Genomic DNA, 113,419 nt, shown 5'->3' with positions numbered 1-113,419 from the left:
AGGTCACGCGCGCGTACCGCCTGCCAGTCCCGGTAGGCGTGGATGCCGTTCATGGCCAGCAGCAGGCGAGTGCCGTTCGCACGCAACCGGTCGATCACCCCCAGCATGTCCGCGCCGATGGTGGTGCCCGCGTCGAGCAGGATCAAAATGATCGCCGGTACGGCGGGCGAGGTGGTCTCCACCGCCGCGTTCCCGTCGGCGAGCGGCTCGGACAGCGTGACGCGCGGTTCGAACCGGGCCAGTTCGGTGCGCAACAAGGTCGTGTTGACATCGGGAGGACCGATCACAGTGACAACGCCCGCCGCGCCGGACCCGCGCACCGCGCGCAGCAGCGCCATACCCTGGGGATTCCATCGCTCGACCACGGCCGCGAGCTCGGGCGATGCGGCGAGGGCGGTCACCGGGGCCGGGCGACCGGACTCGCCATCGGCGGGCGAATCTCGATCGGCCCCGTCGCGACCGGCGCCCGAGACCGGATCCGTCCCGGGACCTGTGGTCGCCGCCGACGATTCCGGTGGTTCAGAGACCGGCACTGCTCATCCGTTCCCATAGTCGGACGTACCCGTTGTGCACCCGCAACGCGGCGCGGCGCGCGGCGGGGGGCATGTCGCTGGTGACGACGGCGCGCCAGCGGGTCGCGCGGGCAAGCGCATCGTCGGCGTCCGACGGCGCGGGTGCCGGATACCCCGCCGCGAGGTGGGCCACCTCGGGTCCGGCCAGGCCCGCGCAGAGTCCGAGCCAGAGAGCGTCGTCGCTGTAGAGATAGGACTCCAGGAGATCGCGCGCGCGGCCGCCCTCCTCCGGGACCGCGCGAGCGGCGAGGCGGGCCAGCTCGTCGAGCAGTTCACCGCCGCGCAACGCGGACACCTGCTCGTAGCGGCGGTGCAGCAGCCGGTGCAGCGCGTCGACGCCGCTGGCGGCGTGCAGAATCTGCAGCAGCGTCTGTGGAGCGAGGTCCGGATCGTGGCGCAGGGCCGCGCACGCGCAGGCCACGCCGTACAGGTCCCAGCGACGCAGCAGTTGCTCCCGCTCGGCGGCATCCGGTCCCGGCGCGACGAACAGTTCCGGCGAGAGGATCAGCGCGGGGTCGGCTTCGGCGGCGAGCTTGCGCAGCAGGTCCAGATCAGCGTCGGTCAGCACGCCGGCACGAGTGCGCACAGCCAGCGACGCGACCACCGGAACCACCGGAATCCGCAGTTGCGTGCCGTACTGCTCGGCCGCGGCCACCGCGTCGCCCCAGCGGGAGCCGATCGCGTCCGCCTTGTTCAATACCGCGATGGTGCGCTGCGGCGGCAGCGTAGCCAGCACCCTGCGATCGGCGGGTGTCGGCGCCGCCGACAACACGTAGACGACGATGTCGGCGTCGAGTTCCGGATCGGGCGCCCCTGGCCGGTCCACCGGGTCGGTCTCCACCGCGGACATGAGCGCGAGCGCGTGCAGCACGGTGGTCCGCCCCGCGTGCGCGCGCCCGGTCACCTGGATGCGCGGCGGTTTGCGCCATGCGCTGACGGCCGCGGCGGCGGCATACCCGATCTGCGGGTCGCGCCCCGTCCCGAAGCGCAATTCGGCGAGCAGCTTGTCGAGCTGATCGTGATCGGACGTGGGAACGCCCCGCTCCCGCAGCGGCCCATCGGAATCAGTGGCTGTCGGCATGCTGCACACCCCCTTTTACGGTGCGCAATTCTGTCAGAAGTCAGGCCATGGGACAGGCTGGACCGCTCAGCTGCCGCTGAAGTACTTGTTCGCGGTCCGCACCGCCCAGTTCGGCGCGTATTTCGCCACCGTCGCCAGTAGCTTCGCCTGCGTGCCGATCTCGTAGTGCACCTTCGGCAGCCGGGCGCGCTTGCGGGTGGCCTCCCAGATTCCGGCGGCCACGTCGTCGGCGCTCAGCCGCACGCCCAGCGACTTCGTCGTCCCCGTCGTCACGCCGTCCACCATGGCGGTGGCCACGAACAGCGGCCAGATCGCGAGCGCCCGGATGTCGTAGCGCTCCCATTCGAGGTCCAGTGCCTCGGTGAAACTCTTGACCGCCGCCTTGGTCGCACCGTAGCTGGCGAGTTCGGCTTGGCCGTAGATCGCCGAAGCCGAGCAGAGGTTGACCACCTGGGCGCCCGGGGTGTCTCGCAGGTAGCGGAACGCGCTGTGCGTTCCGGTGAGCACACCGACCAAGTTGACCTCGACGATCGCCCGGTGGGCGGACAGCTCGATCGACTCGAACCCCCCTGCGCGCAGGATGCCCGCATTGTTGACCAGGATGTCCAACCGTCCGGTCGCGGCGTGGAACTCCGCGAGCCGCTCCGCCCACTGGGTGTCGTTCGTCACATCGAGAACACCGGTGTGCACCGCGCCACCCTTGGCGGTGATGTCCCCGGAAAGCCTGGTCAGCCCCACTTCATCGATGTCATAAGCCCCGACATGGTATCCCTGCGCAGCGAAAAGCAAGGCCGTCGCCCGCCCGATACCGGCCGCCGCGCCGGTGATGAATACAGTCGGTCTGCTCATGCCGGGGAGTCTAGTGCCGCGGACGCCGTGTACTCCGGGGTTCCCAGACGCCCGGTCGGTCACTTACCCTGCTGAAGTGGTCGGCACCACAACCGGTGCGCAGCTTGGCCTTTCGCATGCGGCAACCGACCTCGACGATGAGGAGGTCGCGATGACCGCGGATGTCATCGGCGCTGTCGACTCGCAGCCCGCTTGTCCCACCGAACGCAAGCCGTTGCTGCCCAGCGCGGACCCGTTCCATCGACCGCCGAAGGGCTTCGCGGCCAAGGCGCCCGGCGCCATCCTGCGCGGCAGGAAGATCGAGATCGCGCTGTTCGGGATCGTGCCGCAACAGGTGTCGGCCTGGCAGTTACTGTACCGCAGCTGTGATCTGCACGGGGCTCCCGAAGCGGCGATCACCACGGTCCTGCTGCCCGTCGACGCGGAACCGGACGAGGATCGTCCGCTGCTGGCCTTCCAGACCGCGATGGACGCGGTGAGCGAGAAGTGCTCCCCGTCCTACGCCCTGCGCTCCGGCGCGCGTGCGCTCGGCTCGATCACCCAGTTGGAATGGCTGCTGGTGGCGAACGCGCTGCGGCGCGGCTGGGCGGTGAGCATCGCCGATCACGAGGGTCCGCACGGTAATTTCGGTGCGCCGCGTGAGCCCGGTTACCGCGCGCTGGACGGCATCCGCGCCGCGCTGCGGTTCGGTCCGCTCGGTCTCGGCCCGCGAACCCGCGTCGCGGTGTGGGGCTACTCCGGCGGTGGCATGGCCAGCTCCTGGACGGTAGAGATGGCGCCGACGTACGCCCCCGAACTGGACATCGTCGGCGCGGTGCTCGGCGCCCCGGTCGGCGACCCGCGCCAGGTCTTCGACCGGTTGAACGGCACCCCCTACGCGGGCCTGCCCGCCATCGTCATCGCCGCGCTGCGCAGGCTGTACCCCGCGTTGAGCTCGCTGATCGACAACGAGCTGAGCCCGGACGGCCACCGGTTCGTCGTCCGCGCGGAGAACGCGACGCCGCTCGGCGCGATCCTCGGGCTGGCCAACAAGAAGGTGGACGACTTCTTGGACCGCCCGCTCGCCGAGGTGCTCGACACCCCGGAACTGAACGCGATGTTCGACGATCTGCGGCTCGGCAACACGACGCCGTCCTGCCCGCTGCTGGTTGTGCAACCCATCCACGACCAGATCATCCACATCTCGGGCGTCGACGGACAGGTGGCGCGCTACCGCCGCGGCGGCGCCGCGGTGACCTACGTGCGCGACCGGCTCAGCGAGCATTTCTCGCTGCTGCCGCTGTCCACCCCGATCAGCCTCGACTGGCTGGCCGACCGGTTCGCCGGGCAACCGGTGAGCGACGTCGGCGACACCACCGTATGGTCGGTCGCGGCCTCGCCGTCGGGGGTGCGCGGCCTGCTGGAAATGGCGGTCACAGCGGCCAAGGTCGCGCTGGGCAGGCCCCTGCGCCAGCAACAGCCGACCGCGACCAGAATCGCCCCCGCGCGCGCCGCCTGACCTCCCGCTCAGCGAGCCGTGCACGACCGCTTACCGCACTGATCGCGGGATGCTGGACAATGGACGTCGTGAACGACGCCGCGAACCATACTGCCGAGTCAGTTCCGGGCCCGCCGTCCACAGCTTCGGCTCCGGCCGAGGGCGGGCCCCGGCACAAGACCGGCTCCCGCCTGTACCCCCGAGTCACCAGCTTCCGGTCGCGCAGGGGCGCGCTGACCGCGACCCAGCAGCAATCCTGGGACCGGATGTGGCCCTCGATCGGCCGCGAGGTCGCCGACGAGCCACTGGACGCGGCCGCGTGGTTCGGCCGCGACGCGCCGCTGGTCGTCGAGATCGGCTGCGGCACGGGCACCGCGACGGCCGCCATGGCGCAGGCCGAACCACACCTGAACCTGATCGGCATCGAGGTCTACCAGCCCGGCCTCGCGCAGTTGGTGCAGCGCATCGAGCGCGAAGGGATCGGCAATATCCGCCTGCTGCGCGGAGACGCGGTCGACGTGCTGGAGAACATGATTGCCCCAGAGTCGCTCACCGGCGTCCGAGTGTTCTTTCCCGACCCGTGGCCGAAGGCGCGCCACCACAAGCGGCGGCTGCTGCAGCCCGCGACGGTCGCGTTGATCGCCGACCGCCTGAAGCCGGGGGGTGTGTTGCACGTCGCCACCGACCATGCCGGCTACGCCGAGCACATCCACGAGGTCGGCATGGCAGAGCCCCTGCTCAAAGGATTGAACGAGACCACGGGCGGGGTCAGCGAGGAGCATCGGGCCACGGCGCCCATCGGTTTCGAGCGTCCGGTCACCAAGTTCGAAGGCAAGGCACATCGCGCCGGTAGCGCCATCACCGAGCTCATATGGGGGAAGATCGACCGATGAGCGTCAGTGAGATGGCCCACGAAGTGGTCGATGTTGCCGGGGAGGTGCACGGGGGCGGAGCGGAAGGCCTGGGCGGCTCGACGCCGGACGTGCGCAGGGTCCTGTTGGTGTGGGACGCCCCGAACCTCGACATGGGCCTCGGCGCCATCCTCGGCGGTCGTCCGACCGCCGCCTATCGTCCGCGGTTCGACGCGCTCGGCCGCTGGCTGCTGGCCCGGACCGCCGAACTCTCGGTGGGCGCGGTGCATCGCGTGGAACCCGAGGCCACCGTCTTCACCAACATCGCGCCCGGCACCGCCGACGTCGTGCGGCCCTGGGTGGAGGCCCTGCGCAACGTGGGCTACGCGGTCTTCGCCAAACCCAAGATCGACGAGGATTCCGACGTCGACGCCGACATGCTGGCGCACATCGCGTTACGCAGTCGCGGCGCCGGTTTGGCGGGCATCATGGTGGCCTCGGCCGACGGCCAGGCGTTCCGCGAACCGCTGGAGGAACTCGCCGCCAAAGGCGTGCCGGTCCAGGTACTCGGCTTCCGTGAGCACGCGAGTTGGGCCGTCACATCCGATACTCTCGAATTCATCGACCTCGAGGACATTCCGGGCGTGTTCCGCGAACCGCTGCCCCGAGTTAGCCTCGACTCGCTGCCCGACGAGGGTGCCTGGCTGCAGCCGTTCCGGCCGCTGTCGGCACTGCTCACCTCTCGCCCCGCCCAAGGAGTCGCTTAGTGTTCACACGCTGGGGCGATCTGGTATACCGCCTGCGTTTTGCCGTCATCGGCGTCGTCGTGGCGGCCCTCCTGGCTTTGGGCGGTTACGGCCTCGGCTTGGAACACCATCTCAGCTCCAGCGGGTGGGACGATCCGACCTCGGAGTCCGCGCAGGCCGCGCGGATCGCCGACGCGGCGTTCGGCCGTGATCACAACAGCGACGTGATCCTGCTCTACACCGCGCCCGAGGGCAGAACGATCGATGACCCCGAATTCAGCGGCAAGGTCGTCGCCAATCTCGCGAGCCTGCCGCGCGAGCACCCGGACGAGATCACCAAGATCAACGGAACGTACTGGCGCAACGACGCCGGTATCCCCGCGCAGCCCAGCGTCTTCGGCGCGAAGGACAAGAAGCACGCCTTCGCCTCGGTGGCCATCAACGGCAACAACGACACCGAGATGGTGCGCAACTACCGCAAGGTGAAGGACGTCTTCTACATTCCGGGCGTCGATGTTCAGGTCACCGGGTTGCAGGCGGTGGCGGGCACGCTCAACGACACCATGGCTTCCGACCAGAAGCGCATGGAGATGCTGGCCATCCCCGCGGTGGCGGTGCTGTTGTTCTTCATCTTCGGCGGCCTGGTGGCCGCGGGCCTGCCGCTGGTGGTCGGCGGTCTCACCGTCATCGGCGCCAACGGCATCATCATGGTGCTGACGAAGTTCACGGAGGTGAACTCGTTCGTCTCGGGCGTGGTGTCGATGATCGGTCTCGGCCTCGCCATCGACTACGGGTTGTTCATCGTCAGTCGCTTCCGGGAGGAACTCGCCGAAGGTTACGACACCCGTGCGGCGGTGCGGCGCTCGGTGATGACGGCGGGACGCACGGTCGTGTTCTCCGCGACCATGATCATCGCCAGTCTCGGCGGCATGCTGCTGTTCCCGCAGGGCTTCTTGAAATCGGTGGCCTACGGCACGATCGCCACGGTCTCGCTGGCCGCGCTGACCGCCATCACGATCCTGCCCGCCATGCTCGGTGTACTCGGCCCGCGCGTGGACATGCTGGGCTTCAAGCGCTTCCGCCAGACGAAGACGGCCGAAGAGATCGAGCACGGTTTCTGGGGAAAGATCACTCAGTGGGTGATGAAGCATCCGCTGAAGATCGCCGTGCCGATCTGCATCGTCCTGCTGCTGCTGATCATCCCGGTGAAGAACCTCGCCTTCGGCGGCATCAACGAGCGATACCTGCCGCCGGACAACGCGACCCGCGTCGCGCTCGAGGACTTCTACCAGGTCTTCCCGCTGAAGAAGACCGACCCGGTGCAATTGGTGATGGTGTCCGAGGACAGCAACGCCGTCGGCAAGGTGTGGAAGGAGGCGGGCCAGGCGCCCGGCCTCGCCAGCGCTTTCGACGTGCCGAGCCGCTCCACTACCGATCCGAACGTCTATCGCACCAGCGCGACACTCGCGGATTCGGAGAACGCCGACCCCACCATCGAGTACCTGCGGTCGATAGCGGTGCCCGACAGCGTCGATCTCTACGTGGGCGGCCAGCCGACCATCCAGAAGGACAGCATCGACGCGCTGCTGAACCGCATGCCCGCGATGATCGCGCTGGTGCTGTTCGTCACGACGCTGCTGATGTTCCTGACGTTCGGCTCGCTGGTGCTGCCCATCAAAGCCGCGCTGATGAGCGCGCTCGGCCTCGGCAGCACGCTGGGCATCCTGACGTGGATCTTCGTCGACGGGAACGGCGCGACGCCGCTGAACTTCACCCCCCAGCCGATCATGTCGCCGGTGCTGGTGCTGATCATCGCCGTGATCTACGGCTTGTCCACCGACTACGAGGTCTTCCTGCTCTCGCGCATGGTCGAGGCGCGCACCCAAGGCGCATCCACCACCGAGGCGGTGCGCGCGGGAACCGCGCACACCGGCCGCATCATCACCGCGGCCGCGCTCATCCTGCTCGTCGTGGTCGGCGCCTTCGCGTTCTCGGACCTGGTGATGATGCAGTACATCGCCTACGGCCTCATCGCGGCGCTGTTCATCGACGCGACCATCCTGCGGATGCTGCTGGTGCCCGCCACCATGAAGCTGCTCGGCGACGACTGCTGGTGGGCGCCCACCTGGATGAAGCGCATCCAGCAGAAGATCGGCCTCGGCGAGCCGATTCTCGACGACGAACGTCCCGGTGGCGGCGAGGTCGTCGACCTGGTCAAGACGACGCCGATCACCGACCCGGTGACGATGCAGATCCCCGCGGTCGCCGACGCCAACAAGGTGCCGCGCAGGCGCAAGCCGCGGACGGTCGCCGAGATCGAGGCGGAGGCGCCCACCAGGCGACTGGACCGCGTCCCGCCGCCGCCCGCACCGCAGGCGACGCCCGCGCCCGCGCCACTCGATCCGACCAGGAAGCGCCCGGAATCTCCGCGCAACGCCACGCCACCGCAGGGTGAGCCGATTCGCCCGCGGCGGATTCCGCAGGTCCCGAACCCCCCGCGCTACACGCCGGACCAGGCGGAGCGGCGACCGCAGTCGCCTCCGGCCGGCCCGCAAGGCCCCGCGGGGCCGCGACCGGCGCCGCCCACCGGCCTGCGGCAGGACCAGCACGGGCCGCACGCCGGTGTGCCATCGGTGATCTTCCCCGAGCACAGCGCGGAAGCGCTCGTCTCGTCGGTCACGCCGCCCGCGCCGCGCCCGACCCACGTGGCGGAATCGCTTCCGCTGTCCGGCCTCTCGCAGGAGCCGGCCGTCGACCTTCCCGGTGCGCCCCGTGCGGCGCGGTATCTCCCGCCCGACGCCGGGGCCGCTCTCGACGGTCCTGCCCACCGCGCACCCGAGCCCGAGGCGCCCGCGGAGCCGAACAATGGGCCCGACACCACCAATCGCAGCAGCATCGAGAGCTGGATGGCCGAACTACGCTCCTCGCGCCGCCACATCGGCAGGCCGGAGCAGGGGCGGCACCACGGCGGCGACGGCCGCACGGTGAGCGTCAACGAACTGCTGCGCCGCCGCGACCGCGAGTGAGCGGGTAGCCGCCGCGAAGAAGGTCGCCACGCCTGGTCGGGTGGTTCGGCCAGGAGGGAACGCGGCGGCCTTCTCGGCGGGCGGTCCCGTGGTCAGGGTTGCCGCTGCGTTCCCGCATCGGCGAAGGCGCGGGCGTAGCGGGTACCGGCCAACAGCAGCAGGATGCCGACGATGAGGAAGGCGGCGACGCGGACCAGGCCGTCCAGGGTGGCCAGGTCGAAAAGGAACAGCTTGGCCAGAGCCGCTGCCGTGACCGGCAATCCGGAGCCCAAGGCGAGTTTGGCGACAGCGGGTGCGGCGGCGAGCTTGCGCAGGCCGAACAGCAGAGCGCCGGTCGCGCCTGCCATCCACAGGATGGTCGCGGCGCTGTGGCCGACGAGGAACCCGTTCGGGGTCCCGGCCGCGACGCCGATGGAGACCGTCACCGCGGTCACCGCGTAGAGCCCGGCGACGCTCGCGGTAATCCATTGCCACTCATTGCCCGTCGCCGAGCCGCGCAACCGCCGCGCGCTCCACAGCGCGACCGCGACCACCCCGAGGGCGAGTACCGCGCCGAGCACCGTCGCCACACCCAGATTCGCCTCCGAGCGATGCTGCGAGGCAAGCACTTCCGGTCCCGCGATATTCAGCAACCCGAAGCCGCCGAGCACCGCGAACGCCGCGCCGATGCCCGCCGCCGGGCGGGACATCCGCTGGCCCGCCACGGCGAGGAAGCCCAGCGCCACCACGAGCAGCGCCGTGGGCAGTGTCCGGGGCTCGGTCGCGCCGACGCACGCCTCGAGCAAGGCGATCGATCCCGCCACGGCCGCGACGAGCGCGGTATGTCCCGGAATGCGCACGTGCGCGTCCAGTTTCGGTACCGTGCTCACCGCGGCGACGAGCAATAGCAGCGCGGCGGCGGACGAGGCCACCACAACCGAAACGAGCCGTTGCTCGTACATCCCCGGGGCGATCAGCACCGGCACCAGCGCCGCCGCCATCGTCAGCGAGGCGGTGAGATCGGCGGGCCGACGACGGACGACGACGATCGTCCCGGCCAGCCCGACCAGCGCGACCGCCGCCGCGGCCACGAGCAGCCAGGTGCGTTCCTGCGCCGTAGGAGTTCCCACGGCCGCGCCCGCGACGAACACGAACGTCGCCAGTACGGCGGGCAATGTCCGCGCCACGTGCAGGTACGGCCAATCTCGCGTCCATTGCACCGGCACGCAGGCCAGTTGCAACACGATCAAGAACGCCAGCAGCACCAGCCGAGTGGTCAACACCGGTGACAGCACCGCGGCGGCCAGCACCACCAGCACCGCCAACGGCTGTGACCGCCACTGCATCGCCAGGGCGACGCCGCAGGCCGCGACGCCGAACGCGACCGCGAGCCCGAGCACCGGATGCAGCCAGTGATAAAGGGCGGTCACCGCCACCACGTCGAGATAAGCGCCCGCGATGCCGGTGGCGGCCAGCGCGATAGCGCCGACTCGTCCGCCGGTCCGCCCGAAGACCCGCACGCCCGCACCCACCAGCGCCGCCGAGAACACCGCTCCGGCGACCACTCTCGGCACCGGCCCGAAGAAACCCGCCTGAGCGGCCAACACCAGGAGCATCGCGACGCCGATCAACGTCACCGCGACACCAGCCAGCGCCAGGATCCGGCTGATCACCCCGTCACGCTGCCACCACGGAGTGTGCGGCACTCGCGGTTGGGCACGCGGCGGGACGGGCGGACGCGGCGGCACAGCTCCCGGCATCGGCCACGGTGCGTTCTGCGGCCACGGAGCTCCTCCGCCGGAAGCGCTGCCAGGCGGCGGTGCGAAACGTGGTGCGTATGCGGGTTGCGGCGGCGGAACCGGCATACCGGCTGTCGGCGAATGACCGGGCCAAGGCGGGATCATCGGCGGTACCGCTGCGGGCGCGGGCTCTGATCCCGCGAATCCACCGCTCGCGGAGGCTTCCATCGCACTCGACGACCCACCCGCAACTGGACGACCGGGCGCATCGGATGCCGTTCCCCCGGGCATCCGGTCACCGGTCCCGCCCGGTACCGAGCCCTTCGGAGCCCCAGCGCCCGGCATCGACCCGGTCAGGGGCGCTTCCGTTGCGGCTGAGCCGGACTCCACCTCGGCACCCGCCGAATCCGCGGCGATTTGCTCGCGCAGCAACCGCAGGTCCCGCCCGAGCACGCCCAGCTGCGTCCCCAGCGTGGTGAACTCGCTGGAGAGCCGGGCGAGCAGCGCCGGATCGATAGAGGTAGTCATGACTTCATGCTCGTCGCCGCGAAGCGCGCGAGCATGAGTAGTAACCCCTGTAGACAGCCGAGTTCTACTCGTACCGTGCGGGTACCCCGCCCGACCGACCCGCACCCGGGCAGTCGAGTGCGGGCCGGTCGCGCCCGATGGTCAGTGGGCGCGCAAGCCGATGACCTCGTGCACGGCATCGATCACCGCCGAGCGAGGCGGCATGCGCAAGACGCCCGACGCGGGTTCGCCCGCCCAGTGCCAGCCGAGGGCCGAGTCGGAACTGGGCAGCAGGACGATACGACCGCCGGGCACCACGGTGACCCCGTGTCCGGCGAGGCAGCGCCGGACCGGGACCTCGACCGGCCGAGCGGGGCTCGGCGGCGCGACGAGAAAGGTCCACGTGCGCTCGCCCGGGTCGGCGATCACCGGTGCGGCGTGGTTACGGTTCAACTGGGCCAAGACCTTCCGGCCCAATTCCGGCGGCATGACGATAGCCCCGATAATGGAGCCGGTGGTGATGGTCGGGCGTCCGGCGAGAAGCTGAACCGGCAGCCCGTACCTATGCCGCAGCAGACGCGCGACTTCATGCGGAGAATGACAGCCCTCGAACATTCGCCTACCCCCGATCGATGACGTCGAATCCGATGGTGACGAGGGACTTTCGGGGTAGCGGCCCGTGCTGTTCGCGCATCCGCGTTCTGGCGTTCGCCGGTAGGGCGCTGACGTGGCGTACCGATCGAAATGTGCTGTGGCGCGCCGGTCGCGTGGTCTGTGCGGCGGGCCGGCACGCGCGATCGGCACGCCCGGCCTGCACGGTGGTATTCGGCATGATTTTCATCGCCGCCGCCCTTTGCAGTCAAAGTTGCAGAAAGGCAACGGTATTCCAACTCGGAGCCGACGAGTCGTACGCAATGTCCCACTTCGGTGGTCCCAGATAACATAGCGTCGTACTCTGAAACCCAGATTTAACAAAAGGACTTGGGTATGGACGAATCGTCGATCGGAGTTCGGATCCGCCAGTTCCGCGGCAAGGCGCTGACCCAGCGCCAGCTCGCCGACCAGGCGGGAGTGAGCGTGGATCTGGTGCGCAAACTCGAGCAGGGCGGTCGCCAGACCGCGTCCATCGCCAGCTTGCAGAAGATCGCGCGGGCCCTGGACGTGGACATCGCCGACCTGATCGGCAAGCGCCAGGGCGTGCCGTCCGCCAACCCGGACGCGGGCATCGTCGCTATCCGCCGAGCTTTGACACCGGTCGACGACCTGCTCGGCGAGACCGAAGAGGAGGCGGCGGTCAGCCTCGACGACGGGCGCAGGGCGGTCGACTACGCCTGGGGCGCTTACTGGTCGGGCCGTTACGAACTGCTGACCTCGATCCTGCCGCCCGGATTGACCCAGCTGCGTGCCACCGTGCACGCCGCCCGCAACGGTTCGGTCGCGCCCGCCAACGAGTTGCTGGCCAGGATGTATTGGGTAACCGGATGCACGCTGGTACATCTCGGCCAGACCGATCCGGCGTTCCTGGCGATCCGGCAGGCGCTCTCCGCCGCCGAGCTGGGCAACGACCCGCTGCTGCTGGCCACCATCCGCGGTTCGGTTGCCTGGCAGCTGCTGGTGCAGGGCCGCTACGACGAGTCGCGCGGCGTCGCGCTGAACGCGGCGGCGACCCTGGAGCCCTCCGGCGAGGTCACGCCTACGCACCTGTCCGCTTACGGATCGCTGGTGTTGCAGGGTGCGACCGCGGCGGGCCGGGCGCAGGACGTACACGAAGCGTTGTCGCTGGTGGAGGCCGCGAGCGAGGTCGCGGTGCGGATCGGCCAGGATCGGCAGGACTACGAGACCTATTTCGGCCCTTCGCAGGTCGTCATGCAGACCGTCGATGTCAACGTCTCCTCCGAGCGCTACCCGGAGGCGCTGGCCGCCGCCAAGGACATGCCTGCCAACGGCAGTCTCCCGCAGGCGTCCCGGGCACGGCACCTGGCCGACACGGCGGTCGCGCTGACCCGCACCGGCAGGCACCAGCGCGCGCTGGACGCCTTGCTGACCGCGGAGCGGGTGGGCGGCGCGGATTGGCTGAAGTACCAGACGCTGCCCCGCCATATCGTGTCCGAACTGCTCGACCACGACCGGAAGGTGCCCCTACGCGCGTTCGCCCGCCGGATCGGGGTCAACACCTAGCTCACCGACCGTTCCCCGGCTCGCTCGATCACCTCGTCCAGCACCTCCCGCGAGCGCAGGAGATCATCGATGGTACGGGTGATCCGCTCCCGCTCGGTCCGCAACTCGGCGACCAGCGCGGGAGTGGCGTGCTCGTTGGGACCACCGTCCGTATCGCGCATGCAGGGCAGGATCCGTGCGATCTTCTTGCTGGTGAGCCCCGCCGCGAGCAGTTCCTGAATGTGGATGACCCGGTCCACCGCCCGCTCCGGATAGTCGCGATGACCGCCGGGCGTGCGATCGGACGCCAGTATGCCTTGCTGCTCGTAGTAGCGCAGCGACCGCTCACTCACGCCGGTGCGCTCCGCGAGTTCCCCGATACGCATCTGCCATCCGGCCTTTCACGTTCCCCTCGAATCTCACATCTGTGTCAAGTTCTACCATCTCGCGCATGTGCGTCCCCCTCCCCGAGGACGGTGGCAGGCAAGCCGGGGTAAGGCGCAGCTACCGCGCGAGAAGTTGGTCGATCAGCGCCAGGTCGGCCTCGAGATGGGCGCGGCCGTTCGTCAGCAGCAGGGCGATGAGGTCGGCTTCGGCGAGTCCGCTTTTGGCGTCGGTGGCGGTGGACCACACTTCGAGTTCGGACCGGAGTCGGTCACGAAGACCGAGCAGTTCGTCACGTGGGAGCGGCTCGGCGAAAGTAAGCATCGTATAGAGGTCACGCGGGTAGCTGCCGCGGATCCGCCCCCAGCCCACCCTGAGCAGATCGGTCAACTCCGCCCGGCCGGCGGCGGTGATGCGGTAGACCTTGCGGGCTGTCGAGTCGGGGACAGACTCGGGCGTCTCGACCACCTCTGCCGTGCCGGCACGCTCGAGACTGGCCAGCGCGTGATACACCGAACCGCGTTTGACATCGGTCCACCGCTCGGCGTGGCTGGACTCCAACCAGCGCCGGATCTCGTATCCGTGCTTGGGTCCCTGCGCAAGCAGGCCGAGCACGAGAATCCGGGTAGCGGCACTCATGATCGGACGGTGTCGGCGAGTTTGGTCATCACGAACCAGCAGGAGGGGCCGCCATACCCGAAGGTCGTCGGGCGCTCGACCCGGATGCCGTGACGCTCCTCGGAAGCGGCGTCCATCCAGGACGTGTCGAAATCGCAGAACGTCGGCAATAGTTCCGCGGCGTCGGTGGCGATCAAGATCTGCTGGTAGTAGCACTTTCGGACGACCGCTATGTAGCCGTTCGCGTCGTCCTGTGGATGGTCGAAGCGGAAGGCGCCGCCGAAGAAGTCACGTTCGCGCTGTTTGGAACCTTCGCGCAGCACATCGAGCGGATTGCCCGAGGCGTCGAGCGCGGTCTCGGTATCGCGGCGGATCCAGGCGTAGAACGGGCCGAGGAATGCCGCGCGGAACTGCTCGATCGCTTCTTGCTGGGTGTTGCGGTGCCGCAAGCACCGATAGGCGGCGGCCGACAGGGCAGTAAACCAGAGAATGTCGAGGGCCGGTTTGTCCACGGCGGTGTGTCGTTGTTCGTCGACGATACCTGCGGCATCGGCCACCACAGCGGCTTCATCGAGTGGGGCGAGGGCGGCGAGGAACGGCGTGCTGAACCAAGCGACATCAGTAGGAATCACGGCACAAGCTTAGTCAAATTTGACCTATAGTCAAATTTGACTCACTGCTCCGTCATCCAGGGGTTCCGGTAGAGCAGCTCGGGAAACAACAGGTTTGGTGTAATCCGTTGATGGGGCACCCAGCACCCACGGCGTATCCGCCCGATTTTTCGGCCGACGCTACGGCTACTCCAAGCCAGTTCGGCGGCGGCGCGGATTTGATCTCGCTGGGGCCGAGATCTTCCTTGCCGATCCGATCTGGTGGAACGGTTCCGCACGAGGGCGCCGCGGAACCCGGTGCGCGACGCGCACCGGATGTACGTGGGCTACACCGACCACCCGACGCCATGGCCCCTGCGGCGGACTGACCCGGTCGGCTCAGCGCCCCATCAACTTGCGCCACTGCGCGATGAACGGGTGCTTCGCCGTAACCGATCCGAATCGCATCTTGCCGTGCACCACCAGATGCAGCGGGCCGAGCGGCGGGCCGGTGCGGACCTTGTTGTTCACGCTGGAACCGATCAGCTCCAGCCCGTTCAAGTCGACGGTGGCCTCCGCGGGCACGATCAGGGTGACCGAACCGCAGAAGTCGTCGACACGCACCTCCACGACCTGGGTCGACATGATCGCCTCGGTGAAATCCAATGTGACGCCGGACATCCAGTTGTTCAGGTACAGCGTGGGCGGCACCTGCCACGGACCACGGCGGTTCACCCCGGCCATGCGCGAACGGATCACGTTGCCCGCGGAGTTCGAGCCCGGCGCCGGATGGGCCCGCCCGGCGAAGGCGGGCGAGGAGTTCACGAACGTCGACGACGGCGCCGCGGGCTGCCCGACCAGACGGACACCGGGCAGATCGATCAGCACGGCGTTCAGTTCCCCGCGCGTCTTGGCGGCCAGCGCGGTGTCCATCCGCTCGGTGAACTCACCGAGCGAGAGCATGCCGAGGCCGACCGCGCGCTGCAACAGCTGACCGACATGTTCGCGCTCGGCATCCGACACGCGCAGTTCCCGGTCGCCCACCGCGCCGCCGGAGCCGACCGCATTGGATACCGATTCGGGCCCGCCCATGCGATCGAGGTTACCGAGCCCGCGCGCGGGGCCGCATCAGGGCGATCCCTGATTCGGGACCATCCGCCGGGACTACTCGAGCCCCTGTTCGATGGCGTAGCGAGTCAACTCGACCCGATTGGCCAGCTGCAGTTTGCGCAGCGTCGCCTGCACATGGTTCTCCACCGTGCGATGACTGAGTCCCAGCCGCGCAGCGATCTGTTTGGCCGACAGGCCCTTCGCCACCATCCGGAGTACCTCGGTCTCGCGCTCGGTGAGCGCGGGCCGGTGTGGCTCGTCGGGCCGTGTGGGCGCGGTCGCCATCCGCCGGTATTCGCCGAGCACCAGTCCCGCCAGCCCCGGTGTGAACACCGCTTGACCGGAGGCGGTGGCGCGCACGGCGTCGACCAGCTCGGCCGCCGACGCGCTCTTGACCAGGTAGCCCGATGCGCCCGCTTTGATCGCGTCGAGCACGTCGTCGCGTTCGGCCGACGCCGAGAGCACCAGCACCCGGCTCCGCGGCGACACCCGCAGCACCTCGGCGGTGGCCTGCGCCCCGTTACCGTCGGGCAGTTGCATGTCCATCAGCACCACGTCCGGGCGCACCGCCGCGGCCCGCCTGGCCGCCGCGCCGACACCGTCGGCCGTCGCCGTCACCTGGAACCCGGCCTCGGTGAGATCGCGGGAGACTCCGTCCCGCCACATCGGGTGGTCGTCCACCACCATCACCGAAATCGGCTCTGCCGCCTGGTCCGTCATCCCCGCCTCCCGTCTCTCATCTCGGCACCCGGAATTCCCATTCGGTGCCGAATCCGACGCCGCCGTCGATCTCGGTGAGCAGGTCCGCGCTGCCGCCGAGAGCCGCGATCCGCCCGACGATCGACCGGGAAACTCCCATCCGTCCCTCGGCTTCGGCCTCGGCCAGCCGGCCCGGCGGGATGCCGACGCCGTCGTCGCGCACGCTGATCACCAGTTCGTCGCCGGTATCCTCCAGTAGGACATAGGCTCGAGCATCCGGACCGGCGTGCAATTCCACATTGGACAGCGCCGTGGCCACGGCCGAGGCGATCTCGTTCGCCACCCAGCGGCCGATCCGTACCGGGTCGCCCGGCGTGGACACCGACACCGTGGGAGTGGATTGCGCGGTCAGCAGCGGCCGCAGGTCGACCTCGGCTCCGCCCGCGTCCCGGTGATCGGCCTGCTCGGTGATCAGCACGCGCAGCGCCACCTCCTGCTCGCCGGCTCGCAGGGCCAACTCCTCGGTGGGGCCCCCGATCTCGCTGCCGCGGCGCTTGATGTAGCTGAGCACCTGCAACACCCCGTCGTGCACCTCGCGGGACAGTCGTTCGCGCTCTTCGGCCGCCGCGGTCAAGCGCACCGCCTGCTCCAGCTGGTCTTGGGCACGCCGCGCGGTGTTGGCGGCCAGGCCGAGCGCGAGGCCCACCGAGACCAGCACCGGCACCGTCGCATCCGTCCACACGTCCTCACCCCACTGATCGCGCACCGTCAGCGACACCGCGGCGATCAGGGCTCCCGACAGCACACCCGCGAACGGTCCGCGCAGGATCGCCGCGCCGATCACGGCGTTGGTGGCCCACAGCGTGGTCGGCAGCGTCTGATGTCCGTGGTACCAGCCGTAGTCGGCGACCAAGCGCGTCGCGGCCATCAACCCGATCACGACCACGTGGTCGCCGATCACCACCCACGTGCGCAGTCGGGCCACCTCGGGGACGCTCCACTGCGACAGCATGATCGCCGAGGCGCCCGACCACACCGCCATCAGCGCGATGAGCACCCAGCTCAACCGCTGATTCGTGTAGTACGGCACCGAGGCAACCTGCTGGCCCACCGCGTACAGCAGCGTGACCAGGCGCAGCGCCTGCGCGGCCCGCCACAGCGGGGTGGTCGCCACGTCGGCCGAGCGCAGTTCAGTCCTTCGCCGTGCCGTCATCGGCTTGCGCGCCGTCATCGGATTCCGCCTTCTGCTGCGCCGCTTTCCGCTCCACCGCTCGCTTCTTGGTCGCCTCCATCAGTGTGGCGGCCACGTCGAACCGGCCGGGATCGGCTCGATCCGGATCGGCCGAATACAGCCCGCGATGCTCGTCACCGGTCTGCAGTTCCTCGTACAACTCCTCGGGACCTTCCAGCAACGACCGGATCGCGGTGTTCATCACCGCGACGAACGGCACCGCGAGCAGACCGCCCGCGATCCCGCCGAGCACCACGCCCGCCGTGATCGCCAGCACCACGGCGAGCGGATGGATGCTGACCGCCCGCCCGAGCAGCAGCGGTTGCAGCACATGGCCCTCGAGCTGCATGACCGCGATGATGATGCCCAGCACGATCAAGGCGGTGACGAGGCCTTTGGTCACCAGCGCGATGAACACCGCGATGAACCCGGCGAGAAACGCGCCGATGATCGGGATGAACGCGCCGATGAATACCAGCGAGGCCAGCGGAAGCGCCAAGGGAACACCGAGAATGGCCAGCCCGGCTCCGATGCCGATGGCGTCCACCGCGGCGACCACCACCGTCGCGCGGACGAAGCCGACCAGGGTGCCGAACCCGAGCCGCCCGGCGGTGCGCACCCGCTCACGGTGGTCGCTGGGCACGATCCTGGTGACGAACGCCCAGATCTGGTCGCCGCCGTAGAGGAAGAAGATGAGGATGAACAGTGTCAGGAACGCGCCCGTCAGCAGTTCGCCGATCACGGTCGCGGTGGTCAGCGCCCCGCTGGTCAGGCTGTCCTGATTGGACTGGATGGCCTTGACGATGGCGTCGCCGGCGTTGCGGATCTGCTCGTTGCTCAGATGCAGCCTGCCGTTGATCAGCCAATCCTGGATCTGATGGATGCTGTCGGTGAACTTGTCGGTCAGCTGCGGCACACCGGCGACGAACTGTTCGACGACGAAGGTCATGATGCCCGCGACCACACCGATCGAACCGACCAGCGCCACGAAGACACCGACCGCGCGCGGCACGCCCATTCGCTGGATCCAGTCCACCAGCGGCGCCAGCAGAGCCGCCGCCAGCAGCGCGATCGCCAGCGGGATGACCACGGTCGCCAGTTTCTGCACGATCGCCGTGATCGCGATCGCCAGGGCGAACAACACCAGCAGCCGCCAGCCCCACTCCGCCGATACCCGGACGACCGGGTGCACCGTGTCCGCGGCAGGCCGTGACAGCGTGATTTTCCGGTCTGGACTTGACTTCGGGTCGGTCACCTCCGTGAGCCTAACGGGCTCGGCCGACCCCTGTCCGCGATCGGCGCCGCAGCGTCGGCCGCCAGCGCCCGCACTGGCTGTGGGAGCGAAACGCTAGATTGGTCCTCGTGTCGGCGCCCTTGGAAGCGGTCAAACAGACCATGCGAACGCGCTGGCCGCTGTACCTGACATCGATGCTGCTGGCGAACGCTTTCGGCGCGGTTCTGGTGTGGGCGTTCATCCAATACGGATTACCCGTTCCCGAGGGCGAGCCCTCCGGTGCCAGGCGCACCGGCCTGCTCATCCCGGGCGTCGTCTTCGTGGCGGGCGGCCTGCTCAGCATGGCCGCGTCCGCGCTGATGCTGCGCCCGGTCATGCGCTGGCAGATGCGCGGCGGACCTCCCAGTCGCCAGGAGCAGATGGCCGCGCTGCACGCACCGCTGCGCCAGGCGATCCTGCATCTCGCGCTGTGGCTGATCGGCGGAGCCGTGCTGGCCGCGCTGATCATCAGGGACACTCCCGCGCTGGCCGGTGCGGTCATCGTCACCGAGTGCATGGCCGCGACCATCGTGTTCGGCTTCACCTACATGCTGGGCGAGCGCATCCTGCGCCCGGTCGCGGCGCAGGCGCTGACCGAAGGCACCTTCGATCACACCCTCACCCCGGGCGTCGGCACCAGGATGGCGATGACCTGGGGCATGGGCACCTTCGCCCCCACCATCGCCATCGTGCTGCTGTGCGTCACCCAGATCTCCTCGGACGTGAAGTTCTCCGCGCAGTCGCTGGCCATCTCCATCCTGTTGCTGTGCGGCGTGGTGATCATGCAGGCCCTCGCGCTGTCCATGCTCACCGGATCGAGCATCTCCGATCCGGTGCGCCAGCTCAGCCAAGCCATCGACCGGGTCCAGGCCGGGGCACGCGACGTGCAGGTCGAAGTCTTCGACGGCAGCGAGATCGGTCTGCTGCAAGTCGGCTTCAACCGGATGATGGAGGAGGCCGCCAAGCGCCGCCAGCTGCAGGAGTTGTTCGGTCAGCACGTCGGCGAGGAGGTGGCGCAGCGGGCGCTGGACTATGGCACCGAACTCGGCGGTGAGACGCGGTTCGTGGCGGTGCTGTTCGTCGACATGGTCGGCTCCACCGCCACCGCGGCCGAGCGCCCGCCCACCGAGGTGGTGAGCCTGCTCAACGAGTTCTTCCGCATCGTGGTCGACGTCATCGACCGCCATCACGGCTTCGTCAACAAATTCGTCGGCGACGCGGCGCTGGCCATCTTCGGCGCGCCGCTGGACCGCCCGGACGCGCCGACCGCAGCGCTCGCCGCAGCGCGCGAATTGCGTGAAACCCTTCGGGAAGTGCCCGGACTCGACATCGGGATCGGCGTTTCGGCCGGTTTGGCCGTCGCGGGAAACATCGGCGCGGCCAATCGATTCGAATACACCGTGATCGGAGATCCGGTCAACGAGGCGTCCCGGCTCACCGAACTGGCCAAAGAACGTCCCGGCCGGACGCTGGCCTCGGGCAGCGCGCTGTATTTCGCCGAGGAAAGCGAGCAGGACCAGTGGGAAACCGGCGACGAGGTACAGCTGCGCGGCAGGCGCAGGAAAACGCTCTTGGCCTGGCCACGAGAACGGGCCGACGCGCCCGGCGATACCGATGTCGAAACGGCGCGTTCGTTAGGCTGACCGCGTGACGGCCGACGGGGAACTGGCAGGAGATCCTGCGCCGCCGCCCACGGCGGGTTCCCGCCGTGGCAAATTTCGCTGGCTGAAATGGGTGCTCGGCGCCGCCCTGCTAGCCCTGCTGATCGCCGAGGGCGTGTATCTCTGGCCGCGCCTGCACGAATCCTGGCGCAAACTCACCGAAATCCACTGGGGCTGGGTGGCGGCCGCGATCTGGCTACAGGCATTGTCCATGAGCGGATTCGCCAGGGTGCAGAAACAACTGCTCAACGCGGGCGGCGTCGCGGTCAGTCAGCGAAAATCCGTCGCAGTGGTCTACGGTGCGACGGCGATGTCGGTGACCCTGCCCGCTGGTCAGGTGTTCTCCACCGCGTTCACCTATCGGCAGACCAGGCGCTGGGGCGCGAGTCCGATCGTCGCCTCCTGGCAGCTGGTGTTCTCCGGCGTGGTCGCCGCGGTGGGGCTGGCGCTGCTCGGTGTCGGCGGCACGCTGCTGGCGGGCGGGCGAGTCGGCCCGCTGCAGCTGATCCTCGCGCCTGCCGCCGTCGTCGCGCTGGTGTGGGCGGGCAATTACGTCTCACGCAATCCCGGTTCGCTGGCGGCGCTGCTGCGCCAACTGCTCGCGCTGGCCAACCGGCTGCGCAAACGCCCGCCCGACCACGGCGCGAACAAGATCGCCGACGTGCTCGATCAGCTGGAATCGGTGCAGCTCGGTAAGCGCGACGGCGTCTTGGTCGCGCTGTGGGCGCTGGTCCACCGCTTCGCCGACGTGGCCTGTCTCGGCGCGGCCTGCTACGCGGTCGGCGCCGATCCGCGCGTCGCCGGTCTGCTGCTCGCGTTCGCCGTCGGCAAGGCGGTGGGGTCCATCCCCTTCGCGCCCGGCGGCATCGTCTATGTCGACGCGACGCTGATCTACGGTCTCACCGCCGCCGCGGGCCTGCCCGCGGCGCAGGCGGTCGCCGCGGCGTTCGTCTATCGGATGGTGAGCTTCATCCTGGTCGCTGTCGTCGGCTGGATCGTCTTCTTGTTCATGTTCCGCACACGGCAGGCCGACGACGCGGAGTTCGAGAAGGAATTCGAGCAGCGGCGGCTGTGACCGTTCGCCGCGCGCCGGGGACGCGACCTGGTCCGCAGCTACCCCGTTACGCTGGCTCGCGTGAGGAAACTGCTGCCCTTCGTCGCGGATGCGCTGCTCGTCGTCGTCTTCTGCGCGATCGGCAGGCGCAGCCACGACGAAGCGGTGCTCGCGGGCTTGCTGCGCACCCTGTGGCCGTTCGCGGCCGGGCTCGCCGCGGGCTGGGTCGTCGCAGCGGCGCTCGGGTCACGCGCCTCCGATGCCGCCGCACGATTCGACGCCACCGCGCTGTGGCCGACGGGCGTCGTGGTCTGGGCCTGCACCCTGGCCGGGGGCATGCTGCTGCGCGTGGTGAGCGGTCAGGGCACGGCGGTCAGCTTCGTGCTGGTGGCCGGTGTGGTGCTCGCCGTGTTCCTGCTCGGCTGGCGCGCGGTGTACAAAGCCGTGCGGTGATCACGGTTCCGGAGTAGCCAGCGCCTGCAGCATCCTGGCCGCCATCCGCGGGGTCGCGTCCTTGCTGTCCACATCGTTGATGTGGATCGCGAAGACCAGATCGCCCATCGACCCGATCAGCCATCCATCGCCGCCCGCGGTCGCGGCGAAGGCGTCCACGTCCCGGTAGCGCCGCACGCTCGCCAGCTCGGGCGCGTTCGTGGCGTCGCGCAGCATGGCACGCAGCCGGTCGGCGGTCTGCTGCGGCAGCGGCTCGAGCCGGGCGTCGGTGGCGCTGAGCCGTCCGGCCTCGATCATCGGCGGCGGCACCGTACCGCGCACGATCGTCGCCGCGGCGATGGCCATACCGAAGGGACTGGCCAGCACCGCGTCCGAACCACCGCCCTGGAGTACCTGCTCGGCGCTGCGTCCCGCGATGGCGAGGCGTCCGGTCACCTCATCGAGGCCCGGCACCTTGAAGTCGATGCCGACGCCCAGCGCGGTCGCCGCCTCGGCCGCGTCCTGTACGGGGATGTCCTGCGGCGCCTTGCCCTTCGCCGACGCCGCGACGGCGCGGAACAGCTCCATATTGCCGCCCACCGGGTACAGCCCGGTGAACGCCACCGGGCCGTGCTCGCTGGCCTGGCTGTTCTGCGCGACCGCCACCACCGCCCCGCTGGACGGCTGGATCGCCACGATCGAGGCGGGCGTGCCCACACTGACCACCGCGTCCTCGGCGGCGCGTTGCAAGCGCTGGTCCATCGTGCCCGCGATGTCCGGTCCGGGCGGACCCTGCTGACCGGCGAGCTGGGTGATGAAGCGCCCGTCCTGCTCGAACAGCTGGACGCCCCACCCGGAATGCGCCTCCTGGCTCTCCTGCTGCACCTTGCGCAACGCGTCCAGCATCGGCGACCAGACCCGGCGGTCGGCGGAGATCAACCGAGGCTGCTTCTCCATCACCACACCGGGGATCGGAGCCATCCGCGGTTCCAGGATCGCGAAGTCACCCTCGCGCAGGTTCACCGCGACGACCGGCTTGCCCTGCGAGGTGGCCAGCTGCTGCATCAGCGACGGCCCGGTGATCAGCGGCGCGACCGGCTCGATGGCCTCGGCCAGCGCGTTGGTCGACGCGACCGGATCGGGCATCTTGGTGGGATCGAGCTTGACGACATTGATGATCTGCTCGGTCATCAACGGCTCACCGGCGATGTCGTTGACCCGCGGCGCCGGCGTCGGATAGGTGCGCACCAGCCGCACGCTCCGGTTGTGCGCGAGCTGCGGCATCACTACCGCGGGCTCCCAGGAGACCCGCCAGCCGATGGCCAGCTTGCGGACATTGCCCTGCACGCTGTAGTTCCAGTTCTTGCGCTCGCCGAAGCTCCACTCGACGTCCATGCTGAAGATCCCCGACTCCGCGTCCAGCCCGATGAACTGGGTCTTGCGGTAGTCGACCTTGCCGCCCTGGAGCCCGTTGAACATTTGCTTCAAGGTTGCCGAAGCCGCAGTGGGGTACGACGTCAGGTCCGCCGCTTTGGTGTAGTCCTGATCGTCGAGCAGATCCGTGAAGCGCTCCACGACCGCTTCGGCTTCATTCTGCTTCTCGTGTATCCCGCACGACCCGATCCCGAGCGCGAGCGCCGCCACCCCCATGAGTGCCATTGCGCCGCGAACACGAAAGCGGCGGGATCCCCACACGTCCATGTCGCCCACTCTTCACTCTTGTCACTCCAGTAACAAGACCACCGTACCCGAAAAAGACCAGACCGCGATGCCTCCGTAGCGCGGACGTTACCCATGCTCAGCATCCCAATTGTGCCCCGAGATCTCGCACCTCGGGAGGTCTTTCATGATCATCGTCCAGCCGGTCGGGGGCAACCGGCGCCGTTACCGTACCGGCCTTCCGGAAAAGTCGCGCGGTTACCCCCGGACTGGACGTTTCGAATCAATAAATACCCCAAACGGTGCAGAGCGAAGCAACCGGATCCGGGGTTCGCACAGAGCGGAACTCTTTGGCCTGTTTGCGCAGTAATCTTGTAATCACTGAAGCACCACACCACAGTAAGTAGGTGACCCGTCATGAGAAACGCACACCGCGGCCGGGGTTTCGGACGGACAGGCGGTTGGCAGCAAGCCGACCTGCCGGACCCCTCGGACGTTCCCGACTGGTTCGCCGGGAGGTTGCCCAGTGAGTGGTTCACCGGTCCCCCGGTGATCGAGGTGGATCGCGACGAGATCGTCGTCATCGGTGAGCTGCCGATCCCGCGACCGGAGAAACCGGACACCACCGACGACCCTGCCGACCCTGCCGACGCTGCCGCCGACGACAACGCGGCCCCGACAGGGGAGGTACCGCGCGCGACCAAGGAGGGCGCGATCGCCCGCTTCCGCGAATCCACCCGGCCTGCCCGCATGCAGATCGCGAACGAAGCGCAGCACCGCTATCGGCGCAATGTGGCCTGGGGCGTCTCGGTGGACGGGGAACGCATCCTGTTCACCCACCTGGCCGTCCCCGTGATGACGCGGCTGCGCCAGCCGGAACGCAAGGTTCTCGACACCTTGGTCGACGCCGGTGTCGCCCGTTCCCGTGCCGACGCGCTGGCCTGGACGGTGAAGCTGGCGGGCAAGCACGCGGAGGCGTGGCTGGAGGAATTGCGCGAAGCCATGCGCAAGGTCGATGACCTGCGCTCGGAAGGTCCGCAGGGGCTGTAGGCGGTCGGGTCTAGTGTTGCGTGCATGGCTGTGACCGCTGACGCGACACCGGGCCCGATCCTCGTTCTGAACGGTCCGAACCTGAACATGCTCGGCATCCGGCAACCGGAGGTCTACGGGTCGGCGACGCTGGAGGATGTCGTGGAGTTGTGCAAGCGGACCGCGACGAAGTTCGATCGGGAGATCGTCGCCTTCCAGTCCAATTCCGAAGGCGCGCTCATCGACCGGATCCATCAGGCGCGGGGCGTGGAGTCGGGCATCGTGATCAATCCCGGCGGCCTGACCCACACCTCGGTGGCGCTACGGGACGCGCTGGTGATTCCGGAACTCCCCATCGTCGAGGTGCACATCAGCAATGTGCACGCACGTGAAGAGTTCCGGCACCACTCCTACATCTCTCCGATCGCGACCGCGGTGGTCGCGGGAATGGGCATACAGGGTTACGCCGCCGCCATCGAATTCCTGGCCCGCTCGGCCTGAGTTCACTTCAGCTGGAAGACCGGAAACCCTGGCGCGATGGCGGCGAGTTCCTCGTCGGTGGCGTCCTTGGTCACGCCCTCGAAGAATCTGCCGACCTCCCAGCCCCACTTCCGCAGGTAGAGCCGCAGCAGGGGCACCTTGTCGGCATCGGCCACCTCGGCGGCGGTGAACGCTTCGACCTTGCGGCCGAGCCGCAGCTCGCCCCCGCCCGCCACGCGAAGGTTGCGCACCCACTGCGTGTGCCCACGGGGTGCGACGAGGAAGCGCTCGCCGTCCTCCCGCACCATGAGGTTGACCATCGTGGTGCGCCACTCGCCGCTCTTGCGCCCACGCACCGCGAGCAGTCGCGAACCCATGACACTGATGCCCAGCTTGGGCAGCAGATTGAAGATCCGGCTGAAGAACGCCTCGAGTCCGGCGGGGCCGATGTAGCGGGTGCTGTGGTCCATGACTACTCCTCTTTGTGAGCACTGCTCTCTATGGAGAGAAGTGTTCCACGATGGGCGCCACGGAGTCAAGAGCACTGCTCTCTATTGCTTCGGCATCGCCGCTCCACGCACGAGGCCTACTGCGACTGCGCGGCAGTCTCCGGCTCCGGCAGAACGTCTCCCGTCTCCAACAACGTCTTGAGGTTGGACAAAATGCTCGGCCAGCCGCCGCGGATCGCTTCCAGGACCGCACTGCCCGGTTCGAAGCCGTCGTGCACGACGGTCAGCTTGACGACCTCGCCCTGGGGCTCGATCTCGAACGCCACCTTGGAACGGGGCTCACGCGCCCACGCGGCGACATCGTCCGGGTTCATCTCGAAGGCCTCGGCGAAGGCGGGGTCGAACGTGTGCCAGGTGTAGGACAGGCGGCGGTACGGCTCGGATTCGAGCACCACTTGCTCGGGGTCCTTGTTGGCCCAGCCCCGCTGCCGCCACTCCATCACCGAGCCCGGACGCCAATCCGTGTCGAAGCCGGCGCCCCAGTAACGATCGGTGAACACCGGGTCGGTGAGCGCCTGCCACAGCTTTTCGGGAGTGGTCTTGATGTAGGTCGTGTAGACGAATGCGTTGTCGCCCATGGGTTGTTCCTCCAGTGCTCTCTTCAGGTCGGCGAGGATGCCGACCTGCGCGCGGTCGTACCGGTTGATCCAGCGTTCGGCGATGGCGTTGATGGGCTCGGCATTGAGGTAGTGCAATTTCTCCCGGCCGCTGCGCCGGGTCGTGATGAGGTTGGCCGCCTCCAGCATCGCGAGATGCTTGCTCACCGACTGGCGGGCCATCGCCAGTCCGGCGCACAACTCCCGCAGCGTCTGCCCGTTGCGGGCATTCAGGCTGTCGAGCAGCCGCCGCCGACTCGGATCGGCCAACGCCCGGAACACCTCGTCCATCGTCCACCTTCCCAACATGCAGCCGGTAGGCTGCCCATTTACTATAGGCAGCCTTATGGCTGCATATCAAGCCACGAAAAACCTCGCAGAGTCGGTCGGGTTTCTCGCCCGGCTGGGCGAGGAACCGACCGACTCTGCGAGGTCGGGGTATCAGGAGGGATCGCGGAGCAGGGCGTAGGTGGAGACAGGGGTGCCGGCCTTCTCGCTGGCAGCAATGGCTTTACGCCAGAGGCCTTGGGCAGTGTGCGAGAGGATGGCGTCCACGCCGACTTCCTCACTCGCGTCGATGATGTGCTGCGCGCCCGCGTCCATCATCTTCAGGCTGGCCAGGGAGGCCCAGCCGCCGTTCTGGTTGGCGACCGAGAACTCCTCCATGAAGTAGGGAAAAGCGGCGGCCGAGCGAATCGCGAACGGGACGAACGCGGCGATGTCGTGGCCGGAGCGGTCGATCATGGCGGTGGCCTGGTCGAAGGCGAGCAACCACGGATGGAAGATGGTCAGCAGCCCCTGGTAGAAGACCTGCGCCAAGCCGTCGTCCGTGCCGAGGTACTCCTGCGGGCTCAGCGGGCGCAGCAGCTCGGCGTGCGCGTCGAACACCTCGCGAGGACCGCTGTAGAAGATGTAGGACGCCGGGTGCACGATGTTGTCCCCCGCCGACATGACGCCGCCGGAGATGAACTCCGCGCCGTGCGAGCGAACCCACTGCGCGCCCTTTCGCGCCTTCTCCGGCGAATCGGAGGACAGATTCGCGATCACCTTACCCTTCAGATGACCGGCCGCCTGGCCCAGCACGTCGTACATGGCCGCGTAGTGGGTGAGGCTGAGCACGGTCACCTCGTTGGCGTCGAGCGCGTCGGCGACGGTGGCGGCGCGCTTCGCACCGAGTTCCACCATGGCGTCGACCTTCTCGGGGCTGCGGTTCCACACCGTCACCGCGACGCCGGCTTCCAGGAAAGCCCGGACCATCGCCTGACCCATCGGCCCCAAGCCGACGACGGAGACAGCGCGGGCGGGGGTCTGCTCGGACATGATGTGTTCCTTCGATTCTCGTTCGGATTTGCGTCGGCGCCGGGATCCATGGTCGTTCCCGCAGGTAGAGTCGGGAAGACCGAACGTCGAGGTGCGGTTGCTTACTTCGAGGTTCGAATCGAGGTCAAAGGAGCGCGGTGGGCATGAACAGTGACGCGGATCACGATATATGCGGTATGACGGTCGCGATCGACGTTGTCGGCGGCAAGTGGAAACTGCACCTGATGTGGGTGCTCGGCACCGGCCCCCAGCGCTTCGGCCAGATCCGCAGGATGCTCGAGGGGGTCAGCGAGAAGGTGCTCGCCGAAAACCTGCGCCAGCTCGAGTCGACCGGCGTGGTGCATCGCGAGGTCTACCCCGAGGTCCCGCCCCGAGTCGAATACTCGCTCACCCCGCTGGGCAAGGAGCTGGCCGTGGCGCTGCGTCCGCTCGAGGAGTGGGGCGAACGGCACCGGCACGAACTGGCCGCGAAACTGCTGGCGTCGGCGAGTTAGACCGATCGCTCGACGGCGATCCGCGCGCCGACGCGTTCGAGCAGCATCGCCGCCTCGGCCATCGAACGGTCCGGGTCGGGTTCCAGATCGGCGAGCGCATGACAATCCGCGAAGCCCGCGGCCCGGATCTCGTCGGGTTCGAGCAGCGTGCGACCGACGACAGCGACCACCGGGACGTTCGCCTTCCGGGCAGCCGCGCACACGCCGACCGGGGCTTTGCCGTGCAGACTCTGTCGATCGAGTGAGCCTTCACCGGTGATGACCAAAGCGACGTCCGCGAGCAGATCGGGGAACTCGAGCAGTTCCAGAACGACCTCGATGCCGCTGCGCACCCGCGCGCCCAGCACGGCGAGCGCACCGAAACCGGTCCCGCCCGCCGCGCCCGCGCCCGGTTGCCGGGCGAAGCCGGATCCGACGAGTTCGGCCCAGGTGGCGAGCGCGGATTCGAGAACCTCGACTTCGGCGGGGCCCGCTCCCTTCTGCGGTGCGTAGACCGCGGCGGCGCCGGTGGGCCCGAGCAGCGGATTGTCGACATCGCAAGCGAGCGTGAACGACGTGCTCGCCACACCGGAATGCAGGCCGGAGCAGTCCAGCCGTGCAGCCCGGGTCAGCACCGCCGCGCCGCGCGGCAGTTCCCGGCCCTCGGCGTCCAGGACGCGCACGCCGAGTGCCTGCAGCATGCCCGCGCCGCCGTCGGTGGACGCGCTGCCGCCCAGCCCGAGCGTGATCTCTGCGACCCCATGGTCCATCGCGTGTGCCAGCACGACCCCGAGCCCGAACGTGCTCGCGTGCAACGGATCGAGCCGCCCCTCGGGCAGGGTCGCGAGACCGACGACCGCGGCCAGTTCGACGACCGCGGTCGCACCGCGCCGAGCATAGGCCGTACGGGTGGGCACGCCGGTAGGTCCCGGAGCGGTCAGTTCCACACGCGTCCAACCGGCCGCGAGGAACGCCTCGACCGTGCCGTCACCGCCGTCTGCGACCGGCACCTGCCGGACCTCGGCATCCGGCGCGGCACGCCGCAACCCCGCGGCCAGTGCCGCCGCCACTTCCGGCGCGGTGAGCGACCCCTTGAACTTGTCCGGAGCGACGATCACTCGCGTGGCGGATGCTCGTGTCATCCCCACATTCTCGGACCCGGCCGGACCGGCCGCACCACACGGCGCGACCGCCGAGAGGAACGCCGTCAAGCCGCAGTGCCGAACGTCCGACCCGACACGCCGGTTATCCGGACCTGCTACTCGCACCTCTGCACGGAGGTGCCGGTCGCGTGCTGCGCGAATCCGCCCGGCCAAGAACCGCCGACCAGCCACGCGCGTGTGCCGCATCTCGCAGCGGCACACAGGTCCGGGGACACGGCTCGACTCGGGCCGCGATGCCGTGCGCCCGCTCAAGTCGCGGGCAGTGGCGCCTGATCGGCTCGGGTGATGTCGACCTTCCCGGTGCGCAGATAGGTGAGCACGGCCTCGTCCACCGCGGGATTGCCGCGACCGAACGTGCCGTGGTCACCGCCCTCGACGACCACCAGCGCACCGCCCAGCGCCGCGGCCATGGCCGGGCCGCCTTCGTACTTGGTCAGCGCGTCGTGGCGGCTCTGCAGCACCAGCGGCGCGGTGCGCAGGCCGGCACCGGTGATCGGCACCGGTTTCGTCACGGGCTTCCATGACCCACAGGCCATTCCGGAGCGCACCAGGTCGGCGCGCGCGTCCATCGCGTTGCCGCCGGAAGCTATGGTGCCGACCGCTGCGCCGAGCAACTCCGGCCTGCCGCTCACGGCATTCTCGTTGCAGGTGATCGCGCTGAACACGAAACGCCCGGTGGGGTCGGTCGAGGTGGCGCCCTCGATGGCCCGCAGGCGCTGCACGTTCGCCGGATCGGCCGCCGCGTCGGCCATCGCGCGGGCGAAGGTCGGCCAGAAGGTGCGGGTGTAGGTGGCCACGGTGGTCGCGCCCAGCAACGGCACTTGCGCGGAGACACCGCCGGTCACCAGAGTGCGCAACAGGTTCTGCACTTTGCCGAGTTGCTCGACGCTGCCGTTGTAGCCGTCCCTCGCGATCTCGGCCAGCGGCTCGGGCAGCGCACCGGGCAGGTCTGCGACACTCGCGGGCGGTGGGGTCAGGTTGGCGTACCAGCCGCCCCCTTGCGCGGCCGCCAGCCGGACCCAGTTGCGGTAGACCTGCAAGGCGGTGTCGCCGAGGTGGTATTCGTCGTCGTGTTCGGCGATCCAAGTGAACAGATCGTCCAGGCGCTGTTTCCCCGCGACCTGCTGTTGGGCGAATTCCTCGGTCCACACCCAATCCGGGTGGACGTTGGAATCCAGGATCATGCGGTCCACCCGGTCGCCGAACAACGCGGCGTAGACCGCGCCGAGGTAGGTGCCGTAGGAGGTGCCGAGGTAGCCGATCCGTTCCAGCCCGAGCGCCGCGCGCACGGCGTCGATGTCACGCGCGGTGTTCTCGGTGGTGATGGTGGCCAGATATCCGGGCTGCGCCGCGTCGCACGCCTTCTTGATGGCGTCGCGGTTGCCGCCGCCCAACGATACCTGTTGCCCCTCACCATTTTTCGCGCTCGCGCCGCATTCCAGCGGTGTCGCCCATCGCAGTCCGCGCGGCTGGACGGCGATCCGGTCGTAGCGCTCGGCGAGTTCGGCGGGGAACACGTTCAACCGGCGCGCCCAATAGTCCAGCGCGTCCGCACCGGGTCCGCCAGGATTGGCGAACAGGACTCCCTGCCGTTCGCCGGTGGCGGCGATCCGGCTGACGGTCAGCTCGATCTTCGTCCCGTCCGGGTCGGCGTAGCTCATCGGAACACTGACGACGGCGCACTGCACGCCCCGGTCGGCGGGCACAGCCCCGTCGGGACACTTGCCGAACGCGACTCCCGGCGCGGCGCTCGCAACGCCGGTGGCGATCGATCCCCCGAGCAGGCCCACGGCGACGACGGTGGCCGCGGCCCGCGAAACACGCAGTGTCCTCAACATTTTCCGTACCTCCCCGGGCGTGCCCATCGCGTGCGACGACGGACCCGACCAAGAGCATTCTGCGCAGGCCCGGCGGGACAGACAAGTCGGTGGCGGGATTCCGCCCGGTCCGGTGTGTGATTTACCCGGACACGGGCGCACAGAGTAGCGTCGAGCCATGTCGACCGAGGTCAGCAATAACACCGCACTGGAACGTTTCGAAATCTACGTCGACGGTGCGATCGCCGGCTACGCCGAATACCAGGACACGGCCTCCGAGCGCGCGTTCGTGCACACCGAGATCTACCCGCGGTACGAGGGCCAGGGCTATGCGCGGCTGCTGGTGGAGACCGCGCTGAACAACACCCGCGAGGACAAGCTCGGCGCGCTGCCCATGTGCCGGACGGTCCACCATTTCATCGAGACCCGCCCCGAATACCTCACGATGGTGCCGCATTGGGCGCGCGACCGGCTCAACCTGCCGCAGTAGGCGTTCAGTACGCCGCGACGGCGCCGTCGAGCGCCTCCTGCAGATCGGTGCGCACCAACCGGGCGATGTCGCCGGGCCGGGTCGGCAGGTCGAGCACCGGGACATTGAAGTAGAAGCTGGCCCCCTTGACCTCCTCCTTCGTCGGCCGCACCGCGGGGTCCCGGCGCGGTCCGTAGCTCAGCGCCATGGACACCAGCACGGGCTCGGCGCCGAGCTTCATCGCACGGAACGCGATGTGCCCGATGCCGCTGCCGACCGCCTGCACCCGGGCCGGGTCCACGTCGTTGCAAGTGCCCTCCGGGAAGACCGCGACGCCGTCGCCGCGGGCCATCCGCTCCGCGCAGACGTCCATCATGCGCTGACCCGCGGCGTTCACCGCGCGGATGCCGTGGTCCTTGCCGCGGAACACCGGGATGCCGCCCATCATGTCGATCTTGCGCCGCTGATCGGGATCGACGAACAGTTCGTCCTTGGCCAGTACGCGCACCCGGCCGATCACCCGCCGTAGGCCGCTGCGCCACGCCGCCGCGGCCACGGTGTAGGGGTCGTTCTCGGAGAGATGGTTGATCGCGATCAGCAGCGGCCTGCCCTGCCTGACCACCGCACGGAGCGCTTCGCGGGCGCCGCCGGCGTAGGTGACGCGCGGATGGTAGCGGCGGCCGAGAATGGCGTAGGCCCCCCATGCCTTCAGGCGGTTCTGGCGATGATCGCGGTAGAAGTCGTACACGGTGTCGCTGTTCTCGAGGCGCACCTCGGGCGGTTCCATGGCCTGGACTCTACGATGTCGCCCCGGTAGCGCGACGCGCCGTCCGGCATCGGTCCCGGCCCGGCTCGGCAAATCGATAAGACAGAAGTCGGCCGCAGAAGGCGCATTGTGGGCGAACAGCTGCGATGATGTCCGAGTGGCACGCGCAGAAGACCCGGACGATCGGAAGACTCGCGGCGGGCACGGCGACCGTAGACGACGCGATTCCCGGCACGGCGAGCAGGTGGTTCGTGCCGGAACGCTGCTGGTATCGGCCACCGAACTGGTCGAGCCGACCTTCCGGCGCACCGTCGTCTACATCATCGAGCACAACGAGGCGGGCAGTCTCGGCGTCGTGCTCAACCGCCCGAGCGACACGGCTGTGCACGAGGTGCTGCCGCGCTGGACGGAGGCGGCCGCGGCGCCGCGCACACTGTTCATCGGCGGCCCCGTGAAACGGGATGCCGCGCTGTGCCTGGGCACCGTCCGGGTCGGCGCGCAGATCGAGGGCGTCCCCGGACTGCGCCGCATCGACGGGCGCGTCGTCCTGGTCGACCTGGACGCCGATCCCGAGCGGGTCGGCCCGCTCGTCGAGGGCATCCGGATCTTCGCGGGCTACGCGGGCTGGACCTTCGGCCAGCTGGAAGGCGAGCTGGAGAACAACGACTGGATCGTGGTGTCGGCGTTGCCGTCCGATCCGATCAGCACCGGCCGTCCCGATCTGTGGGCGCACGTGCTGCGCCGCCAGCCGCTTCCGCTGTCCCTGCTGGCGACACACCCGATTGAACTCGAACGCAACTGAGAACGTGTACTCCTCGTAGGACCAAAAGGAGACACGACATGGGATACGACAACTGAACCGGCAAGCGCATGGGTGACTCATCGGGTGCACCCACACGCCGGCCCCGCAATCCGAGCGGAGAGGTATCCAGTTGTGCGCAAGACACGCGGCGGGATGAGCCAGCCTGACGACCAGTCCGAATTGATGCGGACTCTCTATCGCGAACACGCCACCCCACTGTGGCGGTACACGCTCGGCTTGGTGCGAGATCCGGGACGGGCAGAGGACATCGTGCAGGAAACATTGCTGCGGGCCTGGCAACGCCCCAACGTCTTGGATCAGTCCACCATGTCGGCGCGGGCGTGGCTGTTCACCGTGGCGCGCAATCTCGCCGTGGATGAGCACCGCAGCGCCCGCAGCAGGCGCGAGTTCCGCACCGACAATCCGCCCGAACGGGCGGCTCCGGACCAGTCCGACCGCGCACTGGACGGCTGGCTGGTCGCCGACGCTCTCGGCAGGCTCAGCGCCGACCACCGCGAGGTGATCGTGCGGGCCTACTACCGGGGGCTGTCCACCCACCAGATCGCCGAGGAACTCGACGTCCCGGCGGGCACGGTGAAGTCACGGATGCACTACGGTATGCGCGCGTTGCGCCTGGCACTACAGGAGATGGGGGTGACGAATCAATGACGGACATCACCGACGACTACACCACGTGGGACGCCCCGTACGTGCTCGGCTCCCTCACCCGCGACGAGCGCCTGCGATACGAGAGCCATCTCGCCAGCTGCCCCGACTGCCGGGCGGCCGTGGGAGAACTCGCGGGCCTGCCGGGCATGCTCGCTCTCGTGGAGACCGAAGTCGCGACCGCGATGATCGAGTCGCGGGCGGGCGAGGTCCCGGATTCGGCTCCACCGCCGATGCCGCCGCTCCCGCCACCACCGCGGCTCGCCGACGCGGCCGAACGGAGGCGCCGCCGCAGCGGGTGGACCTCGGTCGGCATCGCGGTGGCCTCGGCCGCGGCGGCGGCGGCGATCGCGGTCCCCATCGCGGTCTCGGTGTCCGGGTCGGACGGCGCACCGGACCCGGGAACCAGTGAGCAGGCGTTCGTCGAACGTCAGATGAATCCGCTGGAGCCGACGCCGGTCTCGGCGAGCTTCAAACTCCTTCCGGCCGACGGCGACCGGACCCGCGTCGTGATGTCCTGCAGCTATCCGCCGGGCGAGCAGTTGCGCTACGACTGGAACCTCGCGCTGTACGTCACCCGCGCCGACGGGCAGCAGCAGCAACTCGACCAATGGCCCGCGGGCCCCGGCACCGAGCTGACCATCGACCGGACCATCGACGGCCCGCCCGACCAGGTCCGCTCGGTCGAGATCCGCGCGGCGAACTCCGGGAAGGTGCTGCTCGTCGGCACGGTCTGACCGGTTGAACGACCTCCGGGGCATTGTCCGCGGGGGTCGTCGGTCCGGCACCTGACGCTCGGGGCGCGCGCGGCGGCTAGATGTCCAAGTCCTCGATCTTCGGCCCCTCGGCCAGGTCCACCACCCGCCGATAGAGCATGTCGGGCAACTGCCCCTTCAACTCGTCGAGCGAATCCACGACGACGAAGATGAACTCACCCCAGTCCTGCTGCCCGAGACCGAGCAGGCGCCGCCAGCTTTTCGGGTCCTTCCAGTCCTTGAGCCAGCTCGTACCGGCGTCGGCGGGGTATTCGTCCCAATTCGAATACTGAGCGTGCATCACGTACTTGCCCTTGCGCGTGCGATAGACCCGGACATGCTCGATCCGCGTATCGTTGACATCGCGCCACTCTCCGAGCAGGGTGCCGGAGAAGCGCACCTGTCGGACACCATCGCGACCGACCCCGAGCACGACCTCGTCGTAGCCTTCCAGCCGGCCCTCCTCGAGTTCGATGAACCGGCGCAGTGCCGTGACCACCGCCCCCGAGAGGTTGCCGCCGACGAGTTCCTGCGCACGCTGGAAGAGCGGCAGGTCGTCATCGGCAACATAGATCGTCTTGTTGGGCATGCCCCAACTATACGTAGATGTATACGTACACGCAAGCACGGCGGTATCGCCCGCTGATCACCCGTTGAACCGTTCGGCGGCCGACTCCGTATCACTCATATACGCAGTCGAGTTTTCGTCAGCGGGGAAGGAGTGCCGATGCGGACTCGGGTCGTGGATTATCTGGTGCGAGCGGCTTCGACGCTGGGGGTGCGGCACATCTTCGGGGTGGACGGCGCCAATATCGAGGATCTGTACGACGCGATCTTCGACGCGCCGGGCGACGTGACGGGGGTGGTCGCCAAACACGAGTTCTCCGCGGCCACGATGGCCGACGGCTACGCCCGCACCACCGGCGGATTCGGCGTGGTCGCGGCGACCTCCGGCGGTGGCGCGATGAATCTGGTCGCCGGACTCGCCGAATCGTTCGCATCGCGAGTGCCCGTACTCGCGTTGGTCGGGCAGCCCCCGACCGCCTTGGAGGGCAGCGGCGCGTTCCAGGACACCAGCGGACGCGCGGGCGCCATCGACGCCGTCCGCCTCTTCGGTGCGGTCAGCACCTATTGCGCGCGGGTGGAGAACGCCGCCGACCTGCCCGATCAGCTCGACAGGGCGGTGACTGCGGCTCGGCGCGGCGGGCCGGCGGTACTGCTGCTGCCCAAAGACGTACAGCAAGCCGATATGGGCGAGGTGGAGCCATTCCGTCCCAGCCCTAGGACGCATCGGTCCGATCACGCGGGAATCGCCCGCGTGCGCGCCGCGCTCACCACTGCCCGGCACACCGGGAAGATCGTGATCGTCGCGGGCGATCAGGTCGCGCGCGACGACGCTCGCGCCGAGCTGGCTCGCCTGGCCGCCGCACTGGACGCCGCCGTGGGTGTCGCGCCGGACGCGAAGGACACCTATGACAACACCGATCCCGCTTTCTGCGGTGTCACGGGCAGCATGGGTCATCCCGAACTGGCCGCGGCCATCCGGTCCTCGGCGCTGTGCCTGCTGATCGGCACCCGATTGCCGGTCCCCACCCGCGCCGGCTTGGAGACTTCGCTCGCCGAGTGCACGGTGGCGAGCATCGGCGTGGCGCCGCCGTACCTGCCCGCCATCCACGCGACCAGTACCGATCTCTCCCGCACGCTCGCCGGCCTCGCCGACGAACTGGATGACGACAGCGCCGGATCCGAACGCGTCCGCGCGGCGCGACCGCCGACTGTCCTCCGCGTGCCGACCTCCTCCGGTCCCGGCCTGCGTTACCGGGATCTCGTCGAGACGATCGACGCCGCGTTGCCGGAAGGCACCGACGTCTTCGCCGACGCAGGCAATACCGGCGCGGCCGTCGTGCACCATCTCCAAGTCCCACGGGACGGACGGTTCGTGGTCGCGCTCGGCATGGGCGGGATGGGTTACGCGTTCGGCGCGGGCATCGGATCCGCGTTCGCGCGGCACGCGCGGACGGACGGCGTACGGCGCACGGTGGTCATCGCCGGGGACGGCGCGTTCTACATGCACGGCATGGAGCTGCACACCGCGATCGAGCATGCCCTGCCGGTCACCTTCGTCGTGCTGAACAACAACGCGCATGCGATGTGCGTGACCAGGGAGCAGCTGTACTACCGGGACCGCTACAGCTTCAACCGATTCCGTCCGGCCTATCTCGGGGCGGGCGTCGCCGCGATGTTCCCCGAACTGCCCGCGTTCTCGGTGCACACCGTCGGTGATCTCGCCGCCGCGCTACACCACTGCCTGGAGATCGAAGGGCCGTCGTTCCTTTCGATCGAATGCGACCCCGACGAGGTCCCTCCGTTCCTGCCGTTCCTGACCACCATCGAGCAATCCAGGAACCCCGGATGAACACCCGCTTCGCCGGCAACGGTGCCGCGCCCATGCCAGCCAAGAGGAGTATCACCATGACCACCAGTTCTGCCCCCGCCCTCGGTGACATTCCGGAAGGAGGGTTGCCGGGTGTGCTGCGCATCGAGAACTCCGACAAGGACGCGACCGAGCCGATCATCATCGACATGCTTCGGTCGGTGTATCCGCACGACCAGATCTACGGCGAATACTGTCCGGTGCAGGGATACATCGAGGCGCCGCCGCGAGAGGTCTACGAATACCTCGCCGACCCCCGGTCGATGGAGGAGTGGACCTACGGCCTGCGCGGGTTTGTCGAGACCGACGAACCAGGACTGTGGCTGGCCTACGACCGGCTCGGCGCGGAGACCAAGATCTACACCCGTACCGTCGCGAACCCCGACGCGATGACGGTCGACTACCACTGCGCGTGGGACCAGTCGAAACACCTGTGGATGATCTACCTGCTGCGCGTGATCGATGCGCAGGTGGTGTTCGACAGGCCGGGTTCGGTGGTGCTCTGGGTGAACTGCAAGCACCCCTTCTATGACAACAACCCCTTCCCCGAGACCGCGCCACCGGAGCGGCCGGAGTGGGTCGGCGACTTCTGGGAGATGTTCTCGGCGGGTCACCAGCTGGAGATGGACAACCTCAAGGCCATCTGCGAGTACCGGGCCGCGCACGGCCTGCCCGTCAAGCCCGACTGGATGAAGTGAGACGCCCGTGAACACCCCCATGCACCAGAACATGCCCGGCCTGCCGCCGGTCAGTCTCGTCGACGTGGCGAGCTACCTGCCCGGCGAGCCGGTCGGCACCGAGTACTTCACTCAGTTCGCGCGCTCGGACCGGATGGCGAAGAACGTCATGTTCCGCGCACCCAAAGGCCGCCATCACGCGGCGCGCGACGAGACCGCGGTGGACATGGTCGAACGCGCTGTCGCGCCGCTGATCGAACGCAACGGCGCCGACGCCATCGCCGAGGTCGACGTTCTGATCACCCACACCCAGCTGCCGGACAATCCGGTGCTCGGCTGCGGGCCCGAGGTCGCGCGACGGCTCGGTATCCGTCCCTCGTTCGTCTACGACGTGCACAACAGCGGGTGCGCGGCGTTCGTGCACATGATGGCGATGGCCCGGATGATCCTGCAGAGCACCTCCGCCCGCACCGCGCTGATCGCGGCGACCCAGAACTGCGCGGGATCGGTGTTCACCCAGACCGAGATCCGCAAGCTGGCCCAGGCGCCGGTACCCGGCGACGGCTGCGGTGTGGGACTGCTCCGCAAGGACGACAGCGCGCCGATTCTCGACATCGAATGCCGTACCTATCCCGAATTCGCCGGCGACATGGCGTTTTCCACCCATGGCGTGCGCAAGTACTGGGAGCCGGGCGAGGGCCAGGCCAGCGTCAGCTTCACCGAGTCCAAGGTCGCCAAGGTGTTCTCCCGCGGCAACCGGCTGGTTCCGGAAGTGGCTCTCGCGGTGTGCGATCGGATCGGCGTGCGGGGACGTGACGTCGACACGTTCGTCACCAACCAACCCAACCGGCTGTTCCTGCGCAACTGGCACGACGCGCTGGAGCTTCCGCCGCAGCGGCATCCCGACACCTTCGACTCCTGCGGGAATCTGTTCGCCGCCGGTATCCCGGTGACCCTGGACGTGGAGAACCGGGCGGGACGGCTACCCAACGGATCGCTGGTTTTGATGGCGGCGTTCGCGCACGCGGGCGACTTCGCGGGCGCGGCCGCCGTCCGCTGGGGAGCGGCGCGATGAGCGTGCACGTCATCGACGGCACCCGGCCCTCCACCCGCCGGACGACCCGGGTGCCGCCCCGATTCGACCTCTCCCTGAGCGAAAATCCGTTCCCACCGCTGCCTTCGGTGCTGCGGGCCGTGCACATGACGCTCGCTCAGGCCAACCGGTACCCGGAGTTCCTCCCGCGGCGGCTGCCGACGCTGATCGCGGGCCACGTGGGCGTGCGGGCGGAGCAGATCGTGGTCGGTTCGGGCGCGACCGGCGTGGCGCTGCAGATCATGCAGACGTTGACCACGCCGGGAGCGGAGATCGTCTACAGCTCGCCGACATTCGACGGGTACCCGATCATGGCCGAGATGACCGGCCTCACGGCCGTGCCGGTGCCGCTGGACCCGACAGGCAAGCAGGACCTGCGGGCGATGCGCCGCGCCATCAACCGGCGAACCGCCCTGGTAGTGGTGTGCCGTCCGCACAACCCCACCGGAACGGTGATTCCGGCGGACGAGCTGAAAGCATTCCTGTCCGACGTGCCGACCCGCGTTCCGGTGATCCTGGACGAGGCATACGTCGAATTCCTCGGCGCCGCAGAACACGCCGACCCGCTGGCGCTGATCGCGAAGCATCCCGATCTGCTGATTGTGCGCACCTTCTCGAAGGCGTATGGCTTGGCAGGTCTGCGCATCGGCTACGCCGTCGGCCGAGCCGAGCTGATCGCGCGCGTCAACCGGCTGCAACTTCCTTTCGGGGTGGGCGCGGCGGCGGTGGCCGCGGTCGCGGCTTCCTACGCCGCCGAACCAGAACTCGCCGCACGAACCCTTCGCATCACCGAGCAGCGAGACGCGCTCCGCGGCGCGCTACTGGCTCGCGGGTACGCGATACCGGAGAGCCACGCCAACTTCCTGTACGTCCCCGGCCCCGGCGCTACCACCGCCCTGCGCCGCGCGGGCATAGCCGCGAAGTCCTATCCCGACGGCAGTGCCCGGATCGCCGTCGGTGACCTCTCCGCCGACCATGCGGTCCTCCAAGCCCTCTCGACACGCACTCCTTGACCGGGGTTGGACGACAGTTCTTCACACTCCAGGCGCATATGCGCCAGACTCCCGTGCGCGCGCGTTCGCCGTTTGAGCAGCCAGGCATGAGGTGGTTCGATCGTGAAGGTGTGGCGCGAATTCGAGGCCAACGCGGCGCCTGCCCGAGGGACGGCGAGTCGTGTGCTGTTCCGGTTCGCCGTGGGGCGGTGGGCGTTCATCCTGCGTCAAACGGTCATCGAGCCCGGCGGCAGCAGCGGATGGCACTATCACGACGGGACACTGTTCGTGCTGGTCGCACGGGGGACCCTCGATCATCCGGGCGCGGATTGCGCGCCGGTCACCTACCGGCACCTGCGAGTCTTCCGTGAACCGAGTGGTCCGCGCTATCCACACGTGGCGCGCAACCTCGGGCCGGTGCCGGTACTGCTTTGCGTGCTCTACGTCACCCCGGTCGGCAGCCCGCTGTCACGCGGTGTCACGCCGCCGGAGTGCGCGCGAGACGCGGAGTGAACGCCCGCGCGCTCGAACCGGACCAGGCCCGGCCGATCAGCGTCAGCCCGCGGGCTGGCAGGCGTCGCGGAGTGAGCAGGCGCCACAAGAGTTACCGCATCCGCCGGTAGCGGGCGGCGGGGCGATGGCTTCGGCCGCCTGCGCGGCGGCATTCGCGCCCGCGCCGAGGGTGAACAGCGCTATCACGGCGGCTCCAGCCGCGACCACGAGTCCGGCGATCCCGCCCGCGACCAGCGCGACGAGGCCACCGGCGAACAGCAGCGCCCCCGCCCCGATCGAGGTGGGAGCGGCGACACGGTTGGCGACGCGGAACGTCTCGTCGGTGGACAACGCGGCCTCGGTGTGGACCCCGAAGAAACGATTGCGGGGCAACCGGCCGATCAGTCCGAGTGCGCCGGTTGTGACGGCCACGACAGCCGACACGAACAGGACGAGAGCGACGACGAACACCCATGCAGGCTAGCGCATCGGTGCCGACCGGCCACCGACGGGCGGCCCGTCGGCGAACCGGCCGGAAGTCCAGGCCAGCCCGATTTCCGGTCCAGCCGAGGGGACGTTCTACCCTGATAGACGAAGTTTGTCGGGGATCGGCGACCACAAGAAGGCAGGACCGTGCAAGACACACGCGTAACCGAAAGCGATGTACCAGAGCACCGGTACAACGCGGAGCTTGCCGGCCGCATCGAGCGCCGGTGGCAGCGGACGTGGGACGAACGCGGAACCTTCCACGCACCGAACCCGGTGGGCCCGCTGGCCGGCCCGACTCCCCCGGACAAGCTGTTCATCCAGGACATGTTCCCGTACCCGTCCGGCGCGGGCCTGCACGTCGGGCACCCGCTCGGCTACATCGCCACCGACGTCTTCGCGCGCTATCACCGCATGCACGGCCGCAACGTGCTGCACGCTCTCGGCTACGACGCCTTCGGCCTGCCCGCCGAGCAGTACGCGGTGCAGACCGGCGCGCACCCGCGCGACACCACCGAGTCGAACATCGCCACGATGCAGCGCCAGCTCGACCGGCTGGGGCTCGGGCACGACCGGCGCCGCTCGTTCGCGACCACCGATCCCGAGTACTACCGCTGGACCCAATGGATCTTCCTGCGCATCTACAACGCCTGGTACGACCAGGAAGCCGATCGCGCCCGCCCGATCGCCGAGCTGGAGGCCCAATTCGCCTCCGGGGCACGGCCGGTTCCGGACGGCCGGGACTGGGCAACGCTGAGCACGGCCGAGCGTGGCGCGTTGCTGGACTCGTATCGACTGGTGTACCAGACCGATTCGGTCGTCAATTGGTGTCCCGGTCTGGGCACCGTGCTGGCCAACGAAGAAGTCACCGCCGACGGCCGCAGCGAACGCGGCAACTTCCCGGTGTTCCGTAAGCGGCTGCGGCAGTGGATGATGCGCATCACCGCCTATTCCGATCGGCTGGTCGACGACCTGGACCGATTGGACTGGCCGGACAACGTGAAGGCCATGCAGCGCAACTGGATCGGGCGATCCCGCGGCGCGCAGGTGAAGTTCGACGCCGACGGCGAGCAGATCGAGGTCTTCACCACCCGGCCCGACACCCTCTTCGGCGCCACCTATGTCGTGCTCGCCCCGGAACACGCGCTGGTCGACAAGCTGACCGCGGCCGCGTGGCCGGAGAGCACCGACTCCCGCTGGACCAATCACGGCGCCGCCACACCGGCAGACGCGGTCGCGGCCTACCGCAAGTCGATCGCCGCCAAATCGGATCTGGAGCGTCAGGAGAACAAGGAGAAGACCGGCGTCTTCCTCGGCACCTACGCGACCAACCCGGCCAACGGCAAGGCGGTGCCGATCTTCATCGCCGACTACGTGCTCAGCGGCTACGGCACCGGCGCCATCATGGCCGTGCCCGGACACGACCACCGTGACTGGGAGTTCGCCTCCGCTCTCGGGCTGCCGATCGTCGAGGTGATCAGCGGCGGCGACCTGGACAGCGGGGCGCACGCCGGCGAAGGCACGCTGGTGAACTCGGACTACCTCGACGGGATGTCCGTCGAGGATGCCAAGGCGGCGATGATCGCCCGGCTGCAAACCGACGGGCACGGCACCGGCACCATCCAGTACAAGCTGCGCGATTGGCTGTTCGCCCGCCAGCGCTACTGGGGCGAGCCGTTCCCGATCGTGTACGACGAGCACGGCGCACCCCACGCGCTGCCGGAATCCATGCTGCCGGTGCGGCTTCCGGAGCTGGACGACTTCGCGCCGGTGACCTTCGATCCGGACGACGCGAACTCCGAACCGTCCCCGCCGCTGGCCAAGGCCACCGACTGGGTCGAAGTCGAGCTGGATCTGGGCGACGGGCCGAAGCGGTACCGCCGCGACACCAACGTCATGCCGCAGTGGGCGGGCAGCTCCTGGTACGAGATCCGCTACGCCGATCCGACGAACGCGGAGAAGTTCTGCGCGGAGGAGAACGAGGCCTACTGGCTGGGTCCGCGTCCCGCCGAACACGGCCCGAACGACCCGGGCGGCGTCGACCTGTACGTCGGCGGCGTCGAGCACGCGGTGCTGCACCTGCTGTACGCCCGGTTCTGGCAAAAAGTGCTGTTCGACCTGGGTGACGTCAGCGCGTCCGAGCCGTACCGGCGGCTGTTCAACCAGGGTTACATCCAGGCGCACGCCTACACCGACTCACGTGGCGCGTACGTGCCCGCCGCGGAGGTGGTGGAGCGCGAGGGCAAGTTCTTCTGGACCGACGCCACCGGAACCGAGATCGAGGTGTTCCAGGAGTACGGCAAGATCGGGAAGTCGCTGAAGAACGCCATCTCCCCGGACGAGATGTGCGATCTGTACGGCGCGGACACCTTCCGCTTCTACGAGATGGCGATGGGGCCGCTGGACACCTCGCGGCCGTGGGCCACCAAGGACGTCGTCGGCGCGCACCGGTTCCTGCAGCGGATATGGCGTCTGGTGGTGCAGGAGGAGACCGGCGCGCTGCGGGTCACCGACGCCGCGCCGGCCGAGGAGACGCTGCGCCTGCTGCACAAGACGATCGCGGGTGTGGACGAGGATCTCGCCGCACTGCGCGACAACACGGCTGGCGCCAAACTGATCGAGCTGACCAACCACCTGACCAAGAGCTACCCGGACGGCGCGCCCCGCTCGGTGGTGGAGCCGCTGGTGCTGATGTTGGCGCCGTTGGCCCCGCACATCGCCGAGGAACTGTGGGAACGCCTGGGGCACACCGAATCTCTGGCGCACGGCCCGTTCCCGGTCGCGGATCCCGCGCTGCTGGTGGAGGAATCGGTGGAGTACCCGATTCAGGTGAACGGCAAGGTGCGCAGCCGGGTCCGAGTGCCCGCGGATGCCGACAACGCGGCCATCGAGGCCGCCGCGCTGGCGGACGAGAAGATCGCCGCGCTGCTCAACGGTGCGGCGCCGCGCAAGCTGATCGTGGTGCCCGGGCGGCTGATCAATATCGTCGCCTGAGGCGTTCCGGTCACCGTGAGCGGCGTGCCCGCGGTGACCGGATCGGCAGCGTTCGTCCGCACGCGAACCCGCTTGTCCGCTCGAACCTCCGCAACGGGGAGCGGCGGAACCCGGACTCGCATCGGGCGTTCACAGGCCGCGACGGTGAGCCGACCTCGCACCGCCGCCCAGTTCGGCGCGCGCCCGTGGACGGAAGCCTGGTGGCGTCGGTGTTCAGTACGGCCGGAGTACGACCTCGGTGGGGTGCGCGTCGCGCGGGGTGTCGATGGCGCAACGCACCGCGTAAGCCACCGTCTCGGGTGTGAGGAACTCCTCGGCCCGGTACTCACGCCCCTCGCCCGCGATGATCTCCCGCTGCATGTCGGTGTCGATGCGCCCCGGATGGATCGAGGTCACCCGCAGTCGCGGCTCCTCGAGCCGCAACGCGTCACCGAAAGCGCGCAGCCCGAACTTGCTCGCCGCGTACGAGGCCCAGCCCGCGTTCGCGCGCAACCCCGCGCCGGAGTTGATCAGCACCACGTGGCCATCGCCCGCCCGCAGCGCGGGCAGCAGCAACCTGGTGAGCTCGGCGACCGCGATCAGATTGGCTTCCAACGTATTCCGCCACTGCTCGACGGTGGATTCCGCGATGGTGCCGAGGTCGGCGATGCCCGCGTTGTGCACCAGCACGTTCAGGTTGCGAATCGGCGCGACCGCATCGGCCAGGGCCTGGTAATCGGTCAACTCGACCGGCCAGCCCTGCGCACCGGGCAACTCCGCCAGGACGCCGCGCAGCGACTCCCCCGATCGCGCACCGAGCAGCAGGTCGTGCGTGGGTGCGAGTTCGCGGGCGATCGCGGCGCCGAGGCCGCGGCTGGCGCCGGTGATCAACGCGGTCGGTTTCGGGGTCGCGGCGGAAGTCATGGGCCCCACCGTAACCAGGTGCGTGAGTAAGGCGTAAAAACCGGTAGCACTGGACGAATGACTAGCGATGCGGGCTAAATCGACCGAGAATCTCGAGCAACCAATCAGGGACGGGGCATTCGAGAGTGAGAACCGCCGAACACGATCCGGCCACGGGCCGAGGGGATGGGGCCGAAACGGACACCGCTGAGCGGGCATATCTGCGGGTGACATCGCAGAATAGGGGGATGGCGCATCCGGGCTTCACCCCCACCCAGCTCGCGGCCCGTGCTGCCTACCTGCTGCGCGGCAACGACCTGGGCACGATGACCAGCGCGGCGCCACGGCTGTACCCGCACATGTGGAGCTGGGACGCGGCCTTCGTCGCGGTCGGGCTGGCGCCGCTGAGCGTGGAGCGGGCGGTGGTCGAGCTGGACACTCTGCTCTCGGCGCAGTGGAAGAACGGCATGATCCCGCACATCGTCTTCGCCAACGGCGTGGACGGTTACTTTCCCGGCCCGGCCCGGTGGGAATGCCGGAAGCTGGCGATCAACGCGCCGGACGGCCCGGACACCTCGGGGATCACCCAGCCGCCGGTGCACGCCATCGCGGTACAGCGGATTCTCGACCACTCGCGCAGGCACGGCCGCAGTACCAGGGCGGTGGCCGAGGAGTTCCTCAACCGGCGCTGGCCGGACCTGGTGCGCTGGCACCGCTGGCTGGCGCACGCCCGCGATCCCAAGGAGACCGGCCGCATCACGCTGTATCACGGCTGGGAGTCCGGCATGGACAACTCGCCGCGCTGGGATCGCGCCTACGAGCACGTGGTCCCCGGCGACCTGCCGCCTTATCGCCGCGAGGACGTGCTGGTGGTCTCCGATCCGAGCCAGCGGCCCACCGATCGCGAGTACGACCGCTACCTGTGGCTGGTCGAGCAGATGCGTCGCGCCGGCTACGACGACTATCAGCTCGCCTCCACCATGAGCTTCGCGGTCGAGGACGTGTTCGTCACCGGGATCTTCGCGCTGGCCTGCGAAGTCCTGGCCAATATCGGTGAAGAGTACAAGCAGCCCCACGCCGACGTACGCGATCTCCACGCGTGGGCCGACCGGTTCCGCGCGGGCGTCGTCGCGACGGCCGACGCCCGCACGGGCGCTGCCCGTGACTTCGACGTGCGGTTACAGCGGTGGATCAACACCGAGACGCTCTCGATGTTCGCGCCGCTGCTGTGTGGCGGCCTGCCCCGCGACACCGAGCGCAGCTTGCTGCGATTGTTCGAAGGCCCGCGCTTCTGCGGGCACCCGGATCTGCGCTATGCGCTGCCGCCTTCGACTTCGCCGGTGTCCAAGGACTTCCGTTCCCGGGAGTACTGGCGCGGCCCGGTATGGCCGGTGATGAGCTGGCTGTTCTCCTGGGTCTTCGCCAGGCGCGGTTGGGCCGAGCGCTCGTTCATGCTGCGTGCCGAGGGCCTGCGCCAGGCCAGCGACGGCAGCTTCGCCGAGTACTACGAGCCGTTCACCGGCGAACCACTCGGCAGCATGCAGCAGTCGTGGACGGCGGCGTCGGTCCTGGATTGGCTCGGGTGACGGACTCCGGACAGTTCTGACACCCCGTCGACCACACGGATCACAGTGGTCACAGTTAGAGCAAAAAGCTATCGTCGTTCGGCATGGACACCTGGCGATCGACCCTCCGCGGCACGGCGCTGTCGCTGATCACGCTGTCCGGCATCCTCACCGCCACGCTGCCCGCGAACGCCGCGCCGACCGGACCGGACGTCTCCTCCTGGCAGCACACCGACGGACGCCTGATCGACTGGTTCGCGGTCAAGCGTTCCGGCCACGACTTCGCCATGGTCAAGGCCACCGAAGGGCTCGGCTACATCAATCCCTACTTCGTGCCCGACAGCCTGTTGATGCGCGCGGCGGGCATGGCGCGCGGCACCTACCACTACGCCCGGCCCAACCTGCCGCCGGAACCGCAGGCCGCGATGTACGCGGCGGTGGCGCTCGGGCAGAACGGGCCGCTCGACCTGCCGCCGGTGCTGGACCTGGAGGACTCCGGGGGACTCGGGCCGGCCGCCCTGATCGACTGGACCCGCCGCTATCTCAGCACCGTGCAAGCACTCACCGGCCGTGTCCCGATCGTCTACACCTATCCCAACTTCTGGCGCACCGCGATGGCCGACACCGCCGAGTTCGCCGGATATCCCCTGTGGATCGCCGACTATCGCGGCAACGACCGACCCGAAGTCCCCGGCGGCTGGAGCACCTGGACGTTCTGGCAGACCACCGACCGCGGCGCCATCCCCGGCATAGCGGGCCGCGTCGACCTCAACGTCTACAGCGGAGCCCAGGGCGATTTCGCCCGATACGCGAACATGGGAGGGAGTGGAGCCGCTACCCGCCCAGTCGAGTAGCGGCTCCACCCGTGGGGAGAGCCGCGGGTGGTGGTCGGCCTGGTTACAGGAGGCCGGTGGCGCGGCGGCTGCGGTCTCAGGCCCCGATGCGCCCGCCCGCCTTCTTCCACACCGCCACGACCGAGGGGCGGGGCTGGGCTGTGCCGCCGTCGGGCCAGTGCGACAGGGGATTGTCGGGCGTGGCGTCGTCGGCCTCGCCGGGGTGCTGCACGCACACGATCACTCGCGATTCGGTGACCACCGGGCCGCAGGTCTCCGCACCACGGGGGACAGTGAGGAACTGTTTGGTCTGGCCGCGGTTCGGCCCGTCGAGCACCACCGCGAACAAGCCGTCGTTCGACTTCAGCGCGTTGCCGTCGGTGGAGATCCACAGGTTGCCGTACGGGTCGAAGGCCAGGTTGTCCGGGCAGGAGATCGGGCTGACTGCGGACTTGTCGTATCCCGCGAAGTAGGTATCGGCGGCCGCCGGATCGCCGCAGACCAGCAGCAGCGACCAGGTGAACGCGGTACCGGTGTGGTCGTCGTCGATCTCCAGGATCTGGCCGTTCTTGTTGAGCTTGCGCGGGTTCGCCTCGTCCGGCCCCTGCTTGCCTTCCGCGCCGCGGTTGTCGTTGTTGGTCAGCGCCACGTACACCTTCCCGGTGTAGGGGTTGGCCTCGAAGTCCTCCGGGCGGTCCATCTTGGTCGCGCCCACCTTGTCGGCGGCCAGGCGGGTGAAGACCGCGACCTCTTCCGCGCTCATCCCCTCGACCAGCGACTTGCCCTTGCCGTCCGCGCCGGTTTCCAGCAGCGGGATCCACTGGCCGGTACCGGTGAAGCCCTTGTCCGACGGCTTCGCGCCGGTGCCGTCGATCTTGTCCGGATGGTCGCCGGTGAGCTTGGCGACGTACAGGGTGCCCGCGTCCAGGATGGTCAGGTTGTCCCGCATGCTGGCCGCGCCGGTGCCCGGCTGGATCTTGCGCGAGGACACGAACTTGTACATGTAGTCGAACTTCTCGTCGTCCCCGGTATAGGAGACGACGTCACCGTTCTTCGTGACGTAGATGTTGGCGCCCTCGTGCTTGAGCCGCCCCATCGCGGAGTGCTTGATCGGCGTCGAGTTCGGATCCCACGGGTCGACCTCGACCACGTAACCGAATCGGTTGGCCTCGTTGGGTTCCTGGGCCAGGTCGAAACGCTTGTCCGCACGCTCCCACAAGTTGGCGGTCTTGCCGGTGGGGAACCCGTAGCGCTTGATCCGCGCGGCGGCGACGGGGTCGGTCACCTTGTCGCCGTTGGCGAAGTAGCCGTTGAAGTTCTCCTCGCCGGAAAGCACGGTGCCCCAGGGCGTCATGCCACCGGAGCAGTTGGCGAACGTGCCCAGCACCTTGGTGCCGGTGGGGTCGGCCGAAGTCTTCACGAAGTCGCTGCCCGCGGCGGGACCGGTCAGCTTGAACTCGGTGGTCGCGGTGATCCTGCGGTTGTACCTGCCGAAGGCGGGGACCAGCTTGCCCGAGCCGGGTTCACCCTGGACCTCGACGACGGTCAAGCCATGGGCGGCCATGGTGACCGCGAGCTGCTCGTCGGTCGGCGCGTCCTTGTTGTAACCCCGGAACATATGCGGGCTGGTGGTGTACTCGTGATTGACCACGAGCAGGTATTTGTTGGCCTGGCCCTCGATCGGCAGCAGAGCGGCGAAATCGTTGTTGTAGCCGAACTGTTTCGCCTGCGCGGCGGCGGTCTGCTTGTCGAAGTCGAAGGCGGGCGCGTCCGGGAACAACGGATCGCCCCAGCGGATCACGACGGACTGCTCGTAGCCGTCCGGGATCACCACGGCGTCTTCGGTGTTAGGCGCGACGGCAGTGAAGTCGGTGCCGGTTCCGGGCGGGCCCGCAGGCTTTGTGGACACCGCGGCGGTCGGCTCGTCGTCGTCACCGCAGGCCGCCAGGACGCTGCCCGCACCGACCGCGAGCACGGCGGCCGCACCGCCCTTGATCAGCCCGCGCCGGTTCAGCGAGCTGACGATGTCACCGAAGTAGGCTCCCGCGGACGTGTTCGGCGCTTCGTGGAAGCACGCGTTCGCGCACTTGTACTCACAGGTGACCGCGGCGCGCGACGATTGTCCGTCGTGCTGAACGAATAGGGCGAGTGGCTGAAGACTCACGGTGACTCCTGGGTTGGGCCGACGGCCGCACGGTAAACCATCCGGACAATCCCGAATAGACGACAAAGTGAACAGCCGCCCAATTAGGTAACCCTCAGATTGCCGGGCCGCCAGAGCTGGGAACAACGAATGCCGCGCCGACTCGATGATCTCGAATCGACGCGGCATTAGTCTCTCCAGGCGGCTGCCTCGAGTTCGATCGGCCCGGCCGCGGAATTCATCCGGCTCGCCCATCAGGCGTTGACCGGAAGGGCAATGACGACCTCGCTCTCTTTCTCCGGCAGGTAGTGCGCCCGGAGCACGCGGCCCACCTGCACTTGGCCGACCCCGGCGGGTGCGAGGAACTTCGTCACCCGGGTGGCGAAGGTCGATCCGTCCGGCCGGGTGACCACCAAGCCGAGCTCGACCTCGGAGTGCCCCTCGCGGATCGTGCCGGTGACCGACAGCGACTGCACCACCGCCTGGGTGGCGATGCCGCGCTCGGCGATGTCGAGCTTGTGCCGGGTGGTCATGCCCTTGCGGATCAGGGACTCGTTGATCGCGTGCTGCGCGGCGGACGCGTCGCCGGACAGGTCGACCTCGACCTTGTCGGTCCGCCCGGGCAGGTAGCGCACCGGAAGCACCACCCCGGCGCGCAGCAGGGCCAGTTCGGTGAACGGCACGATCATCTTCGCGGAGGAGTGGAAGATCTTGCCGTCCGCGCCTTCGACGCTGAACTCGATATGCACCTGCGGCTGGTCGTTGACGGTGACGCCGGTCTGCCGCACCGATCGGACCGTGCCGAGACCGGTGAGACCGGCACGGAACTCCGCGCTGTTGCGGCCGGTCAGTGCGATCATGATGCCTTCCCCGGTGAAGGCGAAGACCATGATGACCAGGGTGACCGCGAGAATCGGCAGCGCCATCTCGATGCCGAGCCAGCCCATCCCGGAGGGCTCGTATGCACTGGTGGGGACGTAGGTTACGGCGCGGTAGACGTAGAGGCCGATCGCCGCGGCGGCGATAGCGAGGGCGGCGAGACGGATCTTGTTCATGACATTTCCTTTCGGTGCGAGATTCGGGGTTCGCCGCGCCCCGTCATCCCGGTAGCTGACCGGGATGACGGGGGCGGATCGGGGGACATGCGGTGATCAGGCGCCGACGATGGACGAGCAGGCGAAGGTGATGTCGAACTTCGACGTCTTCGGCCCCGCCAGCGGGTTGGTCAGGTCGGGGGCGCCCACGCCCTCGCCGGTGATCTTGTAGGTGTTGCCGTCCTTCACGACCGCGGCGGAGCCGCCCGGCATGCCGTTGCCGAAGCCGACCGCGTAGGGCAGGCCGTTGTCGCCGCCCTTGCTGCCCGCGATCCCGACCGCCTGCACGGTGTCGGCGTCGGTGATGGTCGCGCTCACCGAGAGGTTGCCGTAGGCGGGGTTCTCGGCGTCGGTCAGCGCCAGCGCCAGGGTGCCGCCCTGCTTGGCGCAGGTGGTGGTGAACTTCGCGTCGAAGGCCTTGCCGTCGACCGAGGCGACCGACTTCCCCGCCGGGGCGGCCGGCTGCGCCGAAGAGGGCGCGGGCGCGGCCGGGGAGCTGCCCTTGCTGTCACCGCATCCGGTGAGCACCGCGACGGCGGCGGTGGCGGCGAAAGCGGCTGCGGCGAAGCGGAGCGAAGTGGCGTTCATGATGTGTCCTTGTCGTCGGCGGGGCGGCGCCCCTGGTTCTTTTCCCGGCCCTTCGTGTTGGGCCGATGAGAGAAAGGTAGGAACGATTCGCGCTCTACCGATCCCAGGTTTCCGGCATTTACGCAGGTAGATGACTTGCGGCTGCACCTGACACAACCTGGACCCCGCGTCCCGAACGCGGCGACACCTGCCGCTCGCAGGGCCGGGTCAGAACGCAGAAGGACCGGCCGCTCGGACCGGCCCTCTGGGTTCACTCGACAGACACAACGAGGACGGCCCGGCTCGAATGTGATGCAAATCACGTCCGATTTGTCCGATTACCGGTGCTCGCGGGTCAGTGATGATGCCTCACGTATTCGATCCACGAAACGGAGGACATGTGACGACGGAGCGAGAAGTGACGTCCTGGAGAGAATTCCGAGACCACCTCGGCGTGGCGATCGTGCTGGCGGGCGGAGTGCTCGTCGGTGCGATCAACATCTATCTGGTAGGGAGCTTGTTGCCGAGCGCGGTCGCCGACATCGGCGGCGACAGGCTGTACGCGTGGAGTACGACGATCTTCTCGGTCGCGCAGGTGGCCGGCACACTGGCGGTGAGCCGGATGCTGTCTCTTCGCGGCACGGTCGGCTCGTATCTGATCGGATTCGGGGTCTTCGCGGCGGGTTCGGTGGTGTGTGCGGTGAGTCCTGTCATGGCGGTGTTCCTGATCGGCCGCGGGGTCCAGGGGCTGGGCGCGGGACTGCTCACCGGATTGGGTTTCGCGGCAGTGTATGTCGCACTGCCACAGTCGCTGTGGGTACGCGGGACCGCATTGATCTCGGCCATGTTCGGCGTCGGCACCATCGTCGGCCCGGCTATGGGGGGATTGTTCGCCCAGGTCGGTTTGTGGCGAGCCGCGTTCGTCGTCCTCGCCGTTGTGGGTGTGGCGGCAGCAGGTTCCGCGCCACGGGTCCTGCCCAAGAGTGACGACCGCCAGACCCCAGCACCGGTTCCGATCGTATCGCTGGCGCTGGTGGTCGGTGCCGCCACGGCGGTGAGCGTGGCCGGTGTTGTCTCAGGTGTCGCGGTGATGACGCTCGCGCTCGCGGTGGCCGTCGCTTCCGTGCTCGTGTTCCTGGCATGGGAAAGGCGTGCGGGGCAACGGATTCTCCCGGTCGCGACGTACCGCTCGGGCAGTCCGTTGCGGTGGGTGTATCTGACGATCGTCGTGCTGTCGGCCGGTGTGGGTGTGGAGATGTTCCTGCCCTTGTTCGGGCAACGCCTGGCCGGCTTGCCTCCGGTCGTGGCCGGATTCTTCGGTGCCGCCTTGTCTCTGGCCTGGCCGGTGAGTCAGATGCTCGTCGCATCGGTGCAGCAGGAAGCCACGATCCGGCGACTTCGAGTTGCCGGTCCGCTGCTGCTGGCGACCGGATTCCTGGGCCTGGCGTTGCTACAACGCAGCCATGTCTCCCTGCCGATGATTCTGGCCTGGTTGCCGCTGCTTTTCCTGGCCGGGGCCGGCATCGGCATTGCCTGGCCACACTTGTCGGTGGCCGCGATGACCAGCGCTCCGGACCCAGAAGAAGGCCAGAAGGCCGCGGCAGCGATTGCAACGATCCTGACCATGTCGACAGCCTTCGGAGCCGCCGTCGCCGGTCTGCTGGTCAACCTCGGTGGATCCTCGCTGGTCGACTCGGCCCGCTACCTACTGGTGGGATTCACCGCCATCGCCGCACTCGGCATCCTGACAGCTCTTCGCGTGAACCACACGACACATATACCGGACCCCCGCAAAGACACCACTGCGGTATAGCGCCAGCACGAAACTGTACTTAAGATTCAGCGCATCGGTTGGTTTCTTGCCCTGCCGACGTGCATAACTCGTTCGGCAGCGAGCGATTTTGTTACCCCGGATAACGTGCTGTTATCCGGGGTAATCCCGCCTGCGGCGATCCCGCCGCGGCCCGGGCGGTGAAGAACTCATCCCGTGCACCCTGTTCGGCTATCATCGCTGCCCGCAGGAGCGCGGGTCGCGACCGCTCGACACGACTCGCGAATAGGTGATCCGCCAAAATCACCCCTGACATACACTTTCACGCGCTCTGGCGATGTGCGGGGTTCGCTGGAAGACCAGCGTATTTCACCTGCCCTGGTTGGTGACGAACGCCTGGACGGCATCGAGGAACTCCGGGCCGCCCGCGGCGTATCCGCCGACGGTTCCACCGATCAGCACACCCACGGGGATGCTGACGCCCCATATCAGGGGCAGGCACGCCCCGAGGAGGCCGCCCACGATGGCACCTCCGACGACGCCGGGCATGTTCTTGTTGATCTGCTCCTTCAGCCGGTCGTAGGAGCTGATGTCTTCCAGCTGCGCGATATCGTCTGCCGTCGGGGTCGAGGTCAGGGTGCCGCCGTCCGCATCGATGTGCTGCGCAATCGCGAGTGAACTCCCGTCGACGGCATCCCCTTGCGGCACTGCGGCCACCGCCGCTCCGTCGCCGGACTCGAGCACCACCACACCGTTCTCGGTCACCGCAGTCGGCTGCGTCGTTACGCTCGGCTCCGCATGGGCGCTTGCCGCAGTGATACCCACGGCCGCGATGGCCATGAAAGCGGCAGCAGTGATTCTCTCGAACTTCATTCTTCGAATCCCTCCACTCAGCTGCCCCTGATGGGCGGACCGATTCAGACCTTAGGCGTCGAATCCGATGGTGTGTGGTACGCCACACACGGTTCGGAGTCACTGCATTCCTGTGACCGGCTGGAGCAGTACTCCGCGCATGCAGTGCGACAGCGCCGAAGAATCCGCCATGAGCGGGCCGTGAACCCGCCGGGACCGAGTCGCGGCAAATACACTGCACGCATGCGACGACCGCGCGCCATGGTGCTCGATGAGGTGTGGCGCAAGCTCGGCGGTGTCGAACCGCTCAGCGGCCCGCACGGTGGTCCGCTGCGCCGGACCGTGAAGCTTCTGCTCGACCCGCTGGTGATCCGTCCCGTGCAGAATCCACTGTGCGCGGGGCCGATCCTGACCGCCGACGGCGCGGTGTTGCTGGAGGCGCGCGTCCAGGCGGCGGCCGATGTGTTGCGGGCGACGGCGGCCTGGTTCACCGTGCTCAAGCAGGTGCGGCGCACGCTGCGGATCACCGAGGGGCATCCGCAGGATCTGTATTTCCAGCGTTGTTTCGAGTTGGCGACCACCATGGGAATGCCGGATCCGGCGCGGGCACGCGCGGTCGCGGAGGACGCGTTGCGCGAGATCCACGAGTACACCGCGGGACGCACCACGCAGGCGCTGAAGGAGTACCTGACCGACCGCGCACGGGAGCGCGAGTTGGCCGGGTTACTCGAGCTGGCCTGGCGGCGGCGCCCACCGACCGTGCCGCAGGGCGCCGACCACGCCGCCGAGGTGGACGCCCTGCTGGAGGCCTGCGCGACGGCACGCCTGGGCCGGGACGCCGCCGACGGACAGCCCGCACTGGACCGGCTGGTGGCCGACCATGCCGGTACACACACCGGAATCCGGCTGTGGCAGGACACCTCCGGCCATTCGGCTCAGGAACTGGGTCTGACCGCGCATCCGGTGCCGCTGCGCCCGGCGATCGGCTCCTCGGCCTCCAAATCGACCCTCGGGCTCCCCTTCGATCGCACCGTGTACGAGCGCGTGTTCACCGTGCTGCAAGCCTCCACCGACCGCGCGGAGCTGCCGCCGATCCCCGAGCTGGTCGACGCCGAGATCGCCCGGAGCTGTGCACCGTGGGCGCTGCTGGACGAGTCGCTGCGCGTGGCCGCGACGGCGGGAACCGCGCTGGCGACCGGCTTGGCGCCCATCGATCACCACCGCAAGCCGACGAGCCGACCGCGGCTGCGTCCGGCCGAAACGGAATCGGGCGCGGCACGATCCACGGCGCACCAGGCGGTCAACAGCCGCTGGCAGCGGGAGGCGTACGTCCTACAGGCCCGGCGACTGGTGGTGTGCGCCGACGCCGCCGAGCCGCCGACGGGTCCGCTGGCCGCCATCGCCGCCGAGCTGATCACGCCGTGGCGGCCATATCTGCGCCGGTTGTGGGTTCGCCTGCACGGCAGGGATGTCCGGGAATTCGCGATCTACGATCCGGACGAGCTGTGGGATCTGCTCGACGGCGTGGCGCGGTCGGTCATCCTGGACCATCGCACGCGAGTCAAGCGGGCGCTGAGCGTCCGGGTGAACGCGGGTGAGCCGGACGCGGCGGAATCGAAGGCGAGCTGATGAGCACCACCGTACGCATCCGCCGTCGAAACGACATGTGGATCATCGCGCCGGACGACGCTCCTACCGTCGTGGACGACACGGCCGGGATGGACGTACTCGTCCTCGAAGTGGCGGGCGGGCATTTGACCTGGAGCCTGCTCGCCGGGCAGCCGACCCCGGCGGCGGTGATCGATGATCTCGTCCTCGCACAGGAGTGGATCTGGGCGGTGTACGGCCCGGAGGTGTCCCTCGCACTCGACGAAACACCGGGCGATGAAGGGGAATACCCGGCCGAACCCGCGCTGCCGGACATCACCGCGCGCGCTTGGCGGCTCGGCTACGCCCGTTGGGCGGCGCGCTGGTGGCCCGCATCGACATTGGACGGCATCGCCCCGCTGGACGAGCGCCTGCTGGAAGACGAGATCGCCGCCTTGAGCGAGGAATGCGACTTGATCGTCGACGGGGCCGACGCCGTGGCCGAGGAGCGCACATTCGTCGAGACGCTCGGGCGCGCGGAGGACTACGCGCTGGCCGCCGGACCGGCCACGGCCGTCGCGCCCGGCGCGCTGGTCGTGGCCAGAGGCACCGCGGGGTGGGACTGGAATCGCTGCCCGCCAGGTCTGCTCGACGCCTCGGAACGCGCCGTGTCCTGGGAAGTGGTGCGCGAGGCCGGTGCGACGATCGTGCGGGTGAGCGCGGTCGCCGCACCGTTCTCGGTCGCGGACGTCCCCGCGCACCTGCACCCCCGGGCCGGAATCCGCACCGCGGCCGACGCCGTCGACGTGCCATTGCTCCGCGATGGCGATCTCTGGCAGGCCGAGACCGCGGCTCCGGCCGGTGCGGAAGCGGGCGTCACCGTACGCGTCTACGTGCCGGGCGTCGGCGTGGACGAGCCGGAGCCGGATGCCGCGTCCCGCCGGGCACGGATTCGCGAGCTGGTCACGGCGCGGCTGCGCCGGACGGCCGACGCACCCGGCAACCCCGTCGACACGCTTCTGCTGGCGGAAATTGCCGCAGCAGCATCGGATTCGGATTTCTGACATGGCCGACGAGACCCCCGACGACGGCCGCGAACTGCTCGCCGCGGGCGCGGCCGCCTACACCCGCGGGGACACGGCCGAGGCCCAACGCCTGTTCGAGGACGCCGCCGAGCGAACCACCGGCGACATCCGGCTCGGCGCGATCATCAACGCCGCGAGCATGGCCGACGAACTCGGCGACCACGCCGCCTCGCTCGCCCTCTACCGCTCGGCGCTGGCCGAAATGCCGGAGCACGCACCGCGATTGCGGCCCAACGCCCTGGTCAACATGTCCCAGGCGCTACAACACCTCGGTGAACTCCACCAAGCGCAGGCGGCGCTGGAGCAGGCGCGGGCCTTGCTCGCCGATAACACCGACGCCGACCTGGGCGTGCTGCGCGTTGCTTGTTCGCTCTCCCTGACCGCCGTCGCGTTGCACCGGCAGAACTGGGCCTACGCCGCCGAACTGGCCACCGAATCGCTGGAGGCGGCGCGTCGTTTCGCGCCGCAACTGGCCGGCCATCCGCTGATGAATCTCGCGGCCACCTACTTCGAAACCGGACGCCACGACTTGGCCGTCGATTTCGCGCGGCAGGCGCTTGCCGCGTTCGAGTCGGCGGGCGATCGCAACGCGGTCGCCGAGACCGAACAGAATCTCGCCACCATGCTCGTGCGCCTCGAGCGGTACGACGAGGCACAGGCCCCGCTGCGATCCAGTCAGCGATATTTCGAACAGGCGGGGCTCGCGCACCGAGCCGGAATCGGTCTCAAGACCATCGGATTTCTGGCTGAGGGCCGCGGCGAACTGACGGATGCGCGGGATCTCTACGCGCGGAGCCTGGCGTATTTCATCGAGTCGGGCGCCGTGCTCGACGCGGCCGATCTGCGCATCCGTTCGGCCACCGCGGCTTTCAAGACGGGCCGAGTAGGCGAATGCGAGCAACTGCTGGCGGAAGCGTTCGCGATCTACGCCGAGCGCGGCCTCGGACTGCACTGCGCCCAGCTCGATTTCTGGCACGCGACGCTGCTGGAAGGCGCGATCGAAGCGGCCGAAGCGCCGACGGCACAGCTGCTCACGCAAGCGGTCGGCATCGCCGTTCCGGCCGCGCTGGCCATCGACGCCGTGCGCTACACGCTGCCGAACGGCACGCAGCGCGAACAGTGGAAACGCCGGATCGCCGACCCGGCGATGCGGTTGGCCTTCCGCTTCGCCTATCTGTCCGGCAACGGGCTCCTTGTCGCCGATCTGATCGAGACACAGAGTGCTGGAACGGCTTTAGCGCTCGATCGGGCCGAGCGGGTGACCCCTGCGCGGCTACCGCTCGAATTGCCGGACCCGCCCGAGGACTTCACCGATCATCCCGGCAGCGCCGCACTCCAACTGGGCGCCGCCCTGGCCGAGGTCGCCGCCGAGGTGGGCCTGCCGGTCGCGCCGCCGCCGCGCCTGGCACTGGCCGCGGAGGGACGGATCGCACTCGAACCGTTCATCGCCGCCGCCGAACAGCGTTACGGCCGGGTGATCCGCGACGATCGGGTGCTGACGGTATGACGCGACCGACCGTGCACATCCGCATGGCGGACGCGGGCGACGTCTACGTGTCGTGGCGGTGGACCCATGACAGCGCGCCCCGCGGCGTGGGCGTGCTGCCGGAGGAGGCGGTCGTGCGGGCGGTCGGACTGCTCGCCGACGCGCTTCCACGACCCGCCGAGTCCGGTGGTCTCGAGCAGGCTCTCGCCTCCGGCGCATTCGCCGACTACGAGCGTGAGTACTCGATGGCACAGGCGCTTTCCCGCGCGCTGCTGCCCTACGGCCTGGCCGCGCAGCTCTACGAACTGTGGCAGCGCGGCGTGCGCCCGCACATCCGGTTGCAACCGTCACCGCGTCTTGCCCAGGTGCCGTGGGAACTCATCGCGCCGGACCGCGACGTCCGGCTGATCGACATCGCCGACGTCAGCTTGCTCGCTCCGGCGAGTGTCGTGCAGGCGCCGGGACGGATCGCGCGCACATGGGCCGAGACCGCCGCGAGCCCGGTCGTCGCGGTGCTGGATCCGCGAGTTCCCGGCTTCCGCGCCGATTCCACGCTCGGCTCGGTACTCGGCCGGATGACCGCCGAGGCGCCACTCGCGCAACGGATGGCCGGTTACGCCGCGAACGATCGACTGCGGCCCGCGGTGCGAAGCCCGGTGGACGCCTTCCGGCGCACCGATGTCGACCGCGTCTGGCTCGGCGCCGCCCTGCGCGCCGGCGCGAGTCGCTTGATCTACGTCGGGCATGTCACCGCCGCCACGCCCGAATCCGGCCGTAGCGAGGACGCCGAATTGCACCTCGCCTGCACCGCCGACGCCATCGGCTTCGCCGAGCCATCCCGCACGCACCGCCCGCTCTCGGCCAAGGACCTGCTGCTCGGCACGTACACCCTCGACACCGATCCCGTGGCAGGAGCACAACTGTGGCCGATGCCGAGCCGGGTCGCGCTGATCGCCTGCGAGAGCGGCGGCGACCTGCGCTTCAGCGAGGCGCTGGGCCTGACTGCCGCGATGATCACCGGCGGCGCGGAACTGGTCACGGCCAGCAGATGGGCACTGCCTACCGATTTCGCCTTCCAGCGCATCGCGGGCGCACCGCCGCAAGCGCAGCCGCTCCAGGAGGCGGTCTGCGCCATCGACGGATCGCACGAACAACCCGACCCGGTCACCGCGCTCGCCCAGTGGCAGCGCGGACGGCTTGCGGCGTGGCGTGACACCGGCGAAATCGAATACTCCCCCGTGCTCTGGGCGGCATTCGCCACCGTGTGCGCCTGACCCGGGCAAACCGCGCCCCAGCGCTTCCATATACCTCTCTACGTGCGGCGATGCCGTGAAAGCCGATCGAAATCGGGTAACGCTACTACTGCGCAAACCGACACTCAGCATCGAACGTGTGGATAAGCTCGAACGCCGTCGCCCATCACGAGTTCTGATCAGGAGAAGTAGCTACACCAGTCGGATGACCGTTTCGACCGGCCTCTGAGGAGCCCACCAATGCGCTACTACGCCGTCTACGACAACGACGGAAACATCGCCACCATCCTCGGCCAACCCGACGACGCGCCGCCCCTGCGCCCCGCCGCCTTCGACCGGGGACAGCGGATCACCGAACTGGTTCTACCGGAAGGGGTCCTGGACCCCGCCGACCCGGACAACCTGACCGCCCTGCTCGCCCTGGTCGCGGACCGCCGAGCCGAGGCGACGGCTTCGCACCGGCCTTCCCGCACCCCTACCGACATGGGCGCCCGCTGATCGCGGGCCGATAGACGCGCGGCCTCGCCGCCTGGTCACGCCCGCGTGAGAGCGACCACCGGGATGACGCGCGAAGTCTTCATCTCGTGTTCGGCGAAGAACGGATAGGCGTTCTTCAGCATGGCCCAGGTGCGGGCCCGGTCGTCGCCGGTGAGTGGTGTGGCCAGCGCCGAATAGGTCTCGTCGTCCACCTCGACGGTGACGTGCGGGTCTTTTCGCAGGTTCAAGTACCAGTCGGGGTGCCGGGGGGCACCGATGTTCGAACCGACGACCAACAGGCGATCACTCTCGCGGTGGAACATCATCGGGGTGGTGTACGGGGCGCCGGTTCTGCGGCCGATCGTGGTCAGCAGGATGAGACGGTCGCGGCGCATGCCGTCGATCTCGCCGCCCGCTCGGAATTGAGCGATGGTTCGCCGATTGATCTCTTTGACGTCCACGGTTCACCTCCCTTGCTGTGGGGACGAGGCTCAGCTTTCCCTCCGGCCGCGCGCGCTGTCCGGGGAACGCCGGGATCAACGGCGCCGCCTGCGCGTTCAGTCGCGATGGGCGAGCAGGTGCTGCATCAGCAGCCGGGTCAGCGCCTCGGACGCTTCCTCCGGAACCCAGTGCGAGACGTCCTCGAGCATTTCGAATCGGTACGGACCGGACACGTACTTCCCGGTGGCCAGTGCCGCGGTGGACCCGAAGACAGCGTCCTCGGTGCCCCACACGTACAGGGTGGGAACGCACGCCGGGCCGATCGAACCCGCGAGAGGCATGGCGCGATACCAGTTCAGTGCCGCGGTGAGAGCGCCCGGCAGCGCCAACCTGCGTACATACTCCTCGACGCGTTCCTCCGGGATCTTCCACTCGAAGATCCGGCGCAGCGCGGCACCGTCGTCGGCGAGTAAGCCGCGCTCCGCGGTGCGCGGCTGACGCAGCGTCGTCAGGTGGTGGGACCGCTGCGCTTGGTCCTCGTCCTCGGCGATCGCCTGCTGGAGCGCGGCCGGGTGCGGATGCGACACCGCGCTGAACGTACGGACCCGCTCCGGCAGCTCGGCCGCCGTCGCCCATCCGACCTGCGCGCCGCAGTCGTGCCCGATCAGGTCGAAACGCTCCCACCCCAGCGCGTCGGCGATCGCCACCACGTCACCGACCAGTTCCTCCAGCCGGTACTCGCCGGCTCGCTCGGGTCGCACCCCGGGTGAGTATCCACGCTGATCGGGCGCTACGGCGTGGCACCCGCCGCCGCCCAGTGCGCCGAGCTGGAACTCCCACTCGCGCGCGCCCTCGGGAAACCCGTGCAGCAACAGCACCTCCCGGCCACCGGGGGCGCCGGCGGCCAGTACGTCGAAGGTTCCCGCCGCGGTGCGAATCTCGAGTTCGTCGATCACCCGCCCGACTCTAGAACCGGGTACCGACGGTCGTCAGTGCTCGTCGAAGTGTCCGTCGTGGGGGGCGTGGCGGTGGCCGTCGTGCACGTAGTCGACATGATCCCCGTGCTGGACGGCCTCGTGACCGCAGTTGGGGCCGTGCTGATGCGGATGATCGGAGCACTCGGTATGCCCGGACCGCTCGCATTCGTCGTAGTGACCTTGGTGTTCGCGGTGCAGATGACCATCGTGGGCGTAGTCGATGTGATCGCCGTGCTGGAACGCCGTGTGCCCGCAGTCGGGGCCGTGGACATGATCGTGGCCGGTGTGCTGCGCATGTGCTGTGGTCATCGAATTCCCCTCTTTCCTGGCGCGGACAGCTGGAATCGTGATGAGGAATACATTAGCAGATGCGCATCAATAGCGATTGCCTTGCGAGTGCTGACACGCCTCAGAGCACCTGGGACAGAAACCTCTGCAGTCTCGGCGTCTGCGCGTCGTCGAACAGGGCGTCGGGCGAGCCGGTTTCCACGACCTGCCCTTGATCCATGAAGACGACGCTGTCGGACACGGTGCGGGCGAAGCCCATCTCGTGCGTCACCACGACCATCGACATGCCGCCGGAAGCGAGGTCGGCCATCAGGGCGAGCACCCCCTTCACCAGCTCGGGGTCCAGGGCCGAGGTGGCCTCGTCGAAGAACATGATCTCCGGCCGCATCGCCAGCGCCCGCGCGATGGCGACACGCTGCTGTTGCCCGCCCGACAGATTGGCGGGCCGGGTATCGGCCTTGTCGGCCAAGCCGACGATCTCCAGTTGCTCGACCGCCAACGCCCGCGCCTGGTCCTTGGACAGGCCGCGCAACTTGCGTGGACCGAGCGCGACGTTCTCCGCGACGGTCTTGTGCGGAAACAGGTTGAATTGCTGGAACACCATGCCGATGCGCTGACGCAGCCGGTCCGGGTTCTCGGTGAGCACGGACTTGCCGTCCAGCAGCACGTCGCCCTGGTCCGGCTCGTACAGCCGGTTCAGCACGCGCAGCAGGGTCGACTTCCCCGACCCGGACGGCCCGATGACGGTGGCGGTCTTGCCCGCGTCGACGTGGATGTCGATCCCGCGCAGCACGTGGTTGTGCCCCAACGTCAGATGCAGTCCGGTACCGGTGAGGGAGGCACTCATCTATCCGCGCCCTTCCGTGATCGTGGCCGCCTCGACCTGGTCCAGCGGCCGGTCGGGTCGGCCGGTCCGCATTCGGCGGTCGATGTAGTTCACCAAGTGGGTGAGCGGGACGGTCAGGACCAGATAGACCAGTCCGGCGGCCACCAGTGGCGAGAGATTCCCGGTCTGCGCGTTGAGATCGCGGCCGACGGCGAACAGCTCGCGCTGGGTGGCGAGCAGGCCGAGGAAGTAGATCAGCGAGGAATCCTTGATGAGGGCGATGAACTGGTTCATCAAGGCCGGCAGCACTCGGCGCACCCCTTGCGGGATCACCACCAGCGTCATCGACTGGCGGTAACCGAAACCGATGGCGCGCGCCGCCTCCAGCTGACCGGCCTCGACGGATTGGATGCCGGAGCGGAAGATCTCGCCGATATACGCCGAGGCGAGCAACGCGAGCGCGACCGCACCGAGCCAGTACGGATTGTTGCCGGTGAGGTTGCGCACCACCGGGCCGACACCGAGACCGATCAGCAGGATGATCACCACGGCGGGCAGGCCGCGGAAGATGTCGGTGTACACCCGTGCGGGCCAGCGCAGCCACCGGGTTCGCGAGATACCGGCGACCGCGAGCAGCATGCCGATGGCGGTGCCGAGCGCACCCGAGACCACCGCCAGGATCAGCGTGTTCGGCAGGCCGGTCTTGATCAGTTCGGGGAAAGCCTTGCGGTACAGCGACCAGTCGAAGAACGTGTCCTTCAACTGCCGCAAGGTGGATTTCGGCGCGTTCTGCTCGATCCGTCCCGGTTGCTCGTCCGCGGCGAGCGCGGCGAAGTCCGGCAGCTGCGGTGCGGGTGCGGCCTTGGAACCGGGCTTCCAGCCCGGAGGCAGCTGCCGTGGCACCCAGTCGCTGTAGAGCTTGGCGTAGGTTCCGTCCGCGATCACCGCGTCCAGGCCGCTGTTGAGCGCATCGATCAGCGGTTGGTTGTTCTTGGCGACCGCGTATCCGACGAAGTTGTCCAGGCTGAAGGTGTTCTGCGATACCGACGTTCCGTCACCCGGCTCGATCGCGCCTTCCGCTTGGGCGGACGGTGCGACCCATGCGTCCACCTGACCGGACTTCAAGTTCGCATAGGCGGTGTTGTAGTCCGGGAACTTCACCGGATCCAGCCCCAGCTGGTTCACCACGAACTCGTCCTGCACCGTGCCCTGGACCACGGCGACCCGAGTGCCCCGATCGAGATCGGAGAACTCCTTGATCGGGCTGCCGTTCGCCACCACCAGGGAGAAGTAACCGAAGTCGTAGCCGTTGGTGAAACCGACCAGCTGCCGCCGCGCGTCGGTGGTGGTGATGTTGGAGGAGCCGACGTCGAAGCGGCCGCCGGACACCTGGGCGAGCAGCCCGGCGAACTCCGTGCCGGAGAACTCCACCTGGAGACCGAGCTTGGCGCCGATCGCCTTCAGCAACTCGTTGTCGAAACCGGTGAACGCGCCCTGCCGGTCGACACAGATGCTCGGCGGGGCGTCCGACAGCGTGCCGACGCTGAGCTTTCCGGGCGTGATCAAGCCGAGCTTCGAGACATCGATCGAGTTCAGCGGCACGGTGCTCGCCGTGGTGTAGCGGTCGCTGCCCGCGGCGGCCGAGGAGGCCAGGTTGGTGGGCGCGGCCGAGGCGGCGGCCAGGCCGGGCGGTGCGCAGAGATTGCGCTCCGTCGCCGAGTCCTCGGAGCCGGAGCCGCACGCCGTCGCGCTGAGACCGACGGCAAGCAATATCACGGCGATCAACGCACGAGAACGCACAACGGGCACAACAGCCATGACGGACAACCCTAGCCGTGAAAATCTGCTAATCCACAGCTACCCCTGGGGTCGGGCCACGATCAGCCATGCCCGCGCGGTGGGTCGCCGGTTTCGATCATCCTGAGCCGAACTCCATGCGGGCCCCGCCCCGGTCGGCGGCAATCCGCTCAGGCCAGTCCACTGAGCGGTTCCGGATTGACCTCGTCGCGCCACCGGACGGCGGTCTGGACCTCGGCCAGGTCGTAGGCCGGTCCGCTGATCCCGATGGTGAACGTCGTCACGCCCGCGTCGACGAAGGCGGGCGCCTTCTCCAAGCCGGGCCACTGCACGGAGCGCTCGATGCGCGCCTGGTCGGTGCCGACGGCGGCGCAGTGCTCGGCGAGCACCTTGTTCTTGCGCGCGAGCACATCCAGGTCGGCGAAGGTGTGCCACATATCGGCGTACTGCGCGACCAGCCGCAACGTCTTCTTCTCACCGCCTCCCCCGATCAGGATCGGCAGGTCGCGGATCGGGCGCGGCTCGAGTTTCGGGAGCCGGGCGCTGACCCGGGCCAAGGTCTCCTTCAACAGCGCCAGCCTGCTACCCGGGGTGCCGAAGTCGTAGCCGTACTCGTCGTAGTCCTTTTGGAACCAGCCCGCGCCGAGCCCAAGAATCAGCCGGCCGCCGCTGATGTGGTCGACCGTGCGCGCCATATCGGCCAGCAGGTCCGGATTGCGGTAACCGCCGCCGGTGACCAGCGCGCCGATCTCCACGCGCTCGGTCTGCTCGGCGAACGCGCCCAGCATCGTCCAGCACTCGAAGTGCGCGCCATCGGGATCGCCGGTGAGCGGGTAGAAGTGGTCCCAGTTGAACACGATGTCGACACCCGCGTCCTCGCAGCGCAACACCGCGTCGCGGATGAGCCCGTATTCGGGCGCGTGCTGCGGCTGGAGCTGGACTCCGATACGAACTGGACGACTCATCACATGCTCCTCGTCGCTCGGCCTGCCCCCGTCCCGAGGCTACCGGCGCGGTCTGGTTCCCGCAGGCAGGCGCCCGCTGCCTCCGGCACGCGACGACGCGCCCGGCGCGGGCTAGGTTGGGGAGGCGATGCCCAGCCTGCGGAGGAGGTGTCGGGGTGGCCGACCGCGATGACGAGGTGGTTCGCGCGGTCGTCTCGGCGATTCTGCGTGATCGCGAGCAGCTGATCGCCGAGTTGTCGGCGATCATCCGCGCACAGGTCGAGGCGCTCGACCTGGACGCCCGGCTCCGCGATCTGTTCGAAGCGGGCACCACCGACAATTTGATTTCTGTTCTCGACTTCGTCCAGAACGACGCCGCCGAGCACGAGGTGCACGCCCCGGCCCGAGCGCTGGTGTACGCGCGGACCCTCGCCCAGCGTGATGTCCCGTTGTCGGCGCTGATTCGCGCGTACCGCGTTGGGCAGGCCGGTTTTCTCGATCTCGCGATGCGCTACGCCGTGGACCTGGGCGGTCCCGACAGCGCGGCGGCCATCATCCGGATCGTCAACCGCACGGCGGTGTACATCGACCGGGTCTGCGAGCACGTCGGGGTGGCGTACGAACAGGAACGCGACCGGTGGGTGGGCAGTCGCAGCGGACTGCGACAGGAATGGGTGGCCCGGGTACTCGACGGCTCGGCCGACGACATCGGCCAGGCCGAGCAAGTGCTGCGCTATCCCCTCACCGGCCACCACGTCGCGGTGAACGCCTGGACCGATCCGCAGCTGTCGGCACGGACCGCGTTGGATGTCCTCGATGCCGTTCGCGCGGCGCTGGCTCCGCTGTTCGGCAACCCGCGCAGGGCGTTGCTGGTGCCGACCGACGAACGGGAAGTTCGGCTGTGGTTCTCGGCTTCCCGTGACCTGACGATCGATGCCGACGCCATCGAGAGCTCGCTGGCGGCCATGTCGCTGCCGGTCCGGGTGGCGGTAGGCGGGCTCGGCGCAGGCGTGGCGGGTTTCCGTCGCAGCCTGCGCCAAGCCGACCGAGTTCGCGAACTCGTGCTGCTCGCCGGTCCGGGGGCGCCCCGGGCGGTGTCACACGATCAGGTGGCAGCCGTCGCGCTGATGAGCGGCGACATAGAGGAACTGCGTCGATTCGTGGCCGACTGCCTGGGCGAGCTGGTCACCGACGACCAACGCAATCTCTGGCTGCGCGAAACCCTGCGTGTGTTCCTCGCCAACAACCGCAGTTACGCCGCGGCGGCCCAGGAATTGGCCGTGCACCGCAACACCATTCAGTACCGGGTGCGGCAGGCGCTCGACCTGATCGGTCACACCTTCGACGATCACGACCGCACGCTCCATCTGCACCTGGCGTTGCAGGCCGCGCGCTGGCTCGGGCCGGCGGTACTGCACCGAGCTCATTGATCCGAGCCGCGCCGCTCTGTGCGCTGCGCACGAAAGTTGTACATAGTTTCAGCGTCAGCGAATATGGCCTGCCTCACATTCCGGTTCGTAGCATTCCTCCGAACAGGCAGCTGAGATGAGGAGAAACCGCTGTGTCAACGCTGGAAACCGCGCGCGGGCCGATCGACACCACCGACCTCGGGGTGACGTTGATGCATGAGCACGTCTTCGTGCTCACGGGGGATATCCACCAGAACTATCCGGCCGAATGGGGCTCGGAAGAAGAACGTATCGCCGACGCCGTGCGGCGGTTGCGGGCCGCGTACGACGCGGGCGTCCGCACGGTCGTCGATCTGACGGTGGTCGGGCTGGGTCGCTACATTCCGCGGATTCAGCGGATCGCCGAGCAGTTGCCGCTGAACCTCGTGGTCGCGACCGGGGTCTACACCTATGACGATGTCCCCTTCTTCTTCCACTACCGCGGGCCCGCGTTGAACGAGATAGTCGGCGCGCAGGTCCCCGACCCGATGGTCGACATGTTCGTCGGCGACATCCGCGACGGCATCGCGGGCACGGGGGTGAAGGCGGGCATGCTGAAGTGCGCGATCGATCGGCAAGGGCTGACCGCGGGCGTCGAACGGGTGATGCGCGCGATCGCCAGGGCCCATCTCGAGACCGGCGTTCCGATCACCGTGCACACCCATCCGGAGTCGCGGACCGGGCTCGACGTCAAGCGCGTGATGTGCGACGAGGAAGGCGTCGACCCGGGCCGCATCGTGCTCGGTCACAGCGGCGACACCACCGATTGCGATCACCTCGCCGAGTTGGCCGATGCGGGCTTCGTCCTCGGCATGGACCGCTTCGGCATCAACCTCGACACCACCTTCGAAGCCCGCGCGGACACCCTGATCGAGATGGTGCGCCGCGGCTACACCGACCGAATGGTGCTCTCCCAGGACGCCAGCTGCTACCTCGACTGGATCGAGCCCGCCGCCATGGCCGCCCTGCCGCAATGGCACTACACCCACCTGTTCGACGACGTGTTCCCCTACGTGCTCGAACGCGGCGTCACCGAGAAACAGATCGACACCATGGTCGTCGACGTCCCGCGCGCGTTCTTCGAGGCGCGAACACGCTGACATGGCCCGTCCCCGACCGGCCGGATAGTATCGACGGACCCTTACTCGGATCGTCCGGCACGTTCCTGCCGGGATGGGATGTGAATTCGTCATGGCCACTGTGACCTTCGAGAACGCGACGCGGCTCTACCCGAGTTCCGCCAAACCCGCGGTGGATCGGTTGAACCTGGAGATCGAGGACGGTGAGTTCCTCGTTCTGGTCGGTCCCTCCGGCTGCGGGAAGTCGACTTCGCTGCGCATGCTCGCCGGACTGGAGGACGTCAACGGCGGCCGCATCCTGATCGGCGACAAGGACGTGACGCACGCCGAGCCGAAGGAGCGCGACATCGCCATGGTGTTCCAGAACTACGCGCTCTACCCGCACATGACCGTCGCGGAGAACATGGGATTCGCGTTGAAGCTGGCCAAGGTCGCCAAGGCGGAGAAGCAGAAGAGGGTCCTGGAGGCGGCCAAGCTGCTCGATCTGGAGCCCTACCTGGATCGCAAGCCGAAGGCTCTGTCCGGCGGCCAGCGACAGCGGGTCGCGATGGGCCGCGCGATCGTGCGCCAGCCGCAGGTGTTCCTGATGGACGAGCCGCTGTCCAACCTGGACGCCAAGCTGCGCGTGCAAACCCGCACCCAGATCGCCCAGTTGCAGCGCAGGCTCGCCACCACCACGGTGTACGTCACCCACGACCAGGTCGAGGCCATGACGATGGGCGACCGGGTAGCCGTACTGAAGGACGGCCTGTTGCAGCAGTGCGCCACGCCGCGCGACCTCTACCGCGATCCGGCCAACGTGTTCGTCGCGGGATTCATGGGCTCACCGGCCATGAACCTGTTCACGCTCCCGGTCGCCGACGGCCGGGTCGAGCTGGGCGGGCACGCGCTCGCGCTGCCGCGATCGGTCGCGGACGAGGCCGGAGCCACCGTGACGGTCGGTATCCGGCCGGAGCACTTCGAGCTGGGCGACGGCTCCGGCATCGAGATGGAGGTCGACGTGGTGGAGGAACTCGGATCCGACGCCTACATCTACGGCCGCACCATCGCCGATGGCGGCTCCGGCGGCGGGGAAACCATTGTGGCGCGCGCGGATTGGCGCAATCCGCCCGCGAAGGGCGCCCGGCTGCGGCTGTCCACCGACCCGGAGCACATCTACTTCTTCGACACCGACGGGCGCCGGCTCAACTGAGCACGCCGCCGAGAGGCCCGCTCCTCAGCCGAAGCGCGGTGAGCGGGCCCGCGGCGATCAGGGCGTCGCGTCCGTTCGGCGGCCTTTCTCCGCTTCGGCATCGCCCGAGCGACGTTCGCGCGACTGCTGGACGTACTCCTGGTTGAGCCGCACGCCCAGTTCCTCGAGTTCGAGTTCGCGGCCGGATTCACTGCGCACCTGAACCCGCACCGGAGCGCCGGTCGCCTCCTCGACCAAGAGCAGCGGCGCCGGCCCCGGCTGCAAGTAGGCATCGCCCCACTGCATGAGCGCGAGCACGGCGGGTAGCAGATCCCGTCCCATCCGGGTGAGCACGTATTCGTGCCTAGTGCGCTTGCCTTCCTCTTGGTACGGCTGTTTCGCCAGCACACCCGCCTCGGTGAGGTTGCGCAACTGGGCGGCGGCGGCCGCGTCCGTGATTCCGACCCGGCTGGCGAAACCGTCGAACCGCCGGGTCCCGTAGTACGCCTCGCGCAGGATTAGCACCGCCGAACGGGTGCCGACGATGTCGAGCGCTTTGGCGATCGAGCATTCCTCGGCTTTCCACGAACTCAGATCGGCCAACGGTCCTTCCATCACTGCTGCCATGACGAACATCATAACCGAGCTGACTTGCTTCAACTATTGCCAGGTGTACTCTGACTATGTGTTGATAGAGCCAGGCATGGTGGCCGGGCTCTCCTCCGGAAGGAAGCACCATGAGAGACGCGGTGATTGTCGAGGCGGTACGCACCCCGATCGGCAAAGGCAAGCCGAACGGCGCACTGCACAACGTCAACGCGGTGGATCTGCTGGCCCACAGCCTGCGCGAGGTGGTGGACCGCAGCGGCATCGATCCCGCACTCATCGACGACGTGATCGGCGGCGTGGTCACACAGTTCGGTGAGCAGGGCGCGAATATGACCAGGCGGGCCGCGCTGGCCGCCGGCTATCCCGAATCCGTCCCGGCGACCACGGTCGACCGGCAGTGCGGCAGCAGCCAGCAGGCGATCCACTTCGCCGCGCAAGGCGTGATCGCGGGCGCTTACGACATCGTGGTCGCGGCGGGCGTGGAGTCGATGGGCCGGATTCCCATGGGCGCCAACCTGGTCGGCGCGCAGGACATCTCCGGGGTCGGTTTCGCCGAGCGATACCCGGAGGGCCTGGTGTCGCAGGGCATCAGCGCCGAGCTGATCGCCGCCAAGTGGGGCCTGACCCGCGGCCAACTGGACGAGTTCGCGCTCGCCAGCCACGAGAAGGCGGCGCTGGCCACCAAGAACGGGCTGTTCGCCAAAGAACTCGCGCCGATCAACGGACTCGCCACCGACGAGGGCATCCGGGTCGGCAGCACCTTGGAGACGCTGGCCGCACTCCGCCCGGCGTATTACGACCCGGCCATGGCCGCCCGCTTCCCGCAGATCGGCTGGGAGATCACGGCCGCCTCCGCCAGTCAGGTCAGCGACGGCAGCGCGGCGGTGCTCATCATGACCAGCGAGCGCGCCGAGCAACTCGGGCTGAAGCCGCTCGCCCGGCTGCACAGCTTCGCGGTGGCCGGTGACGACCCGCTGTTCATGCTCACCGCGGTGATCCCGGCGACCGAGAAAGTGTTGCGACGCGCCGGTCTGCGACTGTCCGACATCGACCTGTTCGAGATCAATGAAGCTTTCTCCCCGGTAGTGCTGGCCTGGGCGCACGACACCGGCGCAGACCTGGCGAAAGTCAACGTCAACGGCGGCGCGATCGCCATCGGACACCCGCTCGGAGCGTCCGGCGCCCGCCTGATGACCACCCTGGTGCACGCCATGCAGGACCGCGGCGCCCGCTACGGCCTGCAAACCATGTGCGAGGCAGGCGGTCTGGCGAACGCCACCATCATCGAACGAATCTGAGTGGTCGCGTGGTACCCGTCCCGGGACGGGTACCACGCTCAAATCGATACGAGCACTATGGCGATCAGGAAGCCGAGCAGCCAGGATTCGAGGATCAGCGGTACGGCGATGAGCGGGGTCCAGGCGATGGGCCTGCCGTGGCGCACTTTCTCCAGCGCCGAGACGACCGCCGCGAGAACCGATGCCGCTATGCCTGCCCAGGCGAGGACCTGCGCCCAGGGCAGATACCCGACGCCGCGGCCGTCGCGGCCGTCGCGTGCGAGCACATCGTAGAGCGGAACGAAAGACGCGATCAGCCAGGCGAGTCCGAAGACGATCACCCAACCCAGCGCCACGCGCAGGGCATCGGTCATTCGCCGCCGGAACTGCCGCGCCATACCTTCAGCATGACGGGCCTTCGCCCGCATGGCATCTCGACAGGCTCAGTGTCCCGTGTGCACCTGGGACGCCAGCGCCAGGCCACCGCAGAACGAGGCGACGATCAGCGCCATCGCGAGCATCGGCCAATACCACATGTACCAGCGCTTGACCGCGGCCACGATGAGCATCGCGGTCACGCCGACAATCGCGAACGCGGTGCCGCCCCAGGACACCGCGAACGCCCAGCCGAGGTAGTCGGTGCGACAGTTGTCCGGACCGCACGGATCGGTGGCGAAGGCGAAGAAGACGGTGAAGTAGGCGGCGGCCAGGCCGAGCGCCGCCGCGACGCAGTACAGCGAGACCGCGAGCACGACATCCCAGGTCCGCGCCGGCTGCCGCGCGCCGGGGTGCGCGGGCATGCCGTGCTGCGGCGGCCAGGGCTGCGGGGTACCGGTCTGAATCATGCTCTGACGATCCCGCTCAGCACGCGATGGCGCCTGCGGGAAAGTACTCGAGTCCGCATGCGCAATCCCCGATCCGCGGCAGCGGCCGAATAGGCTGGGTGGCGATGAGCGACTCCGCAGCGCAGAACATCGTCTACGCCATTCCGATGCGCACCCGTTTCCGTGGCATCACGGTGCGCGAGGGAATGCTGATCCGGGGACCGCTCGGGTGGGGTGAATTCTGCCCGTTTCCCGAATACGGCGATCGGGAGGCCGCCGCCTGGTTGTCCACCGCCTTGGAGCAGGTGACGACAGGCTGGCCCGAGCCGGTGCGGGATCGGATCCCGATCAACTGCACCGTGCCTGCCGTGGACGCGGAGCAGGCGCACGCGATCGTGGCCCGCTCCGGCTGCCGCACCGCCAAGGTGAAGGTCGCCGACCACCCCGAATCGCTCACGGAGGATCTGGCCCGGGTGGAGGCGGTGCGCGACGCGCTCGGCTCCGGCGGCGCCATCCGGGTCGACGCCAACGCGGTCTGGGATGTCGACACCGCCGTGCGCCACATCCAGCGGATCGATAAGGCCGCGGGCGGGCTGGAGTACGTCGAACAGCCGTGCCGGACCATCGAGGAACTCGCCGCGGTGCGCCGCCGCGTCGACGTCCGCATAGCCGCCGACGAATCCATCCGCCGCGCCGAAGACCCGCTGCGGGTCGCGGTCGCCGGGGCTGCGGACATCGCCGTCCTCAAGTGCACGCCGCTGGGCGGCGTCCGCCGCGCCCTCCAGGTGGCGGAGGCGGCGGGACTGCCCTGCGTGGTCTCCTCCGCCTTGGAGACCAGCGTCGGCCTCGCCGCGCAACTGGCGCTGGCCGGCGCGCTTCCCGAACTCGATTTCGCCTGCGGTCTGGGGACTTCGAGTCTGCTCACCGGTGACGTGACGCCGGGATTGCTGCGCCCCTCGGACGGTTATCTCCCGGTCCTGCGCACCCCGCCCCAGCCTGACCCCGAACTGATGGAACATCACCGTCATCCCGACCCCGCGCGCACGGCGTGGTGGCGGGAGCGGTTGGCCCGCGTCACCGCCTTGGTCGCACCGGCCCCGCCTCCCTGACAGCGCGAGAATCGCCCACCAACGGCAACACACGCCGGCCTGTGACGCCGGTCGTCGTTCCGGTCAGCGCGTCGCGCCACACACCATCGGTCCGAGACTCGGCGATGCACCGGCGGTCGCTCACCCGATTCGGACGCCGCAGCCGAGCATCGTCGTCCGCAAGAGCAACGCCGCCTCCGGGCCGACGACGCCGTCCACCAGTTCCACGTATCGGTCGCAGAATTCGGGGCCGTGCGCGGCCGCCGACCCGGGGACCGATTCCAGGTGGTGCGCCAGTTCGTGCAGGATGACCAATTCCCGCAGCGCCCAGGCGGTGCCGCCGGTGTGCAGCGGAACCGCGAGGACGCCCTCGGCCGCCTCGTAGTGCGCAGCGGTGCTCCCCGCACGCGAGCGGACGCGCACGGCCACCGCGGCCCGTTCCCAGCGCGCCCGCACCCAATTGAGCGCCAGCACCTTGTCGGTATAGCTCTGCACGGATTCCACCGACGCGAAACGGCGCTCGATCGGCAAGGTGAGCTGCGAGCCGTAGAGCTCGACGGTGCGCACACCGTGCTCGTCTGCCCGATCGAACACCCCGCGGACCAGCTGCTCGGCGTCGTAGACTTTGGCGCGCTGGCTGTCGCGCACGGTCATCGCCGCGACGCCGCTCTCGCGGCGAGCATCAGCCGGTTGCCGAGCTGCGCCGACCGCGCCGCGTGCGGGCCACCCGATCGCCCAGTCCAGCTCGTGATATCCACGCTGGTCAACCGCCCTCGGAGGAGGTCAACTTCCTACGGGCGGCCGGAAGCTCGGGCGGGGTCCCGATTCGGGCGGCCCGGCCCGCGCGATCCCCCGCCGCCCGCGCCGCCGCCGAATGTCCCGCCGACGTCTGCGGCCCGCGCCAGGTGCCGCGCGCCTCCGACGTCCGGGCGTAGAAATCTGTGAGCTCGATCTCTTTGTCGCGCAACGCGAGCGCGGTGCCGACCACTTCGGTGTCGCCCGGCAATACCTCCGCTTCGACCCCCGCCTTTTCGAGCTCCGCCTTTTCGACCTCCGCCTTCACCTCGGCCAGCCGCCGCCCGATCCGCGCCGCGAACGCCATCTGGAAGTTCAGCCGCGCCGTCACGCCCGCGACCGGCGCCTGCACCCGGCGCCGGACCTGGCGACCCCACCGCTTCTCCACCACGATCTTCTCGACGGTGGCCGATCGGTAGGCGCCGGACTTGATGTACTGGTCGGACGCGCGCACCATCTGCACGAGCAGACTGGCGTAGAGCGCCTCGCAAGTATCGATGTCGGAGTCGAATCCATAGGCGTAGACCTGCGTCGAAGTCCTGGCGACATCACAACGCACGTCGTTGGCCGCCGCGATCGCGACGAACAACTGCACGTAGGTGCGCAAGCCGCGCTTGCCCGGCTCGCCGATCGGGATGATCCGCTGCACCGGGGTGGGCCTGCGCTCGCGTCCCACGAAATGCGCCCGCGCCACCGCGAGGTCGATGGACGACTTCGTGGCCAGTCGCTGAGCCGCGGCGAGGAACGCTTCGGCCTCGTGCTCGTTGTCGGTGGACTCGGCCTTGCGCAGCAGCCCGCCGATGCGTGTGAGCATCCGGTCGGGTACCGCGTTCGGCGAAGTCATCACGGCCAAGCGTAGCGAGCACTTCCCGCCACTCTCCCGCACGCCGTATCGACACCATGTATCTTGCCTTGTGCACCGGCAGGGTGTGCTGCCGCTCACGAATGATTCTGGAGTGTTTGCGATGGCTGTGAAGAAGGTGTCGTCTCTACGTTCGTCGCTCGTGCCACGGGCCGCGGTCGCGGTCGCATCGGTCGGGCTGCTGACCGCGACGTTCACCAGTGCCTGCTCCAGCGACAGCGGCGGCAGCCCGACCAGCCAGAACCTGACCGGGCGCGGCCCGATCACCTACGTCGAGGGCAAGGACACCACCGAGACCGGCGCGGTCAAGCAGCTGATCGAGCGCTGGAACGCCGCGCACCCGGACGAGCCGGTGACGTTCAAGGAGCAGTCGAACGACGCCTCACAGCAGTACGACGACCTGGTCGAGCACATGCGCTCCAAGCAGTCCAACTACGACGTGGTCGCCCTGGACGTGCCGTGGACCGCCGAGTTCGCCGCCAAGGGCTGGCTCCAGCCGCTGAAGGACTCCTTCGCCATCGACACCAGCGCGCTGCTGTCCCCGCCGGTCGCCAGCGCCACCTACAACAACACGCTCTACGCCGCGCCGCGCAACACCAACGGCGGCCTGCTGTTCTACCGCAAGGACCTGGTGCCGAACCCGCCCAAGACCTGGAACGAACTGCTGGCCCAGTGCCCCATCGCGCGCCAGCAGAACATCGGGTGCTACGCGGGCCAGTTCGCACCCTACGAGGGCCTGACCGTGAACGCGGCCGAGGTCATCAACGCCTACGGCGGCAGCTTCGTCGGCGCCGACGGCAAGACCCCCACGGTGAACAGCCCGCAGTCCCGCGCCGGACTGAAGGTCCTGGTCGACGCGTACAACAACGGCGACATCCCCAAAGAGGCCATCACGTTCAAGGAGCCGGAATCCAGCAACGCCTTCGCGCAGGGCAAGCTACTGTTCCTGCGCTCGTGGCCGTCCACCTTCGGTGACGTCGGCGGCGAGGCCTCCGCCGTGAAGGACAAGTTCGCGGTCGCTCCGCTGCCCGGCGAGAACGGCGTCGGCGCCTCCACCCTCGGCGGCTACAACGCGGGGATCAGCGCGTACTCCAAGAACAAGGCCACCGCGCTGGACTTCCTGCGCTTCCTGATCAGCGAGGACGCCCAGCACATCGTCGCCTCCGGCGCGCTGCCCTCGGTGCGCGCGTCCATGTACGACGATCCGGCGCTGATCGCGAAGATGCCGTACCTGCCCGCGCTCAAGGACTCCATCGCCAGCGCGGTGCCGCGCCCGGTCACCCCGTTCTATCCCGCGGTGTCCAAGGCCATCCAGGACAACGCTTATGCTGCGTTGAACGGAACCAAGTCCGTCGACGACGCGATCACGGGTATGCAAAAGGGCATCGAGACCGCCGGATCGTGAGCCGTTGAGCACAACGGACCCGACGAACGAACCCGCAGGAGAGAGAACGGTGTCGGATCCTTCGGGAACGGCGGCCAGCGTGCCGAAAGACGAGTTCATTCCGGCCGAGCGTGGCCGAGCCGCGACGATAGCCTCGGAGTTGCGGCGTTCCGGGAAAGCCTGGCTCTTCGTCACGCCCGTGCTGATCGCGCTGGCGGTCGTCATCGGATATCCCGTGTTCCGGGCGCTGTGGATGTCCTTCCAGAAGGACGCCGGGCTCGACCCCGCGACCGGCATGTTCGTCGAAGGCGGCAACGCCGGGTTCTCCAACTACACGCACTGGCTGCTGCAACAGTGCCAGGTCGTCACGGGCGGGACCGTGCCGTGCCCGACCGGCAACCTCGGCTCGCAATTCTGGATGGCCATCGGGATCACGCTGTTCTTCACGGTCGTGACCGTCGCACTGGAAGCGACACTGGGCCTGGGCATGGCCATGGTGATGGGCAAGACCTTCCGCGGCAGGGCGCTGCTGCGCGCCGCCGTGCTGATCCCGTGGGCCATCCCGACCGCCGTCACCGCGCGGTTGTGGGAGTTCATGTTCCAGTACGACGGCGTGGTGAACCGCGTGCTCGGCACGCACATCCTGTGGACCTCCGACGCGTGGCCGGCCCGATTCGCGGTGATCGCGGCCGACGTATGGAAGACCACGCCGTTCATGGCGTTGTTGCTGCTGGCCGGTCTGCAAGTGATCCCGGCCGACGTGTACGAGGCGGCTCGCGTCGACGGCGCGTCGGCCTGGCAGCGGTTCACCCAGATCACGCTGCCGCTGCTGAAGCCCGCGCTGCTGGTCGCGGTGCTGTTCCGGACCATGGACGCGCTGCGGATGTACGACCTGCCCGCGATCATGACGCTGGGCAACCCGTCCACCCGCACGGTGTCGATTCTTGTGGTCGATCAGGTCCGGCAAGGCCCCAACAGCGCGGCCGCGTTGTCGACGATCACCTTCCTTTTGATTTTCGCCGTGGCGTTCGTGCTGGTGAAGATTCTGGGCGCCAACGCGGTTCGCACCCAGGAAGAACAGCGGGAGGCGCACTGATGTCCGTGCAGACGGCGGAGAAGCCCGTGACCGACAAGCCCGCCGCGCAGCCGGTTTCATGGACCCAGCGCTTCGGCTCGGTGCGGCTGTATCTCGGCGCGCTGATCGTGCTCGTCTGGGGGCTCGCGCCGTTCTACTGGATGGCGGTGACCGCCTTCCGCGACCCCGACTACACCTTCGACAACACCCCATGGCCGACGCACATCACGTTGGAGAACTTCCGCAACGCGTTCGACACCAGTCGCGGCAACAACTTCGGCAAGGCGCTGGTCAACAGCATGATCCTCGGCTCGATCACCACGGTGATCGCGCTGGTGATCGGCGTGTTCGCCGCCTACGCGCTGGCCCGCCTCACCTTCCGCGGCAAGTACGTGGTGTCCGGACTGATCCTCAGCGCCTCGATGTTCCCGGTCGTCGTGCTGGTGACCCCGCTGTTCCAGCTCTTCACCAGTCTCGGCTGGATCGGCGAGTACCAGGCGATGATCATTCCGAACATCTCGTTCGTGCTGCCGATGACGGTCTACATCCTCGCCTCCTTCTTCGCCGAACTGCCGTGGGAACTCGAAGAAGCCGCGCGAATCGACGGCGCCACCAAGATGCAGGCGTTCCGTCTGGTCATGCTGCCTTTGGCCGCCCCCGCCGTATTCACCACCGCGATCCTCGCGTTCATCGCGGCGGTCAACGAATACCTGCTGGCACGTCTGCTTTCCAGCGACAAGACCGAACCGGTCACCGTCGCGATCGCCCGCTTCTCCGGCAACAATCCGCTGGTGCAGCCGTACGCCGCGATCATGGCGGCGGGCACCATGGTCACCATCCCGCTGGTCATCATGGTGCTGCTCTTCCAGCGCCGGATCATCTCGGGGCTCACCGCGGGCGGCGTCAAGAGCTGAGTTTTCGGCCGCGCGGGCGCGGCGGGTTCGACGCGAGTGAGTGTCGGCGCGCAACGACTGTTCTCGGGGCGTGTCAACAGCCCGGAAAGTGGAAAGTCCGCTTGTGATGAACGGGGTAAACTTCCCTTCTCGATGCTCTTTTCCGTTCGTTCGTGCAGGTGAGTTCGTCCGACGCTCCGGGAGGAGATGATCGTGAGCTCGTTCCGCAAACCGCGAGAACGTAGACGCGGCGCCAAGGGGACACCCCCTACCGCACCGTATGCCTCGATCGCCGGCTGGACCGAGCGGCCGAATGCGGCGAGACCGACCGCGCGGACTCGGCGCGAACGCATGGCGGCCCGCCGGAAGGCGAACGCGCCCACCGCGCGCCCGGCGGCGCCGCCGAATCGGCCGCCGCGCAGCAGGGCCGAACGTGTGCGCCGCCTGCTGCTCGCTTTGTTCATCATCTTCGGGGTGCTGCCCGCACTGCTGTCGGTCCTGGCGTACTGGAGCGCGGAGATCCCCGATCCCGATGCGGTACAGACGAATCAGACCGCGACCATCTTCGCCGCCGACGGCAGCACGGTGATCGCGAAAATCGTGCCGCCGGACGGGAACCGGACACCGGTCCCGTTGTCCGACGTGCCGCAGCCCGTGCGCGACGCGGTGCTGTCCGCGGAGGACCGCAATTTCTACACCAATCCCGGTTATTCGACTTCCGGTTTTCTGCGCGCCGTGCGAGACAATCTGCTCGGCAAGGACAACGCGGGCGGCGGCTCCACGATCACCCAGCAGTACGTGAAGAACGCGTTCCTCGGCTCGGAGCGCACGGTCACACGCAAGATGCGCGAGCTGATCATCGCGGCGAAGATGGCGCGGCAGTGGAGCAAAGACGACATCCTCGCCGCCTACCTCAACACCATCTACTACGGCCGGGGGGCCTACGGCATCGCCGCGGCGGCCAAGGTCTACTTCGACAAACAGGTGAACCAGCTGACCCTCGCCGACGGCGCGGTGCTCGCGGCGCTGATCCGTACGCCCTCGATCCTGGACCCGGAAACCCATCTCCCGCAGTTGAAGGAGCGCTGGCGGTACGTGCTCGACGGGATGGTGGAGATGGACGTGCTCGCGCCGGGTGATCGAGACGCGACCACCTTTCCGCCGATCATCCCGCTGACGCAGATCCCGGACGACGACGTGGCCCGCGGACCGGAGGGCCTGATCCGCAACCAGGTGGTGCGCGAGCTGCGCGACTCGGGCATCAGCGAACGCGAGTTGAACAAGGGCGCTTTACACATCACCACCACCATCGACGCGAAGGTTCAGCAGGCGGTCCTGGGCGCGGTGCGCGACCGGCTCGGTCCGCAGCCACCGGAATTGCGCGCCGCGGTGGTGTCGATCGATCCGCGCTCCGGTGCGGTGCGCGCCTACTTCGGCGGCTACGACGGCATCGGCTTCGACTTCGCCCAGGCGCCGTTGCAGACCGGCTCGGCGTTCAAGGTCTTCGCGGCGATCGCCGCGCAGCAGCAGAGCATTCCGCTGTCGCGTGTACTCGACAGCTCGCCGGTGAGCGACCGCGGTACCCGGATCACCAACGTGGACGGCGAATCCTGCGGCAAATGCACCATGGCCGAGGCGCTGAAGCGGTCGCTGAACACCAGCTTCTACCGGTTGACCATGACGATGTTCGACGGGCCGCAGGCCATCGCGGACGCGGCGCACGCGGCCGGTATCCCGGAAGAACTGCCGGGCGTGCCTGGTAAGACGCTTACCGAGGACGGCGGGAAACCGCTGAACGGGATCGTCCTCGGGCAGTATCTGGTCCGGCCCATCGACATGGCCTCGGCCTACGCCACGATCGGCGCCTCAGGTGTGTACCACCGCCCCTATTTCGTGCAGCGGGTGGTGACCGGCGACGGACGAGTGCTCCTGGATCGCGGTGATCAACACGTCGGCGAGCAGCTTCCCGGCGGCGAACAGCGCATCCCCCGGACGATCGCGGAGAAAACCGTCGAGGCGATGCTCCCGATCGCGGCGTACTCCAACGGGCACGCGCTGAAGAACAACCGGCCCTCGGCCGCCAAGACCGGTACCACGCAGCTCGGCGAGAGCGACCTGAACAAAGACGCGTGGATGATCGGTTTCACCCCGTCGCTGTCCACGGCGGTGTGGATCGGAACCGAGCGCTCGCAACCGATCCGCACCGCACGCGGCGCCGACATCTACGGCTCCGGCCTGCCCGCCGACATCTGGAAGCAGGTCATGGACGACGCACTCGACGGCACACCCATCGAACAATTCGCTGGGACGCAGGCCCCGGCCCGGCCGAATCAGAGCAAGACGCCTTCCGGCGGGCCCTACGACATCCTCAATCCTCCGCAGCGGTCACCGCAGCGTGAGCCCGGAGTCGACATCCCGCCCAGCGCGCAACCGCCTAGAGAGGTGGAGATTTTTCCGGGACTGAGCATTCCGGTTCCTGGATAGCGACAATGCTGTGACCTTCCGTCGCCCGGTGGAACGCATGACGTGGCAGCATCGTTTGCCAGAGTGAGAGCGAACAGCGAGTGTGTCGGCACGGGCCGACGCCGAAACCGCGCAAACGATGCGGAAGGATATGCGCTCGAGCGACGACAGCGCGGCGCGAGCGACGGGCCCGGAGGCGGTAGCCTGCGTCACCATGGAGGGCACCGGGAGCGACGCCGATTGAAGACAGACGAGACATAGGGGCTACGCCGGTGGATTTCAATGTCGTTGACCAACCCGAGACGCTGGTGGCGGGAACAGTGCTTCGCAGCCCCGCGCTCGCGGTCGAGGGGCCGCGCCGCGCGAAAGTCGAAGAGGCGTGGAAGCGCAACCTGGCCCGCAAGCTGCCCGGACCGCCGACCACGGCGTATGTCGACCACGCGCCGGAGATCAATTCGTACCTGACCCATATCGTCGGCTACCGCTGCCACAGCCTGGCCGACCTGCTGCCCGGCGACGTGCTCGCCCGGGTGCCCGCCGGGCGCTTCGCCCGGTTCATCGCCAGCGGCGACAATCTCGGCGACACCATCGTGAGCATCTGGCGAGCGGTGTGGGACGCGGAGGCCGCGGGGCGGCTCGTGCGCGCCTACACCGGCGACTGGGAACACTATCCCGACGCACGGACGGTGGAAGTCTTCGTGGCATTGGCAGACGATCAGGGCAACGGGTAGGAACAGACAGTGGACTTCGAGATCGTCACATTGCCGCAGAGCATGGTCGCGGGCCTGACCGTGCCGTTGGCAGGCCGTGAGGTGACCGCGCGTGACCTCGACCTGGTGAACTTCACCTGGGATCGGTATCTGGCACGGGAGAAGAACGTGCCGCGGGTGGCCGCCTACATCGGCCAGAACGATCACGCCGTCGCGGTACTCGGCTACGAGATCGGCTCGATGGAGGAGCTGGACGACGGCGACGTGCTCACCATCATCCCGCAGGGCCGCTACGCCAAGTTCGTCGTCGCCGACAAGCCCTACGACCTGCTGCGCACCGCCTGGGCGCAGGTGGCGAAGGCCGAGAACGCGGGAACCATCACCCGCTCGCACACCGCCGAGGTCGAGCGCTACACAGGCCCCGCCTCGGTGGAGGTCTACGTCTCGCTGGACTGACGCACACTGATGTGTACACGATCACGTGTACACTTCAGGTATGTCGGAGATCAGTATCCGGGAGCTGCGCGCCAACCTCGCCGCTCACATCCGTGAAGCCGAATCCGGCGAGCAGGTGATCATCTTGCGAGACGGCGCGCCCGCCGCGGCGCTGGTGCCGTTGTCCATGGTCGAGGCGTTCGATGCGGCCGAGGACGAACTTCTCGCGCGTGAAGCCGAGGTCAGGCTCGCGGCCGACGAGCGGACCTTCACCATGGCGGAGGTGCTGGCCGAGCTCTTCGAGGACGACCCGAGGTGAAGTACCGCTTCCGCTTCCTGGAGTCCGCGCGCCGAGAACTCCGCGCCATCGAGCGTCCGGACGCGATGCGGATCCTGACCGCGCTCACAGCACTGGGCGATGACCCCTACGCTCCCGGGCTGGACGTGAAGAAGTTGTCGGGCCACGATGACCTGTTCCGCCTGCGGGTCGGCAGATATCGGGTCGCCTACCGGGTGGACAACGGCGTGCTCGTGATCCTCGTGGTGAAGGTCGGCTGGCGAAAAGACGTCTACCGCGGCCTGTAGATCGAGGGGAGGTCGGCCGAGAGCATTTCGCCTTCGGCCGACCTCGTGCCCTGGTGCGGTGCTTATTCCGCGCCGATGATGAACGCTTCCAGTTGGGTGCGCGCGACGTCGTCGGCGAGCTGCTGGGGCGGGGACTTCATCAGGTAGGCCGAGGCCGGGATGACCGGTCCGCCGATGCCGCGGTCCTTGGCGATCTTCGCCGCGCGCACGGCGTCGATGATGATGCCAGCGGAGTTGGGCGAGTCCCACACCTCGAGCTTGTACTCCAGGTTCAGCGGCACGTCGCCGAAGGCGCGGCCCTCGAGGCGGACGTATGCCCACTTGCGGTCGTCGAGCCAGCCGACGTGGTCGGACGGGCCGATGTGCACGTCGTTGGCGCCGAGTTCCTTCTTCAGGTTGCTGGTGACGGCCTGAGTCTTGGAGATCTTCTTCGACTCCAAGCGCTCACGCTCGAGCATGTTCTTGAAGTCCATGTTGCCGCCGACGTTGAGCTGCATGGTGCGGTCGAGCTGCACACCGCGATCCTCGAACAACTTGGCCATCACGCGGTGGGTGATGGTCGCGCCGACCTGACTCTTGATGTCGTCACCGACGATCGGCACACCGGCATCGGTGAACTTCTGCGCCCAGACCGGGTCGGAGGCGATGAACACCGGCAGCGCGTTGACGAACGCGACGCCCGCGTCGATGGCGCACTGCGCGTAGAACTTGTCGGCCTCCTCCGAACCCACCGGCAGGTAGGACACCAGCACGTCGACGTTGTTGTCCTTCAGCACCCGCACCACGTCGACCGGCTCGGCCTCCGACAGCTCGATGGTCTCCGCGTAGTACTTGCCGATGCCGTCGAGGGTCGGACCGCGCTGCACGACGACGTCGCTGGGCGGCACGTCGGAGATCTTGATCGTGTTGTTCTCGCTGGCGAAGATCGCCTCGGCCAGGTCGAAGCCGACCTTCTTCGCGTCCACGTCGAACGCGGCGACGAACTTGACGTCGCGGACGTGGTAGGGCCCGAACTTCACGTGCATCAGGCCGGGAACGGTCGCGGACTCGTCCGCGTCCCGGTAGTACTGCACGCCCTGGACCAGCGAAGAGGCGCAGTTACCCACACCTACGATGGCGACGCGAACCTCTGTGGCGTTGTCAGCCTTCTCGATGTCACTCATGGCCGATATTTCCCTCTTTCTGTGGTGCCGCCTTCGTCGATTGCTCCGCCGCAATCAACTCGTTGAGCCAGCGCACTTCGCGCTCGCTTGATTCGAGCCCGAGTTGATGAAGCTGCCGGGTGTAGCGATCCAGCGACCCGCTGGCTTTCTTTATCGCCTCCCGGAGCCCCTCTCGGCGCTCCTCGACTTGACGCCGCCTGCCCTCCAGGATCCGCATCCGCGCTTCCGCGGGAGTGCGGCTGAAGAAAGCCAGATGAACGCCGAAGCCGTCGTCGGTGTAGTTCTGCGGTCCGGTGTCGGCGAGCAGCTCGCTGAACCGCTCCCGCCCGGCCGGAGTCAGTTGGTAGACCCGTCGCGCACGGCGTGTCGTCGCGCCCGCGGGGATCTCCTCGGCGATCAGCCCGTCCGCCTGCATCCGCCGCAGCGTCGGATAGAGCGATCCGTAGGAGAAGGCCCGAAACGCCCCGAGCAGGCCGGTCAGCCGCTTGCGCAGCTCGTACCCGTGCATGGGCGCCTCGAGGAGCAGCCCGAGGATTGCCAATTCGAGCACGGGCTTCACCCCCTGACTGTGTTCAGACCTAACCGATGGATACGACTTCCCACTATATCGGAGCGATACATCTGTGCACAGTCGTCGTCCACGGGTGGACGCCGTTCGGGTCAGCGAGAGGGCGGAAAGACTCCGAGCGGCTCGCCCGCGAAGTCGACCTCCACGTACCCGGATACGCCGCCTTTGTCTTTGACGTAGATATTCAGCACAGGACCGTGGTCGATCGTGCCGAGCGAGTCGAATTCCACGATGATGTGGGTGATCACGCCGTCCGGGGACTTCACCGTCTGCGGCGCGCCCGCCAGCAGCCGGGCGATCATCGGCACGTCGACGGTGGCGAGGTCGAAAGTGCGAGTCCCCGGTTTGCGCTCGGAGGTCGACGAGGCGCGAAAGCCGCCGTTGTAACGATAGTCGCTGGTCTCGGAGGCGCGGCCGGGTGTCTGCCGATCCACCAGCGCGTACTCCGGATACAGCGTGACCTCGTCGGCGACCAGATCGCCGAACTCGGCTCGGTACTCCGCGAGGAAATGCGCCAGACCGGCCCCGGTGGTCAGATCGGGAACGTTCTCCGAGGACCCGGGCAGACCGACGCCGCAACGGCTGATCGCCCCGACCATCGCTCCCGCCACCAAGGCGGCGGTGATCATCGAGACCGGCGCCATCCAGCGCCGCGGACGACGCCGGTCCACGCGGACCACCGGGGCGTTCGCCAGTTCGTCCGGAATCTGCAGATCACCGATCAACGCGTCGAGGTCGCCGAAGGACTTGGCGCGCATGGCCTCGGCAGTCCGCGCCGCGTGCTCGTCGGCGGTGAGCTGTCCCTCGGCCAGCGCCGTGTCGAGCAGTCCGCACACGTCGGCGCGGTCGGTGTCGCGGGCGCGGATGCCGCTGTATCGGGTTGTCGCCATTGCCCTATCCCTCGAACGGCCAGACGCGGCGAACCTCGCCCGCCGGGGTCATCATGAAGTGGCCGTTCTCCTTGACGGAGTTGCTCACAAAGACCTCGATGATGGGTTGCCCGGCGGGAATGCCGTACTGGCCGTAGTACCTGACGTCGTTCACGCTCACCGCGAAATGCGATACGGCGCCGCCGGGAACCCGGGTGATGGCGGCCGCGTCCGCGAGCGCTCGACCGATCGCCTCCACGTTCAACAGGCCCAGATCCACCGACGGGGTGTCGGCCTTGCGCGTGGTGATCTCGCGGGACTGCGTGAAACCTCCGCGATAGTCGTACTCGACCTTCCGGTTGGGTTGGCCGGGCACCGCCCGGGCGAACGAGGCGTGCTGGGGGTGCATGGTCAGTTCGTCTACTCGGAGGTCCCCGAACTTCCGCTGGTAGTTACGCAGGAAGACGGCGACCCCGTCGGCGGTGACCAAACTCGGCGTTTCGATCACCAGCGGCTCTACCGCCCCGAGGTTCATCGCGGGCACGGCTTGCGCGGCGTGGCTCGGTTCCTCCGCCGCCCGAGTGACGGCGAGAAATCCGGCGCAGGCCGCCAGGACCGCGGCCACCGTGACCGTGCCCAGGTACCACTGGCGGCGACGTGAACGCGGCGGACGGGGCACGGGAGCGACCTTGCCGGGTCGCTGCAGGTCGGCGACCAGATCCGCCAGGTCCCCCAGGGTGCGCGCCTCCGCGGCGAGTTCGGTCAGCGTGTCGTGCTCTTCCTCGGACAGCTGGCCGTCGGCGCGGGCGAGGTCGAGCAGCTCGCGAGTAGTGGCGCGATCGGCATCGCGCGCCCTGGTGTGACCGGGATAACTTCCTTTGGATCCCTGGGGGCGCAACGTTTTTCGCGTGGGCGATGAGCGATCCACGGCGAACCCCCCGGCGGCGGCGGGGGTTTGCAGGTCGGCGGTGAGCGCGGCCAGTTCGCCGAGCGTTTTCGCCCCTGCGGCCTGCGCGATTCGGTCGTGGTACTCGTCGGCGCCGAGCTGTCCCTCGGCGTAGGCGGCATCCAGCAGACTGGACGCGCCTGCGCGGTCGAGGTCACGCGCTCGCGTGCGCCCGGATGCTGCGGTGGACACAGTCGGATGGTAGTCCTAGCAACGGCGCGACGCGCCGCTTCGCGGCTCGATCCGAAGCGGTCAATCCGCACAGCCAGGGGCGGCCCGATTCCAACACCGCTACTCTGGTTCTCGTGCGAATTCAGCGGCAAGTGGTCGACTACGCCCTCCGGCGCCGGTCGCTGCTGGCTGACGTCTATGCGGGCCGGGTCGATGTCGCCGAGGTGTGTGATGCGAATCCTTATCTCCTACGTGCGGCGAAGTTCCATGGCCGGGGGAGCGAGGTCACATGCCCCATCTGCCGGAAAGAACAACTGACCCTCGTATCCTGGGTCTTCGGCGACGGCCTCGGCCCGGTCGCCGGGTCGGCTCGCACACCCGAGGAGCTGGTGCGCCTCGCCGAGACTCGCGAGGAGTTCTCGGTCCATGTCGTCGAGGTATGCCGGACCTGCAGCTGGAATCATCTGGTGCAGTCCTATGTGCTCGGTTCCGCGCCGGCGCCGCCGCGCCGCCGCACCGGGACACGCGCGAACCGGCGCACTGCCGCCGAATGAAGTGCCTGGTCATCTGTCCCTCGGGTGACTCGCGCAGCCGGCCTGCGTCCGCCGCGGTGTCGACTACCGCTGATAGCCACCTGGACCGCTACGAGTTATGGAGATCTTGTCAGTGAATTCGCCCTACGAGACTTCCCCCTACGGCGATGAGCCACATGGCGGCCGTCCTCCACGGAGTTCACAACCAAGTCCCAACCCGTATCAGAATCCCCGACCCGGGCCCCCGCCCGGCGCACGTCCGGGTCCGCCGCCCGGTAGACGTCCCGCCGGTCCCCCCTTGCCCGGTGAGCCGCGCGGTCCGCAACCGCCGCGCCGACCCGGTCCTCCGCCGCAGGGGCGGCCGCCGCAGGGCGGTCGTCCACCTCAACCCGGCCGACCGCCGCAACCTGATCGCGGCGTGCCCAATGGCGGCGCTCCCGGGCCGCAGCCGACCAAGAAGATCCAGCACCCCGGCTCGTCGACCGAGGCAGTGGCCGAACGCAACCGCCGCGGCCCCGCCACCGGGCCGCGGCCGGTCACCGGTGCGCGTCCGGCGCTGGACCGCGACGGGCGTCGCATCCCCGGCAACGGACCCACCACCGGCGAACGCAGGCGCACTGCGGGCGGTCCCCCCTCCGGCCCGCCACCGCGCCGTGGCGGCGGCAGTGGTGACGGCTCCGACGGGCCGGGCAGGCGGCGGCCCGCCCCGCAGAAGAAGAAGTCGCCATGGCGCATCGTGCGCCGCACCCTCTACGTCCTGGTCGCGTTGGCCATCCTCGTGCCCAGCGGCATCTTCCTGGCCGCGTACACCACGGTGTCGGTGCCGCAGCCGGGCGACCTGAAGACCAACCAGGTGGCGACCATTCTCGCCTCCGACGGCACCACGGTGCTCAGCAAAGTAGTGCCGCCGGAAGGCAACCGGACAGACGTCACCATCGAGCAGATCCCGCCACACGTGCGCAACGCGGTCATGGCGGCCGAGGACCGGGACTTCTACACCAATCCCGGCTTCTCGATCTCCGGCTTCGCGCGCGCGGCCAGGGACAACATCCTCGGCAAGGAGAGCGCGGGCGGTGGCTCGACGATCACCCAGCAGTACGTGAAGAACGCGCTGGTCGGTGACGAGCGCTCGCTGACGCGCAAGATGCACGAGCTGGTCATCTCGGCCAAGATGGCGCGGCAGTGGAGCAAGGACGAGATCCTCGCGGCCTACCTCAACACCATCTACTTCGGTCGTGGCGCCTATGGGATCGACGCGGCGTCCAAGGCGTACTTCGGCAAGCCGGTGCAGGAGCTGACCGTCGCCGAGGGCGCGGTGCTGGCCGCCACCATCCAGCTGCCCTCCAGCCTGGACCCGGAGAAGAACCCCGAGGGCGCGAAGACCCGGTGGAGCTACGTGCTCGACGGCATGGTCTCCGGCGGCAACCTGAGCGCGGGCGAGCGGCAGGGCTTGCAGTACCCGCAGGTCGTCCCGCTCGCATCGACCCGGGACAAGGAACAGGACTCCGGCCCCGAGGGCTTGATCAAGACTCAGGTGCTCAAGGAACTCGCCGCGGCCGGCATCAGCGAGCAGCAGCTGAACACCTCGGGTCTGCAGATCACCACCACGATCGACCCGAAGGCGCAGCAGGCGGCCATCGACGCGGTCACCAAGAACATGGACGGCGAGCCGGAGAACCTGCGCACCGCCGTGGTCTCCGTCGATCCGCGCACGGGCGCCGTGCGGGCGTACTACGGCGGCAACGACGGCCAGGGGTACGACTTCGCGAACGCCGGCCTGCAGACCGGTTCCTCGTTCAAGGTCATCGGCCTCGCGGCCAACCTGGAGATGGGTATCCCGCTGTCGCAGCTGTACGACAGCTCACCGCTGACGGTGAACGGCATCAAGATCACCAACGTCGAAGGTGAGCAGTGCGGCATGTGCACCATCGCCGAGGCGCTGAAGCGTTCGCTGAACACCAGCTTCTACCGGATGCAGCTGGACATGCAGAACGGTCCGCGCAAGATCGCCGACATGGGTCACAAGCTGGGCATTCCGGAGACCATCCCGGGTGTGGGCAAGACGCTCACCGAGCCGGACGGCTCCGGCCCGAACAACGGCATCGTGCTCGGTCAGTACCAGGCCCGACCGCTGGACATGGCCTCCGCGTACGCGACGCTTGCGGCCTCCGGCGTCTACCATGCGCCGCATTTCGTGTCGAAGGTGGTGACCGCCGACGGTCAGGTTCTGCTCGACCGCGGTGAGGTGGCCGGCGAGCAGCGCGTCTCCGCCGCGGTGGCCGACAACGTCACCGCCGCGATGAAGCCCATCGCCGGCTACTCGCGCAACCACGGCTTGGCGGGCGGCCGCGAGTCGGCAGCCAAGACGGGCACCGCGCAGCTCGGCGACACGGGTGAGAACAAAGACGCGTGGATGGTCGGTTACACCCCGTCTTTGTCGACCGCGGTCTGGGTCGGCACCGAGCAGGGCGATCGACTGCGCAACGCCAGTGGCGGCATGATCTACGGATCGGGCCTGCCGTCCGATATCTGGAAAGCCACCATGGACGGTGCGCTGAAGGGCAGCTCCAACGAGACCTTCCCGAAGCCCGCGCCGATCAAGGGGCAAGCCGGTGTGCCGGAGTGGTCGGCGCCGTATACCCCGCCGTCCACGGTTGATACTCCGCTCCTGCCCCCGGTGGTGGTCGCGCCGACGCAGGTGGAGATCCTGCCCGGCATCACCATCCCGGTCCCCGGCGTGCAGCCCGCTCCGCAGCAGCAGCGGCCGCAGCAGCGTCAGCAGGATTCGGGTCCGATGCCCGGCCAGCCGGTCGCACCGACGGATGGCGCGTCACCGACGGCCACCGGGCAACCCCGGCCGGGCAACCAGCGCAGTGATGACGACTCCGGTCAAGAGAACGAGACACCGCCGACACGTAGCAGATAGTCGACATCCGAAGATCGGGCCGGTCACATCGTGGCCGGCCCGATCTCGTTCGAGCCCGGGTCGACTCGATCTCCTACCGGTCCCACAGCCCAGGTAGCCTCGGGTTCCGTGACCGATCAGCAGCTGGTGGAGCCGCGGAGGAACCGGAGGGTGCCACTATCGGACCAGGCGGGGTTCGGCGGGGCGTATTACGCCGCCCCGGCGCCGCTCGCCTCTGATCTCCGGTCGGCGGACGCGCGGGACCGGCCGAGTCGCAACGACTCCCTCACCGCGCAATTGTCCACGGTGATCGGCGGTCCGGTCGGTGATCACGCCCTGATCGGGCGGGTGCGGTTCTGGACGCCCATGCGGGTGCTGCTGGCCTTCGCGGTGGTGTTCCTAGCGCTCGGCTGGTTCGGCAAGGCAGGTTGCATCCAGCAGACCACGGGCCCGGACGGTCCCACGCTCGACTGGAACAACGGTCGCCAGTACGTCGCGATGTGCTACTCGGACACCGTGCCGCTCTACGGCGCGGAACGACTGAACGAGGGCGCCTTTCCGTACAAGAAGCAGTGGACCGAGCAGACCCCCGACGGTGGCCGCGAGACCCGATACATGGAGTATCCGGTGCTCTCGGGCCTGTACCAGTACCTCGCGATGCGGATCGCCAAGAGCTGGGACGCGTCGCCGCTGCCCGGCGCGCTCCAGGTGGTGATCTACTTCAACGTCGTCGCGTTCGGTCTCGCGGTCGCCTGGCTGATCACGGTGTGGGCGTCCGCCTTGCTGGCCGGCCGCCGGGTCTGGGACGCGGCATTGATCGCCTGTTCGCCTTTGGTGCTCGTGCACGCGTTCACGAATTTCGACGCGCTCGCAACAGCCTTCGCCGCGACCGGCTTGCTCGCCTGGGCCCGGCGCAAACCCGTGCTGGCGGGGATACTGCTCGGTCTGGGCGGCGCGGCCAAACTCTATCCGCTACTGCTGCTGGGCCCCATCGTCGTGCTGTGCCTGCGCACCGAGACGATGCAGCGCACGCCGCGCACGCACCTGGGCCTGCGCATCCGCGACATCGACGGCTGGCCGACCTTCCTGGCGTGGGTGCGTGAGACGCCCTACCGCGTCCAGTTCCTCAGCGCCCGTCCGCTCGGCGCCGCGGCTGTCACGGTGGGCGCGACCCTGGCGACCTGGCTGGCGGTGAACCTGCCGATCGCCGCGCTGTTTCCCAACGGCTGGCGAGAGTTCTTCCGGCTCAACACCACCCGGCACGCCGACCCGGACTCGATCTACAACGTGATCTCCTCGTTCACCGGCTGGCGCGGCTTCGACGGCGTGCTCGCGCACGGGGAGCAGCCCGCCGTCCTGAACGCCGTCTCGCTGCTGGCGTTCGTCGCGGCCTGCGCGGTGATCGCCTACATCGGTCTCACCGCGCCGCAGCGCCCGCGGCTGGCGCAGCTGTGCTTCCTCGTGGTCGCGGCGTTCCTGCTGACGAACAAGGTGTGGAGTCCGCAGTACTCACTGTGGCTGGTGCCGCTCGCCGTCCTGGCGCTGCCGCACCGGCGCGTCCTGCTGGCCTGGATGACCGTCGACGCGCTGGTCTGGGTGCCGCGCATGTTCTACTACCTCGGCTTGGACCGCAAAGGCCTGCCCGAACAGTGGTTCACCGGCACCGTGGCGCTGCGGGACCTCGCGGTGGTCGGGCTGTGCGCCCTGATCGTGCGCCAGATCTACCGCCCGGAGGAGGACTTGGTGCGACGCGACTTCGTCGACGATCCCGTCGGCGGGGTCGTCGATCGCACGCCGGACCCGCTGCTGCCCTGGCTGCCGGAGCCGCTGCGGCCGCGAGTGGCGGTCGCACGCGGCTGACCGGCGGCCGCGGCGGATCAGGCGTTCATTTGGTGCGCAGGAAATGCGCCTGACGTTCCGGCTCCTGCGGCAACATGTCCAGATCGAGCTGCCACGCGCTGCCGGTCCACGGATCGAACAGCGGTGTGCCGCCGACCGTCGGCAGATGACGGCACGACTGTGACACCATCGCCACGGTGGTGTCGGCCGAATCGGATTCGTTGGCGCCGACGATCACCACGGACAATCCGATCAGCTCGCCGCGCGTGATCAACGCGCCGATCCGCTGTGCGTCCGAGCTCTGGTAGCCGTGCGGGAAATCCGCGGCCAACAGGACCCGATGCTCGCTGGGCGGCGTGAACGCACCACTCCTGTAGGCCAACTCGGCCAGCTCGGCCGCATCCACCAGCGCTTGCAACCGCGCCGAGATGTCGGCGTGGTCGGTGATCGGCGGGCCGTTCAGCACGGGAGCGAGCAGTCCGGTGAAGCCGCTGAACGCGTCGGTCAGGTCGATGATGTCCAGCAGCGTCCGCCGCTGCGGCGCCGTGGCCAGCAACCGCGCCAGCAACGCGCCCACGACGGGCGCGACCGCACGGGTCGATTCGGTATCGATCCACAGCGGCCGATTCAGTGGAATCGGAACGCAATACGGAATGCGCAGCGGCCCCCGGTCGAGCGCGTACAACTCGCCGAGACGGATGCCGTCGCTCGGCGCGGACGGCTTGTCCCAGGCGGGCGAGTCCCAGGAGGCCAGAGCGGGCGGCAGTACCTGGTCGGCCTCGGCGAGCTCACGCATCAGCTGCTCGGCGTCGCGCTGGTGGTTGCGCTCGGCGATGTCGATCAATTCGTCGTGGCGTTGCTGCGCGTCACGACGTGCCTGCTCGGCTGCCGGAGTGTTCCTGGTCGCCGGATCGGACACCGCCAGCGACAGTTCGTGATCCAACCGCTTGGCCGCGTACTCGCGCGCCGAGGTCAGCGCGGCGGCCGACCGCGCCGCGTCCTCGAACACCATCCACAACCGTTCCAACCCGTGACCGACTTCCAGCGGCACACCGGCGGTGGCGATCTGCGCGTCACCCGCCAGGGGACCGGCCATGGTGTGCGTACCGGGCTGGTCGGATTGCTCCGGCTCCGGGGACGCATCGTCGATCTCCACACCGTGGGCCGTGAGCAGCACGGCCAACCCACCCGCGTAACCCTGGCCGACGGCCCGCAGCTTCCACGCGGGGCCGCGCCGGTACACCTCGAGGCAGATCAACGCCGTCTCACCGGACGACGGGGTGATCGCGAATTCGGCGGTCACACTGTCGTTCTCGGACAGGGCCGCCGTAACCGGCCCGAGTCCCTCGGCCCGCGCGGGCGCGGCCGGGTCGGCGCTGACCACCAAGAGCACGGCCTTCGCGTCGGCGCGCACCTCGGTGAGCGTGATCGTGACCCCGTCGGCCGCCAAGGCGACCCCCGGCGTGGCGGGCTGGTTGTAGAAGACGAAATCGTCGCTGGAGAACACCTTCAGGTTCTCCGCGACCACCAGCGCGGAAACATCGAGGGCCGCCTCGGCTTTCGCGCTGAAACGAACGACCTCACCGGTCAGCGGGATGTTCTGACCGGCTCTCAGTTGAATCACGTTGTCTGCCCTGCTGTCGCGCTGCGGGTCAACCGTTGACGAGGAACCGGCCGAGCTGCGGCACCGCCTCGCCCGGATGCTTTGCCTGGAAACCCTCGCCGAGCGCCTGCAATTTCCAGTCGCTGCCCACCCGGTACAACTTGGACATCGCCATCGCGGTGAACGGCATGCCACCGGCCAGCGTGTATCTGGCCAACTCGCCGTTGTTCGTCCCGTCGACCAGGCGGCAGAACGCGTTCTGCACCTGCTCGAAGGTGTGGCCCTTGTAGGAGGTCACGACGAACACCAGCGTGGTGATGTGCGGGGGGATGCGGGTCAGGTCGACCAGGATCATCTCGTCGTCGCCCGCGCCCTCGCCGGTGAGGTTGTCGCCCTGGTGGCGGATGGAGCCGTCCTTGGACGTCAGCTGACCGTAGTAGGCGACGTCCACCGGGTTCATGTCGGCGAACATGATGACCGAGGCGTCGAGGTCGATGTCGACCGTGCGGTTGCCGAACATGCCGCGGCTGCGCACCGGGTCCCAGCCGAGACCCATCTTGACGAAGGTGAGCGCGGCGCCTTCCTTGCGCAGCGTGACCCGCTGACCCTTGACCAGGCTGACCGGGCGGTCCTTGCTCAGGCTGACCTCGGCGGGCGCCTGCTGCGGCTGCGGCGGCGCGGGCTGGCCGGGCGGCGGGTAACCGGGGCCGGGGCCGGGGCCGGGCGGCGGCGGGTAACCCGGACCGGGCGGTGGGTAACCCGGGCCGCCTTGTGGCGGTTGACCCGGCCCACCCTGCGGCGGATACCCGGGACCGGGCGGCGGCGGGTATCCACCGGTCGGCGCGTACTGCGATGCCTGCGGCTGGGTCGGGTACGCCGGGGTGGTCGGCGGCTGCTGCACCGGCGGCTGCTGTACCGGCGGCGGAGGCGGGGGGGCCTGCGCGGGCTGCGGAGCCTGGGCGGGGGAATCGTCGACGGTGACGCCGTGATCGGTGACCAGCGCGGCGAAACCGCCCGCGTAGCCCTGTCCGACCGCACGCACCTTCCACGAGCCCTGGCGACGGTAGAGCTCGAGCGCGATCACGATCGACTCGGTGTTCAGCCCTTCGATCCGGTACTCGTACAGCTGGTTACCGGCCGCGTCCGACACGATCGCCGTGGGGGCGGGGAACCTGCCGAAATTGCTGTTCGCGTCGTCCAGCGTGATCACCGCGCGAATCTGGTCGATGTCGGCGGGCACCGCGTTCAACGACACCGCCAGCGACGCGGGCTGGCCGGCGGGTGCGGGCTGAAGGTTGACGCCGGGGCCGCTGGGCTGGTTGAAGAAGACGAAGTCGGCGTCGGAACGGACCTTGCCCCGCTCGGTGACCAATAGCGCCGACAGATCCGCCGGCGCCGAGAGCTGGATGGAGATCACCACGTCATTGGTGGCCAGTGGACCGTTCTGACCCTTGGCGAGTGTTGCGGACAAGTTCGACCCTTCGCTTGTCGGTGCGTTCGCCTGACACTCTACGAGAAACGCGCCGCGCGCCGCTTGTACTGAACGGACGCGCTGCCCCGACACCCCCGTGAGCATCGGTTAGGGTGACGGCACGCAAATGGAATGCGGCGATCGCCCGTGTTCCCGATCAAGACAGCAGGCAAACACTCCATGGCGCAACTGTTCGAGCAATCGAAGAAGGTGATCGAGGCTCATCTGGCCGGAACCAGCCTCCGCGCGATCTCCGGTTCGATGATTGCCTACGAAGGAAACGTGCAGTTCAAGGCGGCCGGTTTCGGCGGAGGCGATGGTGTGGTCGCCGGGCTGAAGCGCAAGGCCACCGGTGAGAAATTGTCGCTGATGGAGTGCGGCGGTCACGGTCGGGTGTTCTTCGCGGTCAACGGCCAGAACGTCACCGTCGTCGACTTGAACAACGAGACGTTGCAGGTGGAGTCGCAACAACTGCTCGCGTTCGCCGGAAACCTGCGCACCGACGTGCGTTTCGCCGGATTGCGCGGTGCGTCCAGCGGGCAGGGCCTGTTCACGACGACCGTGTCCGGCCAGGGGCAGGTCGCGCTGCTCTCCGCGGGCGGTCCGCTCATCCACCTGGAGGTTTCCCCGCAGTACCCGCTGATCGTGGATCCGGACGCGTTCGTCGCGGCGCGCGGCAACCTCAACCAGTCCTTCGTCTCGGACGTGTCGTGGCGCAGTTTCGTCGGCCAGGACGCGGGTGAGGCGTTCTCGCTGCGCTGGGACGGTCAGGGCATGGTGTTGATCCAACCGGCGGAACGGTAGGGCGAGCGGTGTTCGAAAAGGTCAACAGCAAAGTCGTCAAAGTAAACGTCGGAATGGCGGGCGGGGTGGTCGCGCGCAACGGCGCGATGCTGTTCTACACCGGCGATATTTCGTTTGCGCCCCACCAGATTCCGGGAGCGCAGGGTATGGGCGGTATGGGCGGGCTGATGGGTCTCGCGGGCCGCGCCATGGCAGGCGAGCACGAGCGCACCATGTTGGCGCAGGGCAACGGCGAGGTGCACTACGGATTCGCTGGGCTGGAGGTCCAGGTGGTGCACATGCAGCCGGGCGCCGCGTTGCGGGTCGAGGCTTCGCGCCTGCTGGCCAACACCGCCGGGTTGCAGAGTTCGGTGGTCTCGGTGATGAGTTCGGGCGGTGGAGGCGGTGGTGGCGGCGGCCTGATGGGAGCGCTGCGTGGCGCCGCCTCAGGGGCGTTGACCGGACAGGGCATGTTCACCACCCAGCTGTCCGGGCAGGGCGCGGCGGTGCTGCTCGCGCACGGCGGATTCCTGGAACTGCAAGTGGGCGGCCCGAATCCGATCGTGGTCGACCCGCAGGCTTTCGTCGCCGCCTACGGCAACGTGCAGACCGAGCTCAAGACGGCGCTGAGCTGGCGAGACGCCGTGGGCCGCGGTTCCGGCGAGGCCATGCAGTTGCATTGCACCGGGCAGGGCGTCGTTTACGTGCAGGCCTCCGAAGAGAAGTTGTGAGCAGGGGTATGTCCCAGATCCTCAATCCCATGAATCTCGGTGAGAGCGACAACATCCCGGGAAACAGCTACGCGTACTGCATCGACCTGAACAAGCCGTGGTTCATGCGTAAGGGCGCGATGATCGCCTACTACGGCGACATGCGGTTCCAGGTGCTCTCCCACGGGTTGCAGGGCGGCTTGCTGCACATGGTGTCGCAACAGTTCTCGGCGCCGCTGTTCACCGGCGACTACGTCGTCGCCGAGGGCCACGGCAAGCTGATCATCGGCGACCGCGGCTACGACATCAATTCCTATGACCTCGAGGACAACGGCAACCTGACCATCCGGGCGGCGAACCTGCTGGCCTTCGAGCCGGGGTTGTCGCTCAACCAATCCATCGTGCCCGGGTTCCTCACCCTCATCGGCACCGGCAAGTTCCTCGCCTCGTCCAACGGGCCGGTCATGTTCGCCGAGCCGCCGCTGCGCGTGGACCCGGAATCGCTGGTCGGCTGGGCGGACTGCCCTTCCCCGAGCCATCACTACGACCAGCGGTGGGTCACCGACTTCCTGGCCGCCGGTGCGGCGCGCCTCGGCGTCAACTCCGGTGAGGAGCGTCAATTCGAGTTCACCGGCGCGGGCACCGTACTGATCCAGTCCAGCGAGAAGGTGCTCAGCGACTCGATGCTGGTGCGCACCATCGAGGGACAGATCCAGAGCGGCATCACCGTCGGTGGCCTGCAACGACTGCAAGGGCTCATCGCGCAGCAGTTGGCCGGGCAGCAGCAGTACTGAAACGCGTAGAACATGCGCGGCGGACTCGTGTCCGACGGCGGGTGAATCTCCGCGAGCGGGCGAACCGCGTCAGAACAACCAGCGCTCGCAGGCGGATCACATACGGACAGCAAAGGATTCGCGACGGAACGGTGAACTCGTCCCGATCCGCACCGGCGCCGGGCCACGGTCGGCGCAGAATCGGGTCATGGCTGACGTGGCGCTCTCGCCGCAGCGTCGCACGGCGCTGACGAACCTGGTCCAGGACGAATCCACCTTCGCGACGGCGTATCCGCGAGTGGCCGACTATTGGTCCACCGCATGCCGGTTGCCCGGCACCGGAGACGACATCGCCGACGCCACGTTCGACCTACACCTGCTGCACTACTTGACCGGCGGCGCCAGCACGAATCCCTACTGGGACATCGTCGCCGCCGCGGTCTCACCCGGGCCGCGGGAGCGTGCCAACCGTCCGGAGGTGAACGGCGGAAACCCGAAAGGCAGTGCGCGGCTGGCCTATGCGCAGATCGTGTTGCAAGCGGCCTACGCCTACGCGATTCCCTCTCCGGCGACATTGCGCTGGGCAGCGGATGTCGCGCAAGGCAGGCCCGTGCTGGAAATAGGTTCGGGTCGCGGCTATTGGGCGCATCAGCTCTCCCGAATCGGCGTTCCGACAAGCGCTTTCGACTCGCACCCACCGGATCGCGCGATCAACGCGGCGTTCCCTGCCGCCGCCGGGCAAACCGCGACGTGGCATCCCACCGCCACGCCGCCTTCCTCCACGGCGGATCTCGTCGCCGCCCATGCCGAAGACGTCTTGTTCCTCTGCTGGCCGCCCGGCTGGGAAAACCCCATGGCCTCGTCGTCTCTCACTGCCTACCAGGAGGCAGGTGGCTCACTGCTGCTCTACATCGGCGAACCACGCGGCGGGCGCACGGCCGACGAGGCCTTCTTCGACACGTTGGAGGCCGGATGGACCCTGCTCGACCAGGACCCGGACTACGTCTCGTGGTGGAATCTCGGCGACACGGCACAGTGCTGGCAGCGGCGACGGTGACCCCACGTCAGCGGAGGCGCTGGAATTCCCAGGGATCGTGCGCGCTGATCAAGGTGACTTCGTGACCGTGATCGCGGCGTAGTTCGCGCAACCGTGCCTGGGTGCCCACTCGCAGATCGTGATGGACCTCGGAGGAGGTCTGCACGATGTCCAGGATCGGGTGCGGCTGCGGCCGCGCGTCGAGTTCGCGGTGGTAGTAGTAGGCGTCGCCACAGTGCAGCAGCCAACGTTCACCGTCGCGGACGGCGACCCCGGTGTGGCCCGCGGTATGGCCGCCCAGCGGGATGAGCTGGAAGTCATCGGGCAGGTCTTTCGGCTGGATCGCGTTGAAGCCGAACCATTGTCCGGTCGGGTCCGAGGGGTAGGTGACCCAGTGCGGATCGTGTGCCCAGTGCGCGGGCCGGTAACGGAAGCTCGGAGCTTCCGCTTTCGCCGCCGCGAGTTCGGCGGCGAGGACATGGACCCGCGCGTGCGGGAAGTCGGGCAATCCGCCGCAGTGATCCACGTCGAGATGAGTGAGGATGACGTGCCGCACGTCTTCGGGGTCGTAACCGAGACGCCGCACCTGTCGGACGGCGGTCTCGTCCTCGGACAGGACCGGCTGCGACAGCGCGACCCAGTCGGCGCCGAGCGTGCCCGCCGGGTCGCGGACGTCCTCCAGTCCGATGCCCGTCTCGACCAGCACCAGACCCGCGGATGCCGTCTCGACCAGCAAGCAGTGGTTCACGGCGTGGGCGGGCGCGGGTCCGTCGTAGGTGGGCTCGATCTGCCGTACCGATCCGCAATTGAGGTGATGAACTGTCATGCGGGCTAGTCTGTGACTTGAAGCGCGGTTCAAGTCAAGGAGAATCGATGACCGACCTGCTCGATATCGCCGAGGTCGCCGACCACGCCGGCCTCGCGCCCTCCGCACTGCGTTTCTACGAGAAGCGCGGGCTCATCGCCGCCACCGGCCGCAATGGCCTGCGCCGCACCTACCACCCCGACATCCTCGGCCGCCTCGCCCTGATCGCCTGCGCCCGCGGCGCCGGTTTCACCCTCGCCGAGATCGCCCGCTTCCTGCGCGCCTCCCCCTCCGACGCCGAACTACGCACCCGCATGGCGCAGAAAGCACAGCAACTCGACGACGACATCACCCGCCTCATCCGCATGCGCGACAGCCTCCGCCACGCCTCCACCTGCACCCACGACCCCCTCGTCGAATGCCCGAACTTCAAATCCACCTTCGACAGCGCCGCCGACTCGACGTGAGGTCGCGAATTGATTGTCACGGCGGGAGTCGAACTCGGAGATCGCCGTTTCCGTCGAGAGGACCGCCATGTTCTGAACCGCCGACTGCGCTGTAGTCCACTTCGGGAACGACTGATGGACGGAGATGCCTAATCGCCGATCGAATCGACCGGGAATGCCTTCCCATCGATGACCAGAAAATGCTCGCCGGCGAATCCGTACTCATCGACTGTTGACCATGTCCCATCATGGTGCTCCATCCATGCGGCGGGAGTGTCTTGTTGGTCTCCCCTCGGCCAGCTCACAACTGGTCCTCCACCAGCCCGAGGCTGTAGGCCCCGGCGGACAGATACTGCTTGCAGCTGGCGCCGTGCCCGGAGTGGACGTCGGCGACGAAACGAGCTTGCTCGAGTGACCGAAATGATCTGTCTCGCGTGCAATTTCGGTGCATCGCGCGCCATTGCTCGGCGTCCGCAAGCGAGATGGTCCTCGATCATCGGGCTGTGGATCATTTGGTACCTCTTGCCTTGGCTCATCGACCGCGAGGTCGAGCCTGATGAATCGATCGATGCATACGAGATCATCCAGCGCGTCGAGCAGGAGACCGGGTCTTGTTCGGCCTCGCTCCACGTCATGCACAGACACTCACCGGCCATGCGGAGATCGCGCAAGCGTTCACCACCCAGTCGGAAGCCGACGCCGAACTCCGCCGATGTGCGTTGGTCGCGGAGCGCATCGATCTTCTGGCCGTGCGTGGCCTGGGTCTGCTCGCGCTGAACGACTCGCTGCTGCGCGGTGCGTTGATGCAGCGGGCCGAACGTGTTCGGGTCCGCGCTCTGCTGCTGGATCCCGATTCCGAAGCCACGAGTATCCGGGCAGCTGAAATCGGCGAATCGAGGGAGTGCTTCGCTGCTGGGATCGAGCTTGCCCTTGCACGGACATCAGAATTTCGCGATCATCCTTTTATCGAGCTGCAAGTCGCTGTCTACGACACGCTCCCTACATGGCGGATGCTGGTCTTCGATCAGACGCTCTATCTGTCTGCTTTCGGCGCGTCCGCGGAAGGCCATCGCTCAGGAATGTACAAGCTCACAGCAGCGACCAACGGGGTCTTGCATGCGGGATTTCTACGGTATTTCGAGCAGATGTGGCGTCAGGCCAGTCCGGTCGAGAGAGGATCGATCATATGATCGAGGCCGAACTGAAGGCTCGAGTCCACGACGTCGAGTCCGTGCAGGCTGCGCTATCCGCGCGAAGTGACGGTCGGCGCTCCAGATATCAGGACACCTACTACGACGTGGCGGATGCGCGACTGTCGTCGGAGGGTCGTGAGTTGCGCGTGCGTACGATCACCGCGTATGACGAGCGCCGATCCCTGCTGACCTACAAGGAGCCCGTGGTCGATGTGGCCAGCGGGTCCAAACCGGAATATGAAACCGAAGTGGCCGACCCTGCGGTGATCGATGCGGTGCTGCGCGGTCTCGGCCTGTCAGAACTTGTCAGCTTCGAGAAAGGCTGCATCAACTATCGATTCTCATCCGAGGGACGCGAGCTGCTGGCAACTCTGGTGACGGTTCCCGAATTGGACGGCACGTTCATCGAACTCGAGACCGTGGTGCCCGAAGCGGAGCTGGCGGAAGCACTCGAGGTGGTTCGGACCACGCTCCGGCAGCTGGGAATCACGGATAGTGATCTCACCACCGAGCAGTACACGGATGCCGTCCTGGCTACTCGTGGGACGCTGGAGCTGCCTTGATGAGCCAGTTGATGATTTCCTCGCCCGCGAGGATGCCGGTGGCTCGGGTGATGGTGAGGTTGGGGTGGGTCCAGTTGAGTTGTTCGAGTTCGCCGTGGCGGGGGCGGATGGCGGAGTCGGCCGCGCGCAGCATTTCGGCGTCGAGAGCGCCGTCGCCCGCGGCGAGCGTGCGCGCGGAGTCGGCGAGTTCCCCGCTATCCCAGAGACGTTTGCGCACCTCGGAGACCGCGCGGCTCTTGCAGACCGCCTGCGGCATGGTGTAGATCTTGCGGCCCTGCTGGGAGGCCGACCAGCCGCGTGGACGGCACCAGTCGTCCCACTCGGCCAAGAATCCCTCGGGGATGTCTTTGGGCTTCACCACCAGGTAGCAGAACAGGTGGTCGGCCACGCGGAACTTGGTGACCCACGAGTCATCGATGCGGGCGTGCAGTTCCTTGCTCACCTCGGAGAGAGTGGCGCCGCCCGCGCGCACCTTGGCGTCGATATCGATGCGCCAGCTCAGGTCGGGGACGCCGTCGACCAGGATGTTTCCGCCGTTGCTGGTGATCGCGTAGCGCCACGGCGCCCCGGGCAGGCGAATGCGCCCGAATTGTTTGATGGTGCGGGTGGTGGTGGGAATGACGGCGGCGGGTTCGGTCAGGGTCTGCATCCGCAGCGCCGCGGTGGTGGTCATGAACGACAGCGGCGCGCCTTCCAGATGCTCCACGCAGACCGTCGGCACCTCGGCGGTGGTGCTGAAGGCGTTACGCGAGTAGATCATCGTCCGGTCCAGGTCGGTGGCGATCAGCGCACGTCTTCGGTGTGTTCTCGGAGATAGGTTCACTGCTGCACGTCCTTGATCAATCCCATGCATGAATATGCCAGGTCGGCGACGACTTCGACGGGGACACCCCGGGCGGCGGCCAGCATCCGGATGTGCGCGTGCTCCGGTGCGTCCGCCTCGCGCACCAGCACCCGCCACGGCACCCGCCGCAGCAGCACCCGCGTGGTCTCGCCGACGCCGGGCTTCACGAAGTTCACACTGGAAATGCCGTACTGCTCGCGCACCTGTTCCACTGATGCCCACCCGGTCCAGGTGGGCGTGCGGTCACTCGCGCGGATCGCGGCCACTTCGGCGGGCACCCGATCGCGGATCGCACCGAAAGCGCCGCTCACGGTGTCCAGCAGACGCGCGGATACGTCGTCACCGGCCAACTCACGGTAGAACTTGGCGCCATGGAAATCGCCTGGGCCGATCAGGGTGTCGTTGAGGACGGTGCGCGAGATCAAGCCGGAGACCGTCGAGTTCAGGCAGGCCGAGGCGATCAGGAAATCGTCGCGGGTGCCGTAGGTGCGCACGCAGTGGCCAGGGTCGGCCAGCACAACCAACTCGTCGTCGAAGCGCGGACCACCGGCCGCGTGGTAGGCCTCCAGCGCCTCGGTCAACTCGCGGGTGATCGCGCCCTTGCCCGTCCACCCGTCCACGAACACGACGGAGGACGGATCGTGATGTTCGGCCAGGTAGTTCAGCGCCACCGTGTCGATGCCCCGATCTCGCACGATCGACACCGCGTAGTGCGGCACCTCGAGATCCGGGCGCCGCGCACGCAGCCAACGGCGCATCAGAATGCCGACCGGCGTGCCGGCTCGCGCCAGCGACACCAGGACGACGTCATCGCCCCGTTCGGCGACGACCAGTTCGGACACGGTCGCCACGGCCAGCGCGAGCCGTTCGGCGCTTTCGGCGAGCACCTCGTCGAACAGCGACCGATACGACGCGTCCGGCTGATACTCGATCGGCAGCGACTCCGCGTAGTGCGCCTTCCCGGCCTGGATCTTCCGTTCCCGCTCGGCGACGTCGGCCTCGAGATCGACGTTCGACAAGTCCTTCAGCAGCCAGGAAACCTCATCGGCCGCGTAGGAGCCGAATTCCGGGCCATGTAGCGGAGTGGGCAGCGCCCCTACTCTGGTACTCGTCACGCCCGGCTCACCTCCGCGCGTTCGGCGTGCAGCCGCCGCGGGTCGGCCTCCCGCAGTGCCGCGAGCAGCACGTCCGCCCCGGAGGCGGTCAGCACGTCGACCAGCCCGTTCTCCGCCGTCAACGCCGCGGTGTCGGCAGGCGAATCGACGACGACGACGAGCACCGGATCGTTCGCCGCACGCTCGCCCACCACCGCATCACTCGTGGCGACGACATCGCCACCCTCCGGAGCCGGATCGGCGAACGATTCGTCGAGCCCCGCCAGGTCCGCCTCGAACAGGTCGAGCGAATCCGCCGGCCAATGCGCGTTGTACAGATAGCGGGGGGCGGTATCACCCGGCTCGGGTGCGATGAACCGGAACCCCCGCCGCAGCGGATACCCCGGCTCGTCCAGCACGTACGCGGGTGATCGCGTGGTGGTCTGGAAGCGCGTTGGTGTCCCCGACTCGGCGAGCAGCGCCGCCAACCGAAGTGGCAGATACATCAGCTCTTCGTGCCCGAGCACGATGGCGGCCCGGCCCGGGAATTCGGCGCCGAGCCGGGCGGAGAGCACCTCGCCCGCCTCCAGCAGCGCCGCCTCGAACGCTTCGGTGTCGGAGGCGAGGATGCCGTGCCTGCCGCCCTCCGGGACCGAAGCGGGCCAGGGCAGTTCGACCCGCTGGAACGAACCGATATGCCCGGCTGTCGGATTGAGCCGTGGTTCGGGAAGTGCGCCGACCGCTTCGACCAGCCCTTCGGGCAGCGACGCCCGGCCGGTGGCGAGGCAGACCGTGTCGATCCGGGCCCCGAGTCGCTCGGCGGCGGCGTCGAATTCGGCACGGTCGGCGCCATCGCGCAGATCGACCAGCGACGCGAGCACGTAATGGGTGCGGGGCGAGAAGGCGTGTAGCGCGCGCACCGCATCGAGCGCGGTGGCGCCGGTCGAGATCTCGTCGTCGACCAGCACCAGCGGCAGATCGTTGACGAAGACCTCCGCGGGTGCGGGTTGCAGCAGGTGCGAGGTGGCGTGCGAATGCCCTTCCTCGAATCCGGCGAGCGTCTGCGCGTGCGGCACCTCGCGCCGGGTCGAATGGAGATAGCAGCTCGCGCCGATCCGGGCCGCCACACAGTGACCCAGCCCCGTCGCGGTCTCGGCGAACCCGAGCACGACGGCTTCGCGGTCCCCGAGCACCGCGCGCACCAGATCGCCCAGGTGATCGCCCGCCCCGAGCACGACCCGCGGATCGGTGGGCAGGTGCTTGCCGAGCACGGTGGACACCAGCAGGTGCGCCCGGCGCCGATTGTTGCGGCGAACGCCCGGCTGCACCAGGGCCGTGATCGGCAATCGCGCCGAACGCAGCCGATCCGAATCACGTTCACGCACCGGATCGTGATGCAGATCGATGCCCAAATTTCTTGTCGCCCAAGGTATCTCGTTGTTACCCAGTTCGGTGCCGGTCCGGCTCATACGGTGACCAACGCCGTCAGCAGATCCACGAAGGACACTCCCTTGTTCGCCACTCCGAAGACTCGCGCGCGCAACAGGGTCTGGCGCGCCCAGCTGCGATGCGGCCGCATCTCGTTCATCTTGTTCCGGTAGCCGGAGGCCGCCACGCCCCCTGCGTCCTCCCGGAGGATGTCCAGCGCGTCCGAGTACTCCTCGTGCGTCACCACCGACAGCGCGTGCACGGCGGCCACGTGCGACGGATGGATCACCGTCTTGCCCTGAATGCCGTTGGCCCGGTCCAGCGTGATCTCCCGCAGCAAGCCGTCGAGGTCGCGGCTGACCAGGTACTGCCGGAACGGCACCGCGTCGGATTCCTCGAACGGCGCGGTCCGCAGCAGCGGCCGGAACATCCGTTCGTGGTCGGCGAAGTACTCCCACACCGGCCCGGTGATGACGAACCCCGTTCCGTCCGCACGCCCCAGGTAGTTCACGATGTCGGCGATGACATCGGCGACCACGCGCACGTCGTAGATGGTCAGGTCGCGGTCGCGCCGGATGCCGAACGTCGAGCACATGTCGGTCGCGCCGACCCGCACCGCGAGCACCCGCTCCCGGTGCGCGGCCAGCAGCGCCGCGATCTGGGTGAGCTCGTAATCGCGGGTCTCCCGATGCACCAGCCCCGGCGACTCCAGCACCGGCATCCCGTACAGCGGCCGGTCCACCCGCTGGGCCGCGATGTTCAGCGCGTTGAGGTACTTCGGTCCGGTGACGCTGTCGAACTTCGGGAACACGAAGCCGGTCAACACCTTGGCGCCCCGTCCGAGCTGCTCGATGAGCTCGGTGATCGTGTCCGCGTCGCGCACCCGCACGAACAACAGGGGGTTGGCGTCGTGGCTGTCGGCGAGCAGATCCAGCGCGGCGACGGTCTGCTGCTTGGCGTACTCCACCTCGTGATCGGCCACCGCGTCCTCGAGGTCGATCACCATCGAACACACACCGTGCCCGGCGCGCCTGCCGATGGTCAGCGCGAGGTCCGGCCTGGTCGCGGGCGCGTACAGCGTCGCGCCCAGCCCGATCGCGAGTAGCTCGCGGTCGGTGTGGTCGTCGCCGAACGGCTCGGGCTGCCGGTGGAAGAGTCGCCTCGCCTCTGGGCCGTGCAACTGCCGGAAGTGGCGCAGCGGCATTCGCTTCCGCAGGGAAACCTCCTGCTGGACGGCGATGCCTGCGGTCATCGTTGCCCCATCCTCATTCTCGTCGTGGTCCTGCTTGTTTTCTCATTCGATCCACTACCCCGGCTATGAAGTCGGTGACGGCATCCAATTCCGCCACATAGGCCCAGTAGTCGGGGTGACGCCCCGACAGTGTTTCGCTGATTCGGTCGATCCGTACTGCTTGCGCGTCGAGCACCGAACCCCATTCGGCGACCAGCCCGCGGCTCACCGCGAGCATCTGCGCGTCCCGCAGCCGGAATCGTACGGCCTTGGCGTGTTCTTGCGGGTCGGACCGGATCGCACGCAGCAAAGTGAGCCGCTTGGTGACGGCGTCGACCCGCTGCTCGGCCTCGGTGAGGAACCCGCGCGCGGAGGTGGTCAGATCAAGTGCAAACTCCGATTGTTCTCTGCCGCCGCCGCACGCGCCCTGCCCAGGGCCGCGTCCGCGGCCTCGATGGCTCGCTGGCTTTCCCGCTCATTGTTAGCCAGATCGGCCGAACTCGCAGCATTGAACTCGCGCAGCAGCGCCGAGAACGCGGGCGGAACTCCTTCCGCCCTGGTCCGGACGGCGGCAAGCCGGGTTGTCACCGAGGAGATCGCGGTGTTTGCGGCCGCGGCGCGAGATGGAGCTTGCGCCAACGCATCCGCCAACTCCTTGGTGGCCGCCTCCAGCCGATTCGCCGCCTCCCGCACCGTGCCCGCGGGCGTGGCGGAACTTGTCGCCTCCAATGTGACCAGCGCCTCATCGACCGCGGTGGCACGTTCACGCACCGAGGGATAGTTCGCGAACTCCGATTCGGCGGCCTGGGCGCGCACGCCGGCCGCGGCGCTCTTCACCTGCTGAGCCAACCGCGGCACCGCCCCGAGCACGGCGACCGCCTCCTCCAGCCGGATCTGGTCACCGCGATAGAACTCGTCGACCGCGCGCGCCGCCTCGGCCAGTTGCCGTACCACGGCGTCGACGCGCTGCTGTCCCTGCGGTATCGGCGGGCCGCCGTGCTGCGCGGTCTCCAATTCCGCGCTCAGCGTCAGGTACGCCTCCCCGGCGGCATAGCATCCGCGGCGCACCGGTTCCCAGCGCGCGCCCGACCCTCGCTGGGGGAAAACCTGATCGGCTGCGTGCACCGCCGCGTCGGACGCGCTCTGGCGCCGGTCCATGTCGAGAAACGCGGAGGCCAGCCTAGCGCGGGCGTGCTCGATCCACTCGTCGTTTCCCGACGAACGGAACCATCCGCGCCTCCGGCCAGCCACGCCCCGATGGTAGGAGATCTTCCTGTTCGGCGAGGGTTACGCCGGTTCCTACGCAAGTTCGCGGAAACCTACTACTGTCGTAAGGCGTACCCGGCGATTCGGACATGCTGGGAACCAATGACGGACTATTGAAAGGGAATCCCGCATGGGTGTCAGTTTGTCCAAGGGCGGCAATGTCTCGCTGACCAAGGCGGCGCCTAACCTCACTGCTGTTGCAGTCGGCCTCGGGTGGGATGTGCGGACCACCACCGGCACCGACTTCGACCTCGACGCCAGCGCCATCGCGACCGGCGCGGACAAGAAGGTCCTGTCCGACCAGCACTTCGTCTTCTTCAACAACCTGCGTTCCCCCGAGGGCGCGATCGAGCACGTCGGCGACAACCGGACGGGCGAAGGTGAGGGCGACGACGAGGTCATCAACGTCGACCTGACGAACACCCCGCCCACGATCGAGAGCATCTTCTTCCCGGTCTCGATCTACGACGCCGACTCCCGGTCGCAGTCCTTCGGACAGGTCCGCAACGCCTACATCCGCGTCGTGGACCGCAGCAACGGCGAGGAACTGGCCCGCTACGACCTCACCGAAGACGCCTCGACCGAGACCGCCATGGTCTTCGGCGAGCTGTACCGTAACGGTGCGGAGTGGAAGTTCCGCGCGATCGGCCAGGGCTACGCCTCCGGGCTGGCCGGCATCGCCCGTGACTACGGTGTGAACGTCTGAGGAACCTCGCTGTTCGCAGGGGGCCCGGCGACGGGCCCCCTTCGTCGTGCGACCCTGACATGCCGGCGCCCGGGGGCAGCGTTGGACAACCGGCGATCCAGCAGCCACGCTGGTAGCAAACGTCGCCGCCTCGTTTTCACTTCATGAAAGGTCCCAGCGTGGTCCTGCGCATATTCGGCATGTCCTTCCTCGTCACGGCGGTCTCCCTGGTCGTGGCGGTGTTGTACGGCGGACCGACCGCCCTCGCGCTCGTCGTCATCCTCGGCATCCTCGAGGTGTCGCTGTCGTTCGACAACGCCGTGATCAACGCCACCGTGCTCGAACGCATGAGTGCCTTCTGGCAACGGATCTTCCTCACGATCGGCGTGTTGATCGCCGTGTTCGGCATGCGGCTGGTCTTTCCGCTGGCCATCGTGTGGATCACGGCGGGCCTGAATCCCGTGGAAGCCTTCGACCTGGCCCTCAACCCGCCCCCGGACGACGCCCTCACCTTCCCGGACGGCAGCCCGAGCTACGAGAAACTGCTCACCGACGCGCACCCGCAGATCGCGGCGTTCGGCGGCATGTTCCTGGCGCTGCTGTTCCTCAACTTCATCTTCGAGGAGCGCGAAGTCACCTGGCTGTCCTGGCTGGAGCGGCCGCTGGCCAAGGCGGGCAAGTTGGACATGCTCTCGGTGGTCGTCGCGGGCGGCGGCCTGATCCTCACCGCGGAATTCCTCGCCGACGAGGCGCACCGTTCGACCGTGCTGGCGGCGGGCCTGCTCGGCATGATCACCTACATCGCGGTGGACGGTCTGGGCTCGATGTTCCACACCGAGGAGTACACCGAAGGCGGTCCCTCCAAGCTGGCCAAGGCCACCGGTAAAGCGGGCTTCTTCCTGTTCCTGTACCTCGAGGTGCTCGACGCGTCGTTCTCCTTCGACGGCGTGATCGGCGCGTTCGCCATCACCTCCGACCCGATCATCATCGCGCTCGGCCTGGGCCTGATCGGCGCCATGTTCGTCCGGTCCATCACGGTGTACCTGGTCCGCAAGGGCACCCTGTCGGAGTACGTCTACCTCGAGCACGGCGCGCACTGGGCGATCGGTGCGCTGGCGGCGATCCTGCTGATCTCGATCGGGGTGCACGTCAACGAGCTCGTCACCGGCCTCATCGGCGTCGCGTTCATCGGTGCGGCGTTCATCACCAGCATCGTCCGCAACCGTGGTGCGGAGGAAGAAGAACTGGACAGCGAACGGGAACCGACGCCGGTAGGCTGATTCCCGGCAAGCAGCCGAAAGACCCGTTGCGGCAGCGGCCCCATCCCGAGGGATGGCCGCTGCCGCTCTCGTTTCCACGGAGGGGGATCGCCATGGCGATCGGCAACAACCCCGGCGGCGCGAACCTGTCCAAGGTGACCCTGTCGAAGGCGACGCCGAGCATCAACCTGACCAAGCCGGGTGAGCAGCAGGGCACCATGCGGGTCAACCTGAACTGGTCGAGCGGATCCAAAGGGTTCTTTCGCCGCTCCAAGCCCGTCGACCTGGACCTCGGCTGTCTCTACGAACTCGCCAACGGCGCCAAAGGCGTCGTCCAGGCGATCGGCCGGAATTTCGGCGCACTGGAGGTCGAGCCGTACATCGAGCTGGACGGCGACGATCGCAGCGGTTCCGCCACGACGGGCGAGAACATGCACATCAACCTCGCCCGGCCCGAGCTGTTCCGGCGCATCCTGATCTTCGCCCTCATCTACGACGGTGTGCCCAACTGGGCGGCAGCCGACGGCGTGGTGACGCTCTACCCCACCTCGGGTCCGCAGATCGAGGTCCGCCTCGATTCACCGGTGGACGGCGCTCGCTCATGCGCGATCGCCCTGCTGCAGAACCAGGGGGCAGGCATCACCGTGCACCGGGAAGTGCATTACGTACACGGTGCCCAGCGCGAACTCGACCAGGCCTACCAATGGGGCATGCAGTGGCAGAGCGGGCGCAAATAGGTCAGCGCGCCGCGGCCACGGGCTCATCCGCCGCGACCCTGGACCGCACTGGGGTGCGTGCGGCGAACACCAGGCCGATCAAGCCGATGCCGAGCCCGGCGACCGTCAGCAGACGCAACGGCTGATCGATCAGCAGCCACGCGAGGATCGCGGTCACCGCGGGCGTCGCGAAGAACAGCTTACCCACCCTGGTCGCGTCCCACCGGCGCAGCATGGCGTTGAGCAGCAGGAACGCGGCGATGGAGTTCACCAGGACCATCCAGGTGAGCGAACCGGCGAACCGGCCCGCGTCCGACACGTGCACTTGGCCCGACAGCCAGGCCAGCGCTCCCGCGATCGGCGCGCTGACCACCACGTGCAGCGCCGTGGAAGCGCGGGGATCGACCGTGGGCGTGAACCGCTTCTGGTACACGGTGCCGATGCTCAGGCCGAGCAGCCCCACGACGCACAACAGCAACCCGAGCACGGAGAAGTGGGATTGGTCGAACACGGCCAGTGCTACGCCGATTCCGCCGATGCCGAAGCCGAACCACTGCCGCATCGTGACGGTCTCGCCGATCAGTCCGGCGCACAGCGCGATGACCACCGGATTCAAGCCCTGGACCAACGCGATCACCGCCGCCGGGACATGCTCGGCCATCGCCGTGTAGAAGGCGCCGAACTGGACCATCTGCACCGACAACCCGGCGACGAACACGTGGCGCAGCTGGTTGCCCCGCGGCCAGGTGACCCGGGTCGCGACAGCGTAGGCCGCGAGCAGCACTCCGGCGATGGCGAAGCGTGCGAACAACACCAGTAGCGGCGGCGCGGCGCCGACTCCGATCACACCGGCGACGAAGGCACTGCTCCACAGCACGACGAACAGCGGCTGCGTTGCCACCATCGCGAATCGACTCTGCACAGCGCCTCCCTGAATAACCACCTCGGGTGGTTATCACGGTGACAGTCGACAGACTAACCTGTCAAGGCGGTTAGCATGAGAGGATGTTCACCTTCGTGAGCGGCAACCTCGCTTTGGACTTCGCGGGCACTGTCAAGGCGCGCTCGACCACGTTCGATGACGTCCTCGTCGCTCCCGCCGCGCTCGCCGACTGGATCGTCGCCGCGGGCCTGCTCGACCATCCCCCGCATAGTGACGCCGGCACCCTCGCGCGGGCGGTGCGCCTCCGCGAGGCGGTCTATCGCGCAGCGCTCGCCGCCGCACAGGGGAACCCCTGCACCGACACCGACCGCCGGACCGTCAACGATTTCGCCGACGGCGCACCGCCCTCGATCAGCCTGCGCGCCGACGGCAGCGTCAGCCGCCGCGGCGACGCCGACGCGGCCTTGGCCGCCGTCGCCCGGTCCGCGATCGAGTTACTGGGCAGCACGGCACTGATCAAGGAGTGCGGCAGACCCGCGTGCACCCGGCTGTACGTGGACACCTCCCGGGGCGGCTCCCGCCGCTGGTGCGACATGACGCTGTGCGGTAACCGCGCCAAGAGCGCCGCCTTCCGGGCCCGGCACGGTGGCCCTTAGACCACCGGCACCAGATTGCGCGGGTCGGACCGCGACGCCGGGCGCGACCTCGCGCGGTAACCGCGCGGCCACGCCCACAAGAACACGAAGAACAGCACGATCAGCAGGCTCGCGCGCCCCCACACACCGAATTGGACGACGTTCTCCATCACCTCTACCGAGGTGCCCGAACCCATCGAGTAGAAGTAGCGGAAGACCCCCACCCCGATGGCCGCGTCGGCGACGAGATAGCTGCCGATCAACCACCAGGGCACCTCGAGCAGCACCAGGAACGGCACCAGCCACAAGGTGTACTGCGGCGAATGCACCTTGTGGAACAGCAGGAACCCACACAGCATCGCCCCGCTCACCCCGACCCACCCGAACACCCCGGTCCTCAGGTAACGCTTCCAGCCCAGCCACATGGCCAACGCGAACGCCGCGAGCACCAGCAGCGGCGAGGCGACCGAGACCACCTGCTGGAACGCCGCCTCGCTGTGCGCGTCCGGCCCGAACATCGGCCGCAGTCCCCAATACCAGATGGAATTCGTGGTGATATCGGCCTGACGCAATTGCTGGAAGGTGATCGACGCGCGCCAGCCCTCGTAACCCACCACCGCGAACGGCAGGTTCACCGCGACGACGGTGCCGATCGCCGCGGCCGCGGTGAGCAGAGCGCCACGGACGTCGAGCCCGCCGTCGGGCTGTTCCGGGTCGCGTTCGTCGCCTCCGGTGAGCACATACGCCAGCAGCGGCAACACGAAGATTCCCGGGTACAGCTTGAGACAGAACCCGAGGCCGAGCAGCACTGCGGCCACGATTCCCCTGGTACGCACGGAGTAGCGCGTCAGCGCCGCCATCACGTAGACGGCCGCCACCGCCGTGCAGACGACCGGCAGTTCCCAGTTGTGGAAGGCATACAGCACCAGCGGAGGTCCGGCCGCCCACAGCAGGGCGGCGCCTCCGGCCAGGCGAGCCAGCATCCACGCGGTCAGCAGCGCGAAGGGCGCCAGCAGCAGCGCGGAGTACCGCAGGAAATCGGCGTCGTTGTCCGCTCCGACCGCGCCGAGCCACATCAGCACGCCGCTGAGCACCGGGTATTCCACCGCGCCGCCGACCAGGGCGCCGTCGCCGGTGATGCCGCCACTCACATATGGGAAGACGTGCTCGTTGATGTCTCTGCCGAGCCAGAGGTACTGGATGTCCGAGTAGCAGACGTCCGAATCCTTGATGACGTCGAATGCCGTGCTGCGACCGTCTCGATCGAACGGCTCCCCCGCACACCGCGCCTTGTTCGCGTACGCCAGCGCCAGAACGAGACCACAGAGCAAGACCACCACCGCGGCCAGCGCCGCGCGGCGTCGCACACCGCCCGCGGGCAGGTCGCTGGCGGCGGGTCCGGTCGGCATGGATCCACCCTAAGCGGACCCGCTCGGCCGTGCCTCCATTCCCTCCCTACGAATGCGAACTCCAGGACCGACCTCACGCGCCCACGGGCGCCCGGCCCGGGGCGATTTCACTGCTCAGGCGCCGCTCATGTAGCCTGTTCGGGTTGCTGACGCAACGAACCCTCCTGCCACGGACCGTCCGTGGCCGTTTCCTAGTCCACAGGAGGTGATTGGTCCGTGCGTCATTACGAAGTGATGGTCATTCTCGATCCGAGCCTGGACGAGCGCACTGTTGGTCCGTCGCTGGACAACCTGCTCAGTGTCGTTCGCACCGAAGGCGGCAAGATCGACAAGGTCGACATCTGGGGCCGCCGCCGGCTCGCCTACGAGATCGCCAAGCACGCCGAGGGCATCTATGCCGTGGTCGATCTGACCGCCGAGCCCGCCACCGTGAGCGAACTCGACCGCCAGCTCGGTCTCAACGAGTCGGTGCTGCGCACCAAGGTTCTGCGCCACGACAAGTAGTCCGGCAACCCTCGTTTGCGTCGGAGCCTGTGCCTAGGCTCTAGCGCAACAGCGAGACGCGGACTGCACACCGAGCAGGAGGAACCACATGGCAGGCGACACGGTCATCACGGTCATCGGCAATCTGACGGCCGACCCGGAGCTTCGATTCACACCGGCGGGAGCGGCGGTGGCGAATTTCACCGTCGCGTCGACCCCTCGGGTGTTCGACCGTAATTCGAACGAATGGAAAGACGGCGAAGCGCTGTTCCTGCGCTGCAATATCTGGCGCGAGGCCGCCGAGAATGTCGCCGAAAGCCTGACCAGAGGTTCCCGTGTCATCGTGAGCGGACGACTCAAGCAGCGCTCCTACGAAACCCGCGAGGGTGAGAAGCGCACGGTCGTCGAGCTCGAGGTCGACGAGGTCGGTCCCTCGCTGCGCTACGCCACCGCGAAGGTCAACAAGACCAGTCGCGGCAGCGGTGGCGGCGGCTTCGGGGCCGGGTCCGGGTCCGGCAGCGGTGGCAACTACGCCTCCTCCGGTGGTAGCGGTGGGCGTTCCGGCGGTGCCGAGGACGACCCTTGGGGCAGTGCGCCCGCGGCCGGCTCCTTCGGGGGCGGCGGCCGCATGGATGACGAACCGCCGTTCTGAGAACGGCCACAACGGCCCGCTCGAATAGGGCCATCACTGATTACGGAGTACAAGACCATGCCTAAAGCGCCCGCGCGCGAAAAGGTGCTCAAGAAGAAGGCTTGCTCGTTCTGCAAGGAGAGCAAGACCGGAACTGTCACGATCGATTACAAGGACACGGCGTTGCTGCGCAAGTACGTCAGCGACCGCGGCAAGATCCGCGCCCGCCGCGTCACCGGCAACTGCGTGCAGCACCAGCGCGATGTCGCGGTTGCGGTCAAGAACTCGCGTGAGGTCGCGCTGCTGCCTTACGTGTCGACGGCTCGCTGAGAAAGGGGAGCACGCAAATGAAGTTGATTCTGACTGCTGATGTGGACAACCTCGGTGCCCCCGGCGACACCGTGGAGGTCAAGGACGGCTACGGCCGCAACTACCTGCTGCCGCGCGGCCTGGCGATCGTGGCCAGCCGTGGCGCGCAGAAGCAGGTCGAGGGCATCCGCCGGGCGCAGGAAGCCCGTAGGGTCCGTGACCTGGACCACGCCAACGAACTGAAGCAGGCCCTCGAGGGCCTGGAGTCGGTCTCGCTGGCGGTCAAGACCGCGGGCACCGGCAAGCTGTTCGGCTCGGTGACCCAGTCGGACGTCGCCGCGGCCGTCAAGGCGGCGGGTGGCCCCGTCGTCGACAAGCGCAGCATCGAGCTGCCGAAGGCGCACATCAAGACGACCGGCAAGCACGCCATCGTGGTGCACCTGCACCCGGATGTGGTGGCGAAGTTCGACCTCACGGTCACCGCCGCCTGATCCAGGCATTACGTCGAGGACCGCTCCCCTCTTTCGGACGGGAGTGGTCTTCGGCTGTGCCCTGCTACCCGGAACCGATTGATAGCCAATTGTTTGCCAAACATTAGACGGCGCTATTCGGGACAATCTGGGCCTCGCCACACTCCGCGCCGGTACTTCATTTCCCAGCCTGTGGATTACCGACCGAACCGACCGCCCGCAATGTGATTCAAGCCATAAGTGGCTCACGTGCTGTTAACCCAACACGCCCGGCTGTTCAACTTGGCCGACACGCCGGTACTTCATTAATCCACACGGGGATGAACGCGGAAGTCGCTATCTATCTGCGTATTCGAGGCTGCCCACCTGGGTTTTCCCCAAGTTGTACACAGGGGGTGCACACCGTTGGGTGAACTCTCCCCAAG

Annotated in this window: 109 protein-coding genes and 2 pseudogenes (1 of these 111 running past the window's edge); 60 read left to right on the top strand and 51 right to left on the bottom strand. The window is 68.2% G+C overall.

Annotated elements, in window-relative coordinates; all coding sequences use genetic code 11:
* The 3 genes from GVY39_RS12050 to GVY39_RS12040 form a co-directional block, all read right to left on the bottom strand.
* Positions 1-533: the beginning of a hypothetical protein gene (locus GVY39_RS12050; RefSeq protein WP_236565399.1), read on the bottom strand. The gene continues 1,096 nt to the left of window position 1, outside the view; the window shows 533 of its 1,629 coding nt (coding positions 1-533); its start codon is at positions 531-533; its stop codon lies beyond the left edge, outside the window.
* Positions 520-1,653: a hypothetical protein gene (locus GVY39_RS12045; protein ID WP_159923251.1), complete on the bottom strand. Its 1,134-nt coding sequence runs from the start codon at positions 1,651-1,653 to the stop codon at positions 520-522. Before GVY39_RS12045 ends, GVY39_RS12050 begins: the two co-directional genes overlap by 14 nt.
* A 66-nt stretch (positions 1,654-1,719) precedes the next feature.
* Positions 1,720-2,502, bottom strand: coding sequence for an SDR family oxidoreductase (locus GVY39_RS12040; RefSeq protein ID WP_159923253.1), 783 nt, complete (start codon positions 2,500-2,502; stop codon positions 1,720-1,722).
* A 151-nt stretch (positions 2,503-2,653) separates the two neighbouring features.
* Here GVY39_RS12040 and GVY39_RS12035 point away from each other — a divergent pair, with 151 nt between their 5' ends.
* Genes GVY39_RS12035 through GVY39_RS12020 form a run of 4 tightly spaced genes read left to right on the top strand, consistent with a single transcriptional unit; the run spans position 2,654 to position 8,602 of the window.
* A complete protein-coding gene (locus tag GVY39_RS12035) occupies positions 2,654-4,000 on the top strand; it encodes a lipase family protein (protein WP_159923255.1) in 1,347 nt (448 codons plus the stop codon).
* A 59-nt stretch (positions 4,001-4,059) separates the two neighbouring features.
* A complete protein-coding gene (gene trmB / locus GVY39_RS12030) occupies positions 4,060-4,872 on the top strand; it encodes a tRNA (guanosine(46)-N7)-methyltransferase TrmB (RefSeq protein WP_159923257.1) in 813 nt (270 codons plus the stop codon).
* Positions 4,869-5,597: an NYN domain-containing protein gene (locus GVY39_RS12025; RefSeq protein WP_159923259.1), complete on the top strand. Its 729-nt coding sequence runs from the start codon at positions 4,869-4,871 to the stop codon at positions 5,595-5,597. The genes trmB and GVY39_RS12025 overlap by 4 nt, the downstream gene beginning before the upstream one ends.
* Complete coding sequence (locus GVY39_RS12020) at positions 5,597-8,602, top strand: MMPL family transporter (RefSeq protein WP_159923261.1); 3,006 nt, start codon at positions 5,597-5,599, stop codon at positions 8,600-8,602. Before GVY39_RS12025 ends, GVY39_RS12020 begins: the two co-directional genes overlap by 1 nt.
* Positions 8,603-8,694: 92 nt before the next feature.
* On the opposite strand, the gene GVY39_RS12015 is transcribed toward GVY39_RS12020, so the two are convergent.
* Together GVY39_RS12015 and GVY39_RS12010 are read right to left on the bottom strand one after the other, a co-directional pair.
* Complete coding sequence (locus GVY39_RS12015; protein WP_236565400.1) at positions 8,695-10,848, bottom strand: DUF2339 domain-containing protein; 2,154 nt, start codon at positions 10,846-10,848, stop codon at positions 8,695-8,697.
* 141 nt (positions 10,849-10,989) lie between these two features.
* A complete protein-coding gene (locus tag GVY39_RS12010; RefSeq protein ID WP_236565401.1) occupies positions 10,990-11,316 on the bottom strand; it encodes a hypothetical protein in 327 nt (108 codons plus the stop codon).
* Between the two features lie 498 nt (positions 11,317-11,814).
* On the opposite strand from GVY39_RS12010, the gene GVY39_RS12005 reads away from it, so the two are divergent.
* The gene (locus tag GVY39_RS12005) at positions 11,815-13,005 is read left to right on the top strand and encodes a helix-turn-helix domain-containing protein (RefSeq protein ID WP_159923265.1); all 1,191 of its coding nucleotides are present in this window, start codon (positions 11,815-11,817) and stop codon (positions 13,003-13,005) included.
* Here the strand turns inward: GVY39_RS12005 and GVY39_RS12000 are convergent.
* The 7 genes from GVY39_RS12000 to GVY39_RS11970 form a co-directional block, all read right to left on the bottom strand.
* Positions 13,002-13,370 carry a MerR family transcriptional regulator gene (locus GVY39_RS12000; protein WP_159923267.1) on the bottom strand — a complete coding sequence of 123 codons (369 nt, stop codon included), beginning with the start codon at positions 13,368-13,370 and terminating at the stop codon, positions 13,002-13,004. The two genes, GVY39_RS12005 and GVY39_RS12000, sit on opposite strands and share 4 nt — an antisense overlap.
* Before the next feature lie 118 nt (positions 13,371-13,488).
* The gene (locus tag GVY39_RS11995; protein WP_159923269.1) at positions 13,489-14,007 is read right to left on the bottom strand and encodes a PadR family transcriptional regulator; all 519 of its coding nucleotides are present in this window, start codon (positions 14,005-14,007) and stop codon (positions 13,489-13,491) included.
* Entirely contained in the window at positions 14,004-14,618 is a 615-nt protein-coding gene (locus GVY39_RS11990) for an L-2-amino-thiazoline-4-carboxylic acid hydrolase (RefSeq protein ID WP_159923271.1), read from the bottom strand. Before GVY39_RS11990 ends, GVY39_RS11995 begins: the two co-directional genes overlap by 4 nt.
* 357 nt (positions 14,619-14,975) lie before the next feature.
* Positions 14,976-15,668, bottom strand: coding sequence for a DUF1707 domain-containing protein (locus tag GVY39_RS11985; RefSeq protein WP_283779728.1), 693 nt, complete (start codon positions 15,666-15,668; stop codon positions 14,976-14,978).
* A gap of 72 nt (positions 15,669-15,740) precedes the next feature.
* Entirely contained in the window at positions 15,741-16,406 is a 666-nt protein-coding gene (locus GVY39_RS11980; RefSeq protein ID WP_159923273.1) for a response regulator transcription factor, read from the bottom strand.
* Between the two features lie 16 nt (positions 16,407-16,422).
* Positions 16,423-17,598 (bottom strand): MacS family sensor histidine kinase, encoded by a 1,176-nt coding sequence (gene macS, locus GVY39_RS11975; protein ID WP_201295206.1) that lies wholly within the window; start codon positions 17,596-17,598, stop codon positions 16,423-16,425.
* A complete protein-coding gene (locus GVY39_RS11970) occupies positions 17,576-18,871 on the bottom strand; it encodes an AI-2E family transporter (RefSeq protein ID WP_159923277.1) in 1,296 nt (431 codons plus the stop codon). The genes macS and GVY39_RS11970 overlap by 23 nt, the downstream gene beginning before the upstream one ends.
* A gap of 140 nt (positions 18,872-19,011) precedes the next feature.
* Between GVY39_RS11970 and GVY39_RS11965 the strand changes: the two genes are divergently transcribed.
* From GVY39_RS11965 to GVY39_RS11955, 3 genes are read left to right on the top strand one after another with little or no spacing between them, the layout of a single operon-like run.
* Positions 19,012-20,532 carry an adenylate/guanylate cyclase domain-containing protein gene (locus GVY39_RS11965; RefSeq protein ID WP_195069778.1) on the top strand — a complete coding sequence of 507 codons (1,521 nt, stop codon included), beginning with the start codon at positions 19,012-19,014 and terminating at the stop codon, positions 20,530-20,532.
* A gap of 4 nt (positions 20,533-20,536) precedes the next feature.
* Positions 20,537-21,625: a YbhN family protein gene (locus GVY39_RS11960; protein ID WP_159923279.1), complete on the top strand. Its 1,089-nt coding sequence runs from the start codon at positions 20,537-20,539 to the stop codon at positions 21,623-21,625.
* Positions 21,626-21,685: 60 nt separating this feature from the next.
* The gene (locus tag GVY39_RS11955) at positions 21,686-22,057 is read left to right on the top strand and encodes a DUF3054 domain-containing protein (protein ID WP_159923281.1); all 372 of its coding nucleotides are present in this window, start codon (positions 21,686-21,688) and stop codon (positions 22,055-22,057) included.
* Here GVY39_RS11955 and GVY39_RS11950 read toward each other — a convergent pair whose 3' ends face one another.
* Complete coding sequence (locus GVY39_RS11950) at positions 22,058-23,695, bottom strand: NTF2-like N-terminal transpeptidase domain-containing protein (protein ID WP_159923590.1); 1,638 nt, start codon at positions 23,693-23,695, stop codon at positions 22,058-22,060.
* Positions 23,696-24,112: 417 nt separating this feature from the next.
* Here GVY39_RS11950 and GVY39_RS11945 point away from each other — a divergent pair, with 417 nt between their 5' ends.
* Both GVY39_RS11945 and aroQ read left to right on the top strand, forming a co-directional pair.
* The gene (locus GVY39_RS11945; RefSeq protein ID WP_159923283.1) at positions 24,113-24,745 is read left to right on the top strand and encodes a hypothetical protein; all 633 of its coding nucleotides are present in this window, start codon (positions 24,113-24,115) and stop codon (positions 24,743-24,745) included.
* 24 nt (positions 24,746-24,769) lie between these two features.
* Positions 24,770-25,225 carry a type II 3-dehydroquinate dehydratase gene (aroQ, locus tag GVY39_RS11940; protein ID WP_159923285.1) on the top strand — a complete coding sequence of 152 codons (456 nt, stop codon included), beginning with the start codon at positions 24,770-24,772 and terminating at the stop codon, positions 25,223-25,225.
* A 2-nt stretch (positions 25,226-25,227) separates the two neighbouring features.
* Here aroQ and GVY39_RS11935 read toward each other — a convergent pair whose 3' ends face one another.
* The 3 genes and pseudogenes from GVY39_RS11935 to GVY39_RS11925 all read right to left on the bottom strand — a co-directional run.
* Positions 25,228-25,674 (bottom strand): nitroreductase family deazaflavin-dependent oxidoreductase, encoded by a 447-nt coding sequence (locus GVY39_RS11935; RefSeq protein WP_159923287.1) that lies wholly within the window; start codon positions 25,672-25,674, stop codon positions 25,228-25,230.
* Positions 25,675-25,790: 116 nt separating this feature from the next.
* The gene (locus tag GVY39_RS11930; protein WP_159923289.1) at positions 25,791-26,600 is read right to left on the bottom strand and encodes a metalloregulator ArsR/SmtB family transcription factor; all 810 of its coding nucleotides are present in this window, start codon (positions 26,598-26,600) and stop codon (positions 25,791-25,793) included.
* A 150-nt stretch (positions 26,601-26,750) separates the two neighbouring features.
* Positions 26,751-27,686 (bottom strand): annotated as a pseudogene (locus tag GVY39_RS11925) (NAD(P)-dependent oxidoreductase); the annotation flags it as partial.
* An 86-nt stretch (positions 27,687-27,772) separates the two neighbouring features.
* Between GVY39_RS11925 and GVY39_RS11920 the strand changes: the two are divergent.
* On the top strand, positions 27,773-28,123 hold the full coding sequence (locus GVY39_RS11920; protein ID WP_370523785.1) for a winged helix-turn-helix transcriptional regulator: 351 nt from the start codon (positions 27,773-27,775) through the stop codon (positions 28,121-28,123).
* Here the strand turns inward: GVY39_RS11920 and GVY39_RS11915 are convergent.
* Both GVY39_RS11915 and GVY39_RS11910 read right to left on the bottom strand, forming a co-directional pair.
* Positions 28,120-29,244 carry a glycerate kinase gene (locus GVY39_RS11915; RefSeq protein WP_159923295.1) on the bottom strand — a complete coding sequence of 375 codons (1,125 nt, stop codon included), beginning with the start codon at positions 29,242-29,244 and terminating at the stop codon, positions 28,120-28,122. The genes GVY39_RS11920 and GVY39_RS11915 overlap by 4 nt on opposite strands.
* A 269-nt stretch (positions 29,245-29,513) precedes the next feature.
* Positions 29,514-31,103: an alpha/beta fold hydrolase gene (locus GVY39_RS11910; RefSeq protein WP_159923297.1), complete on the bottom strand. Its 1,590-nt coding sequence runs from the start codon at positions 31,101-31,103 to the stop codon at positions 29,514-29,516.
* A 157-nt stretch (positions 31,104-31,260) separates the two neighbouring features.
* Here GVY39_RS11910 and GVY39_RS11905 point away from each other — a divergent pair, with 157 nt between their 5' ends.
* Positions 31,261-31,572: a GNAT family N-acetyltransferase gene (locus GVY39_RS11905; RefSeq protein WP_159923299.1), complete on the top strand. Its 312-nt coding sequence runs from the start codon at positions 31,261-31,263 to the stop codon at positions 31,570-31,572.
* A 4-nt stretch (positions 31,573-31,576) separates the two neighbouring features.
* Here GVY39_RS11905 and GVY39_RS11900 read toward each other — a convergent pair whose 3' ends face one another.
* Positions 31,577-32,338, bottom strand: a complete 762-nt coding sequence (locus tag GVY39_RS11900) for a 1-acyl-sn-glycerol-3-phosphate acyltransferase (RefSeq protein ID WP_159923301.1) — start codon at positions 32,336-32,338, stop codon at positions 31,577-31,579.
* Between the two features lie 136 nt (positions 32,339-32,474).
* Here GVY39_RS11900 and GVY39_RS11895 point away from each other — a divergent pair, with 136 nt between their 5' ends.
* The 3 genes from GVY39_RS11895 (at position 32,475) to GVY39_RS11885 (ending at position 34,522) form a co-directional block, all read left to right on the top strand.
* The gene (locus GVY39_RS11895) at positions 32,475-33,119 is read left to right on the top strand and encodes a YqgE/AlgH family protein (protein WP_159923303.1); all 645 of its coding nucleotides are present in this window, start codon (positions 32,475-32,477) and stop codon (positions 33,117-33,119) included.
* A 153-nt stretch (positions 33,120-33,272) separates the two neighbouring features.
* Positions 33,273-33,788, top strand: a complete 516-nt coding sequence (locus GVY39_RS11890; protein ID WP_159923592.1) for a sigma-70 family RNA polymerase sigma factor — start codon at positions 33,273-33,275, stop codon at positions 33,786-33,788.
* Positions 33,785-34,522, top strand: coding sequence for an anti-sigma factor (locus GVY39_RS11885; RefSeq protein WP_159923305.1), 738 nt, complete (start codon positions 33,785-33,787; stop codon positions 34,520-34,522). The genes GVY39_RS11890 and GVY39_RS11885 overlap by 4 nt, the downstream gene beginning before the upstream one ends.
* A 76-nt stretch (positions 34,523-34,598) precedes the next feature.
* On the opposite strand, the gene GVY39_RS11880 is transcribed toward GVY39_RS11885, so the two are convergent.
* The gene (locus GVY39_RS11880; protein ID WP_159923307.1) at positions 34,599-35,129 is read right to left on the bottom strand and encodes an EXLDI protein; all 531 of its coding nucleotides are present in this window, start codon (positions 35,127-35,129) and stop codon (positions 34,599-34,601) included.
* 138 nt (positions 35,130-35,267) lie between these two features.
* On the opposite strand from GVY39_RS11880, the gene GVY39_RS11875 reads away from it, so the two are divergent.
* From GVY39_RS11875 to GVY39_RS11855, 5 genes are all read left to right on the top strand, one after another.
* Positions 35,268-36,956: a thiamine pyrophosphate-binding protein gene (locus GVY39_RS11875; protein WP_159923309.1), complete on the top strand. Its 1,689-nt coding sequence runs from the start codon at positions 35,268-35,270 to the stop codon at positions 36,954-36,956.
* A gap of 56 nt (positions 36,957-37,012) precedes the next feature.
* Positions 37,013-37,672: an SRPBCC family protein gene (locus tag GVY39_RS11870; RefSeq protein ID WP_159923311.1), complete on the top strand. Its 660-nt coding sequence runs from the start codon at positions 37,013-37,015 to the stop codon at positions 37,670-37,672.
* Between the two features lie 31 nt (positions 37,673-37,703).
* The gene (locus tag GVY39_RS11865) at positions 37,704-38,726 is read left to right on the top strand and encodes a 3-oxoacyl-ACP synthase III family protein (RefSeq protein ID WP_159923594.1); all 1,023 of its coding nucleotides are present in this window, start codon (positions 37,704-37,706) and stop codon (positions 38,724-38,726) included.
* On the top strand, positions 38,723-39,757 hold the full coding sequence (locus tag GVY39_RS11860; RefSeq protein WP_159923313.1) for an aminotransferase class I/II-fold pyridoxal phosphate-dependent enzyme: 1,035 nt from the start codon (positions 38,723-38,725) through the stop codon (positions 39,755-39,757). The genes GVY39_RS11865 and GVY39_RS11860 overlap by 4 nt, the downstream gene beginning before the upstream one ends.
* A 102-nt stretch (positions 39,758-39,859) precedes the next feature.
* Positions 39,860-40,249 carry a hypothetical protein gene (locus GVY39_RS11855; protein WP_236565402.1) on the top strand — a complete coding sequence of 130 codons (390 nt, stop codon included), beginning with the start codon at positions 39,860-39,862 and terminating at the stop codon, positions 40,247-40,249.
* Between the two features lie 42 nt (positions 40,250-40,291).
* Here the strand turns inward: GVY39_RS11855 and GVY39_RS11850 are convergent, their stop codons facing one another.
* A complete protein-coding gene (locus GVY39_RS11850; RefSeq protein WP_159923315.1) occupies positions 40,292-40,699 on the bottom strand; it encodes an SdpI family protein in 408 nt (135 codons plus the stop codon).
* 162 nt (positions 40,700-40,861) lie between these two features.
* Between GVY39_RS11850 and leuS the strand changes: the two genes are divergently transcribed.
* Complete coding sequence (gene leuS / locus GVY39_RS11845) at positions 40,862-43,708, top strand: leucine--tRNA ligase (protein WP_159923317.1); 2,847 nt, start codon at positions 40,862-40,864, stop codon at positions 43,706-43,708.
* Positions 43,709-43,921: 213 nt separating this feature from the next.
* On the opposite strand, the gene GVY39_RS11840 is transcribed toward leuS, so the two are convergent.
* Positions 43,922-44,611, bottom strand: coding sequence for an SDR family oxidoreductase (locus tag GVY39_RS11840; protein ID WP_159923319.1), 690 nt, complete (start codon positions 44,609-44,611; stop codon positions 43,922-43,924).
* Positions 44,612-44,838: 227 nt separating this feature from the next.
* On the opposite strand from GVY39_RS11840, the gene GVY39_RS11835 reads away from it, so the two are divergent.
* Both GVY39_RS11835 and GVY39_RS11830 read left to right on the top strand, forming a co-directional pair.
* Positions 44,839-46,176, top strand: a complete 1,338-nt coding sequence (locus GVY39_RS11835) for a glycogen debranching protein (protein WP_159923321.1) — start codon at positions 44,839-44,841, stop codon at positions 46,174-46,176.
* Between the two features lie 83 nt (positions 46,177-46,259).
* Positions 46,260-47,009: a glycoside hydrolase family 25 protein gene (locus tag GVY39_RS11830; RefSeq protein ID WP_159923323.1), complete on the top strand. Its 750-nt coding sequence runs from the start codon at positions 46,260-46,262 to the stop codon at positions 47,007-47,009.
* 76 nt (positions 47,010-47,085) lie between these two features.
* Here GVY39_RS11830 and GVY39_RS11825 read toward each other — a convergent pair whose 3' ends face one another.
* The 3 genes from GVY39_RS11825 to GVY39_RS11815 form a co-directional block, all read right to left on the bottom strand.
* Complete coding sequence (locus tag GVY39_RS11825; RefSeq protein WP_159923325.1) at positions 47,086-49,152, bottom strand: PhoX family phosphatase; 2,067 nt, start codon at positions 49,150-49,152, stop codon at positions 47,086-47,088.
* Positions 49,153-49,385: 233 nt separating this feature from the next.
* A complete protein-coding gene (locus GVY39_RS11820; RefSeq protein ID WP_159923327.1) occupies positions 49,386-50,186 on the bottom strand; it encodes a hypothetical protein in 801 nt (266 codons plus the stop codon).
* Positions 50,187-50,282: 96 nt separating this feature from the next.
* Complete coding sequence (locus GVY39_RS11815; RefSeq protein ID WP_159923329.1) at positions 50,283-50,813, bottom strand: lipoprotein LpqH; 531 nt, start codon at positions 50,811-50,813, stop codon at positions 50,283-50,285.
* A gap of 379 nt (positions 50,814-51,192) precedes the next feature.
* Between GVY39_RS11815 and GVY39_RS11810 the strand changes: the two genes are divergently transcribed.
* Positions 51,193-52,605, top strand: a complete 1,413-nt coding sequence (locus GVY39_RS11810; protein ID WP_236565403.1) for an MFS transporter — start codon at positions 51,193-51,195, stop codon at positions 52,603-52,605.
* Between the two features lie 327 nt (positions 52,606-52,932).
* On the opposite strand, the gene GVY39_RS11805 is transcribed toward GVY39_RS11810, so the two are convergent.
* Positions 52,933-53,436, bottom strand: a complete 504-nt coding sequence (locus GVY39_RS11805) for a hypothetical protein (protein ID WP_159923331.1) — start codon at positions 53,434-53,436, stop codon at positions 52,933-52,935.
* Between the two features lie 240 nt (positions 53,437-53,676).
* Here GVY39_RS11805 and GVY39_RS11800 point away from each other — a divergent pair, with 240 nt between their 5' ends.
* From GVY39_RS11800 to GVY39_RS11780, 5 genes are all read left to right on the top strand, one after another.
* The gene (locus GVY39_RS11800) at positions 53,677-55,044 is read left to right on the top strand and encodes a hypothetical protein (RefSeq protein ID WP_159923600.1); all 1,368 of its coding nucleotides are present in this window, start codon (positions 53,677-53,679) and stop codon (positions 55,042-55,044) included.
* Positions 55,044-56,066 carry a hypothetical protein gene (locus GVY39_RS11795; RefSeq protein WP_236565404.1) on the top strand — a complete coding sequence of 341 codons (1,023 nt, stop codon included), beginning with the start codon at positions 55,044-55,046 and terminating at the stop codon, positions 56,064-56,066. The genes GVY39_RS11800 and GVY39_RS11795 overlap by 1 nt, the downstream gene beginning before the upstream one ends.
* Position 56,067: 1 nt before the next feature.
* On the top strand, positions 56,068-57,594 hold the full coding sequence (locus tag GVY39_RS11790) for a tetratricopeptide repeat protein (RefSeq protein ID WP_159923332.1): 1,527 nt from the start codon (positions 56,068-56,070) through the stop codon (positions 57,592-57,594).
* Complete coding sequence (locus GVY39_RS11785) at positions 57,591-58,847, top strand: CHAT domain-containing protein (protein WP_159923334.1); 1,257 nt, start codon at positions 57,591-57,593, stop codon at positions 58,845-58,847. The genes GVY39_RS11790 and GVY39_RS11785 overlap by 4 nt, the downstream gene beginning before the upstream one ends.
* Positions 58,848-59,066: 219 nt before the next feature.
* Positions 59,067-59,324: a hypothetical protein gene (locus GVY39_RS11780; protein ID WP_159923336.1), complete on the top strand. Its 258-nt coding sequence runs from the start codon at positions 59,067-59,069 to the stop codon at positions 59,322-59,324.
* A gap of 35 nt (positions 59,325-59,359) precedes the next feature.
* Here GVY39_RS11780 and GVY39_RS11775 read toward each other — a convergent pair whose 3' ends face one another.
* The 6 genes from GVY39_RS11775 to GVY39_RS11750 form a co-directional block, all read right to left on the bottom strand.
* Positions 59,360-59,764, bottom strand: coding sequence for a nitroreductase family deazaflavin-dependent oxidoreductase (locus GVY39_RS11775; protein WP_159923338.1), 405 nt, complete (start codon positions 59,762-59,764; stop codon positions 59,360-59,362).
* 96 nt (positions 59,765-59,860) lie between these two features.
* Entirely contained in the window at positions 59,861-60,700 is an 840-nt protein-coding gene (locus tag GVY39_RS11770) for an alpha/beta fold hydrolase (RefSeq protein WP_159923340.1), read from the bottom strand.
* Positions 60,701-60,733: 33 nt separating this feature from the next.
* The gene (locus GVY39_RS11765) at positions 60,734-61,030 is read right to left on the bottom strand and encodes a hypothetical protein (protein ID WP_159923342.1); all 297 of its coding nucleotides are present in this window, start codon (positions 61,028-61,030) and stop codon (positions 60,734-60,736) included.
* Positions 61,031-61,130: 100 nt separating this feature from the next.
* Positions 61,131-61,856, bottom strand: a complete 726-nt coding sequence (locus tag GVY39_RS11760; protein WP_159923344.1) for an amino acid ABC transporter ATP-binding protein — start codon at positions 61,854-61,856, stop codon at positions 61,131-61,133.
* Positions 61,857-63,653, bottom strand: a complete 1,797-nt coding sequence (locus GVY39_RS11755) for an ABC transporter substrate-binding protein/permease (protein ID WP_159923346.1) — start codon at positions 63,651-63,653, stop codon at positions 61,857-61,859.
* 149 nt (positions 63,654-63,802) lie between these two features.
* Positions 63,803-64,597, bottom strand: coding sequence for an LLM class F420-dependent oxidoreductase (locus GVY39_RS11750; protein ID WP_159923348.1), 795 nt, complete (start codon positions 64,595-64,597; stop codon positions 63,803-63,805).
* A gap of 155 nt (positions 64,598-64,752) precedes the next feature.
* On the opposite strand from GVY39_RS11750, the gene GVY39_RS11745 reads away from it, so the two are divergent.
* The 3 genes from GVY39_RS11745 to GVY39_RS11735 all read left to right on the top strand — a co-directional run bounded on the left by GVY39_RS11745 (position 64,753) and on the right by GVY39_RS11735 (position 68,295).
* Positions 64,753-66,006, top strand: a complete 1,254-nt coding sequence (locus tag GVY39_RS11745; protein ID WP_159923350.1) for a CdaR family transcriptional regulator — start codon at positions 64,753-64,755, stop codon at positions 66,004-66,006.
* Positions 66,007-66,137: 131 nt separating this feature from the next.
* Complete coding sequence (locus GVY39_RS11740) at positions 66,138-67,124, top strand: phosphotriesterase (RefSeq protein ID WP_159923352.1); 987 nt, start codon at positions 66,138-66,140, stop codon at positions 67,122-67,124.
* Between the two features lie 91 nt (positions 67,125-67,215).
* A complete protein-coding gene (locus GVY39_RS11735) occupies positions 67,216-68,295 on the top strand; it encodes an ABC transporter ATP-binding protein (protein WP_159923354.1) in 1,080 nt (359 codons plus the stop codon).
* A 57-nt stretch (positions 68,296-68,352) separates the two neighbouring features.
* Here GVY39_RS11735 and GVY39_RS11730 read toward each other — a convergent pair whose 3' ends face one another.
* Positions 68,353-68,913, bottom strand: coding sequence for a helix-turn-helix domain-containing protein (locus GVY39_RS11730; RefSeq protein WP_195069936.1), 561 nt, complete (start codon positions 68,911-68,913; stop codon positions 68,353-68,355).
* A gap of 98 nt (positions 68,914-69,011) precedes the next feature.
* Here GVY39_RS11730 and GVY39_RS11725 point away from each other — a divergent pair, with 98 nt between their 5' ends.
* Positions 69,012-70,181, top strand: a complete 1,170-nt coding sequence (locus GVY39_RS11725) for an acetyl-CoA C-acyltransferase (protein ID WP_159923358.1) — start codon at positions 69,012-69,014, stop codon at positions 70,179-70,181.
* 38 nt (positions 70,182-70,219) lie between these two features.
* Here the strand turns inward: GVY39_RS11725 and GVY39_RS11720 are convergent, their stop codons facing one another.
* Entirely contained in the window at positions 70,220-70,558 is a 339-nt protein-coding gene (locus tag GVY39_RS11720) for a hypothetical protein (protein ID WP_159923360.1), read from the bottom strand.
* 45 nt (positions 70,559-70,603) lie between these two features.
* A complete protein-coding gene (locus GVY39_RS11715; RefSeq protein WP_159923362.1) occupies positions 70,604-71,005 on the bottom strand; it encodes a hypothetical protein in 402 nt (133 codons plus the stop codon).
* Between the two features lie 104 nt (positions 71,006-71,109).
* Here GVY39_RS11715 and GVY39_RS11710 point away from each other — a divergent pair, with 104 nt between their 5' ends.
* Positions 71,110-72,093, top strand: coding sequence for an o-succinylbenzoate synthase (locus GVY39_RS11710; protein WP_159923364.1), 984 nt, complete (start codon positions 71,110-71,112; stop codon positions 72,091-72,093).
* A 120-nt stretch (positions 72,094-72,213) separates the two neighbouring features.
* Here the strand turns inward: GVY39_RS11710 and GVY39_RS11705 are convergent, their stop codons facing one another.
* Positions 72,214-72,726 (bottom strand): TIGR04338 family metallohydrolase, encoded by a 513-nt coding sequence (locus GVY39_RS11705; protein ID WP_159923366.1) that lies wholly within the window; start codon positions 72,724-72,726, stop codon positions 72,214-72,216.
* 109 nt (positions 72,727-72,835) lie between these two features.
* Complete coding sequence (locus tag GVY39_RS11700) at positions 72,836-73,711, bottom strand: DUF2786 domain-containing protein (protein ID WP_236565405.1); 876 nt, start codon at positions 73,709-73,711, stop codon at positions 72,836-72,838.
* Between the two features lie 121 nt (positions 73,712-73,832).
* Between GVY39_RS11700 and GVY39_RS11695 the strand changes: the two genes are divergently transcribed.
* The 8 genes from GVY39_RS11695 (at position 73,833) to GVY39_RS11660 (ending at position 81,274) form a co-directional block, all read left to right on the top strand.
* Positions 73,833-75,134: an ABC transporter substrate-binding protein gene (locus tag GVY39_RS11695; RefSeq protein WP_159923368.1), complete on the top strand. Its 1,302-nt coding sequence runs from the start codon at positions 73,833-73,835 to the stop codon at positions 75,132-75,134.
* A 97-nt stretch (positions 75,135-75,231) separates the two neighbouring features.
* The gene (locus tag GVY39_RS11690; protein WP_370523786.1) at positions 75,232-76,209 is read left to right on the top strand and encodes a carbohydrate ABC transporter permease; all 978 of its coding nucleotides are present in this window, start codon (positions 75,232-75,234) and stop codon (positions 76,207-76,209) included.
* Positions 76,209-77,102: a carbohydrate ABC transporter permease gene (locus GVY39_RS11685; protein WP_236565406.1), complete on the top strand. Its 894-nt coding sequence runs from the start codon at positions 76,209-76,211 to the stop codon at positions 77,100-77,102. Before GVY39_RS11690 ends, GVY39_RS11685 begins: the two co-directional genes overlap by 1 nt.
* A gap of 186 nt (positions 77,103-77,288) precedes the next feature.
* Complete coding sequence (locus GVY39_RS11680; RefSeq protein ID WP_159923372.1) at positions 77,289-79,565, top strand: transglycosylase domain-containing protein; 2,277 nt, start codon at positions 77,289-77,291, stop codon at positions 79,563-79,565.
* Between the two features lie 251 nt (positions 79,566-79,816).
* Positions 79,817-80,275 (top strand): GyrI-like domain-containing protein, encoded by a 459-nt coding sequence (locus GVY39_RS11675; protein ID WP_043734309.1) that lies wholly within the window; start codon positions 79,817-79,819, stop codon positions 80,273-80,275.
* Between the two features lie 9 nt (positions 80,276-80,284).
* Positions 80,285-80,710 carry a GyrI-like domain-containing protein gene (locus GVY39_RS11670; RefSeq protein ID WP_159923374.1) on the top strand — a complete coding sequence of 142 codons (426 nt, stop codon included), beginning with the start codon at positions 80,285-80,287 and terminating at the stop codon, positions 80,708-80,710.
* A 40-nt stretch (positions 80,711-80,750) separates the two neighbouring features.
* Positions 80,751-81,008, top strand: coding sequence for a type II toxin-antitoxin system Phd/YefM family antitoxin (locus GVY39_RS11665; protein ID WP_159923376.1), 258 nt, complete (start codon positions 80,751-80,753; stop codon positions 81,006-81,008).
* Positions 81,005-81,274, top strand: coding sequence for a type II toxin-antitoxin system RelE/ParE family toxin (locus tag GVY39_RS11660; RefSeq protein ID WP_159923378.1), 270 nt, complete (start codon positions 81,005-81,007; stop codon positions 81,272-81,274). Before GVY39_RS11665 ends, GVY39_RS11660 begins: the two co-directional genes overlap by 4 nt.
* A gap of 62 nt (positions 81,275-81,336) precedes the next feature.
* Here GVY39_RS11660 and GVY39_RS11655 read toward each other — a convergent pair whose 3' ends face one another.
* From GVY39_RS11655 to GVY39_RS11640, 4 genes are all read right to left on the bottom strand, one after another.
* Positions 81,337-82,437, bottom strand: a complete 1,101-nt coding sequence (locus GVY39_RS11655; protein ID WP_159923380.1) for an inositol-3-phosphate synthase — start codon at positions 82,435-82,437, stop codon at positions 81,337-81,339.
* On the bottom strand, positions 82,430-82,987 hold the full coding sequence (locus GVY39_RS11650; RefSeq protein WP_039803160.1) for a PadR family transcriptional regulator: 558 nt from the start codon (positions 82,985-82,987) through the stop codon (positions 82,430-82,432). Before GVY39_RS11650 ends, GVY39_RS11655 begins: the two co-directional genes overlap by 8 nt.
* Positions 82,988-83,097: 110 nt before the next feature.
* The gene (locus tag GVY39_RS11645) at positions 83,098-83,895 is read right to left on the bottom strand and encodes a DUF1707 domain-containing protein (RefSeq protein WP_159923382.1); all 798 of its coding nucleotides are present in this window, start codon (positions 83,893-83,895) and stop codon (positions 83,098-83,100) included.
* A 4-nt stretch (positions 83,896-83,899) separates the two neighbouring features.
* The gene (locus GVY39_RS11640) at positions 83,900-85,012 is read right to left on the bottom strand and encodes a DUF1707 domain-containing protein (RefSeq protein WP_308221204.1); all 1,113 of its coding nucleotides are present in this window, start codon (positions 85,010-85,012) and stop codon (positions 83,900-83,902) included.
* A 113-nt stretch (positions 85,013-85,125) separates the two neighbouring features.
* On the opposite strand from GVY39_RS11640, the gene GVY39_RS11630 reads away from it, so the two are divergent.
* The 3 genes from GVY39_RS11630 (at position 85,126) to GVY39_RS11620 (ending at position 90,289) form a co-directional block, all read left to right on the top strand.
* Positions 85,126-85,545, top strand: coding sequence for a DUF5318 domain-containing protein (locus GVY39_RS11630; protein ID WP_043734321.1), 420 nt, complete (start codon positions 85,126-85,128; stop codon positions 85,543-85,545).
* Positions 85,546-86,257: 712 nt separating this feature from the next.
* Positions 86,258-88,450, top strand: coding sequence for a transglycosylase domain-containing protein (locus tag GVY39_RS11625; protein ID WP_159923610.1), 2,193 nt, complete (start codon positions 86,258-86,260; stop codon positions 88,448-88,450).
* 150 nt (positions 88,451-88,600) lie between these two features.
* On the top strand, positions 88,601-90,289 hold the full coding sequence (locus tag GVY39_RS11620; protein WP_159923384.1) for a glycosyltransferase family 87 protein: 1,689 nt from the start codon (positions 88,601-88,603) through the stop codon (positions 90,287-90,289).
* 25 nt (positions 90,290-90,314) lie between these two features.
* Here GVY39_RS11620 and GVY39_RS11615 read toward each other — a convergent pair whose 3' ends face one another.
* Both GVY39_RS11615 and GVY39_RS11610 read right to left on the bottom strand, forming a co-directional pair.
* On the bottom strand, positions 90,315-91,892 hold the full coding sequence (locus GVY39_RS11615; RefSeq protein WP_201295204.1) for a TerD family protein: 1,578 nt from the start codon (positions 91,890-91,892) through the stop codon (positions 90,315-90,317).
* A gap of 28 nt (positions 91,893-91,920) precedes the next feature.
* Positions 91,921-93,342: a TerD family protein gene (locus GVY39_RS11610; RefSeq protein ID WP_159923386.1), complete on the bottom strand. Its 1,422-nt coding sequence runs from the start codon at positions 93,340-93,342 to the stop codon at positions 91,921-91,923.
* 180 nt (positions 93,343-93,522) lie between these two features.
* Between GVY39_RS11610 and GVY39_RS11605 the strand changes: the two genes are divergently transcribed.
* The 4 genes from GVY39_RS11605 to GVY39_RS11590 all read left to right on the top strand — a co-directional run bounded on the left by GVY39_RS11605 (position 93,523) and on the right by GVY39_RS11590 (position 96,665).
* Positions 93,523-94,146 (top strand): AIM24 family protein, encoded by a 624-nt coding sequence (locus tag GVY39_RS11605; protein WP_159923614.1) that lies wholly within the window; start codon positions 93,523-93,525, stop codon positions 94,144-94,146.
* Between the two features lie 8 nt (positions 94,147-94,154).
* Positions 94,155-94,856, top strand: coding sequence for an AIM24 family protein (locus GVY39_RS11600; RefSeq protein ID WP_159923388.1), 702 nt, complete (start codon positions 94,155-94,157; stop codon positions 94,854-94,856).
* An 8-nt stretch (positions 94,857-94,864) separates the two neighbouring features.
* Positions 94,865-95,629: an AIM24 family protein gene (locus GVY39_RS11595; protein WP_159923390.1), complete on the top strand. Its 765-nt coding sequence runs from the start codon at positions 94,865-94,867 to the stop codon at positions 95,627-95,629.
* A gap of 187 nt (positions 95,630-95,816) precedes the next feature.
* On the top strand, positions 95,817-96,665 hold the full coding sequence (locus tag GVY39_RS11590) for a hypothetical protein (protein ID WP_159923392.1): 849 nt from the start codon (positions 95,817-95,819) through the stop codon (positions 96,663-96,665).
* 7 nt (positions 96,666-96,672) lie between these two features.
* On the opposite strand, the gene GVY39_RS11585 is transcribed toward GVY39_RS11590, so the two are convergent.
* Positions 96,673-97,470, bottom strand: a complete 798-nt coding sequence (locus GVY39_RS11585) for an MBL fold metallo-hydrolase (RefSeq protein WP_159923394.1) — start codon at positions 97,468-97,470, stop codon at positions 96,673-96,675.
* 47 nt (positions 97,471-97,517) lie between these two features.
* Here GVY39_RS11585 and GVY39_RS11580 point away from each other — a divergent pair, with 47 nt between their 5' ends.
* The 3 genes from GVY39_RS11580 (at position 97,518) to GVY39_RS11570 (ending at position 99,651) form a co-directional block, all read left to right on the top strand.
* Complete coding sequence (locus GVY39_RS11580) at positions 97,518-97,916, top strand: MerR family transcriptional regulator (RefSeq protein ID WP_159923396.1); 399 nt, start codon at positions 97,518-97,520, stop codon at positions 97,914-97,916.
* A 590-nt stretch (positions 97,917-98,506) separates the two neighbouring features.
* Positions 98,507-99,085 (top strand): XRE family transcriptional regulator, encoded by a 579-nt coding sequence (locus tag GVY39_RS11575; RefSeq protein WP_159923398.1) that lies wholly within the window; start codon positions 98,507-98,509, stop codon positions 99,083-99,085.
* Complete coding sequence (locus GVY39_RS11570; RefSeq protein ID WP_159923400.1) at positions 99,082-99,651, top strand: class IV adenylate cyclase; 570 nt, start codon at positions 99,082-99,084, stop codon at positions 99,649-99,651. The genes GVY39_RS11575 and GVY39_RS11570 overlap by 4 nt, the downstream gene beginning before the upstream one ends.
* Here GVY39_RS11570 and GVY39_RS11565 read toward each other — a convergent pair.
* The 5 genes and pseudogenes from GVY39_RS11565 to GVY39_RS11545 all read right to left on the bottom strand — a co-directional run bounded on the left by GVY39_RS11565 (position 99,623) and on the right by GVY39_RS11545 (position 105,406).
* Complete coding sequence (locus GVY39_RS11565; protein WP_159923402.1) at positions 99,623-100,411, bottom strand: HAD family hydrolase; 789 nt, start codon at positions 100,409-100,411, stop codon at positions 99,623-99,625. The genes GVY39_RS11570 and GVY39_RS11565 overlap by 29 nt on opposite strands.
* A 59-nt stretch (positions 100,412-100,470) precedes the next feature.
* Entirely contained in the window at positions 100,471-101,586 is a 1,116-nt protein-coding gene (locus GVY39_RS11560; RefSeq protein WP_159923616.1) for a cysteine protease StiP family protein, read from the bottom strand.
* 20 nt (positions 101,587-101,606) lie between these two features.
* Entirely contained in the window at positions 101,607-103,058 is a 1,452-nt protein-coding gene (locus tag GVY39_RS11555; RefSeq protein ID WP_159923404.1) for a phosphoribosyltransferase domain-containing protein, read from the bottom strand.
* Complete coding sequence (locus GVY39_RS11550) at positions 103,055-104,269, bottom strand: HpcH/HpaI aldolase/citrate lyase family protein (RefSeq protein WP_159923406.1); 1,215 nt, start codon at positions 104,267-104,269, stop codon at positions 103,055-103,057. The genes GVY39_RS11555 and GVY39_RS11550 overlap by 4 nt, the downstream gene beginning before the upstream one ends.
* Before the next feature lie 13 nt (positions 104,270-104,282).
* Positions 104,283-105,406: pseudogene (locus GVY39_RS11545) on the bottom strand (hypothetical protein).
* 238 nt (positions 105,407-105,644) lie between these two features.
* Between GVY39_RS11545 and GVY39_RS11540 the strand changes: the two are divergent.
* From GVY39_RS11540 to GVY39_RS11530, 3 genes are all read left to right on the top strand, one after another.
* On the top strand, positions 105,645-106,220 hold the full coding sequence (locus GVY39_RS11540) for a TerD family protein (protein WP_159923408.1): 576 nt from the start codon (positions 105,645-105,647) through the stop codon (positions 106,218-106,220).
* A gap of 158 nt (positions 106,221-106,378) precedes the next feature.
* Positions 106,379-107,479 carry a DUF475 domain-containing protein gene (locus GVY39_RS11535; protein WP_159923618.1) on the top strand — a complete coding sequence of 367 codons (1,101 nt, stop codon included), beginning with the start codon at positions 106,379-106,381 and terminating at the stop codon, positions 107,477-107,479.
* A gap of 92 nt (positions 107,480-107,571) precedes the next feature.
* Entirely contained in the window at positions 107,572-108,195 is a 624-nt protein-coding gene (locus GVY39_RS11530; RefSeq protein WP_159923410.1) for a Tellurium resistance, read from the top strand.
* Position 108,196: 1 nt separating this feature from the next.
* On the opposite strand, the gene GVY39_RS11525 is transcribed toward GVY39_RS11530, so the two are convergent.
* Complete coding sequence (locus GVY39_RS11525) at positions 108,197-109,096, bottom strand: DMT family transporter (RefSeq protein ID WP_236565408.1); 900 nt, start codon at positions 109,094-109,096, stop codon at positions 108,197-108,199.
* A gap of 83 nt (positions 109,097-109,179) precedes the next feature.
* Between GVY39_RS11525 and GVY39_RS11520 the strand changes: the two genes are divergently transcribed.
* Positions 109,180-109,713, top strand: a complete 534-nt coding sequence (locus tag GVY39_RS11520) for an ABATE domain-containing protein (protein WP_159923412.1) — start codon at positions 109,180-109,182, stop codon at positions 109,711-109,713.
* Here the strand turns inward: GVY39_RS11520 and GVY39_RS11515 are convergent.
* Positions 109,710-111,101: a glycosyltransferase 87 family protein gene (locus GVY39_RS11515; protein ID WP_159923414.1), complete on the bottom strand. Its 1,392-nt coding sequence runs from the start codon at positions 111,099-111,101 to the stop codon at positions 109,710-109,712. The genes GVY39_RS11520 and GVY39_RS11515 overlap by 4 nt on opposite strands.
* Positions 111,102-111,317: 216 nt before the next feature.
* Between GVY39_RS11515 and rpsF the strand changes: the two genes are divergently transcribed.
* From rpsF to rplI, 4 genes are all read left to right on the top strand, one after another.
* A complete protein-coding gene (gene rpsF / locus GVY39_RS11510) occupies positions 111,318-111,605 on the top strand; it encodes a 30S ribosomal protein S6 (protein WP_039803204.1) in 288 nt (95 codons plus the stop codon).
* A gap of 88 nt (positions 111,606-111,693) precedes the next feature.
* Positions 111,694-112,236 carry a single-stranded DNA-binding protein gene (locus GVY39_RS11505; RefSeq protein WP_159923416.1) on the top strand — a complete coding sequence of 181 codons (543 nt, stop codon included), beginning with the start codon at positions 111,694-111,696 and terminating at the stop codon, positions 112,234-112,236.
* A gap of 57 nt (positions 112,237-112,293) precedes the next feature.
* Entirely contained in the window at positions 112,294-112,545 is a 252-nt protein-coding gene (rpsR, locus tag GVY39_RS11500) for a 30S ribosomal protein S18 (protein ID WP_043700357.1), read from the top strand.
* A gap of 17 nt (positions 112,546-112,562) precedes the next feature.
* Positions 112,563-113,015, top strand: coding sequence for a 50S ribosomal protein L9 (gene rplI / locus GVY39_RS11495; RefSeq protein WP_159923418.1), 453 nt, complete (start codon positions 112,563-112,565; stop codon positions 113,013-113,015).
* Positions 113,016-113,419: the final 404 nt, after the last annotated feature.

The sequence above is a fragment of the Nocardia sp. CY15 genome, from assembly GCF_009829295.1.
Classification (GTDB): Bacteria; Actinomycetota; Actinomycetes; order Mycobacteriales; family Mycobacteriaceae; genus Nocardia; species Nocardia sputi.
Note: the sequence above shows the minus strand (reverse complement) of the source record. Positions and strands in the feature narration are given on the sequence as shown.

What these genes read in the sequence shown, in the direction of transcription:
- rplI (WP_159923418.1), top strand. Translation starts at nt 112,563, where the DNA reads ATGAAGTTGATTCTGACTGCTGATGTGGACAACCTCGGTGCCCCCGGC.
- GVY39_RS11695 (WP_159923368.1), top strand. Translation starts at nt 73,833, where the DNA reads ATGGCTGTGAAGAAGGTGTCGTCTCTACGTTCGTCGCTCGTGCCACGG.
- GVY39_RS11780 (WP_159923336.1), top strand. Translation starts at nt 59,067, where the DNA reads ATGCGCTACTACGCCGTCTACGACAACGACGGAAACATCGCCACCATC.
- GVY39_RS11680 (WP_159923372.1), top strand. Translation starts at nt 77,289, where the DNA reads ATGATCGTGAGCTCGTTCCGCAAACCGCGAGAACGTAGACGCGGCGCC.
- GVY39_RS11595 (WP_159923390.1), top strand. Translation starts at nt 94,865, where the DNA reads ATGTCCCAGATCCTCAATCCCATGAATCTCGGTGAGAGCGACAACATC.
- GVY39_RS12005 (WP_159923265.1), top strand. Translation starts at nt 11,815, where the DNA reads ATGGACGAATCGTCGATCGGAGTTCGGATCCGCCAGTTCCGCGGCAAG.
- GVY39_RS11965 (WP_195069778.1), top strand. Translation starts at nt 19,012, where the DNA reads ATGCGAACGCGCTGGCCGCTGTACCTGACATCGATGCTGCTGGCGAAC.
- GVY39_RS12040 (WP_159923253.1), bottom strand. Translation starts at nt 2,502, where the DNA reads ATGAGCAGACCGACTGTATTCATCACCGGCGCGGCGGCCGGTATCGGG.
- rpsR (WP_043700357.1), top strand. Translation starts at nt 112,294, where the DNA reads ATGCCTAAAGCGCCCGCGCGCGAAAAGGTGCTCAAGAAGAAGGCTTGC.
- GVY39_RS11795 (WP_236565404.1), top strand. Translation starts at nt 55,044, where the DNA reads ATGAGCACCACCGTACGCATCCGCCGTCGAAACGACATGTGGATCATC.
- GVY39_RS12000 (WP_159923267.1), bottom strand. Translation starts at nt 13,370, where the DNA reads ATGCGTATCGGGGAACTCGCGGAGCGCACCGGCGTGAGTGAGCGGTCG.
- GVY39_RS11550 (WP_159923406.1), bottom strand. Translation starts at nt 104,269, where the DNA reads ATGACCGCAGGCATCGCCGTCCAGCAGGAGGTTTCCCTGCGGAAGCGA.
- GVY39_RS11730 (WP_195069936.1), bottom strand. Translation starts at nt 68,913, where the DNA reads ATGATGTTCGTCATGGCAGCAGTGATGGAAGGACCGTTGGCCGATCTG.
- GVY39_RS11840 (WP_159923319.1), bottom strand. Translation starts at nt 44,611, where the DNA reads ATGACTTCCGCCGCGACCCCGAAACCGACCGCGTTGATCACCGGCGCC.
- GVY39_RS11685 (WP_236565406.1), top strand. Translation starts at nt 76,209, where the DNA reads ATGTCCGTGCAGACGGCGGAGAAGCCCGTGACCGACAAGCCCGCCGCG.
- GVY39_RS11655 (WP_159923380.1), bottom strand. Translation starts at nt 82,437, where the DNA reads ATGAGTGACATCGAGAAGGCTGACAACGCCACAGAGGTTCGCGTCGCC.
- GVY39_RS11905 (WP_159923299.1), top strand. Translation starts at nt 31,261, where the DNA reads ATGTCGACCGAGGTCAGCAATAACACCGCACTGGAACGTTTCGAAATC.
- trmB (WP_159923257.1), top strand. Translation starts at nt 4,060, where the DNA reads ATGGACGTCGTGAACGACGCCGCGAACCATACTGCCGAGTCAGTTCCG.
- GVY39_RS11765 (WP_159923342.1), bottom strand. Translation starts at nt 61,030, where the DNA reads ATGACCACAGCACATGCGCAGCACACCGGCCACGATCATGTCCACGGC.
- GVY39_RS11830 (WP_159923323.1), top strand. Translation starts at nt 46,260, where the DNA reads ATGGACACCTGGCGATCGACCCTCCGCGGCACGGCGCTGTCGCTGATC.
- GVY39_RS11760 (WP_159923344.1), bottom strand. Translation starts at nt 61,856, where the DNA reads ATGAGTGCCTCCCTCACCGGTACCGGACTGCATCTGACGTTGGGGCAC.
- GVY39_RS11705 (WP_159923366.1), bottom strand. Translation starts at nt 72,726, where the DNA reads ATGACCGTGCGCGACAGCCAGCGCGCCAAAGTCTACGACGCCGAGCAG.
- GVY39_RS11555 (WP_159923404.1), bottom strand. Translation starts at nt 103,058, where the DNA reads ATGAGCCGGACCGGCACCGAACTGGGTAACAACGAGATACCTTGGGCG.
- GVY39_RS11935 (WP_159923287.1), bottom strand. Translation starts at nt 25,674, where the DNA reads ATGGACCACAGCACCCGCTACATCGGCCCCGCCGGACTCGAGGCGTTC.
- GVY39_RS11590 (WP_159923392.1), top strand. Translation starts at nt 95,817, where the DNA reads ATGGCTGACGTGGCGCTCTCGCCGCAGCGTCGCACGGCGCTGACGAAC.
- GVY39_RS11920 (WP_370523785.1), top strand. Translation starts at nt 27,773, where the DNA reads ATGAACAGTGACGCGGATCACGATATATGCGGTATGACGGTCGCGATC.
- GVY39_RS11835 (WP_159923321.1), top strand. Translation starts at nt 44,839, where the DNA reads ATGGCGCATCCGGGCTTCACCCCCACCCAGCTCGCGGCCCGTGCTGCC.
- GVY39_RS11725 (WP_159923358.1), top strand. Translation starts at nt 69,012, where the DNA reads ATGAGAGACGCGGTGATTGTCGAGGCGGTACGCACCCCGATCGGCAAA.
- GVY39_RS11755 (WP_159923346.1), bottom strand. Translation starts at nt 63,653, where the DNA reads ATGGCTGTTGTGCCCGTTGTGCGTTCTCGTGCGTTGATCGCCGTGATA.
- GVY39_RS12025 (WP_159923259.1), top strand. Translation starts at nt 4,869, where the DNA reads ATGAGCGTCAGTGAGATGGCCCACGAAGTGGTCGATGTTGCCGGGGAG.
- GVY39_RS11515 (WP_159923414.1), bottom strand. Translation starts at nt 111,101, where the DNA reads ATGCCGACCGGACCCGCCGCCAGCGACCTGCCCGCGGGCGGTGTGCGA.
- GVY39_RS11785 (WP_159923334.1), top strand. Translation starts at nt 57,591, where the DNA reads ATGACGCGACCGACCGTGCACATCCGCATGGCGGACGCGGGCGACGTC.
- GVY39_RS11930 (WP_159923289.1), bottom strand. Translation starts at nt 26,600, where the DNA reads ATGGACGAGGTGTTCCGGGCGTTGGCCGATCCGAGTCGGCGGCGGCTG.
- aroQ (WP_159923285.1), top strand. Translation starts at nt 24,770, where the DNA reads ATGGCTGTGACCGCTGACGCGACACCGGGCCCGATCCTCGTTCTGAAC.
- GVY39_RS11570 (WP_159923400.1), top strand. Translation starts at nt 99,082, where the DNA reads ATGATCGAGGCCGAACTGAAGGCTCGAGTCCACGACGTCGAGTCCGTG.
- GVY39_RS11945 (WP_159923283.1), top strand. Translation starts at nt 24,113, where the DNA reads ATGAGAAACGCACACCGCGGCCGGGGTTTCGGACGGACAGGCGGTTGG.
- GVY39_RS11870 (WP_159923311.1), top strand. Translation starts at nt 37,013, where the DNA reads ATGACCACCAGTTCTGCCCCCGCCCTCGGTGACATTCCGGAAGGAGGG.
- GVY39_RS11520 (WP_159923412.1), top strand. Translation starts at nt 109,180, where the DNA reads ATGTTCACCTTCGTGAGCGGCAACCTCGCTTTGGACTTCGCGGGCACT.
- GVY39_RS11880 (WP_159923307.1), bottom strand. Translation starts at nt 35,129, where the DNA reads ATGCCCAACAAGACGATCTATGTTGCCGATGACGACCTGCCGCTCTTC.
- GVY39_RS11645 (WP_159923382.1), bottom strand. Translation starts at nt 83,895, where the DNA reads ATGGCGACAACCCGATACAGCGGCATCCGCGCCCGCGACACCGACCGC.
- GVY39_RS12010 (WP_236565401.1), bottom strand. Translation starts at nt 11,316, where the DNA reads ATGCCGCCGGAATTGGGCCGGAAGGTCTTGGCCCAGTTGAACCGTAAC.
- GVY39_RS11700 (WP_236565405.1), bottom strand. Translation starts at nt 73,711, where the DNA reads ATGACTTCGCCGAACGCGGTACCCGACCGGATGCTCACACGCATCGGC.
- GVY39_RS11950 (WP_159923590.1), bottom strand. Translation starts at nt 23,695, where the DNA reads ATGGCACTCATGGGGGTGGCGGCGCTCGCGCTCGGGATCGGGTCGTGC.
- GVY39_RS11720 (WP_159923360.1), bottom strand. Translation starts at nt 70,558, where the DNA reads ATGGCGCGGCAGTTCCGGCGGCGAATGACCGATGCCCTGCGCGTGGCG.
- GVY39_RS11865 (WP_159923594.1), top strand. Translation starts at nt 37,704, where the DNA reads ATGCCCGGCCTGCCGCCGGTCAGTCTCGTCGACGTGGCGAGCTACCTG.
- GVY39_RS11540 (WP_159923408.1), top strand. Translation starts at nt 105,645, where the DNA reads ATGGGTGTCAGTTTGTCCAAGGGCGGCAATGTCTCGCTGACCAAGGCG.
- GVY39_RS11910 (WP_159923297.1), bottom strand. Translation starts at nt 31,103, where the DNA reads ATGTTGAGGACACTGCGTGTTTCGCGGGCCGCGGCCACCGTCGTCGCC.
- GVY39_RS11565 (WP_159923402.1), bottom strand. Translation starts at nt 100,411, where the DNA reads ATGATCTACTCGCGTAACGCCTTCAGCACCACCGCCGAGGTGCCGACG.
- GVY39_RS11805 (WP_159923331.1), bottom strand. Translation starts at nt 53,436, where the DNA reads ATGAAGTTCGAGAGAATCACTGCTGCCGCTTTCATGGCCATCGCGGCC.
- GVY39_RS11890 (WP_159923592.1), top strand. Translation starts at nt 33,273, where the DNA reads ATGAGCCAGCCTGACGACCAGTCCGAATTGATGCGGACTCTCTATCGC.
- GVY39_RS11860 (WP_159923313.1), top strand. Translation starts at nt 38,723, where the DNA reads ATGAGCGTGCACGTCATCGACGGCACCCGGCCCTCCACCCGCCGGACG.
- GVY39_RS11790 (WP_159923332.1), top strand. Translation starts at nt 56,068, where the DNA reads ATGGCCGACGAGACCCCCGACGACGGCCGCGAACTGCTCGCCGCGGGC.
- GVY39_RS11875 (WP_159923309.1), top strand. Translation starts at nt 35,268, where the DNA reads ATGCGGACTCGGGTCGTGGATTATCTGGTGCGAGCGGCTTCGACGCTG.
- GVY39_RS11900 (WP_159923301.1), bottom strand. Translation starts at nt 32,338, where the DNA reads ATGGAACCGCCCGAGGTGCGCCTCGAGAACAGCGACACCGTGTACGAC.
- GVY39_RS11995 (WP_159923269.1), bottom strand. Translation starts at nt 14,007, where the DNA reads ATGAGTGCCGCTACCCGGATTCTCGTGCTCGGCCTGCTTGCGCAGGGA.
- GVY39_RS11715 (WP_159923362.1), bottom strand. Translation starts at nt 71,005, where the DNA reads ATGATTCAGACCGGTACCCCGCAGCCCTGGCCGCCGCAGCACGGCATG.
- GVY39_RS11985 (WP_283779728.1), bottom strand. Translation starts at nt 15,668, where the DNA reads ATGGGCGGGCCCGAATCGGTATCCAATGCGGTCGGCTCCGGCGGCGCG.
- GVY39_RS11585 (WP_159923394.1), bottom strand. Translation starts at nt 97,470, where the DNA reads ATGACAGTTCATCACCTCAATTGCGGATCGGTACGGCAGATCGAGCCC.
- macS (WP_201295206.1), bottom strand. Translation starts at nt 17,598, where the DNA reads ATGACGGCACGGCGAAGGACTGAACTGCGCTCGGCCGACGTGGCGACC.
- GVY39_RS11815 (WP_159923329.1), bottom strand. Translation starts at nt 50,813, where the DNA reads ATGAACGCCACTTCGCTCCGCTTCGCCGCAGCCGCTTTCGCCGCCACC.
- GVY39_RS11710 (WP_159923364.1), top strand. Translation starts at nt 71,110, where the DNA reads ATGAGCGACTCCGCAGCGCAGAACATCGTCTACGCCATTCCGATGCGC.
- GVY39_RS11580 (WP_159923396.1), top strand. Translation starts at nt 97,518, where the DNA reads ATGACCGACCTGCTCGATATCGCCGAGGTCGCCGACCACGCCGGCCTC.
- GVY39_RS11750 (WP_159923348.1), bottom strand. Translation starts at nt 64,597, where the DNA reads ATGAGTCGTCCAGTTCGTATCGGAGTCCAGCTCCAGCCGCAGCACGCG.
- GVY39_RS11980 (WP_159923273.1), bottom strand. Translation starts at nt 16,406, where the DNA reads ATGACGGACCAGGCGGCAGAGCCGATTTCGGTGATGGTGGTGGACGAC.
- GVY39_RS12015 (WP_236565400.1), bottom strand. Translation starts at nt 10,848, where the DNA reads ATGACTACCTCTATCGATCCGGCGCTGCTCGCCCGGCTCTCCAGCGAG.
- GVY39_RS12045 (WP_159923251.1), bottom strand. Translation starts at nt 1,653, where the DNA reads ATGCCGACAGCCACTGATTCCGATGGGCCGCTGCGGGAGCGGGGCGTT.
- GVY39_RS11735 (WP_159923354.1), top strand. Translation starts at nt 67,216, where the DNA reads ATGGCCACTGTGACCTTCGAGAACGCGACGCGGCTCTACCCGAGTTCC.
- GVY39_RS11505 (WP_159923416.1), top strand. Translation starts at nt 111,694, where the DNA reads ATGGCAGGCGACACGGTCATCACGGTCATCGGCAATCTGACGGCCGAC.
- GVY39_RS11530 (WP_159923410.1), top strand. Translation starts at nt 107,572, where the DNA reads ATGGCGATCGGCAACAACCCCGGCGGCGCGAACCTGTCCAAGGTGACC.
- GVY39_RS11915 (WP_159923295.1), bottom strand. Translation starts at nt 29,244, where the DNA reads ATGACACGAGCATCCGCCACGCGAGTGATCGTCGCTCCGGACAAGTTC.
- GVY39_RS12035 (WP_159923255.1), top strand. Translation starts at nt 2,654, where the DNA reads ATGACCGCGGATGTCATCGGCGCTGTCGACTCGCAGCCCGCTTGTCCC.
- GVY39_RS11605 (WP_159923614.1), top strand. Translation starts at nt 93,523, where the DNA reads ATGGCGCAACTGTTCGAGCAATCGAAGAAGGTGATCGAGGCTCATCTG.
- GVY39_RS11820 (WP_159923327.1), bottom strand. Translation starts at nt 50,186, where the DNA reads ATGAACAAGATCCGTCTCGCCGCCCTCGCTATCGCCGCCGCGGCGATC.
- GVY39_RS11885 (WP_159923305.1), top strand. Translation starts at nt 33,785, where the DNA reads ATGACGGACATCACCGACGACTACACCACGTGGGACGCCCCGTACGTG.
- GVY39_RS11800 (WP_159923600.1), top strand. Translation starts at nt 53,677, where the DNA reads ATGGTGCTCGATGAGGTGTGGCGCAAGCTCGGCGGTGTCGAACCGCTC.
- GVY39_RS11665 (WP_159923376.1), top strand. Translation starts at nt 80,751, where the DNA reads ATGTCGGAGATCAGTATCCGGGAGCTGCGCGCCAACCTCGCCGCTCAC.